111 protein-coding genes, 1 tRNA gene and 1 pseudogene (1 of these 113 running past the window's edge) are annotated in these 112,012 nt (G+C 70.4%); 65 read left to right on the top strand and 48 right to left on the bottom strand.

Annotated features, from left to right (window positions below; genetic code table 11):
- Positions 1–455 precede the first annotated feature (455 nt).
- Together DEJ06_RS07855 and DEJ06_RS07850 are read left to right on the top strand one after the other, a co-directional pair.
- Complete coding sequence (locus DEJ06_RS07855; protein WP_146245816.1) at positions 456–965, top strand: hypothetical protein; 510 nt, start codon at positions 456–458, stop codon at positions 963–965.
- 239 nt (positions 966–1,204) lie between these two features.
- Positions 1,205–1,708: a hypothetical protein gene (locus tag DEJ06_RS07850; RefSeq protein ID WP_146245815.1), complete on the top strand. Its 504-nt coding sequence runs from the start codon at positions 1,205–1,207 to the stop codon at positions 1,706–1,708.
- A 260-nt stretch (positions 1,709–1,968) separates the two neighbouring features.
- Here the strand turns inward: DEJ06_RS07850 and DEJ06_RS07845 are convergent, their stop codons facing one another.
- The 4 genes from DEJ06_RS07845 to DEJ06_RS18230 form a co-directional block, all read right to left on the bottom strand.
- On the bottom strand, positions 1,969–2,178 hold the full coding sequence (locus DEJ06_RS07845; RefSeq protein WP_111038969.1) for a cold-shock protein: 210 nt from the start codon (positions 2,176–2,178) through the stop codon (positions 1,969–1,971).
- Positions 2,179–2,194: 16 nt separating this feature from the next.
- The gene (locus tag DEJ06_RS07840; RefSeq protein WP_110864824.1) at positions 2,195–3,304 is read right to left on the bottom strand and encodes an acyl-CoA desaturase; all 1,110 of its coding nucleotides are present in this window, start codon (positions 3,302–3,304) and stop codon (positions 2,195–2,197) included.
- 134 nt (positions 3,305–3,438) lie between these two features.
- Positions 3,439–4,479 carry an AraC family transcriptional regulator gene (locus DEJ06_RS07835; protein WP_181436781.1) on the bottom strand — a complete coding sequence of 347 codons (1,041 nt, stop codon included), beginning with the start codon at positions 4,477–4,479 and terminating at the stop codon, positions 3,439–3,441.
- Positions 4,473–4,805 carry a hypothetical protein gene (locus tag DEJ06_RS18230; protein ID WP_071405799.1) on the bottom strand — a complete coding sequence of 111 codons (333 nt, stop codon included), beginning with the start codon at positions 4,803–4,805 and terminating at the stop codon, positions 4,473–4,475. Before DEJ06_RS18230 ends, DEJ06_RS07835 begins: the two co-directional genes overlap by 7 nt.
- A 184-nt stretch (positions 4,806–4,989) precedes the next feature.
- On the opposite strand from DEJ06_RS18230, the gene DEJ06_RS07830 reads away from it, so the two are divergent.
- From DEJ06_RS07830 to DEJ06_RS07815, 4 genes are read left to right on the top strand one after another with little or no spacing between them, the layout of a single operon-like run.
- The gene (locus DEJ06_RS07830; RefSeq protein ID WP_111038951.1) at positions 4,990–5,778 is read left to right on the top strand and encodes a helix-turn-helix transcriptional regulator; all 789 of its coding nucleotides are present in this window, start codon (positions 4,990–4,992) and stop codon (positions 5,776–5,778) included.
- Positions 5,771–6,484 (top strand): GAF and ANTAR domain-containing protein, encoded by a 714-nt coding sequence (locus DEJ06_RS07825; protein WP_111038950.1) that lies wholly within the window; start codon positions 5,771–5,773, stop codon positions 6,482–6,484. Before DEJ06_RS07830 ends, DEJ06_RS07825 begins: the two co-directional genes overlap by 8 nt.
- Positions 6,481–7,194, top strand: coding sequence for a GAF and ANTAR domain-containing protein (locus DEJ06_RS07820; protein WP_111038949.1), 714 nt, complete (start codon positions 6,481–6,483; stop codon positions 7,192–7,194). The genes DEJ06_RS07825 and DEJ06_RS07820 overlap by 4 nt, the downstream gene beginning before the upstream one ends.
- 51 nt (positions 7,195–7,245) lie before the next feature.
- A complete protein-coding gene (locus DEJ06_RS07815) occupies positions 7,246–8,292 on the top strand; it encodes a LacI family DNA-binding transcriptional regulator (protein ID WP_111038948.1) in 1,047 nt (348 codons plus the stop codon).
- Between the two features lie 71 nt (positions 8,293–8,363).
- Here the strand turns inward: DEJ06_RS07815 and DEJ06_RS07810 are convergent, their stop codons facing one another.
- Genes DEJ06_RS07810 through DEJ06_RS07795 form a run of 4 tightly spaced genes read right to left on the bottom strand, consistent with a single transcriptional unit; the run spans position 8,364 to position 14,070 of the window.
- A complete protein-coding gene (locus DEJ06_RS07810; protein WP_111038947.1) occupies positions 8,364–10,883 on the bottom strand; it encodes a TIM-barrel domain-containing protein in 2,520 nt (839 codons plus the stop codon).
- 10 nt (positions 10,884–10,893) lie between these two features.
- A complete protein-coding gene (locus DEJ06_RS07805) occupies positions 10,894–11,805 on the bottom strand; it encodes a carbohydrate ABC transporter permease (RefSeq protein WP_111038946.1) in 912 nt (303 codons plus the stop codon).
- Positions 11,802–12,773: a carbohydrate ABC transporter permease gene (locus DEJ06_RS07800; protein ID WP_071405804.1), complete on the bottom strand. Its 972-nt coding sequence runs from the start codon at positions 12,771–12,773 to the stop codon at positions 11,802–11,804. Before DEJ06_RS07800 ends, DEJ06_RS07805 begins: the two co-directional genes overlap by 4 nt.
- Positions 12,774–12,798: 25 nt before the next feature.
- Positions 12,799–14,070, bottom strand: a complete 1,272-nt coding sequence (locus DEJ06_RS07795) for an ABC transporter substrate-binding protein (protein WP_111038945.1) — start codon at positions 14,068–14,070, stop codon at positions 12,799–12,801.
- 258 nt (positions 14,071–14,328) lie between these two features.
- On the opposite strand from DEJ06_RS07795, the gene DEJ06_RS07790 reads away from it, so the two are divergent.
- Both DEJ06_RS07790 and DEJ06_RS07785 read left to right on the top strand, forming a co-directional pair.
- Positions 14,329–14,613 (top strand): YrhK family protein, encoded by a 285-nt coding sequence (locus DEJ06_RS07790; protein WP_111030383.1) that lies wholly within the window; start codon positions 14,329–14,331, stop codon positions 14,611–14,613.
- Positions 14,614–14,666: 53 nt separating this feature from the next.
- The gene (locus DEJ06_RS07785; protein ID WP_258372440.1) at positions 14,667–16,496 is read left to right on the top strand and encodes a BCCT family transporter; all 1,830 of its coding nucleotides are present in this window, start codon (positions 14,667–14,669) and stop codon (positions 16,494–16,496) included.
- A gap of 174 nt (positions 16,497–16,670) precedes the next feature.
- On the opposite strand, the gene DEJ06_RS07780 is transcribed toward DEJ06_RS07785, so the two are convergent.
- Positions 16,671–17,825, bottom strand: a complete 1,155-nt coding sequence (locus DEJ06_RS07780) for a low temperature requirement protein A (protein ID WP_181436782.1) — start codon at positions 17,823–17,825, stop codon at positions 16,671–16,673.
- A gap of 151 nt (positions 17,826–17,976) precedes the next feature.
- Between DEJ06_RS07780 and DEJ06_RS07775 the strand changes: the two genes are divergently transcribed.
- Both DEJ06_RS07775 and DEJ06_RS07770 read left to right on the top strand, forming a co-directional pair.
- Positions 17,977–23,448: a discoidin domain-containing protein gene (locus DEJ06_RS07775; protein ID WP_111038943.1), complete on the top strand. Its 5,472-nt coding sequence runs from the start codon at positions 17,977–17,979 to the stop codon at positions 23,446–23,448.
- A gap of 33 nt (positions 23,449–23,481) precedes the next feature.
- Complete coding sequence (locus tag DEJ06_RS07770; protein WP_111038942.1) at positions 23,482–24,228, top strand: NADPH-dependent F420 reductase; 747 nt, start codon at positions 23,482–23,484, stop codon at positions 24,226–24,228.
- Between the two features lie 10 nt (positions 24,229–24,238).
- Here the strand turns inward: DEJ06_RS07770 and DEJ06_RS07765 are convergent, their stop codons facing one another.
- The gene (locus tag DEJ06_RS07765; protein ID WP_111038941.1) at positions 24,239–24,607 is read right to left on the bottom strand and encodes a helix-turn-helix transcriptional regulator; all 369 of its coding nucleotides are present in this window, start codon (positions 24,605–24,607) and stop codon (positions 24,239–24,241) included.
- An 89-nt stretch (positions 24,608–24,696) separates the two neighbouring features.
- Between DEJ06_RS07765 and DEJ06_RS07760 the strand changes: the two genes are divergently transcribed.
- The 11 genes from DEJ06_RS07760 to DEJ06_RS07710 all read left to right on the top strand — a co-directional run bounded on the left by DEJ06_RS07760 (position 24,697) and on the right by DEJ06_RS07710 (position 35,770).
- Positions 24,697–25,296: a type 1 glutamine amidotransferase domain-containing protein gene (locus tag DEJ06_RS07760; protein WP_220035445.1), complete on the top strand. Its 600-nt coding sequence runs from the start codon at positions 24,697–24,699 to the stop codon at positions 25,294–25,296.
- Positions 25,289–26,236, top strand: a complete 948-nt coding sequence (locus tag DEJ06_RS07755) for an SDR family NAD(P)-dependent oxidoreductase (RefSeq protein WP_111038939.1) — start codon at positions 25,289–25,291, stop codon at positions 26,234–26,236. The genes DEJ06_RS07760 and DEJ06_RS07755 overlap by 8 nt, the downstream gene beginning before the upstream one ends.
- 82 nt (positions 26,237–26,318) lie before the next feature.
- The gene (locus DEJ06_RS07750) at positions 26,319–27,278 is read left to right on the top strand and encodes an alpha/beta hydrolase (protein WP_111038938.1); all 960 of its coding nucleotides are present in this window, start codon (positions 26,319–26,321) and stop codon (positions 27,276–27,278) included.
- Positions 27,271–27,762, top strand: a complete 492-nt coding sequence (locus DEJ06_RS07745; RefSeq protein WP_181436783.1) for a nuclear transport factor 2 family protein — start codon at positions 27,271–27,273, stop codon at positions 27,760–27,762. Before DEJ06_RS07750 ends, DEJ06_RS07745 begins: the two co-directional genes overlap by 8 nt.
- Before the next feature lie 53 nt (positions 27,763–27,815).
- On the top strand, positions 27,816–28,172 hold the full coding sequence (locus tag DEJ06_RS07740) for a nuclear transport factor 2 family protein (protein ID WP_258372441.1): 357 nt from the start codon (positions 27,816–27,818) through the stop codon (positions 28,170–28,172).
- A 94-nt stretch (positions 28,173–28,266) separates the two neighbouring features.
- Positions 28,267–28,782: a MarR family winged helix-turn-helix transcriptional regulator gene (locus DEJ06_RS07735; protein ID WP_111030391.1), complete on the top strand. Its 516-nt coding sequence runs from the start codon at positions 28,267–28,269 to the stop codon at positions 28,780–28,782.
- Positions 28,783–28,872: 90 nt separating this feature from the next.
- A complete protein-coding gene (locus DEJ06_RS07730; RefSeq protein WP_220036495.1) occupies positions 28,873–31,680 on the top strand; it encodes a LuxR family transcriptional regulator in 2,808 nt (935 codons plus the stop codon).
- A gap of 129 nt (positions 31,681–31,809) precedes the next feature.
- Positions 31,810–32,502 (top strand): hypothetical protein, encoded by a 693-nt coding sequence (locus DEJ06_RS07725; RefSeq protein ID WP_111038936.1) that lies wholly within the window; start codon positions 31,810–31,812, stop codon positions 32,500–32,502.
- Complete coding sequence (locus DEJ06_RS07720; protein WP_111038935.1) at positions 32,499–33,233, top strand: ABC transporter ATP-binding protein; 735 nt, start codon at positions 32,499–32,501, stop codon at positions 33,231–33,233. The genes DEJ06_RS07725 and DEJ06_RS07720 overlap by 4 nt, the downstream gene beginning before the upstream one ends.
- 1 nt (position 33,234) lies before the next feature.
- Complete coding sequence (locus DEJ06_RS07715; RefSeq protein WP_111038934.1) at positions 33,235–34,605, top strand: FtsX-like permease family protein; 1,371 nt, start codon at positions 33,235–33,237, stop codon at positions 34,603–34,605.
- Positions 34,606–34,627: 22 nt separating this feature from the next.
- Positions 34,628–35,770 carry a glycosyltransferase gene (locus tag DEJ06_RS07710; protein ID WP_111038933.1) on the top strand — a complete coding sequence of 381 codons (1,143 nt, stop codon included), beginning with the start codon at positions 34,628–34,630 and terminating at the stop codon, positions 35,768–35,770.
- Between the two features lie 12 nt (positions 35,771–35,782).
- Here the strand turns inward: DEJ06_RS07710 and DEJ06_RS07705 are convergent, their stop codons facing one another.
- Complete coding sequence (locus DEJ06_RS07705; protein ID WP_111030396.1) at positions 35,783–36,382, bottom strand: TetR/AcrR family transcriptional regulator; 600 nt, start codon at positions 36,380–36,382, stop codon at positions 35,783–35,785.
- A gap of 24 nt (positions 36,383–36,406) precedes the next feature.
- Between DEJ06_RS07705 and DEJ06_RS07700 the strand changes: the two genes are divergently transcribed.
- The 4 genes from DEJ06_RS07700 to DEJ06_RS07685 all read left to right on the top strand — a co-directional run bounded on the left by DEJ06_RS07700 (position 36,407) and on the right by DEJ06_RS07685 (position 38,519).
- Positions 36,407–37,462 (top strand): hypothetical protein, encoded by a 1,056-nt coding sequence (locus DEJ06_RS07700; protein WP_146245814.1) that lies wholly within the window; start codon positions 36,407–36,409, stop codon positions 37,460–37,462.
- A 186-nt stretch (positions 37,463–37,648) separates the two neighbouring features.
- On the top strand, positions 37,649–37,885 hold the full coding sequence (locus DEJ06_RS07695) for a hypothetical protein (RefSeq protein WP_111038931.1): 237 nt from the start codon (positions 37,649–37,651) through the stop codon (positions 37,883–37,885).
- A gap of 74 nt (positions 37,886–37,959) precedes the next feature.
- Positions 37,960–38,205 (top strand): hypothetical protein, encoded by a 246-nt coding sequence (locus DEJ06_RS07690; protein WP_111024494.1) that lies wholly within the window; start codon positions 37,960–37,962, stop codon positions 38,203–38,205.
- 5 nt (positions 38,206–38,210) lie between these two features.
- Entirely contained in the window at positions 38,211–38,519 is a 309-nt protein-coding gene (locus DEJ06_RS07685) for a hypothetical protein (RefSeq protein WP_111038930.1), read from the top strand.
- Here the strand turns inward: DEJ06_RS07685 and DEJ06_RS07680 are convergent.
- Positions 38,488–39,408: an NmrA family NAD(P)-binding protein gene (locus tag DEJ06_RS07680; protein ID WP_111038929.1), complete on the bottom strand. Its 921-nt coding sequence runs from the start codon at positions 39,406–39,408 to the stop codon at positions 38,488–38,490. The genes DEJ06_RS07685 and DEJ06_RS07680 overlap by 32 nt on opposite strands.
- Entirely contained in the window at positions 39,405–39,998 is a 594-nt protein-coding gene (locus tag DEJ06_RS07675; RefSeq protein WP_111038928.1) for a MarR family winged helix-turn-helix transcriptional regulator, read from the bottom strand. The genes DEJ06_RS07680 and DEJ06_RS07675 overlap by 4 nt, the downstream gene beginning before the upstream one ends.
- Positions 39,999–40,091: 93 nt before the next feature.
- On the opposite strand from DEJ06_RS07675, the gene DEJ06_RS07670 reads away from it, so the two are divergent.
- Positions 40,092–41,273: an epoxide hydrolase family protein gene (locus DEJ06_RS07670; protein ID WP_111038927.1), complete on the top strand. Its 1,182-nt coding sequence runs from the start codon at positions 40,092–40,094 to the stop codon at positions 41,271–41,273.
- Here the strand turns inward: DEJ06_RS07670 and DEJ06_RS07665 are convergent.
- From DEJ06_RS07665 to DEJ06_RS07650, 4 genes are read right to left on the bottom strand one after another with little or no spacing between them, the layout of a single operon-like run.
- Positions 41,179–41,838, bottom strand: a complete 660-nt coding sequence (locus tag DEJ06_RS07665) for a signal peptidase I (protein ID WP_181436784.1) — start codon at positions 41,836–41,838, stop codon at positions 41,179–41,181. The two genes, DEJ06_RS07670 and DEJ06_RS07665, sit on opposite strands and share 95 nt — an antisense overlap.
- Positions 41,835–43,103, bottom strand: a complete 1,269-nt coding sequence (locus tag DEJ06_RS07660; protein WP_111038926.1) for an RICIN domain-containing protein — start codon at positions 43,101–43,103, stop codon at positions 41,835–41,837. Before DEJ06_RS07660 ends, DEJ06_RS07665 begins: the two co-directional genes overlap by 4 nt.
- Complete coding sequence (locus tag DEJ06_RS07655; protein WP_111038925.1) at positions 43,100–43,651, bottom strand: hypothetical protein; 552 nt, start codon at positions 43,649–43,651, stop codon at positions 43,100–43,102. The genes DEJ06_RS07660 and DEJ06_RS07655 overlap by 4 nt, the downstream gene beginning before the upstream one ends.
- Positions 43,652–43,674: 23 nt before the next feature.
- On the bottom strand, positions 43,675–44,244 hold the full coding sequence (locus DEJ06_RS07650; protein ID WP_111033128.1) for an alternate-type signal peptide domain-containing protein: 570 nt from the start codon (positions 44,242–44,244) through the stop codon (positions 43,675–43,677).
- Positions 44,245–44,583: 339 nt separating this feature from the next.
- Here DEJ06_RS07650 and DEJ06_RS07645 point away from each other — a divergent pair, with 339 nt between their 5' ends.
- The 3 genes from DEJ06_RS07645 to DEJ06_RS07635 are packed head-to-tail and all read left to right on the top strand — an operon-like array spanning position 44,584 to position 47,146.
- On the top strand, positions 44,584–45,231 hold the full coding sequence (locus DEJ06_RS07645; RefSeq protein ID WP_111038924.1) for a MerR family transcriptional regulator: 648 nt from the start codon (positions 44,584–44,586) through the stop codon (positions 45,229–45,231).
- Positions 45,228–46,190 (top strand): NAD-dependent epimerase/dehydratase family protein, encoded by a 963-nt coding sequence (locus tag DEJ06_RS07640; protein WP_111038923.1) that lies wholly within the window; start codon positions 45,228–45,230, stop codon positions 46,188–46,190. Before DEJ06_RS07645 ends, DEJ06_RS07640 begins: the two co-directional genes overlap by 4 nt.
- Positions 46,187–47,146 carry a hypothetical protein gene (locus DEJ06_RS07635; protein WP_258372442.1) on the top strand — a complete coding sequence of 320 codons (960 nt, stop codon included), beginning with the start codon at positions 46,187–46,189 and terminating at the stop codon, positions 47,144–47,146. The genes DEJ06_RS07640 and DEJ06_RS07635 overlap by 4 nt, the downstream gene beginning before the upstream one ends.
- A gap of 4 nt (positions 47,147–47,150) precedes the next feature.
- Here DEJ06_RS07635 and DEJ06_RS07630 read toward each other — a convergent pair whose 3' ends face one another.
- Complete coding sequence (locus tag DEJ06_RS07630) at positions 47,151–47,717, bottom strand: TetR/AcrR family transcriptional regulator (protein ID WP_111038922.1); 567 nt, start codon at positions 47,715–47,717, stop codon at positions 47,151–47,153.
- 78 nt (positions 47,718–47,795) lie between these two features.
- On the opposite strand from DEJ06_RS07630, the gene DEJ06_RS07625 reads away from it, so the two are divergent.
- The 5 genes from DEJ06_RS07625 to DEJ06_RS07605 all read left to right on the top strand — a co-directional run bounded on the left by DEJ06_RS07625 (position 47,796) and on the right by DEJ06_RS07605 (position 53,471).
- Positions 47,796–48,731 (top strand): ketopantoate reductase family protein, encoded by a 936-nt coding sequence (locus DEJ06_RS07625; protein WP_111038921.1) that lies wholly within the window; start codon positions 47,796–47,798, stop codon positions 48,729–48,731.
- Positions 48,732–48,847: 116 nt separating this feature from the next.
- A complete protein-coding gene (locus DEJ06_RS07620) occupies positions 48,848–50,020 on the top strand; it encodes an ROK family transcriptional regulator (RefSeq protein ID WP_071404279.1) in 1,173 nt (390 codons plus the stop codon).
- Between the two features lie 176 nt (positions 50,021–50,196).
- Positions 50,197–51,312: a sugar ABC transporter substrate-binding protein gene (locus DEJ06_RS07615; RefSeq protein ID WP_110864793.1), complete on the top strand. Its 1,116-nt coding sequence runs from the start codon at positions 50,197–50,199 to the stop codon at positions 51,310–51,312.
- 129 nt (positions 51,313–51,441) lie between these two features.
- Positions 51,442–52,206, top strand: coding sequence for an ATP-binding cassette domain-containing protein (locus DEJ06_RS07610; RefSeq protein WP_111038920.1), 765 nt, complete (start codon positions 51,442–51,444; stop codon positions 52,204–52,206).
- Positions 52,203–53,471, top strand: a complete 1,269-nt coding sequence (locus DEJ06_RS07605) for a sugar ABC transporter permease (RefSeq protein WP_111038919.1) — start codon at positions 52,203–52,205, stop codon at positions 53,469–53,471. The genes DEJ06_RS07610 and DEJ06_RS07605 overlap by 4 nt, the downstream gene beginning before the upstream one ends.
- Positions 53,472–53,653: 182 nt before the next feature.
- On the opposite strand, the gene DEJ06_RS07600 is transcribed toward DEJ06_RS07605, so the two are convergent.
- The 3 genes from DEJ06_RS07600 to DEJ06_RS07590 form a co-directional block, all read right to left on the bottom strand.
- The gene (locus DEJ06_RS07600) at positions 53,654–54,661 is read right to left on the bottom strand and encodes an SPFH domain-containing protein (RefSeq protein WP_152377666.1); all 1,008 of its coding nucleotides are present in this window, start codon (positions 54,659–54,661) and stop codon (positions 53,654–53,656) included.
- A gap of 217 nt (positions 54,662–54,878) precedes the next feature.
- Positions 54,879–55,478 (bottom strand): hypothetical protein, encoded by a 600-nt coding sequence (locus DEJ06_RS07595; RefSeq protein WP_146245813.1) that lies wholly within the window; start codon positions 55,476–55,478, stop codon positions 54,879–54,881.
- Positions 55,475–56,341, bottom strand: coding sequence for an SMP-30/gluconolactonase/LRE family protein (locus DEJ06_RS07590; protein WP_181436786.1), 867 nt, complete (start codon positions 56,339–56,341; stop codon positions 55,475–55,477). The genes DEJ06_RS07595 and DEJ06_RS07590 overlap by 4 nt, the downstream gene beginning before the upstream one ends.
- A 70-nt stretch (positions 56,342–56,411) precedes the next feature.
- Here DEJ06_RS07590 and DEJ06_RS07585 point away from each other — a divergent pair, with 70 nt between their 5' ends.
- Complete coding sequence (locus DEJ06_RS07585; RefSeq protein ID WP_111024478.1) at positions 56,412–56,804, top strand: VOC family protein; 393 nt, start codon at positions 56,412–56,414, stop codon at positions 56,802–56,804.
- A 63-nt stretch (positions 56,805–56,867) separates the two neighbouring features.
- A complete protein-coding gene (locus DEJ06_RS07580; RefSeq protein WP_111038915.1) occupies positions 56,868–57,899 on the top strand; it encodes an LLM class flavin-dependent oxidoreductase in 1,032 nt (343 codons plus the stop codon).
- Between the two features lie 100 nt (positions 57,900–57,999).
- Here the strand turns inward: DEJ06_RS07580 and DEJ06_RS07575 are convergent, their stop codons facing one another.
- From DEJ06_RS07575 to DEJ06_RS07565, 3 genes are all read right to left on the bottom strand, one after another.
- Positions 58,000–59,214 carry a glycosyl transferase gene (locus DEJ06_RS07575; protein ID WP_027464806.1) on the bottom strand — a complete coding sequence of 405 codons (1,215 nt, stop codon included), beginning with the start codon at positions 59,212–59,214 and terminating at the stop codon, positions 58,000–58,002.
- Entirely contained in the window at positions 59,211–60,023 is an 813-nt protein-coding gene (locus DEJ06_RS07570; protein ID WP_111038963.1) for a mannosyl-3-phosphoglycerate phosphatase, read from the bottom strand. Before DEJ06_RS07570 ends, DEJ06_RS07575 begins: the two co-directional genes overlap by 4 nt.
- Before the next feature lie 170 nt (positions 60,024–60,193).
- Positions 60,194–60,580 (bottom strand): MerR family transcriptional regulator, encoded by a 387-nt coding sequence (locus DEJ06_RS07565; RefSeq protein ID WP_111024475.1) that lies wholly within the window; start codon positions 60,578–60,580, stop codon positions 60,194–60,196.
- Between the two features lie 213 nt (positions 60,581–60,793).
- Between DEJ06_RS07565 and DEJ06_RS07560 the strand changes: the two genes are divergently transcribed.
- Positions 60,794–62,311, top strand: a complete 1,518-nt coding sequence (locus DEJ06_RS07560) for a SulP family inorganic anion transporter (RefSeq protein WP_111038914.1) — start codon at positions 60,794–60,796, stop codon at positions 62,309–62,311.
- Positions 62,312–62,346: 35 nt separating this feature from the next.
- Here DEJ06_RS07560 and DEJ06_RS18225 read toward each other — a convergent pair whose 3' ends face one another.
- Positions 62,347–62,493: a hypothetical protein gene (locus tag DEJ06_RS18225; protein WP_181433037.1), complete on the bottom strand. Its 147-nt coding sequence runs from the start codon at positions 62,491–62,493 to the stop codon at positions 62,347–62,349.
- A 110-nt stretch (positions 62,494–62,603) separates the two neighbouring features.
- Here DEJ06_RS18225 and DEJ06_RS07555 point away from each other — a divergent pair, with 110 nt between their 5' ends.
- Positions 62,604–63,143: an RNA polymerase sigma factor gene (locus tag DEJ06_RS07555; RefSeq protein WP_083389453.1), complete on the top strand. Its 540-nt coding sequence runs from the start codon at positions 62,604–62,606 to the stop codon at positions 63,141–63,143.
- 25 nt (positions 63,144–63,168) lie between these two features.
- Positions 63,169–63,948, top strand: coding sequence for a hypothetical protein (locus DEJ06_RS07550; RefSeq protein ID WP_111038913.1), 780 nt, complete (start codon positions 63,169–63,171; stop codon positions 63,946–63,948).
- A gap of 61 nt (positions 63,949–64,009) precedes the next feature.
- Here the strand turns inward: DEJ06_RS07550 and DEJ06_RS07545 are convergent, their stop codons facing one another.
- Complete coding sequence (locus DEJ06_RS07545; protein WP_111038912.1) at positions 64,010–65,080, bottom strand: magnesium and cobalt transport protein CorA; 1,071 nt, start codon at positions 65,078–65,080, stop codon at positions 64,010–64,012.
- A gap of 254 nt (positions 65,081–65,334) precedes the next feature.
- Between DEJ06_RS07545 and DEJ06_RS07540 the strand changes: the two genes are divergently transcribed.
- Positions 65,335–66,030 (top strand): YafY family protein, encoded by a 696-nt coding sequence (locus tag DEJ06_RS07540; RefSeq protein WP_111038962.1) that lies wholly within the window; start codon positions 65,335–65,337, stop codon positions 66,028–66,030.
- A gap of 112 nt (positions 66,031–66,142) precedes the next feature.
- Positions 66,143–66,517 carry a VOC family protein gene (locus DEJ06_RS07535; RefSeq protein ID WP_111038911.1) on the top strand — a complete coding sequence of 125 codons (375 nt, stop codon included), beginning with the start codon at positions 66,143–66,145 and terminating at the stop codon, positions 66,515–66,517.
- Between the two features lie 9 nt (positions 66,518–66,526).
- On the opposite strand, the gene DEJ06_RS07530 is transcribed toward DEJ06_RS07535, so the two are convergent.
- Positions 66,527–66,922, bottom strand: a complete 396-nt coding sequence (locus DEJ06_RS07530; RefSeq protein WP_111038910.1) for a MerR family transcriptional regulator — start codon at positions 66,920–66,922, stop codon at positions 66,527–66,529.
- 55 nt (positions 66,923–66,977) lie between these two features.
- On the opposite strand from DEJ06_RS07530, the gene DEJ06_RS07525 reads away from it, so the two are divergent.
- Positions 66,978–67,688, top strand: coding sequence for an SDR family oxidoreductase (locus DEJ06_RS07525; protein ID WP_111030428.1), 711 nt, complete (start codon positions 66,978–66,980; stop codon positions 67,686–67,688).
- Between the two features lie 9 nt (positions 67,689–67,697).
- On the opposite strand, the pseudogene DEJ06_RS07520 reads toward DEJ06_RS07525, so the two are convergent.
- Together DEJ06_RS07520 and DEJ06_RS18565 are read right to left on the bottom strand one after the other, a co-directional pair.
- Positions 67,698–68,150: pseudogene (locus tag DEJ06_RS07520) on the bottom strand (NAD(P)H-dependent oxidoreductase); the annotation flags it as partial.
- A 45-nt stretch (positions 68,151–68,195) separates the two neighbouring features.
- The gene (locus DEJ06_RS18565) at positions 68,196–68,351 is read right to left on the bottom strand and encodes a hypothetical protein (RefSeq protein WP_258372443.1); all 156 of its coding nucleotides are present in this window, start codon (positions 68,349–68,351) and stop codon (positions 68,196–68,198) included.
- A 124-nt stretch (positions 68,352–68,475) separates the two neighbouring features.
- On the opposite strand from DEJ06_RS18565, the gene DEJ06_RS07515 reads away from it, so the two are divergent.
- On the top strand, positions 68,476–68,910 hold the full coding sequence (locus DEJ06_RS07515) for a helix-turn-helix domain-containing protein (protein WP_309146904.1): 435 nt from the start codon (positions 68,476–68,478) through the stop codon (positions 68,908–68,910).
- Positions 68,911–69,140: 230 nt separating this feature from the next.
- On the opposite strand, the gene DEJ06_RS07510 is transcribed toward DEJ06_RS07515, so the two are convergent.
- The gene (locus DEJ06_RS07510; protein WP_111038909.1) at positions 69,141–69,623 is read right to left on the bottom strand and encodes a MarR family winged helix-turn-helix transcriptional regulator; all 483 of its coding nucleotides are present in this window, start codon (positions 69,621–69,623) and stop codon (positions 69,141–69,143) included.
- Between the two features lie 55 nt (positions 69,624–69,678).
- On the opposite strand from DEJ06_RS07510, the gene DEJ06_RS07505 reads away from it, so the two are divergent.
- The 5 genes from DEJ06_RS07505 to DEJ06_RS07485 all read left to right on the top strand — a co-directional run bounded on the left by DEJ06_RS07505 (position 69,679) and on the right by DEJ06_RS07485 (position 74,866).
- The gene (locus DEJ06_RS07505) at positions 69,679–70,869 is read left to right on the top strand and encodes an FAD-dependent monooxygenase (protein WP_111038908.1); all 1,191 of its coding nucleotides are present in this window, start codon (positions 69,679–69,681) and stop codon (positions 70,867–70,869) included.
- A gap of 55 nt (positions 70,870–70,924) precedes the next feature.
- Positions 70,925–71,263, top strand: a complete 339-nt coding sequence (locus tag DEJ06_RS07500; RefSeq protein WP_111038907.1) for an ASCH domain-containing protein — start codon at positions 70,925–70,927, stop codon at positions 71,261–71,263.
- Between the two features lie 52 nt (positions 71,264–71,315).
- Positions 71,316–71,912 (top strand): TlpA disulfide reductase family protein, encoded by a 597-nt coding sequence (locus DEJ06_RS07495; protein WP_111038906.1) that lies wholly within the window; start codon positions 71,316–71,318, stop codon positions 71,910–71,912.
- 452 nt (positions 71,913–72,364) lie between these two features.
- Positions 72,365–73,561: an MFS transporter gene (locus DEJ06_RS07490; RefSeq protein ID WP_181436787.1), complete on the top strand. Its 1,197-nt coding sequence runs from the start codon at positions 72,365–72,367 to the stop codon at positions 73,559–73,561.
- A gap of 57 nt (positions 73,562–73,618) precedes the next feature.
- Positions 73,619–74,866 carry an MFS transporter gene (locus DEJ06_RS07485; RefSeq protein ID WP_111038904.1) on the top strand — a complete coding sequence of 416 codons (1,248 nt, stop codon included), beginning with the start codon at positions 73,619–73,621 and terminating at the stop codon, positions 74,864–74,866.
- 679 nt (positions 74,867–75,545) lie between these two features.
- On the opposite strand, the gene DEJ06_RS07475 is transcribed toward DEJ06_RS07485, so the two are convergent.
- Complete coding sequence (locus tag DEJ06_RS07475) at positions 75,546–75,968, bottom strand: ester cyclase (protein WP_110864774.1); 423 nt, start codon at positions 75,966–75,968, stop codon at positions 75,546–75,548.
- Positions 75,969–76,012: 44 nt separating this feature from the next.
- On the opposite strand from DEJ06_RS07475, the gene DEJ06_RS07470 reads away from it, so the two are divergent.
- The 8 genes from DEJ06_RS07470 to DEJ06_RS07435 all read left to right on the top strand — a co-directional run bounded on the left by DEJ06_RS07470 (position 76,013) and on the right by DEJ06_RS07435 (position 87,065).
- Positions 76,013–76,507 carry a MarR family transcriptional regulator gene (locus DEJ06_RS07470; protein ID WP_111038902.1) on the top strand — a complete coding sequence of 165 codons (495 nt, stop codon included), beginning with the start codon at positions 76,013–76,015 and terminating at the stop codon, positions 76,505–76,507.
- On the top strand, positions 76,504–77,487 hold the full coding sequence (locus DEJ06_RS07465) for a zinc-binding alcohol dehydrogenase family protein (RefSeq protein ID WP_111038901.1): 984 nt from the start codon (positions 76,504–76,506) through the stop codon (positions 77,485–77,487). Before DEJ06_RS07470 ends, DEJ06_RS07465 begins: the two co-directional genes overlap by 4 nt.
- An 89-nt stretch (positions 77,488–77,576) precedes the next feature.
- The gene (locus DEJ06_RS07460; protein ID WP_111038900.1) at positions 77,577–77,762 is read left to right on the top strand and encodes a hypothetical protein; all 186 of its coding nucleotides are present in this window, start codon (positions 77,577–77,579) and stop codon (positions 77,760–77,762) included.
- A 232-nt stretch (positions 77,763–77,994) separates the two neighbouring features.
- The gene (locus tag DEJ06_RS07455; RefSeq protein WP_111038899.1) at positions 77,995–79,818 is read left to right on the top strand and encodes a histidine-type phosphatase; all 1,824 of its coding nucleotides are present in this window, start codon (positions 77,995–77,997) and stop codon (positions 79,816–79,818) included.
- A 330-nt stretch (positions 79,819–80,148) separates the two neighbouring features.
- Entirely contained in the window at positions 80,149–83,994 is a 3,846-nt protein-coding gene (locus tag DEJ06_RS07450; RefSeq protein WP_220036496.1) for a TIM-barrel domain-containing protein, read from the top strand.
- A gap of 226 nt (positions 83,995–84,220) precedes the next feature.
- Positions 84,221–85,126 carry a hypothetical protein gene (locus tag DEJ06_RS07445; RefSeq protein WP_111038898.1) on the top strand — a complete coding sequence of 302 codons (906 nt, stop codon included), beginning with the start codon at positions 84,221–84,223 and terminating at the stop codon, positions 85,124–85,126.
- Complete coding sequence (locus DEJ06_RS07440) at positions 85,114–86,406, top strand: hypothetical protein (protein ID WP_111038897.1); 1,293 nt, start codon at positions 85,114–85,116, stop codon at positions 86,404–86,406. The genes DEJ06_RS07445 and DEJ06_RS07440 overlap by 13 nt, the downstream gene beginning before the upstream one ends.
- Positions 86,403–87,065, top strand: coding sequence for an ABC transporter ATP-binding protein (locus DEJ06_RS07435; RefSeq protein ID WP_111038896.1), 663 nt, complete (start codon positions 86,403–86,405; stop codon positions 87,063–87,065). Before DEJ06_RS07440 ends, DEJ06_RS07435 begins: the two co-directional genes overlap by 4 nt.
- A 70-nt stretch (positions 87,066–87,135) precedes the next feature.
- Here DEJ06_RS07435 and DEJ06_RS18220 read toward each other — a convergent pair whose 3' ends face one another.
- Positions 87,136–87,294 carry a hypothetical protein gene (locus DEJ06_RS18220; RefSeq protein ID WP_181436788.1) on the bottom strand — a complete coding sequence of 53 codons (159 nt, stop codon included), beginning with the start codon at positions 87,292–87,294 and terminating at the stop codon, positions 87,136–87,138.
- A gap of 303 nt (positions 87,295–87,597) precedes the next feature.
- Between DEJ06_RS18220 and DEJ06_RS07425 the strand changes: the two genes are divergently transcribed.
- From DEJ06_RS07425 to DEJ06_RS07415, 3 genes are read left to right on the top strand one after another with little or no spacing between them, the layout of a single operon-like run.
- Entirely contained in the window at positions 87,598–87,903 is a 306-nt protein-coding gene (locus DEJ06_RS07425; protein ID WP_111038894.1) for a hypothetical protein, read from the top strand.
- Positions 87,904–87,954: 51 nt separating this feature from the next.
- On the top strand, positions 87,955–88,518 hold the full coding sequence (locus DEJ06_RS07420) for a GNAT family N-acetyltransferase (protein ID WP_258372444.1): 564 nt from the start codon (positions 87,955–87,957) through the stop codon (positions 88,516–88,518).
- A gap of 53 nt (positions 88,519–88,571) precedes the next feature.
- Positions 88,572–89,141 (top strand): GNAT family N-acetyltransferase, encoded by a 570-nt coding sequence (locus DEJ06_RS07415; RefSeq protein WP_111038893.1) that lies wholly within the window; start codon positions 88,572–88,574, stop codon positions 89,139–89,141.
- Between the two features lie 40 nt (positions 89,142–89,181).
- On the opposite strand, the gene DEJ06_RS07410 is transcribed toward DEJ06_RS07415, so the two are convergent.
- The 5 genes from DEJ06_RS07410 to DEJ06_RS18215 form a co-directional block, all read right to left on the bottom strand.
- A complete protein-coding gene (locus DEJ06_RS07410; RefSeq protein WP_111038892.1) occupies positions 89,182–89,991 on the bottom strand; it encodes a DUF1883 domain-containing protein in 810 nt (269 codons plus the stop codon).
- A 133-nt stretch (positions 89,992–90,124) separates the two neighbouring features.
- Positions 90,125–90,316 (bottom strand): hypothetical protein, encoded by a 192-nt coding sequence (locus DEJ06_RS07405; RefSeq protein ID WP_111038891.1) that lies wholly within the window; start codon positions 90,314–90,316, stop codon positions 90,125–90,127.
- A 252-nt stretch (positions 90,317–90,568) separates the two neighbouring features.
- Complete coding sequence (locus DEJ06_RS07400; protein WP_083295199.1) at positions 90,569–91,153, bottom strand: recombinase family protein; 585 nt, start codon at positions 91,151–91,153, stop codon at positions 90,569–90,571.
- A gap of 110 nt (positions 91,154–91,263) precedes the next feature.
- Entirely contained in the window at positions 91,264–91,668 is a 405-nt protein-coding gene (locus tag DEJ06_RS07395; protein WP_146245812.1) for a hypothetical protein, read from the bottom strand.
- Positions 91,669–92,358: 690 nt separating this feature from the next.
- Positions 92,359–92,826, bottom strand: a complete 468-nt coding sequence (locus tag DEJ06_RS18215) for a hypothetical protein (protein ID WP_181436789.1) — start codon at positions 92,824–92,826, stop codon at positions 92,359–92,361.
- On the opposite strand from DEJ06_RS18215, the gene DEJ06_RS07390 reads away from it, so the two are divergent.
- The 4 genes from DEJ06_RS07390 (at position 92,804) to DEJ06_RS07380 (ending at position 97,987) form a co-directional block, all read left to right on the top strand.
- Entirely contained in the window at positions 92,804–95,461 is a 2,658-nt protein-coding gene (locus tag DEJ06_RS07390) for an RHS repeat domain-containing protein (RefSeq protein ID WP_181436790.1), read from the top strand. The genes DEJ06_RS18215 and DEJ06_RS07390 overlap by 23 nt on opposite strands.
- A 598-nt stretch (positions 95,462–96,059) precedes the next feature.
- Positions 96,060–96,653 carry a recombinase family protein gene (locus DEJ06_RS07385; RefSeq protein WP_111038959.1) on the top strand — a complete coding sequence of 198 codons (594 nt, stop codon included), beginning with the start codon at positions 96,060–96,062 and terminating at the stop codon, positions 96,651–96,653.
- Positions 96,650–97,138: a hypothetical protein gene (locus DEJ06_RS18030; protein WP_146245810.1), complete on the top strand. Its 489-nt coding sequence runs from the start codon at positions 96,650–96,652 to the stop codon at positions 97,136–97,138. The genes DEJ06_RS07385 and DEJ06_RS18030 overlap by 4 nt, the downstream gene beginning before the upstream one ends.
- Positions 97,139–97,465: 327 nt before the next feature.
- Positions 97,466–97,987 (top strand): hypothetical protein, encoded by a 522-nt coding sequence (locus tag DEJ06_RS07380; protein WP_111038888.1) that lies wholly within the window; start codon positions 97,466–97,468, stop codon positions 97,985–97,987.
- Positions 97,988–98,367: 380 nt separating this feature from the next.
- On the opposite strand, the gene DEJ06_RS07375 is transcribed toward DEJ06_RS07380, so the two are convergent.
- From DEJ06_RS07375 to DEJ06_RS07365, 3 genes are all read right to left on the bottom strand, one after another.
- Positions 98,368–98,441, bottom strand: a tRNA-Pro gene (locus tag DEJ06_RS07375).
- Between the two features lie 137 nt (positions 98,442–98,578).
- Positions 98,579–99,160 (bottom strand): hypothetical protein, encoded by a 582-nt coding sequence (locus DEJ06_RS07370; protein WP_128781346.1) that lies wholly within the window; start codon positions 99,158–99,160, stop codon positions 98,579–98,581.
- Positions 99,157–99,987 (bottom strand): endonuclease/exonuclease/phosphatase family protein, encoded by an 831-nt coding sequence (locus tag DEJ06_RS07365; protein WP_111038886.1) that lies wholly within the window; start codon positions 99,985–99,987, stop codon positions 99,157–99,159. Before DEJ06_RS07365 ends, DEJ06_RS07370 begins: the two co-directional genes overlap by 4 nt.
- 70 nt (positions 99,988–100,057) lie before the next feature.
- Between DEJ06_RS07365 and DEJ06_RS07360 the strand changes: the two genes are divergently transcribed.
- Positions 100,058–101,533: a hypothetical protein gene (locus tag DEJ06_RS07360; RefSeq protein WP_111038885.1), complete on the top strand. Its 1,476-nt coding sequence runs from the start codon at positions 100,058–100,060 to the stop codon at positions 101,531–101,533.
- Between the two features lie 76 nt (positions 101,534–101,609).
- Positions 101,610–103,766, top strand: a complete 2,157-nt coding sequence (locus tag DEJ06_RS07355) for an ATP-dependent DNA helicase RecQ (RefSeq protein ID WP_220036497.1) — start codon at positions 101,610–101,612, stop codon at positions 103,764–103,766.
- 94 nt (positions 103,767–103,860) lie between these two features.
- Here the strand turns inward: DEJ06_RS07355 and DEJ06_RS07350 are convergent, their stop codons facing one another.
- From DEJ06_RS07350 to DEJ06_RS07315, 8 genes are all read right to left on the bottom strand, one after another.
- A complete protein-coding gene (locus DEJ06_RS07350) occupies positions 103,861–104,382 on the bottom strand; it encodes a hypothetical protein (protein WP_111038884.1) in 522 nt (173 codons plus the stop codon).
- Between the two features lie 155 nt (positions 104,383–104,537).
- Positions 104,538–105,164, bottom strand: coding sequence for a hypothetical protein (locus DEJ06_RS07345; protein WP_146245809.1), 627 nt, complete (start codon positions 105,162–105,164; stop codon positions 104,538–104,540).
- 114 nt (positions 105,165–105,278) lie between these two features.
- Positions 105,279–106,799, bottom strand: coding sequence for a ribosome biogenesis GTPase Der (gene der / locus DEJ06_RS07340; protein WP_111038882.1), 1,521 nt, complete (start codon positions 106,797–106,799; stop codon positions 105,279–105,281).
- Between the two features lie 109 nt (positions 106,800–106,908).
- Positions 106,909–107,604 (bottom strand): (d)CMP kinase, encoded by a 696-nt coding sequence (gene cmk, locus DEJ06_RS07335; RefSeq protein ID WP_111038957.1) that lies wholly within the window; start codon positions 107,602–107,604, stop codon positions 106,909–106,911.
- A gap of 194 nt (positions 107,605–107,798) precedes the next feature.
- On the bottom strand, positions 107,799–108,911 hold the full coding sequence (locus DEJ06_RS07330; RefSeq protein WP_111038881.1) for a prephenate dehydrogenase: 1,113 nt from the start codon (positions 108,909–108,911) through the stop codon (positions 107,799–107,801).
- A gap of 58 nt (positions 108,912–108,969) precedes the next feature.
- Complete coding sequence (locus tag DEJ06_RS18560) at positions 108,970–109,758, bottom strand: pseudouridine synthase (protein WP_231495626.1); 789 nt, start codon at positions 109,756–109,758, stop codon at positions 108,970–108,972.
- Positions 109,759–110,977: 1,219 nt separating this feature from the next.
- Positions 110,978–111,667 (bottom strand): SMC-Scp complex subunit ScpB, encoded by a 690-nt coding sequence (scpB, locus tag DEJ06_RS07320; RefSeq protein ID WP_246520983.1) that lies wholly within the window; start codon positions 111,665–111,667, stop codon positions 110,978–110,980.
- A protein-coding gene (locus DEJ06_RS07315; RefSeq protein ID WP_181436791.1) for a ScpA family protein crosses the window boundary here: on the bottom strand, positions 111,657–112,012 show its final stretch. The gene runs 448 nt beyond the window's last position; the window shows 356 of its 804 coding nt (coding positions 449–804); the start codon falls outside the window, past its right edge — the gene reads right to left on this strand; it ends in the stop codon at positions 111,657–111,659. The genes scpB and DEJ06_RS07315 overlap by 11 nt, the downstream gene beginning before the upstream one ends.

Raw genomic sequence — 112,012 nt, 5'->3', positions numbered from 1 at the left:
ACATCTCCGAAGACGCCGCCGGCCTGCTGAACAAGACCTTCGGCACCGACGCCGTCAAGCGCGGCCTCCTCGTCGGCACCGCCACCATCACCGCACAGATCAAGTAACACCCCGCACCACCAGTCGGCCCGGACCACGCAGCAGCGTGGCCCGGGCCGACTTGCGTCGCGGCTCGTGCGTCGAGCGGTACCGGGCGTACCTGGCGGAACCGGTCATACCTGGCGGAACCGGGCGTACCTGCTGGAATCGGGCGTACCTGGTCGGTTCTTTCGACCAGGTACGCCCGTTCTTGCGAACCACCGCGCGCGCGATGGGAAAGAACGTACGCGGCGGCAGCCGCCGCCCGAGGAAGTGAACCTGTACGATTTCGGGAACCTCATGGACCAGCACAACAAGGTTGCTCGGATCGAAGGAAACCAGGACGTCCTCGACGACCTCGTGGAGGAGATCTTCCCGTGACCAGACGTCCGGCCATCTCATCCGCCGTCGGGGTGATCATCGCCCTTTCACTGACCGCATGCACCGGAGGGCACCCCCTGACGGGAACACCGACGACCTCATCGGGTTCCGATCAGGCGGAGGCCCGCGCTGCGGTCGAAGAGCGCACTGGTGCCGTGCAACGGAAGATCGCCGACACGTTCGACGCCGAGAAGGTTTCGTCTGAGATGACTCGGAAGTGGGTACTGCTCGCATGTTCTGATGCAGAGGTGCAGTCTGCCGGCGGTATCACCCTGCGGCTGACGAAGTCTGAAGCCGTGGATCTCGCGTACGGCAAGGTCCGGTCCGATTTCTCAACGGACCCCTCGTTCACTGCCGAGACCGACCGGACCGGCAAGGGCCTCGAACGGCTCGCGCTCAGCCGCGGGACAGGCGAGCGATACCTGGTCACTGTCGACAACGAATCGCTGACCGTCCGGATCGCCTCGTTCTCGCCCTGCTATCGGGGTTCCTTGTCCGACCGTTGAGCACACCGATGCGCTGGAGGACCGTGGTGCCGGGACCGCAGGTCTCGACGAGGCCTGCGGCGATCTGGGCAAGTGAACGCCCGGCTCGTTCCTGGGCTGAGCGACACCTCACGGGGTCTGAGGGGCGTGAGCTGTCGCTAACCACGAATCACGCCCAAGACCATGGACGAGACGGACAAGGTCGCACGCATCGAGGGCGATCGTGCCGTCCTCGACCAACTCGCCGAGGAGATCTTCGAGTGACCACCCGCTCCGCTTGGTTCGTCGCGGGTTTCGTGACGACGTTCGCACTGTCCATCACTGCCTGCGCTCGAGGACCATCGATGAACGAACAATCCGAGCCGGGCGCAACCACCTCGGTGTCCCGGACAACTGCTGAACGTCGCACAACGGAGATCCAGGACCGGGTGATCGGTGCGATCCCGGACGACGCGGTCACCAGCAGCCGCACGATCGACTGGACGCTGTTGGCCTGCTCGGACACCGCTGTCTCGGCAGCGGGCGGCGCCGCCATCACGCTGGCGCGGCCAGTGGACGTCGATGAGACCTACGACGCGATGACCGCCGCTGTGCGGGACGACGGGTACACGGCCGCCACTGACACGACCGACAAGGGCGCGAAGCGATTGACGCTCACCGGGACGAACGACGACCAGCACCTCATCACGATCTACAACGACACCAGGAAGGTCCGGTTGTCGTCGTTCTCGCAGTGTTTCCCGGGTTCGTTGAACGACGAGTGAGTGAACGCCCGCCTCGTTTCGGGCTGAGCCACACCTTGCGTGGTTCACCGGGCGTGGGCTGTCGTCCGGCGCGAGATCACGGCCCGAGCTCGTGGTGCGCCGGGCCGGCGGCAGCTGCCGCGACTCGGTTCCGCGGACAGGCTGCGGGTGACGGGAGGCGCGGTCTGTCCGGCAGGGCGAGACTCAGTCGGCCGCGACCACGCGCGCAACGAGCAACGCCCCGACCGGACCGGTCGGGGCGTTGCTCGTGGTGGTGCCGATCAGCGGATGATCGAGATGTTGTCCGCCTGCGGGCCCTTCTTGCCGGGCCCGATCTCGTACTGCACGTGGTCGTCCTGGGCGAGCGGCCGGGAGCCGGTCGACGCGACGATGCTGGAGAAGTGCGCGAACAGGTCCTGGGACCCGTCGTCGGGGTGGATGAAGCCGAACCCCTTGCTGTGGTCGAACCACTTGACGGTGCCCGTGGGCATGGCGGTCAGCACGGCGTCAGTGGATGCGCAGCTGCGCGACCATGGGGCACGCGAAGGGGTCGCGGGCGGCGAGTCCGACGCGGTTGAGGTACCGGACGACGATCCCGTAGGAACGCAGCAACGTGGTCTCGGTGTACGGCACGTCGAGGGTGTCGCAATGGTCACGCACGAGCAGGCGAGCCTGCTTCAGCGCCGGACGCGGCATCGACGGGAACAGGTGGTGCTCGACCTGGTAGTTCAGGCCACCCATCAGGAACGACACCCACCAGCCGCCACGGATGTTGCGCGAGGTGCGCACCTGGCGGGAGAAGAAGTCGACCTTCGCGTCGTGGGCGATCGTCGGCATGCCCTTGTGGTTCGGGGCGAACGAAGCGCCCATCATCACGCCGAACACGGCCAGCTGCACCCCGAGGAACGCACACGCCATCCCGAACGGCAGGAACCAGAACACCACCGTCAGGTAGATCGCGAAACGGGCAACGAGCAGGGCGCCTTCGATGAGGCGGTGCTTCTTGTCGGCCTTGGTGCCGTTGCCGGTGACGATGGACATCACGGCGTAGCGGTGCAGGTTCAGGCCCTCGAGCGTGAGGAGGGGGAAGAAGAGCCACCCCTGGAAGCGCATGAAGGTCTTCATCGCGCCACCCTTGACGGCGGCGGCGTCCTCCGGCAGGAACCGGATGCCGTCGGGGGCGATGTCCGGGTCCTTGCCGACGGTGTTCGGGTTGCCGTGGTGACGCGTGTGCTTGTTCATCCACCACGAGTAGCTGAGGCCCACGAGGAACGTGCCGAGCCAGCGGCCCGCGCGGTCGTTCCACTTCTGGGACTCGAACACCTGACGGTGCGCGGCTTCGTGCGACAGGAACGCGAACTGCGTGAACAGCACACCCAGCGCGCCGGCCACGATGAGCTGGAACCACGAGTCACCCAGGAACGCGAACGCGACCCAGGTGAGGGCGAGGCTGCCGACGAGTGCGCCGAACAGTGCCCAGTAGAAACCGGTACGACGGCGCAGGAGGCCGTTCTCCTTCACCTGCGCCAGGAGCGCGGAGTAGGTCGAGGTGCCCTTGCGGGCCCCCGTAGCGGGACGAGTGCGGGTGTAACCCGGAGCGAGCGGAGTGGTGGTCATGTGGACCGCCTTCCGGTACGGATCGGTCCTTCAACCGGTTCGAGGGAGTTCACGCGATTGCGCTTGCGGCGACCCTAGGGGCCGAACTTGCGTGTTCACCGTGGTGTCCAGAACACGTTGCGCAGTGCACGAACTCAGCCCGCGTGGCGCTCCGGACCGTCCGCGCACCGACCGGACGATGCGCGCAACGTCTGCCCCGGGTACTCCCCGAACCGACGGAAGTACGTGCCCGAGAACCGCCCCAGGTGCCGGAAGCCCCAGGCCATCGCGGCCTCGCTCACACTGGTCTCGTGCCGGCTGCTGGACTCCAGTGCCGTGCGCACCCGATCGAGCCGCATCCGCAGTAGGAACGTCATCGGCGACACACCGTGCTCCCGCATGAAGGCCGTCTGCAGGGTCCGCGGGCTCACGCCCACGGCGTCGCAGATGTCGGCCAGGCACAACGTCCGCTCGCAGTGTCCTTCGAGGTAGGCCTCGGCGAGCTCGACCGTCGACGGCGTCACCGCACGGCGGAGGACCGCGGGCGTCCGCACGCCGAAGGCTCCGAGTACGGCCTCGACCAGCGCGACCTGCGCACCGGTCCGGGCACCGGACGTGAACCCGTCGCGCGTCGCGGTGACGGCCACCTGCTCGACGCACCGGCGCAGGTGTTCGAGGGCAGCGACGGCGGGCTCGGCACCCCGCGTCGGCAGTTCGGACGCTGCTCCCAGCGACGAGCGCACCTGGTCGAGGAGCGACCGGTCGATGCTCACGAGCTGCAGCGTGCCCTTCGGGGCGCGCACCGAGAACTCCCCGGACGTCGGCATCAGGACGGGCGTGCCCGGGCGGGTCTCGAGGACGACGCCGTCCTCGACGGCGATGCGGACACCTCCGGTGCTCGACCACCCGACGACGATGCGGTCGATGGGCTCGAAGACCCCGGAGAAGCCGGAGGTCGCCGACGCGGTGACGAGGCTCACGCAACCGTCCCGTCGGGTCCGGTAGCGGAACCGGAACGGCAGCCGGAAGGCGTCGTCCTCGACGTCGAAGCGCACGTCACGGCCGTGCCCGGCCTGGGCGAGCACGCGTGCGGCGAAGGCCCGGTCGGTACCGGATCGTTCGGTGCGGCGTCGCTGCGCGTCGATCCTCGCGGTGACGGTCCGGGCGGCGTCGATCCCGTGGACCGCGGTCAGCACGGTGCCTCGTCGAAGCGCTGTCCGCAGCGGTGTTCGAACCAGGCGCGGGCGTCCTGCAGGCTCGCTCGCCGGTCGTGCTCGTGCAGCGCCGCCATGAGCGTGCAGTCGAACCCGTCCACCGTGCGCTCGATGAAGCCGAGGAGCATGTCGGGGTCCCCCCATGCAGCTGCGGCGTCGACCACCCGCCAGCACCCGGCGTCGACCGGCTGGACGCGGATGTCCGTCGGGTCCGTCGCGGCGAGCGCACGGATCCGATCGGTGTGGACGACCTGCTGCCAGACGGCGGCCTCGGTCATCACGGTCGTGGATCCCTGGCGGTGTCCCATCGCGCCCTCCCTGTCGGTTCGATGTGGCGCATCGCTTCGACCGCGATGCACGAGACACTTTCAGTATCGACAGGACGATTCCGGTCATGTCAGGGGTTGACTTCGTACCGCGCAAGGTGGATCATCCGTCGCCTCGATCGGTGCCCTGGGAGCGCGCCATCGGCGGGTCCCGTACGGTCGGCGCATGAGCGACGGGAGCAGCGCGACCCAGGACGGCCCGCCCCGACTCTCGCGTGCGGTCCGGGATGCGATGCGGTTCGTCCACGAGCAGGCTGCGACCCACATCACCGTCGCCGACGTCGCCGCGGCCGTGCAGCTGTCGCCGCGGAGCCTGCAGAAGCGGTTCCAGGCCGAGATCGGGCAGTCCCCGGGAACCTTCCTGCGCGCCGTGCGCCTGGAGGGTGTCCGTCGCGACCTGCAGGAAGCCTCCGGGGCGCCGGACCGGCGGACGATCGCCGAGATCGCCGAACGCTGGCAGTTCAGCAACGCGGGCCGGATGGCTGCGGCGTTCCGTGCGGCGTACGGCATCGCGCCCTCGTCGGCGCTGCGGTCCTTCGTTCCCGAGGACGACGAGGACGGCGCACCGAGCCTGTCGGACCGGAACCAGCGGCGCTTCCGCCTGGTGCTCGACTGCGAGGTCGACGTCGACGACGCGAAGGCGGTGCTCGCCGGTGCCCTGCAACGCGCGGGGACCGGTCCGTGGCGGGACTACCGGCCGGACGGCGGCAGCGAGGACCTGATGGCGTTCCTGCTCGGCAACGCGGTGCGGACGGTGGTCCGTGAGACCTCCGGCGTGACGCTGGTGGCCCTGGACGCGATGCTCCGGGTGCAGGACGAGCAGGGGTCGTACCCGCCCGCAGAGCTGCCGGCCTGGCGCGCCGGCCCACCGCCGAACGTGCCTGCGCCGTCCGGATCGTCCGACACCGACCAGCGCGTAGGATCGAGAGACGGCAGGGAAGGCGCCCATGGATGACGCATTCGAGCGTGCACTCCGTGCGCTCCGGTCGGCAGAGATCGCCGACGACGAACTCAGTCGGCCGTTCGCGCTCGCGCTGCCGATGGGCGGTGTCTCGATCTCGACCTTCGGTGACCTGTGCCCGAGCGAGACCGTGTCCGCGACCGACGAGGTCGCCACTCGCGTCGACGAGATCCAGTTCGACCTGTCCGAGGGACCCTGCTGGACCGCGCTCGCGACCGATGCTCCAGTGCTGGAGACGGATCTCGTGCAGCGTCCGAACGCCGCGTGGCCTGCCTTCAACGATGCCGTCCGGAGCGAACCCGTCGGCGCGGTCTTCGCGTTCCCGGTCGCCTTCGGGCCGTTCCCGCTCGGCGCGGTCGACGTGTACGTGCCGGAGCCCGCGACGATCGAGGACGACACCGTGCGGCAGGCCATGACCCTCGCCTCGGCCGTCAGCCGCCGGGTCCTGCGCCGCGCGCTCCGCTCCATCGCGGACGAGGACGACGCCCTGCTCGACCGCAGCCCGTCGTCGCGGCGCGTGGTGCACCAGGCCACCGGGGTCGTGCTCGCGCAGCTCGACATCAGCCCCGAGGACGCCTACCTGCTGCTGCAGGGCCACGCCTTCGCCCGCCGGACGACGATGCGGCGGGTAGCGGAGGAGATCCTCGACGGCACGGTCCGGTTCGAGAAGCGAGGCGACCTGATCGAGGAGGTCCAGTGACGACGGCAGGCAGAGAAACCCGGATCCTCGAGACGTTCACGTCGCTCGCCGACACCCTGGTGGACGCCTACGACGTCGTGGAGCTGCTGCAGACCCTGGTGGAGACCTGCGCCGACGTGCTCGGCATCGACGCCGCGGGCATCCTGCTGGCGAACGACGACCAGGAGCTCGAGGTCGTGGCCTCCACCTCCGAGGCGACCCGGCTCGTCGAGGTGCTGCAGCTCGACGCCGAGGCCGGCCCCTGCATGACCTCGTTCGCGACCGGACGGGTCGTGACGTGCCCGGACATCGAGGTCGCCCCGGCGGAGTGGGCGATGTTCCGCACGGGTGCGCTCGCGCTCGGGTTCCGCTCCGTGCACGCCGTCCCGCTCCGGCTGGGGAGCAACGTGATCGGCACGCTCAACCTGTTCGGGGCCGGCGTCGGTGCCCTCGCGGAGTCGGACCTGCGCGTCGCCCGGGCCCTGGCCGACGTGTCCACGATCGGCATCCTGCACGAACGGTCGCTGCGCGAGCACGAGGTCGTCCGCGCGCAGCTGCAGCGGACAATCGGGTCACGCGAGGTCATCGAGCAGGCCAAGGGCGTCGTGTCGTACCTGCGCGGCGTCTCGATCGAGGACGCCTTCGCGGTGATCCGTGGGTACGCGCTCGAGCACCACGAGCCGCTCTCCGAGGTAGCCCGCGCGATCGTGCAGCGCCGACTCGTCCCCTGACGAGCCCGGCCCCGCCGGGTCCGGTGCCCCTCCGCCCGCTACGGTGAGCGGATGGGCAAGGTCACGCTGCAGGACGTCGCCGCACACGCCGGCGTCTCGATGAAGACCGTGTCCAACGTCGTCCGCGGCTACCAGCACGTCAGCGACCCGATGCGCAGCCGGGTGCAGGCCGCGATCGACGAGCTCGGCTACCGCCCGAACGTCTCGGGGCGGTCCCTGGCGACCGGACGCTCGAACATGCTCGCCTTCGCGTTCCCCGACCTGCGGCGTCCGTACTTCGCCGAACTGGCCCACGTGTTCTCCCGGGTGTGCGCCGACCGCGGCTACCAGCTCCTGCTCGAGGAGACCGGCGGCGACCCCGACGGTGAACGCTCGGCGGTGCGGGGACGTGAGGCCGGTGTGGTCGACGGGGTCGTGATCCACCCGCAGGTGCTCACGCCCGAGGCGATCGACCGGATCCGCGGGGACACCGCCGTGGTGTTCCTCGGCGAGGACGTCCGGCCCCCGCACGCCGACCAGGTCGTCATCGACAACGCCGGGGCTGCCACCGAGGCCGTCGCGCACCTCGTGGCGCTCGGCTGCCGCCGCATCGGGTTCTTCGGGCACGAGACCGGCCCGTCGTCGCGCACGTCCGGACTGCGTCTGGACGGCTACCGCGCCGGACTCGTCGCCGCGGGCCTGCCGCTCGACGACGCGCTGCTGGTCCCCCGCGAGGTCGGTGACGCCGCCGGCGCCGAGGTCGCCTTCGGCGCCGCGCTCGACGCCGGACTCCGCGTGGACGGTGTGCTCTGCCGCGACGACCTGGCTGCACTCGGGGCGCTCCGGGCGATGCGCCTGCGCGGCCTGGACGCCCCCGGTGACGTCGCCGTCGTCGGGTGGGACGCGGTCGGACTCGGGTCGAGCCTGGTGCCGAGCCTGACCTCCGTCGCGCCCGACACGGTCGCCCTCGCCGACACCGCGCTCGACCTGCTGGTCGAGCGGATGGACGGCTCCGACGTGCCGGGCCGGCTGGTCACGGTCGGCCACCGCCTGCTCGTCGGGGAGAGCGCGCCGTACGCGGACGGCACGTCGGACCGGGCGGCGCACCAGGGCGCGTGAAGGGCGGACGGGAGGCACGGCGCGCGCCCGGCCACGAGCCTCCAGTCCGCCTCTTCCCCCGTCGCGTGCCGTCAGCGACCTGCGGGAGCCGACTCCCCCGGGTGCACGCTGCCGAGCAGCTCGACGACGACGTCCCGCAGGGCGTCGGGCAGGCCGACGGTGCCGAGCTCGACGATGCGGTCCGCACGCGGCAGGTCCTTCGCCAGGACCTCCCACGCCTCGAGCTTCTCCGGATTGCCGGCCTGCGCGCCCTCGAGGACCCGCCGCACGGCCTCCCGTGCGTCGACACCGACGACCGGAGCGCCGACCAGCGTGACCGATCCGCCCGACGCCGAGTCGACGGACACGTCGACCGAGAACCGGTCGGCCGAGCGTGCCGACGTCGGTTGCCCGTCGGCCGGTGCGGCGAGGAACGTGATCCGCCAGTCGCGGTGGGCGGGGACGACGTCGAGGGCCCCGGTGGTGGCGTGCACCCGGAACTCGGCGTGCTCGGGATCCCAGGTCAGGCGGGTCCGGGCGGTGCGGCTGCCCTCGCCCTCGTGGTCCTCGACCAGGGTGAACTCGCCGGTCGCACCCGGTGCGACGAGGACCTCGAACGCCGTCGGGTTGACGGTGGCGTCGAGCTGGTCGGCCGCGGCGAGCGGCAGGATCCCACCGGCGCGCAGCAGGACCGGCACCGTGTCGAGCGTGCGGTGCAGGTCGACGAACCGGTCGCCCGCGTACACCGTGCCGGTGAAGACGTCGGTCCAGGTGCCCGGCGGCAGCCAGGCCCGGGCCACCCCGTGCCGGCTGACCGGGTCGCTCGGCGCCACGATCGGGGCGACGAGCAGCTCCGAACCGAACGCGTAGGTGTTCGGCACCCGGTACGCCTCGTCGCGGCGCGGCTCCAGGTGGTAGAGCGGCCGGACCAGCGCGGTGCCCTCGGCGGTGCCGTGGTTCATCGTGTGCAGGTACGGCACCAGGCGGTGACGGAAGCGGAGTGCCTCCCCCATCGCGGCGCGGGCCTCGGCGGGGAACGCCCACGGCTCCTTGCGGATGAACGGGTTGTTCGCGGAGTGCAGGCGCATGATCGGCGAGAACACCCCGAACTGCACCCAGCGGGTGGCGAGCTCGTCGTCGCGGACGCCGCGCGTGTGGCCGCCGATGTCGTGGCTCCACCAGGGGTAGCCGATGTTGGCGGCGGTGGCGGTGAACTCGGGCTGGAACGCCAGGGACGCCCACGACACGACGGCGTCGCCGGAGAACCCGACGGCGTACCGGTGGCTGCCGGGGCCGGCGTAGCGCGAGAAGGTCATGCCGTCGACGGGGGCCGGGACCGCGGTTGCGTCGGTGTCTGTGTCCGCGGTGGTGTCTGTGTCCGCGGTCGTGTCGGCGGTTGCGTCGCCGGACGGCGCGTGTCGCGCCGAGTCGAGCAGGTGGAAGTGGTTGAGCAGCCACAGCGGGTCGACCCCGGGCAGCCCGGTCTCACGACCCTGCTGCCAGTCGATCCACCAGAAGTCGACGCCCTGTTCCTCGAGCGGGCGGTGCAGCTGCTCGAAGTAGGCCTGCAGGAACCGCCGGTCCGTCGGGTCGAACGCGATCGGCTGCTCGGTCTCCGGGTCGACGCCCATCGCCCGGGCCACCGCGGGGTAGGCGTCCTCGAACGCCCGCACGCCGTCGGCCGGGTGCAGGTTCAGCGTCGTGCGCATCCCCCGGCGGTGCAGCTCGGCGAGGAACGCCTCGGGGTCCGGGAACAGCGACGGCTCCCAGGAGTACCCCGTCCAGCCGTTGCCGAAGCGCGGCGGGACCGAGTCCACCCGGTGCCAGTCCATGTCGATGACGGCGACCGAGAACGGCAGGTTTTCGGCGGCGAAGCGGTCCAGCAGCTCGAGGTACGAGGTGTCGCTGTACGGGTGGTACCGGCTCCACCAGTTGCCGAGTGCCCACCGCGGCATCCGTGAGGGCGGCCCGGAGACGGCGTGGTACGTGCGGAGCGCGGCGTCGTAGTCGCGGCCGTACGCGAAGACCGTGACGTCGCGGCGCCCGGGGACCCGTGTGCCGATCCAGCCGTCGTCCGCGAACAGGAACGACTCGCTGTCGTCGAGCGCGGTGATGCCGTCGCGGGCCAGGATCCCCGGCTCGAGCGGCATCCGGCCGTCGACGTCGTCGAGGGTGCGGCCGGTGCCGCCGAGGTCGCGCGGCTCCTGCCCCCAGCGCCAGCGGTTGGCGTCCGGACCGGTGGTCTCGACGACCAGGCCGCTCGGGCTGAAGGGGCGGCCGTCGTAGCGCAGGCGGGCGCGGTCCGTGGTGACGACGACGCCGGCGCCGGGGCCGGTGCCGGTGCCGTCGGCGCCGGCCGACCGCTCGACGGTGAACGCCGGCACGGGCAGGCGGCGGCGCATCGCGAAGGTCGATGCGCGGTCCTCGAACCCGCCGTCGTCGCTCCACTCGATGCGGAACGCCCCGGCGTCGAGCACGGTGATGCGCCAGTGGTCGCCGGTGACGACGGCCGCGGGGTCGGCGACCGGGTCCGACCCCGGGAACGGACGGATGGTGGGGAGGACGGCGCCGGTGGTGCCGGTCGTGCTGGTGCCGGTGGTGCTGCTGCTCACGTGGTGCCTCTCAGCTCTTGACCGCGCCCTGCGTCACGCCGCTGATGACCCAGCGCTGCGCGAACAGGTAGACGATGATCGTGGGCGCCATCGCCATCAGGTACGAGGCGAAGGCGACGTTGTAGTTGGTGCCGAACTGACTCTGGAAGATGTTCTGCACCACGGGCAGGGTCTGCAACCCCGGATCCGCCGTGATGAGCGACGGCATCATGAAGTCGTTCCACGATGCCAGGAACGCGAAGATGCCGACCGTCGCGTTCATCGGGCCGAGGAGCGGCAGGATGATCCGCCAGAAGATCTGCCACGTGGACGCCCCGTCGATGCGGGCGCTCTCCTCGAGTTCGACCGGGATCGACCGCAGGTACGCCGAGTAGAGCAGCACGCTGAACGACAGTTGGAACATGGCGTGCAGGATCCCGACGCCGATCGGGTTGTCGAGGCCGATCTCGGCGGTCAGCTTGATCTGCGGCAGCGCCACCACCGGGAACGGCAGGAACATCGCCGCGAGCAGGTAGACGAACGAGTACCGGAAGAACCGCTTGTGCCAGTTCCGGACGATCGCGTACGAGGCGAACGAGCTGAGCAGCAGCGTCGCGACGACGGTGAGCGCCGCGACGCCCAGCGACACCGAGAAGGACACCGGGAACCGGGTCAGCTGCCAGGCCTCGGCGAACGAGCCCGGGTTGAACGGGAACGGCAGCGAGAGTGCATTGCCGTCGACGGACTGCTCGGTCGTCTTGAACGCCATCGAGAGCGTCACGTACAGCGGGATGAGCACGGTCAGCGACGCGAGGCCGAGGACCACGGTCAGCGTCCAGTTCGTGCCGCCCAGTCGTCGGCGGGGGCCGCGGCCGGAGCGACCGGTGCCGCCGGTGGTCACGGCGCGGGTGTCGGTCGGGGGTCGTGTGTCGATGGCGGTCATGCGAGTCGCAGGTTCCTTCCGCGGGTCGCCGCGAGCTGCAGCACGGAGATGAGGACGGTGATGATGAAGAACACGGTCGCGTTCGCCATCTGGTAGGCGTAGTCGCCGCCGGTGAAGCCGCCGAAGATGGTCATCGCGACGCTGCTCGTCGCGCTGCCGGGGCCGCCGTTGGTCAGGCCGACGATCACGTCGTAGGCGCCGAGGTAGCCCTTCACACCGAGCACGGTGTTGATGACGATGAAGCCGCCGAGCAGCGGGAGCGTGATCGAGCGGAGCTGCTTCCAGCCGGTCGCGCCGTCGAGCGCACTGGCCTCGTACAGCTCTTCGGGGATGGACGTCAGGCCCGCCGTGTAGATGAGGAGCGCGCCGGGCACGGTCTGCCAGGCGGACACGATCACGATCGCGAGCCAGGCGAGGTTCGGGTCGCCGAGGATGCTCTGCTCGAGCGGGCCGAAACCGACGCTCGTGGCCAGGGCCGGCACGGTGTTCGAGAACAGGAAGTTGAACACGTAGGCGACGATGATCCCCGAGATCACCATCGGGATGACGAACACCGACCGCAACCCGGCGGCGAACCGGATCTTCTTCGCCAGGGCGATCGCCAGGGACAGCGCGACGACCTGCGTGACGACGACGGTGACGGCCGCGAAGCCGAGCGTGAAGCCGTACGACGCCAGGATCGCCGGGTCGGAGACGAGCGCCTTGTAGTTCTCGACGCCGATGAAGTCCCACTGCCCGAACCCGAGGTAGTCGGTGAAGCTGTAGAAGACGCCGACGCAGGCGGGGGCGACGACGAACGCCGTGAACAGCACGAGGGCCGGCACGAGGAACAGGTAGTACATGCCCTCCGTGCGGCTGAGTGAACCGACACCGCGGGAACCCACACGCCGGTGCGTGCGGGCTGCGTCGGTCGCCGGTCCGGAGGTCGCCGGGTCGGTGTCGCGGGAGAGCGGGGTCTGCATGGTCATGGTGGCTCCTGTGTCCTGGTCCGGCTCAGACCGTCGCGGAACGGCCGGCGAGCCGCCGCCAGTCCGAGTCGAGCCGCTGCAGCATCGAGGTGAAGTCCCCGCTCCGGATCGCCGACTGCAGGTAGTTGCCGAGCGGGATCGACGTGGGGATGAAGGTGCCGGCGCCCTGGTAGAACGCGGCGTCGTCGACGTACTGCTGCAGGCCGGCGAGGCGCTCGTCCTGCTGCGGGGGTGCGTCGATGCGGGGCGAGTACGCCAGGTTGTCGCGGTTGTAGGCGTCGATGACGTCGGGCTGCATGAGGAACTCGACGAGCTCCTTCGCCTGCTCCGGGTGCTCGGACGCCGTGGGGATCCAGAGCCCGAGGTCGATGTTGACCCGGGCCTTGCGGTCGCCCGGGTCGTTCGACACCGGCAGGGCGAAGGTGCCGACCGGCAGCTCGTCGTCGATCAGCGCGATCTGCCCGAGCGCCCACGGGCCCTGCAGGTACATCGCGGCCTCGCCCTTGCCGAACGCCAGGTTGCCGTCGGCGTAGGCCCGGGTGGCGTGGTCGCGGTTGAAGAACGACGAGATGGTCTTCGCGCGCTCCATCGGCACCGCGAAGTCCTTCTCGAACGACACCTCGGAGTCCGGGCCGACGTCGGCGCCGAGGGCCTTCATCTTGCGGAAGAACGAGCCGGTGTCGACGAGGCTGCCCACCGAGTAGTCGAACAGGCCCTGCCAGAGCGTCCAGGTGTCCCGGTCGGTGGCGTAGATCGGCGTGATGCCGGCCTTCTGCAGGGTCCGGCAGACCTCGACGAACTCGTCCCACGTCGTCGGGACCGGCAGGTCGTGCTCGGCGAAGATCCGCTTGTTGTAGATCACCCCGGCCGCGGCGAGCGAGTACGGCAGCACGCTCGTGCGGTCCTCGAACTTCGCGTACTGGTTCGTCAGGGTGTCGATGTCCGGTCGGACCCGCGCTGCCGACGGCAGGTCGCTGAGGTCGCTGAGCACGCCGCGCGAGATGTACCGGGCGAGCTCGAGGTTGTCGTTGAAGCACCCGACGTCCGCCGGTTCGCCGCGGACGAACTGCGGGGCGATGGCCGCCGTGCTGTCGTGCACGACCGACAAGCCGGTGTGCTCCCCCTCGAACCGCCGCAGCAGCTTGTCGAAGTACGCGATGACCTCCTGCTTCTGCTCGTAGAAGCGGAGCGTCGTGGCACCACCGGCGGCACGCCCCGGGGTCGCGCACCCGGCGAGCGCCATCGTGCCGAGTGCGATGCCACCGGCCGCGCCCGCGAGGAACCCCCGCCGGCTCACCGCCGCCTGGAGTGTTGCGGTCCTGCTTCCCACCATCGGGTCTCTCCCTCGTCGCGCATCGTCGCGCAGGCTCCTGTTTACAGCGCTGTAATGCGTACGTCAACGTTGTAATCGCATGTGGCAGTAGTCGGTGCACCCTACGGACAGGAGGCACGGTGCCAGCCCGCCCCGCGCCTCCCGTCCGCCGCGCAGCGCGTCCACGGCCGCGCGCCGCCGCCCACCGGGACGGACACGGCACGGAGCTGGCAGGATCGTCTGATGGCTGAGGACGAACGGGACATCGCACTCCGGGTGGGTCACGAGGAGCTCCGCATCCGCGGGGTCTACGAGACCATCAGCATCATCAACGACGTGATGGTGGCGCTCTGGTTCATCGTCGGCAGCGTCCTCTTCTTCTCCGAGACCACCACGACGGCGGGCACCTGGCTGTTCCTGATCGGGAGCGTCCAGCTGCTCATCCGTCCCGTGATCCGGCTGTCGCGGAGGCTCCACCTCGGTCGGGTCGGCCGGGGGAACCCCACGGAGTCCGCGCGCGATTTCTGAACCACGACACGCCTGGGCGAACACACAGGAACGCGAGCAGGCACCATGGAGGGATGGCAAGCACCACTCCTCCCCTGCCCGGACCCGTGACCACGACACCGCAGTTGCGGCGGTGGGTGTTCTGGCCCGCCGCCGTCATCGTGCTGGGGTTCGTGGCCTTCACCCTGATCTCCCCCTCCACCGCCGAGGCGCTGTTCCTCGGTCTGCAGGACGGCATCGTCAAGAACTTCAGCTGGTACTACGTGCTGATCGCCGCGTTCTTCGTCGGCTTCTCGCTGTTCGTCGGCTTCAGCCGCTTCGGTGACATCAAGCTCGGCAAGGACCAGGACGAGCCCGAGTTCTCGACCGGTTCCTGGTTCGCACTGCTCTTCGCCGCCGGCATGGGCATCGGCCTCGTCTTCTACGGCGTCTCCGAGCCGCTCAGCCACTTCGCCTCCCCGCGCCCCGGCGTCACCGGGAACGAGAAGGAGCTCGCGCAGCAGGCACTGACCCAGACGTTCCTGCACTGGGGCCTGCACGCGTGGGCGATCTACGTCGTCCTCGGCCTGGCCCTGGCGTACGCGATCCACCGCCGGGGACGCCCGGTGTCGATCCGCTGGGCCCTCGAACCGCTGCTCGGCAACCGCGTCCGCGGCGGCTGGGGCAACCTGATCGACGTGATCGCCCTGGTCGGCACGCTGTTCGGTGTGGCGACCTCGCTCGGCCTCGGCGTCATCCAGATCGGTGCCGGACTCGAGAGCGCCGGCATCGCCGACAGCAGCATCGTCAGCCAGATCGCGATCATCGCGGTGATCACGGCCGTCACGATCGTCTCGCTCGTCACCGGCGTGACCAAGGGCATGAAGATCCTGTCGAACTTCAACCTGCTGCTCGCCGCCGCGCTGCTGCTGTTCGTGCTCATCGTCGGCCCGACGCAGTTCCTGCTGCGTGACTTCGTGCAGTCGATCGGCTCCTACCTGCAGAACATCGTCGGCCTGTCGTTCAACGTCACCGCACAGCAGGGCGCCGAGGGCGAGGCCTGGCAGGGCGCCTGGACCACCTTCTACTGGGGCTGGTGGATGTCGTGGGCGCCGTTCGTCGGTGTCTTCATCGCCCGCATCTCCAAGGGCCGCACGGTCCGCCAGTTCGTGTTCGGTGTCCTGCTGGTGCCGACCGCGCTCACGTTCCTGTGGTTCGCCGTCCTCGGTGGCACCGCGATCCACCGCCAGACCGACGGTTCGGGCGGCCTGATCGGCTCGGACGGGTCGGTCGACATCGAGGGGTCGCTGTTCGCGGTCCTCGGTGACCTGCCCGCCGGCATTGTCCTGACCTACGGCGCGATCCTGCTCATCGGCGTGTTCTTCGTGACCTCGTCGGACTCCGGGTCGCTCGTGATGGCGATGATCGCGTCGGGCGGTGACATCGAGCCGAAGAACTGGCTGCGGGTCTTCTTCGCCGGTGTCGCTGCGCTGCTCGCCGTCGCCCTGCTGCTCAGCGGTGGACTGAACGCCCTGAAGACGGCGGCGATCACGACCGCGTTGCCGTTCAGCATCGTCCTGCTGCTCACCTGTTGGTCGACGATCATCGCCTTCACGCGCGAGCGCCGGGCCTACGACAAGGCCGAGCGCGAGGTGTTGCTCGAGCACGTCGGCGCCTACTACGGCCTCGAGGTCGAGGCGCCGACCGAGCGTCCGGCACGGTCCGGCCTCGGCCGCCCCTGGGCCGCGGTGAAGAATCGTGTGCGCGGCGGCCGCGGAACCGCGGCCCCGACGGTGGGCGCGGGCGCGCTCGACGACTTCCCGGTGCGGCCCGAGTCGATCTCGGCTGACCCAGCGGTCGACCCGAGCCTCGACGCGCGACCGGCAGCGGACGACGGGCCCGCGACGGAGCAGCCGGAGCGCTGACGCGGCGCGCCACGCGCCGCGCGCGCACGCGCCATGTGGTGCGAGGTTCCGTGTTCGGTGCGACGAACGTGCCCTCGCACCAGAGACGGAACCGCGCACGGGCCGTCGACGCGACCACCTGACGGACGGGAGGCACGGTGCCAGCTGGCACCGTGCCTCCCGTCCGTCAGTGCGTCAGGTGTCGGTCCGTGCGGACGCGACCTCGAGGGTCACGACGACCGCCACCACGGCGAGCGCCGTGACCGGCAGCGACACCGCCGGCACCGCGATCGACGCGAGGACGACGAGCACCAGGGCCACCACGACGGCGTTGGCCCGTGCCGACAGCGACGGCCGGATCGCGAGCGCCCAGATCGACAGCACGAACACCGCGACCGGCACCGCGACGGTCGCGGCGACCGAGGCGGACGACAGCACGACGTGTCCGGCGTCGGCGCTGACCGCGACCTCGATGCCCGCGGGCAGGGCACCGGCGGCGGCGAAGACGAAGTAGTGGCCGTAGCCGAACACGAGCGCGGTGGGCAGCGAGCGGATGTGCGCGTGCTGCTCGCGGGAGAAGTAGATCCACCACATGCCGACGGTGATCACCAGCCCGCAACCGGCGAGCGCCAGCAGGGCTCCGAGGTGCTCGGTGTGCGCGAGGGCGTCGATCACCGCGCCGGCCGAGGCCACCAGCCCCTCGCCCAGGACGATGAGGGTGAACAGGGAGAACCGCTCGGCCAGGTGCCGGGTGTGCCACGGGGCCGTCCCCGTCGAGGTCTGCGCCCAGATCGGCACCGACAGCTCGGCGAGCACGAGGAACGGTGCGGCGTACCCCCAGACATCGTCGGGCAGGGCGAGTGAGACCACCCAGAGCAGCTGCACGACGGTGACGCCGACGGCGTGCAGGATCGCTGTCCGCCGGTACCGGATGGAGGACGCGGCGGCGCGGATCCACTGCCCGACCAGGGCCAGCCGCATGACGACGTAGCCGATGACGCCGATCGTGAAGTCGTTCTCGACCATGGCCGCGTGCACCCCGGCGGCGAGGACGAGCACCCCCGCCATCTGCACGAATGTCATCACCCGGTAGAGCCAGTCGTCGGTGTCGAACGACGTGGCGAACCAGGTGAAGTTCATCCACGCCCACCAGATCGAGAAGAACACCAGCCCGTAGGCCAGGACGGCGGAGGCGACGTGTCCCTCGAGCTCGATCTCGTGCAGGTTCGTCGCGGCGAAGCCCACCGCGACGACGAACACCAGGTCGAACAGGAGCTCCAGCGGGCTCGCGGCGCGGTGTCGCTGGTCGGGGTCGCGCGGCACCATCCGGCGCAGTCCGATGGTCGGCATGGGGCCAACGGTAGGGCATCCCCAGAACGCGGACTGCTGACGGTGCGACCGTCACGGCCGATCTGTCCGGGTGCAGGCCCCGCACCACCAGACCCCGCCGTCCACGGCCGTGTACGTCGTGCGCGGCCGAACCCCTCCGACAGGAGTCCCGGTGACCTCACCGCGTCCCGCCGTCCGTCCCAGGTCGTTCCGCCGAGCGGCCGTCAGCGCCACCGCCGGCGCGCTGACCGCCGCCACGCTGCTGGCGTTCGCCGTCACCCCGGCGCACGCCGCGACCTCGGACACCCCGCGCTCACCGGCCGATCCGACCGCTGCGGTGGCCGCACCGCAGGAACAGCCTGGAGGCTCGTCCCGCGTCGGTCCGGCCGCGGACGGCGTGCAGGTGGGTTCCGGCTCCTACGCGCCGGCGCCGCCGGACGAGATCACGGACATCGCCGACGTGCGGAAGACGCTCGACCAGGAGCTGTACATCGACCCGTCGAAGGCCGGCGAGCCGGCGCCGACGAACCAGTGGTGGACGGACCTGCTGGTCAGCAAGTACTCCGGCGACATGTGGGCGTACCCGTTCGTCTCGTCGAACAGTGCCGCGGGCACGAAGGTCACGATCCCGACGCGGTGGAACAGCGACGGCACAGCGATGCGCCTGGAGTCCCCCGTGACGGTGGGCGGGACGGTGGAGCCGACCCCCGACGCGAGCGACCGCACCCTCGCCGACTTCGAGGACGGCCTGCCCGACGGCTGGACCGCGACCGGTGACGCGTTCACCGGCACGGCCACGGGGACGGCCGCCGGGCAGAGCGCGGTCTCCGGGTGGCTCGGCGGACGCTTCCTGAACTCGTTCAGCGACGAGGACGGCGACGGCGCGACCGGCACGCTCACCTCGCCGGCGTTCACGATCGACCGCTCGACCCTGGCGTTCCTGGTCGGCGGTGGCCGGCACCCCGACCACGAAGCCGTGCAGCTCCTGGTCGACGGCGACGTCGTGGCGAGCAGCACCGGGACGGACAGCGAACAGCTGCGCTGGGACAGCTGGGACGTCTCCGCCCACCGAGGGCAGTCCGCGCAGCTGCGGATCGTCGATGACCTGCGTGCCGGGTGGGCACACGTGCTGGTCGACCAGGTCCTGCTCACCGACGCCCCGGACGGCCTCGCTGACCGCTTCGCGACCACGTTCCGGGCGAAGCAGGCCGATGCGCTCCGCTGGGGCGACTGGAACGTCAGCTGGCGGATGCCGCAGGACGGCCCGGGCGGGCAGTACATGGACGTCACGAGCGTGCAGGGTTCGCCGTACGAGTGGTTCGAGTTCCACGGCATGACCCCGCGCCTCACCCTGCAGGACGGTGCCGAGATCACCGATGGGGACGGCGAACCGCTCGACCTGCCGGTGACGACGGACCGGTTCGAGATCCGCCAGGACGGCCACGTCTTCGGCGTGCACGCCCCCGACGGGACGACCTTCACCCGTGTCGGGAACGCGCTGGAGGCCTCATCCGGCACGCCCTACCTGGTGCTCAGCGCGGTGCCCGAGCAGGGGCTGTCCCTCGACGACCTGCACCGCACCGCCTTCGCGGTCCCCCGTGACACGACGATGACGTACTCGTACGACCCGGCGGCGGCGAACGTCCGCCAGCAGTGGGCGATCCGCACCGACCCGCTGCAGGGCGACGACCACGACACCGTGCAGGGCTGGCTGCAGCACCAGTACGCCGACGCCACCACGAACCTGCGCTTCACCGGCGCCACGTACGAGACCCCGCGCGGCACCATGCGGACCACCGTCGGCCACGACGGCTGGACCCTGGACTACGCGTTCACGGGCATCACGCCGATCGGTGCCACGCCCGAGGCGGTCGGGGAGGACCCGTACTCCGAGCAGGTCATGCGCGAGTACCTGCACGACTACGCCGCGAGGACGACGTACGGCGGGGACACCTACTGGGGCGGCAAGGACGTCCTGCAGCTCGCCGAGTACATGACCATCGCGCGGCAGATCGGTGCCACCGAGGACGCCCGGACGCTGCAGGACACCCTCGAGCGCGCCCTGACCGACTGGTACACGTACACGGACGGCGAAGCGGAGCACTTCTTCGCGATGTACCCGACGTGGAAGGCCCTGATCGGGTTCGCCGACTCGTACGGGTCGGCCCAGTTCAACGACAACCACTTCCACTACGGGTACTTCGCCGTCGCGACCGCCATGCTCGGCCGGGTCGACCACGAGTGGGCCGCGAAGTACCAGGGCATGGCGACACTCGTCGCGAAGCAGTACGCGAACTGGGACCGCGACGACGCCCGGTTCCCGCACATGCGCACGTTCGGCGTCTGGGAAGGCCGGTCGAACGCCGGCGGTGTGTCGTCACCCGGCGGCAACAACCAGGAGTCGTCGTCCGAGGCGATCCAGTCCGAGGCGGGGCTCTTCCTGCTCGGCTCGGTCCTCGGCGACGAGGAGATGCAGGCCGCCGGTGCGGTGCAGTACGTCACCGAGCGCGCGGCCGTCCGCGACTACTGGCAGAACGTCCGCGGCAACCCCGCCTCGGCGTCGTACGACGGCAACGGCGCGTTCCCGGACGAGTACGAGCACGGGCAGGCGGGGATCCTGTTCGACTCCGGGCAGGCCCACGCGACGTACTTCTCCGGCGACCCCGCCTGGATCTCCGGCATCCAGTGGATGCCGATCGCCCCGTGGTTCGACTACTTCGGCTGGGACCCGGGCTTCTCGAAGGCCCTGATGCGCGAGATGATGGCCGCCCGCCCGGAGTCCATCGGGCAGGCCGGCGTCACCGACGGCAACGCGGCACGCATCCAGATGCTCACGAAGAAGTGGTGGGGCGTCGGCAGCTACGGCGACGTGAAGATCACCCGCGACCGCCCGGCCGCGATCGGTGAGCTGCAGGACGCGATCCGCGCGGTCGAGACGAACCACCCCGGGTACATCACCCGACGAACCGCGGCGAACCCCCTGTACGACCCGGCCACCGACACCCTGCTGGTGAGCGTGGAGGACGACGGACGGGTGGTGTTCCCGGACCGGTACTGGACCCCGGAGAACCTGCCCGACTCGCTGGTGCCCACTGAGCTCGACGGTCCCACCGCCGACCGGAAGCCCCAGGACTGGCCGACGCCGTCCCCGCTGATGCCGTTCCTGGTGGACGACTTCCGCGCCGACACCGCGACCATCGACCAGCTGTACGGCGTCGACCTCACCGACCACACCCCGGGCGAGGACACCGAGCACGCCGCACGGGTGTTCAGCGGCATGGGTGACGCCCTCGGCAACGTCGTGCTCGGGTTCCTCGGGCAGTACGACCCGGACACCTACGCCGACGTGCACGCCGCACTGTGGGCCGCCGACGACCCGGCCGTGACCGGACAGTCGATGGCTGGCCTCGTCTACCACCAGGCGATGTCGAACCGGACCGTCGGCACCGAGGTCACCGACCGGCACACCTCGGACCCGCTCAGCCAGGTGTTCCGCGCACCGGACGGCACGATCAGCTACGTGCTCGACAACCCCGACACCGTGCAGCACACGTACGACGTCTACGAGGGCACCGAGGTGATCGGCCAGATCGCGGTCCCGGCCCAGACGCAGATCACGTCGCACCTGGACGCGCGGCTCACCGAGGTGGTCGTCAGCACCCAGGGCGCCCCGAAGACGATCGTCCCCGGCGCGACCACGACCTTCACCGCCACCTGCTACGACCAGTACGGCGCCACCGTCGCGCTGGACGAGGCCACCTGGTCGACCGACACCGGCACGATCAGCGCCGATGGCCTCCACCGCGCATCGGAGCGCGCGGAGCAGGCGACGGTCACCGCCACGATCGGCGGGGTGCACGGGTCGTACGCCTTCCGGGTCGCACCGGCACCGGTCCTCACCGGGTTCGACGTCACGCCCGGCTTCGACCGGCTCGTCGTCGGGACGCCGCAGCGGTTCCGTGCCGCCGGCCACGACCAGTACGGCGACCCGGCGGCCCTGCCCGCCGACGTCACCTGGTCGTACACCGGCGCCGGGAGCGCCGGGACCGACGGCACCGTGACGACCACCGCCGCGGGCTCCGGGTACGTCGTCGCGACCGGTGGCGGTGTCGAGGGCTCGGCGGTCGTCGCCTCGGTGACGTCGATCCCCGACGCCGCAGCGGCTGCCGACGTCGACGCGAGCTCCTCGGACGGCGGGAACGTCGCCGGGAAGGCCGTCGACGGGGACCGCAGCACCCGGTGGGAGAGCGCGCACGGTGTGGACGAGGTCGACTACACGATCGACCTCGGGCGGCTGACCGACGTCGACACCGTGCGGGTGGACTGGGAGAACGCCGCCGCCGCACGGTACGTGCTGCAGGTCCGGGACACCGCCGACGACCCCTGGCGCGACGTGCGGACCGTCGACAAGACAACGGCCGACATGGACACGGTGCCCGTGGGCGAGACCGCCCGGTTCGTGCGCCTGCACCTGACCGACCGCCTCACCGGGTACGGGTACTCCATCTGGGAGGTGCACGTGTCCGGCACCCCGGCGGCCTCGACCGTCGACGTCGAGGACGTCCTCGTCGCGCCGCGCACCGCGACCGTCCGCACCGGTGACACGGTCCGGATGGCGGCCTACGGGTTCGACCGCCACGGGTTCGGCGGGCGGCTCGCCGCGGACCGCCCGGAGTGGGCCGTCGACGGCGGCGGAAGTGTCGAACCGGGCGGCGTCGTCACCGCAGCGACCGAGGGCGGCGTGACCGCGACGGTCACGGCCACCGTGCCAGGAGCATCCGGGACGGCCACCGTCACGACCCTCGACGAGGCGACCGACGGTGACGACGACGGCGGAACGGCACCCGCCCGCTCTCGTGACATTGCCGCCGGCAAGCCCGTCACCACCTCGTCGGACGAGCGCGGCGACCTGTCCGGCGGCAACGCGGTGGACGGCGACGACCGGACCCGGTGGGCCAGCGCAGCACGCGACGGCGAGTGGGTGGCCGTCGACCTCGGGCAGGTCGTGCCGATCGACCAGGTGCAGCTCGACTGGGAGGCCGCGTGGGCCGAGGCCTACCGCGTCCAGGTCCGCGACGACGAAGACGCCCCCTGGCGGACCGTCGCGGAAGAAGACCACGGGACCGGCGGCGAGGTGACCCACCGGCTGGAGGGCGACGACGTCACCGGCCGCTGGGTCCGGGTCGTCGCGGACCGCCGGCACACCGCGTTCGGCGTCTCGCTCTGGGCGCTCCGCGTCACCTCGACGCAGGGCGAACCGACGCCGGACCTGGCACGACGGGCGACCGTGTCGTCGTCGGCCGACGAGGGCGACGGCGTGCCCGCGCACAACGCCGTGGACGGCGACCCGGGATCGCGCTGGGCGAGCGGGCACACCGACGACCAGTGGCTCGCCGTCGACCTCGGCGCACCGCACCGCCTGCACGGCGCGGTGCTTCGGTGGGAGGACGCCTTCGGACGCTCCTACCGGATCGAGGCGCGGAACGCGGGCGACGACGGGTGGACGACGCTCGCCACCGAGACCGACGGTGACGGCGGGACCGACCGGCACGCCCTGGACGGCTCGTGGCGGTACGTCCGCGTGCACGGTGTCGAACGGGCGACCCCGTACGGCTACTCGCTGTACGACCTCGAGATCCGGTAGCCGGGGCAGCACCCGTCGGACGACGCCGCCGCGGTGCGGTTACGTCGTCCGACGGATGCCCCCGACCGGCCGGACCACGGATCCTGGCGGGACACCACCCGCACCACGTCAGGAGCACGGACCATGACCAGCACCCCCCTCGAGACCCTCGGCATCATCGGCGCCGGCAACGTCGGCGCGCAGATCGCCCGCCGCGCGATCGCCGTCGGTCTCGACGTCGTCCTCGCGAACTCCCGCGGGCCCGAGACGCTCGAGTCCCTGATCGACGAGCTCTCCCCCGGTGCCGGAGCAGCCACCGTCGCCGACGCCGCCCGGGCCGGTGACGTGGTCGTCGTCTCGATCCCGATCAACGGCTACCGGGACCTGCCGGCCGAGGCGTTCGCGGGCAAGGTCGTCGTCGACACCGGCAACTACTACCCGGAGTTCTTCGGACCGGTGGACGAGCTCGAGCAGGGCGCGGTGCCGACCACCTCCGAGCTGCTCCAGCAGTCGCTGCCGGATGCTCGCGTCATCAAGGCGTTCAACAACCTCGGCGCCGCCGACGTCACCACGGACGGGTCCCCCGCCGGAACGCCGGGGCGCCGAGCCCTGACCGTCGCCGGGGACGACGCGGACGCGAAGGCCGTCGTCACCGAGCTGCTCGACCGGTTCGGGTTCGACGTGGTCGACGTGGGACCGCTGAGCGAGGGCTGGCGGTACGAACGCGACCAGCCGGCGTACGGCGTGCGGCACGACCGGGCCGGCATGTCCGCCGCTCTGGCGGCAGCGGCTCGCCGCTAGCCCGCCGCCGTCACCCGGGCGCCGCCTGCGCCTCGGGGTCGTCCCGCACCGCAGCCGCGACGAGGGTGTCGAGCAGCCCGGGCCAGCGCGCCTCGAGCGCGTCCCGGCGCAGCTGCACGGCGTGCTCGCGTCCCGTCACACGGGTCCGGGTCAGTCCGGACTCGCGCAGCACCTTGAAGTGGTGCGAGAGCGTCGTCTTGTGGATGTCGAGTCGGTAGTCGGTGAGGTTGCACGGGTGGTAGTCGCCGTCCGACAGTCGCTCGATGATCACGAGTCGCGCGGGGTCACCGGCCGCCCGGAGCACCCGAACGAGTTCGAGGTCGTCGACGTCGGGCAGCGGGAAGGGGTCGTGCCCGACCTTCGACTCTTCGTTTGACATGCATCAAACCTATCAGGAATGATCTCAATGGTTTGATGCTTGTCAAACAAAGCCGAGGCAACGACCTCGGAACCGAAGGAGTGACCACCGTGCCCACCACCACCGACCCCCGCGTCACCGACAACCGTGCCGCGATCCGCGCCGACCGACCGCCCATCGGCCGCATCGCGATCGTCACCGCGGACCGCGTCGAGGACGTCGAGTTCTTCTACCCCTACTACCGGTTCGTCGAGGCCGGCTACGACGTCGACGTCCTGACGCCCGACGGCGGGACCGTCACCGGGTACGTCGGCCTGTCCCTGCGGACCGGGCTGCAGCGCGTCGCGGACGCCACCGCCGAGCACTACGACGCGGTCTTCATCCCCGGCGGCCTGGCCCCGGCCGAGGTCCGGACCGTCCCCGAGGCCCTGGCGTTCCTCCGGGACTTCGCCGCCACGGGCCGACTCATCGGTGCCGTGTGCCACGGACCCCAGGTCCTGGCCTCCGCCGGGCTGGTCGACGGACGCAGCCTGACGTCCTGGCGCGAGGTCGCCGACGAGGTCCGTGCGGCCGGCGGCACCTGGATCGACGAGCCGGTCGTCGAGGACGGCCAGTTCGTCACCGCCCGGAAGCCCGGCGACATGCCGCAGCAGCTGGCCCGGATCCTCGAGCGGCTCGCCACGGCACGGACGGAACGCGACGATGTCTGATCCCGTCCGCACCCCGTTCTCCGCGTCCGCCACCGCGGCCGACGTCCTCGCCGACGTGGACCTGCACGGCCGCCGGTACCTGGTGACCGGCGGCGCCTCCGGCATCGGCGCGGAGACCGCCCGCGCCCTCGCCGGTGCCGGAGCCGAGGTCGTCGTCGGGGTGCGCGACACGGCCCGCGCGGACGCGGCGTTCGCCGACCTGGAGGCCCGTGGCCTGGTCGTGCCGCGTGCGCTCGACCTCAGCGACCTCGGTTCCGTGCGCCGCTTCACGGACGCGTGGCAGGGCACGGTCGACGGGGTGGTCGCCAACGCCGGCGTGATGGCCCTGCCCGAGAAGCAACTCGCGGCATCGGGTTGGGAGATGCAGCTCGCGACGAACCACCTCGGTCACTTCGCCCTCCTGCTCGGGTTGCGGGAACACCTGTTCGCCGCCGGGTCCGCCCGGGTGGTGACGGTGAGCTCGACCGCGCACCTGCGCTCCCCGTTCCACTTCGAGGACCCGCACTTCGCCGTGCGTCCGTACGACCGGTGGGCCGCCTACGCGCAGTCGAAGACGGCCGACGTGCTCCTCGCGGTGGGCGTCGCGGACCGCTGGGCGGAGCACGGCGTCACCGCGAACGCGGTGATGCCCGGCTGGATCACGACCCGGCTGCAGCGCCACCTCGACGACGCGACACTCCGGGCGATGGGCGCACTCGACGACGACGGCAACCGGATCGAGCAGCCGTTCTTCAAGACCCCGGCGCAGGGCGCGGCGACGTCGGCACTGCTGGTCGCCTCCCCGCTGGTCGCCGGCGTGACCGGGCGGTACTTCGAGGACAACCAGGAGTCGCCCGTGCTCGACGACGGCACCGGCCACGACCGCGGGGTGGCGCGGTACGCGCTGGACCACGTTGACGCGGAGCGGCTCTGGACGCTGGGTTCCGGATACGTCACCTGACGGATGCTGCCGGGACGGGCCTCCTGTCAGCGTGGAGCACGCCACGCACCATCCGTCACCAGCGATCCACGAGGAGCCCACCATGACCGGAAACCCGAAGCACATCGCCCTGGAGCCCGCCGCCCAGGAGTTCGTCGACACGACGTCGAACCCGCCGTTCCTGAACGACCTGCCGCCCGCCGAGGGACGCAAGGCGGTCGACTCCGTGCAGGACTCCCCCATCTTCAAGCCCGAGGTCGACGAGGAGTGGCTGGAGATCGAGGGCGGTCCCACCGGCACCGTGAAGATCCGCCTGGTCAAGCCGGCCGGCACCACCGCGAACCTGCCCGTGGTCCTGTACGTGCACGGTGCCGGCTGGGTCTTCGGCGACGCCCACACCCACGACCGCCTGGTGCGCGACCTCGCCATCGGGTCGAACGCCGCCGTCGTGTTCCCGGAGTACGACCGCTCCCCCGAGGTCGGCCACCCGGTCGCGCTCGAGCAGTCCTACGCCGCAGCCCGGTGGGTCGTCAAGGAGGGCGGCGAGAAGGGGTTGGACGCCTCGCGCTTCGCGGTCTCGGGCGACTCGGTGGGCGGCAACATGGCGATCGCCCTGGCGCTCCTCGCCGCCGAGCGCGGGGACGTCGAGTTCGTGAAGCTCGTCGCCTTCTACCCGGTGACGAACGCCGCGTTCGACACCGGCTCGTACGGGGAGTTCGCCGAGGGCTACTTCCTCACCCGCGCCGGCATGCAGTGGTACTGGGACCAGTACACGACCGACGAGGCCGTGCGCGCCCTGCCCACGGTGTCGCCGCTCCGCGCACCGCTCGAGGTGCTCGCGACCCTGCCGGAGACCCTCGTCATCACCGGTGAGGCCGACGTGCTCCGCGACGAGGGCGAGGCCTTCGCGGCACGCCTGCGCGAAGCCGGCGTCAAGGCGACGAACGCCCGCTTCGGCGGCATCGTCCACGACTTCGTGATGGTGAACGCGTTGCACGACACCGAGGCCGCGAAGCACGCGCTGATGCTCGCCACCGCGTCGCTCCGTGCCGCCCTTGCCTGAGCAGGAGCGTGCCCGCGCGGGCACCCCGGAGACGCTCGAGACGCTCGTCGCGCGCGAGGAGATCCGGACGCTGCTGGCGACCTACGCCCGCGGAGCCGACCGACGCGACGCCGTGCTCGAGGCGTCCGTGTTCACCGAGGACGGGGTCGTCGCGCTGTACGAGGGCGACCCCTCCTCGCACGAGCCGGTCGACACGATCCACGGTCGGGAGCACCTGGCCGAGACGTTCGCCGGACTGATCGCCCGGTACGAGGTGACGACGTACCTCAACGGTCAGTCCGTGATCCGGTTCACGGGACCCGACACCGCCGACGGCGAGACGTACTGCGTCGCGTTCCACGTCCTGCACGACGGCGGCGAGCGGGTGCTCCTGACGATGGCCATCCGCTACCTCGACCGGTTCGTCCGGGTCGAGGGCGCGTGGGCGATCGCCCACCGGGACCTCGTTTTCGACTGGACCGACCGGTCCCCGTCGCACACGTGACTGAGACCGCCACCGCACACCGACACCGACCACCGACCACCGACGGAGACACCATGTCGCAACCGCTCGAATCGCTCATGCACGCCAACCTGTTCGAGGTGTTCGGGGAACGCGACCCGGACCGCCGCCGCGCCGCCATGGAGCGGACCTACGCCCCCGACGTCGAGTTCCTGGACCCCGACGAGGTCGTCACCGGCCACGACGCCCTGCACACCAAGGCGCAGCGCCTGCTCGACGAGGCCCCCGGGTTCGTGTTCTCGCCGGCCGGCCCGGTCTACGAGAACCACGGGATGGGGTACCTCGCCTGGCACTTCGGACCGGAGGGAGCGCCGCCCGTCGTGTCCGGGATGGACATCTGCTTCGTCGAGGGTGACCGCATCGCGAAGATCTACACGCTGCTGACCAGCTGAACCCACCCGCAGACGCCCGACCCGCCGCAGCGCCAGGCACCCTGCGATGATGGTCGGGCGTCTGGACGGCGGGCGAGGCAGGAGGACACGGGCGATGTCGATGCAGCACGAGGTGCCCCCGGAGTCCCCGTACGCCTACATGAGCGCCGAGCAGGTGCGGACCTGGTACGCGTACATGAAGCTCCAGCTGCGCCTGCGGTACGAGATGAACCGGCAGTTGCGCGCCGACAGCGACATCTCGCTCGCCGACTACGACGTCCTCGTCGCCCTCACGAGCGAGCCGGGCGGCGAGATGACGATGTCGGCCCTGGCGACCCGCATCGGGTGGGAGCGCAGCCGTGCCTCGCACCACGCGAAACGCATGGCCGAACGCGGGTTCCTCGAACTCCGTCGGAGCGAGCACGACCGGCGCACCACCGCCGTCGCCCTGACCGACACGGGCTGGCGGACGCTCCGCGAAGCCACGCCGCGCCACACCGAACTCGTCAAGGACATGTTTTTCAGCGACCTGCGCGAGGACGAGCTGGCGGGCTTCGCCGACGTGCTCGAGCGCGTGTACGAGTCAGTGCTCGAGCACGGCACCCTGCCCCGACCGGCCGACCACCCCTAGCTCCGCTTGCCCTCACGCACCAGCGCGACGTAACTTAGGTGAAAGATCACCTAAACGAGCGAAGGGCAGCGTGTGGACACCGAACGAGCCGTGTCACCGCCACTCCCCGACCGTGCACTGTTCGGCCGCGCGGACGAACTCGCGGCCCTCACGCGCCTGCTCGACGACGCCGCGACGGTGACTGCGGACGCGGCAGCCGAGGACGAAGCGGCGGAGCGCGGCGCCGCGGTCCTGGTCGAGGGCGAGGCGGGCATCGGCAAGACGACCCTGCTCGCCGCCGTCGAGCGGCACGCGCGGCGGACCGGCTTCCGCGTCCTGACCTGCACCGGCATCCAGGGGGCGATCAGCGTGGGCTTCGACGGCCTGCACGAACTGCTCCACCCGCTGCTGCCCTTCGCATCCGCCCTGCCGCCGCGCCAGCGCACCGCACTGCTCACGGCCCTCGCGGTCGAGGACGGCCCGAGTCCGGACCGCCTGCTGGTGAGCACCGCGACGCTCGGACTGCTCGAGGAGGCCGCGTCGCACCGCCCGGTGTTCGTCCGCGCCGAGGACCTGCAGTGGCTCGACCGGTCCACCACCGAGGTGCTCGACTTCGTGGGGCGCCGGCTCACGCACGCCGCGGTCGTCGTCATCGCGGCGGCCCGGACCGGACACGCCCCGAATGCCGCGCCCCCGTGCAGCTTCACGCGGTTCGAGCTCGGACCGCTCGCCGACGCCGCCGCCGAGGCCCTGCTCGACGCCCACGCCGGCACCCTGTCCACCTCGGTCCGCCGACGGGTGCTGGCCGAGGCCGGCGGCAACCCACTCGCCCTGCACGAACTGCCCGTCACCTGGACCACGGGCGGCCCGGCCACCATCGCATCCCGGCTCCCCACCACGCGGCGGCTCGAGCAGGCGTTCCTCGAGCAGGTCGCCGCCGTCCCGTCCGGCAGCCGCTCGTTCCTGCTGCTCGCCGCGGCGGCCGACGACGCCGGCCTGCAGGACGTCATGGCGGCGGCCCGCACGATGGACCTCGGGGTCGACGACCTCGAGCCGCTCGAGGAACTCGGGCTCCTCCGCACCGACCTCGTCTCCCTGCGCTTCCGACACCCGCTCCTGCGCTCGGCGGTGATCGGCAACGCCTCGGCCGCCGCACGGTCCGCGGCGCACCGGGCACTCGCGTCGGTGGTCACCGACGGCATGCGCGCCGCCTGGCACCGGGCTTCGGCGACGTTCGAGCGGGACGAGTCCATCGCCGCCGACCTCGAGACCGCCGCCGACCGCGCGGCACAACGGGGTGCCCGCCCCGAGGCGGTCCGGGCCTACGAGCGTGCGGCCACCCTGTCGCAGGGGGTCACCGGTCGGGCACGTCGGCTGGGCCGGGCTGCCGAGACCGCACGGGCCGCCGGCATGACGGCCGAGGCGATCGAGCTCCTGGAGCAGGTCGACTCCCTCGCCGCCGACCCCGAGACGGTCACCGAGACCGCCGTCACGCAGACGGTGCTGAGCCTGACCACGGGTGCTGCCGGTCGACCACGCATCGAACTCCGCCGGATCCGGCCCGTGCTCGCCGGCCCGGAGCACGCGGACCGGCTCGTGCGGGTGCTCTGGGCGGCGGCCCTCAACGCCCGCGGCCGCAACCTGCCGCGATCGGAGTGGAAGGACATCGAGGCGGCCCTGCTCGCGACACGCTCGGCGAGCCCGCTGAAGTCGGTGGCCCTCGCCGTGCTGGCGCCACTCGGCTCCGCCCACCACCTGCGCACCGAACTCGCACACCTGGTGCCGCAGCTCACCGAGCAGCCGCTCGCGATGGCGTCCCTCGCGATCGCCGCCGAGTCCCAGCAGGACCTCGAGACCGCGCTGACGTGCTGGGAGCTTGCGTACGAGCGTGCACACCAGCTCGGCGCCGTCGCCGACGAGACCCAGGCGCTCCGCGGCCGGGCGACGGTGCTCATGCTGCGCGGGCGGGTGCGGGACGGTCTGGCCGACGCCGAGTACGCCGTCCGCATCGCCCGCGACGTCCAGCTCCCGCTCATCGCCGGGATGGCCTACGCCACGCTCGCCCGGGGCCACGCCCTGCTCGGCGACTACGAGGCCGCGCTGGCCGCCCTGCGCGAGGGCTCGGAGTTCGCGCACGGCGGGCGGCTCGCCCTGGCCAGCGCCGACGCGCGGTGGGCAGCGGGACTGGTCGCCCTCGGTCAGCGGCGCCACCGGGACGCCCAGATCGAGTTCACGCACATGACCGTCCACGCGACCCGGTCCCTGTGGGCGATCGCCGACCGCGCCGAGGCCGCGGTCCGGGGCGGTCGACCCGATTCGGTCGTCGAGAACCTCGCCGAGGCCGAGGCGGTCGCCCGTACCACCGGGTCCGCGCACCTGACCGCCCTCGTCGTGCGGAGCCGGGCCCTGCTCGCCGAGGGCACGGACTCGACGGGAACCGACACCGACGGCGCGGGCGGCGCGGACCCGGAGTCCCTCTACGCCCGCGCGATCGAGGCCGGCCGCCTCGCGGACTCCCCGGTCGAACTGGCGAGGACCCAGCTGCTGTTCGGCGAGTGGCTCCGCCGCGAGCGTCGGGTGGTCGAGGCTCGGCTGCACCTCCGCGAGGCGCTCCACGCGTTCGACGCCGCCGGCACCGCGGGCTTCGCCGCCCGCGCCGCGGCGGAACTCCGCGCAGCCGGCGAGGCCCCGGAACGGGCCGACAGCACGACGGCGCCGACACGCGAACGGCTCACACCCCAGGAGCTGCAGATCGCGCGGCTCGCCGCCGCCGGCATGACGAACCGCGAGATCGCGGACCGCATCTACCTGTCGCACCGCACCGTCAGCACCCACCTGTACAAGGTGTTCCCCAAGCTCGGCGTGACGAGTCGCACCGAGCTGGCGGCCGCGCTGGCGGCGTCCGGTCCGACGGACTGACGCACCGGGCGACGACCTGGAGGCACGGGTTACGTCACGCAACGGATGCACCGTGGGCGGACCAGCTGCGAGCCTCGTGGCGGCGACCCGGCATCGGGTCGCGACCACGACGACCACCGGGAGGCGCCCATGCCGGAAGGCTCCGCCGACGACACCGCCGACCACGCGGCTGCGCGGCTGCCGGACGCGCCGAGCGCGTTCTTCACGGCCCTCGTGACCGAGCACTTCGTGCTCCAGACCGCGCGCGGCATCACCGTCTCGGAGTCGTCGACCCGGGCAGCGATCTACCTGACGACACTGTCGAGCGCCCTGGTGGCGTTCGGGTTCCTGGCCGACACCGACTTCGCCACGGGCTACCTCGCCGTGGTGATCCCGGTCGTCGTGCTGCTCGGGGTCTTCACCTACGAGCGACTCGTCCAGACCTCGCTGGAGGACGTGGTCGCCCTCGCCGCGATGCAGCGGATCCGCCGCTGGTACGGCACGATCCTGCCCGGCGCCCCGCGGTACTTCCCGGTGCCCGAGGACCGGATCGCGCCGAACGAGCTGCTCGACATCGGGCTCCGGCGGTCCTGGCGCGGGGTGTTCTTCACGCTGTCGAGCGCGATCGCGGTCGTGAACTGCATCGTCGCCGGTGCCGGGGCGGCACTGCTGACCGCGAGCACGTGGGCGCCGTCCGGGTCCCTGGCCGCCGGGGTGGTCACGGCCGTCCTGCTCGCCGCTGTGCACGGGATCTACCAGGAGCGTCGGTACGCGCGGGTCCTCGGCATCCTGCGGTCCGACATCCGAGAACGACGACGAGAACGAGACGGACTGACACCATGACCGAACCCCTCCTGCAGGCACACGACCTGACGAAGTCGTTCCCCGGGCCGGAACAGTCGAGGGTCCCGGTGCTCCGGGGTGTCTCACTGTCCGTGCTGCCGGGCGAGTTCGTCGCCGTCGTCGGCCCCAGCGGCTCCGGCAAGTCGACGCTGCTGTACTGCCTGTCCGCCCTCGAGCCCTACGACAGCGGATCGGTGTCGATCGCCGGGCAACGCCTCGAGACCCTCCGACCGAAGCAGCTGCAGGGACTCCGGCGTTCGACGGTCGGCTTCGTGTTCCAGTCCTTCAACCTCATCCCGTCGCTGACCGCGCGGCAGAACATCGCGCTGCCCGCCAGCCTCGCCCACCGGCCGGTCTCAGCAGCCCAGGTCGACGCCGCGCTCGCCTCGGTCGGACTCGCCGACCGCGGGGACCACCGACCGGGTGCGCTGTCCGGCGGGCAGCAGCAGCGGGTCGCGATCGCCCGGGTCCTGGCGTCCGAACCGCACGTCGTGTTCGCCGACGAGCCGACCGGCGCCCTCGACACCACCGCCGGTGACGCGGTCCTCGACCTGCTGCGCCGGGTGGCCGACGGTGACCGGTCAGTGGTGATGGTCACGCACGACCTCGAAGCGGCTGCGCGTGCCGACCGTGTGCTCGTCCTGCGCGACGGGGCCGTGCACCGCGAGCTGGCGCACCCGGACGCCGCCGAGGTCCTCGAAGCCCTGACCGCCGCCGCGCAGGAGGCCTGACGTGCTCCGACTCGTCCTGAGCGACCTGCGGCAGAACGCCGGCATCTGGATCGGCGCACTCGTCGTCAGCGCTGCCACCGCGGCGGCTGCCGCCATCGCGGCCGGGATGCTCGAGACCGGCTTCGCGATCATCGGGTCAGGCGGACCGACGGGCCTGCTCCGGGCCGGCGGCCTCACCACGCTCGCGTCGCTCGTCGTCGTGCTGACGATCGTCGCCGTCACCGCGGTCCTCGGCAGCGTCACCCGCCTGACGATCGACCTGCAGCGGCGGGGCTACGCGCTCTGGCAGCTGGTGGGGGTGCCGTCCCGCACGGTGACGGCGGTCGTCCGGCTGCAGCTCGCCGTCGTGGCGCTGGTCGGCAGCACGATCGGCTGCCTCGTCGTGGCGCCGTTCGTGCCGGCGTTCCTGCACTTCGGCTTGTCGGAGTCCGACGGGCTCCGGGACCTCGACGAACGGTTCGGTCCGACGAGCGTCGTCTCGGTCGTGCTCGCCGTGACGGTCGTGGTCGTCCTGAGCAGTCTCCGGCCGTCGCGCCGAGCCGGTCTCGTCCGCCCGATCGAGGTCCTGCGGGAGCCCGAGTCCGTCCGCACCCGGACGACCTGGACCCGCTGGGCCGCGAGTGCCGTCGCACTGCTGCTCGCCGGGCTCCTGACCGGTTCGATCGTCGACGCCGGCGTCCGGACCGGAGGGCAGGTGCTGCTGATCGGGCCGCTCGTGACGGCGGCCTGCACCGCGATCGGCCCCGTGGTGTTCCTGGCCACCCTCCGGGCCTGGACCGCGGTGGTGCCCGCGCACCGATCGGCATCGTGGTTCCTCGCACGCAACGCCGCCGCGTTCTCCGTCGACCGGAGCAGCGCCACGGTGAGCGCGCTCGTCATCACGATCGCCCTGCCCGGCAGCCTCTTCGCCGGCTTCGACACCCTGGGTGACGCCGTGCAACGGACCACGGGGTCGTCGTCGGGTGGTGGACTCGACGTGCAGAGCGTCCTGCTCATGCTCGGCGGGCCGCTGCTCGTGTCGCTCTTCGGCGCGGCCGCCACCGTCCTGATAGCCGGACGCACCCGCGAGCAGGAGGCCGCGCTGGTCGAGGCCGCCGGCGGGTCCCGCGCCACCGTGCTCGCCCGCGCAGCGTGGGAGTCCGTCATCCTCGTCGGCACCGCGGTCCTCGTCGCCGCCGTCGTCCTCGTGCTGACCGCCTGCGGACAAGCCGTCGCGCTCGCGGTCACCGTCCCCGGCACGCAGCCCCACCTGGGCCTGCAGGCCGCCCTGCCGGCCGCCCTCGTGAGCCTCGTGCTCATGGTGGCCGCCGGCACGTTCCCCCTCGTCACCGGACGCCGACACAGCATCCCGCTCGTCCTCGCCGCCGACTGACCCCGAACCAGGAAGACCCCTCTTGCGCATCCTCTTCTCCGGCGTCCCCGCACTCGGACACCTCCTGCCCCTCGTCCCGCTCGCCCGTGCCGCACAGGCGGCCGGCCACGACGCCGCCCTGCTCACCAGTGGTGGGATGCGCGAGCCCCTGGCGACCGAACTGCCCACGGTGCCGGTCCTGGCGGCCGGACCCATGCCTCCCGACCTGTTCTCCGAAGTGGCCCGCCGCATCCCCGGCAGCGACCCCGCGAACCGGCCCGAACCCGCGGCCGTCGCCGAGTTCTTCGCCGGCACCCGCGTCGACCTGACCGCCGACGACGCCGTGCGCGCAGCGCGCGGGTGGGCGCCCGACGTGGTCGTCGCGGACGCCGTCGACCTGGTCGGGCCGCTCGTCGCCGCGGAACTCGGCGTGCCGTACGCGATCGTCGCCTTCGGCCCCGAGGTCCCCGAGGAGTTCCGCCGCCCGATGGCCGAGCTCGTCCTCCCCCGCTACGCCGAGCGAGGAGTGGTGCCGACCCCGCCCATCGCCCTGCTCGACCCGACGCCGGTGTCGCTGCAGGCACCCGGGTGGACGCAGCCGCCCGTCACGATCCCGTTCCGCTCCGAACCGCACAGCCGACCGGACGCCGCCGCCGCCGCCGAGCAGCCGCTTGCACCGGTCTCGGCGCGCGGAGGACGACCGCGGGTGCTCGTCACCCTCGGCACGGTCTTCGGCGACGCCGCGCTGCTGACGGCGATCCTCGACGGGTTCCAGCCCGACGAGGCCGACCTGGTGGCGACCGTCGGGGTCATCGGCGAGCGCCTCGACGACAGCGAGCACGTGCACTTCGTGCCGTTCCGCCCGATGCGCGAGCTGCTCGAGGGCGTGGACCTGGTCGTCGCAGCGGCCGGCGCCGGCACGGTGCTCGCCGCGGCCAGCGTGGGCGTGCCGATGGTGCTGCTCCCGCAGGGCGCGGACCAGTTCATCAACGCCGCCCGTGCCGCCGAGGCCGGTGTCGCGGTCGTGGTCGACGAGCCGTCGGCGGTCGGTCCTGCGGTGCACCGGATGCTCGCGGAGCGCAGTCACTTCGCCGCGGCACGGCGACTGGGTGACGAGACCGCGCAGCGCCCGAGTGCGACGGACGCCGTCAGGGAGCTCGTCGAACGGGTCGAGCGCGTCGCCTGACGACGACGCTCGTCAGCGGTCGGTCGGCCCGGGTCCTGTGGGGTCCGGGCCGAACACCGTCTGGGTGAACCGCTGCGCGAGCGGGTCGTCCTGGTCCCCGAGCCGGATGCCGAGCAGCGTGTTGATGAGCATCCCCTTGGCCAGGAACGACTCCGCCGCGGACTCCGACAGCCCGGCCTCCTCGACCAGGAAGTGCAGGATCCGGGTGAAGCCGTCTCGGGCGACCGGTCCGACGACGGGGTCGGCACCGAGCATGTACGACTGCATCACGATGAGGTGCACGCCGTCCTCGGTCGCGAGCGCACGGTACGCAGCGCCGAGGCGGGACGCGACGGTGCCCGGCTGCCCGTCGTCGAGTGCCGCCCGGAACGCGTCGAGCACGGCTTCGAGGCACCCGTCGACGACGGCGAGGAACAGGTTCTCCTTCGAGCCGAACATCCGGACGACGTACGGCTGGCTGATGCCCGCGGCCTGGGCGATGCGCTCCGTGGTCGCGCCGTGGTACCCCTGCCGGGCGAACACGGCGGCCGCCGCGGTCAGGGTGGCCTCGCGCCGCTGGCTGCCGGCCATGCGCTCCGCACCCTTCGGGACCGGACCCCTTGCTGTCTCCATGCCGCGAGGGTATCATCCGATTCCATGAGTAATGAATCGATTACTAACAACACTGCGAAGCCCGCCGGCTTCCCCCCGGTCCGCCGGGTCCTGCCCGTCCTCGTCACCCAGATCCTGGTCGCGATGACCGTCGCCGGAGCGTTCGGCGGCCTGTACATCGGCCTGCAGAAGGCCCCGACACCCCACCACCTGCCCATCGCCGTCGTCGGCACCCAGGTGGCCGACGCGGCGGGCGAGGCGCTCGGCGACCGCGCCGACGTGCGCACCGCCGGTTCCCCCTCCGACGCACGCGACCTCGTCCGGTCCCGCGACGCGGTCGCAGCCCTCGTCCCCGGCAGCGACGGTTGGTCCCTGTACACGGCAGGCGCCGAGGGACGGAGCGCGACGACCGCCGCGACCACGATGCTCTCCGGGGTCGCGGCCGGCGCCGGTGCCTCCGTCACCAGCACACAGGACGTCGTCCCGCTCGCGACGAACGATGCCCAGGGCATCGCTGGGTTCTACCTGGTCTTCGGCACGACCCTGGCGGCGTTCATCCTGGCGCAGGTCATGAACTCACTCGGCGCCCTCGCGCGCCTCCGCACCCGGATCGCCGTCACGGTGGTCGGGAGCATCGCCGCGGCAGCCGTGGTCGCCGTCATCGCCGGGCCGATCGACGGCGCCGTCCCCGCAGCGACGGGCGCCGTGATCGTGGTGCTCTCGCTCCTCGCCGTCGCCGTCTCACTGTCCACGATGGCGATCACCTCGATCGTCGGACCGATGGGCGTGATCGCCTCGACGCTCCTCTTCACAACCCTCGGCAACGCGACGAGCGGTGCGACGATCAGCACCCACCTGTTGCCACCCGTGCTCGCCACCGTCGGACAGGCCCTCCCGCCGGGTGCCGCGTTCGGCGCCGTCACGGGGTTCAGCTACTTCGACGGGGCTGGCGCGACGGGCGCGCTCCTCACGTTGGGTGCGTGGATCGTCGCCGCAGCCGTGTCCCTGTCGGTGGCGCACGGGGTGCGGACCGGCGCCGCACGGCGACGGGACGTCGCGGCGATCGTCGGACCGGTGCCGCCGGCCGCCGTCGTGGCGTGAGCGATGCGGTCACCGTGAGCGGCTGACGGACGGGAGGCCCGGTGCCAGCTGGCACCGGGCCTCCCGTCCGCCTGTCCGCCTGTTGGCACGACTGAGTCGTTGCCGGATCGAGACACCGGTCCGGCCCGGCGTGCGGCATGGTTGAGCCACCGATGGCAGGCAGGACGGAGCACGGTGGAACGAGTGGTGGGGTGGGCCACGGTCGCGGTGGTCGTCACCGTGACGGTGTCGATGTTGCTGCTGGTCCAGACGACCACGTGTCTCGACGCCGTCCCCGGAGCGGGCACGAGCTCCTGCACGACCACGCCGATGATCGGTGTCGCCGGCACGTGGGTCGCGGCTGTCACCGGCGCCGTCGTGCTCGCGGTCTGCGTCTGGCAGATCGTCCGGGCGGCCCGAGCCGGCCGCGTGCCGATCGACTGATGCCGCTCCGGGAATGTGCGGCCGAACGGCCGTGCGAGGATTCGTCAACCGCACTCTCGAGGGGAACAACCGCCATGACCACAGCCCGCACACTCCACTGGGTCAGCACCGTGCTCCTCGCCGTGGGGTTCCTCGGCGTCGGGGCGCTGATGTACGACGCGTCCTACGGCCCGGAGGGCGGCGGCGCGAACATCGGCCTGGGCCTCGCCCTCATCCCGTGCCTCGGATCAGGCGTCGTCGGGCTCGCACTGGGAGCCGCAGCCTTGGTCGCCACGTGGTGGGGCACCCGGGCCGAGCGCTCGCGGACTGCGGTCCGGTGACACAGATGTCCGCCCCGTCCGCTGCGCGTCCCTGGACACTGATCGCCGTCGCGGTACTGGTGGGCTGGGCGGTCGTGACGGCACTGCTGTTCCCGGTCACTGGGATGGACGAGCACGAGGGGCCCGGCGACCAGGTGTGGCGGACCTCGTCGAGCACGCTCGGCGTGCCGCTCTCACCAGAGTGGGACGTCCTCGTCTGGCTCGCCGCGCTCGCGCTGGTGCCGGTCGTCGTCGTCGGTCTCGCGTTCCTGCTCCGTCGCCGACGACCGCACACCGCGCCCGTCAGTCCGTCGCCGGGTGGCCCTGTCCACTGAGGTGTGCGCGGAGCACGTCACGGACGCTCGTCCACGACTGCACGCCGTAGCGGTCGTTGTCGACGTGGTGCAGCTGCGCCTGCCCGCTGAACATGCTCACGAAGTACTGCATCCCCTGCCACGCCGGGAACGTCTCGTCGGGGTCCTTCGACAGGCGCCTGCCGACGGCGCTCATCGCGGACAGGGTCCCGGTCGTGCCGGCCCACTGCAGCCGGAAGCGCTCCCCCGTCAGCTCGCTCATGGTGCGTGCGACGTCGCGTGCGGTGACCTGGTCGCCCGCCATCTCGATCACCCGCGGAGCATCGTCGTCCAGGGCAGCGAGGGCCGTGACCCTGGCGACGTCGTCCTTCGTGGTGAAGTCGAGCACCTGGTCCGCCGACGACCAGAACAGCACGAGCCGACGGCCGGACAGGATCATCGGGGCCTCGCCGGTCAGCAGGTCGGTGAACATGCCGGTCAGGATCGAGGTCGCCTGCACCGGGGCCGCGTCGAGGTCGGCGGCGAACTCGCGCCGCAGCTCGAAGTTGCGGTTGGTGCCGGGTGCGATCCGCCGGTAGTCGGCCGAGTAGTCGGATGGGATGAACCGCCGGACGCCCGCCGCCACGGTCGCCGCGAGCAGCGCGCGCTGGGCGTCGACGATCACCGGGCGGGTCCCGCTCACGGCGGAGACCACGACGTCGGCCCCGCTCACGGCCCGGGTCAGGGCGTCGTGGTCGCCGTACTCGGCGGCGACGACGTCGACACGGGCGTCGTCGCCGAAGCGTTCTGCGGCGGTCCTGCTGCCGGGCCGGGTGAGGACCCGGACCCGCACGTCGTGCTGGGTGAGCTCGCGGACGATGCGGTGCCCGAGGTCGCCGGTGGCGCCGGCGACGAGGATGGTGGTGGTCATGGGCGGGGCCTCACTGCAGTGGTGGTCGACGTGGTCGTCGCGGTGCGCCGTCGGGATCGCTCCGGGACGGCGAGGGGGTGTTGGAACGTGGGGTCCGCCTGGTCCGGTCCGGCGGTGCCGAGCCCGGCGGTGAGCGCGACGCGGGCCAGCAGCCGGCGCAGTGTCGTCTGTTCGTCGTCGTCGAGGTGCCGCATGAGCACGCCCTCGGCGCCGCGCAGGGCGGACCGCGTCCGGGCGAGCAGGGTACGGCCGGCGTCGGTGGGGTGGACCTGCCGCACCCGCCGGTCCGTCGGGGCAGGGCGGCGTTCGACGAACCCGCCCGCCTCGAGCGCGTCGACGATGTAGGTCATCTGGGTCTTGTCGATCCCGAGGCGCTGCGCGAGCCCGAGTTGCGACGACGGCTCCTCGGTCGTGGTCGCGACGAGCACCTGGTAGCCACGGGGACCTCCCGGCACGTCGGCGACCGCCTCGCTGCCCAAACGCGTGAAGCCCTGGAGCGCCAGCGGCAGCGCCCACCCGAGTTCGGATTCGATCCCTTCGGCACCCCAGTCGATCTCGGGGAGTGCGTCGGTCGGCGTCGGACTGTCCATACCGGAGACCGTACCGGAACAAGATCGTCTTGTGCAAAGATCATCTGCGATCAAGACGGACAGCCGCCCTGACGCAGAGCACCCGAGGACCTCATGTCGAACACCGCAGCCATCACCCCGTTCACCCTCGACATCCCCCAGGCGGAGCTCGACGACCTGCGCCGCCGTCTGCTGGCCACCCGCTGGCCCGATGCTGAGACCGTCGGGGATACCTCGCAGGGACCCCGACTCGAGAAGGTCCGCGCCCTCGTCGAACACTGGACGACGGAGTACGACTGGCGCCGGACCGAGGCGCTGCTGAACGGCTGGGGCCAGTACACGACCCACATCGACGGGCTCGAGGTCCACTTCCTGCACGTCCGGTCCGCCGTCCCCGGCGCCCGCCCGCTCCTGCTCACCCACGGCTGGCCCGGTTCCGTCCTGGAGTTCCGCCACGCGATCGGTCCGCTCACCGACCCGGTGGCGCACGGCGGCGACGCGGCGGACGCGTTCCACGTCGTGATCCCGAGCCTGCCCGGGTTCGGCTTCTCCGGGAAGCCGACGACGACCGGGTGGAACACCGCCCGGACCGCGAGGGCCTGGTCGGTGCTGATGTCCCGGCTCGGGTACACGGACTGGTTCGCCCAGGGCGGCGACCTCGGCGCCACCGTCACCGCGGAGCTCGCGGCACTGCACGCCGCCGGGGACATCGGACTCGCCGGGATCCACCTCAACATGGCCCTGTTCATGCCGACCGACGACGAAGCCCGGAACGCCTCCCCCGACGAGCGGGTGATGCTGCAGGAAAGCGGCCACTACTGGCGGGAGCTGTCGGCCTACTCGCAGCAGATGTCAACCCGCCCGCAGACCATCGGGTACTCGTTGGCGGACTCCCCCGTCGGGCTGGCGTCGTGGATCTACGCGATGTTCCAGGACGTCGGCGGCTCCCACGACGAACACGGCGATGCCGAACGGCTCTTCCCGCTCGACGAGATCATCGACGACGTCATGCTGTACTGGCTGCCGAACACCGCTGCGTCCGCGGCGCGCCTCTACTGGGAGGCGACGCGGACCGGCTGGGCCACCCCGGGCACCGTCGAGGAACCGCTGACCCTGCCCGTCGGCCTGAGCATCATGCCGGGCGAGTACGTCCGCCGGTCGCGCCGCTGGGCAGCGCGCCGGTACACGGACCTGGTGTTCTTCAACGAGGTCGCGCGCGGCGGGCACTTCGCGATGCTCGAACAGCCGGAGCTGCTCGTCGACGACGTCCGTGCGACGTTCCGCGGGCTCCGGTGACGGCGACCGAGCGGATCACCAGCAGCAGGGCGTACCCGATCATCCCGCCGCCCAGCGTCGGCACGAGCCAGGCCCGCGTGTCGCCCGCGACGGCGGTGTTCACGAACCCCAGGCCGGGGATCGAGTACCAGACACGGCCCATGACCTGCGCGGCGACGACCCGTTCGGGATCGACAGCGGAGTTGTTGTCGCCCTTGAACGTGAACAGGCGGCGACCATCGGCCCCGATCGCGACGGCGACCACCCGGTGCGAGATCACGCCGGGCCGATCGACCCGGATCTGGTAGGTGACGATGTCGCCGACACCGATGTCCGAAGGGTCCACCGGGCGGACGACCGCCAGGGTGCCCGGTGGCATCCCCGGTTCCATCGAGCTCGTCAGCACGGTGAGCGGCACCGAACCGGTGATCCGCGGCACCAGGATCGCCAGCGCCGCGAGCCCGACCACGACGATCAGGAGCAGGACCGCGGCCGTCTGGCCCAGCAGCCGGAGGGCGCCCGACCAGCGGGCACCCAGCGGCTGCGGCTGCGGCTGCGGCTCCGACTGCGGCACTGCGGTCGTCACGACGTGGCCCGGAGGGAGAACAGCTGGAGCCCGGACGTGCTGCAGTCGGCGACCGTCATCGGGTTGGTGGCGGCGGACCCGCTCGACGCCGTCAGGCAGAGGTCGTTCCGGTTGCGGAACCGGAAGAGCCCACTGCCCGCGCCGACCGCTTCGGCCGTCCACTTCTGGGCACTGATGTCGTTGTCGGGACGGAGCAGGGCGGAGCGGTCACTCGGGGCGTCCCAGTACAGCGACGGGTTCGACGGAGACGTGATCCGGAGCCAGTCGTCCTCGGGCGTGAAGCGCCAGGTCTGCGTCGCGCTGGTCGTGCAGGACGTCGTGGTGATCGGCGAGCCGGACGCCGACCCACCACTCGCGACGCACGTGCCGGTGGCGTCGTTCCGCAGGACGTACCGGCTCGTCGACGTGTACCAGCCGGTGGCGTGCTGGATGCCGGGAGACGACGGCGACGCGTGGCCGCCCGTCCCGCTGGCGACCGCTCGCACCGTGTACGCGTAGTACTTCGAGACCTGCAGACCGGTGTCGGTGAAGGACCGGACGGACGCCGACGTCACGCTGACCAGGACGCCGTCCCGGTACACGGCGTAGGACCCGATGCCGCTGGTGTCCGCGGGCGCTGCCCAGGTGACGGTGATGCTGCTGTCGGTCTCGGCGGTCTTCGACGGCACCGACGGGGTGACGGTGTCGGCGATGCTCTGCGCCGCGCGGGCGTGCGCGGTGCCGACCCAGGATCCCTGGCGGGCGGTGACGGTCGCATCGAGGGTGGTCGCGCCTCCGGAGAGGTCGAAACGTTGACCCTGGCTGACCGACGTCCGCACACAGGTCGAACGGCTCGCGCCGGCGGCGAGGGTCGCGACCACGGGGGCGATCGTCGTGCCCGAACCGGTGATCGCGGCACTCGAGGGAGCACCGGAGCAGGGGTTGGCGTTCGTGGACTGCCAGACGTCGACCCGGACGGCGCTCGACACCGCGGACCCGGCGGTCGCCGCGAGCGAGAGCGAGGTGGTCGCGGGGACGGATCCCGAGTTCGACACCGTGACGAGCGCCGTGTGGGACAGCGCGGCCGAGGAGTACGTGGTGGCGAGGTCCTCGACGCCGCGGATGCCGACCGAGACGGAGCCGGTCGTCGCTGCGGCCCGGACGGACTGCGCGGGGGCGGTCCACGTCGCCCACGCCGACCCGCCGCTCACGAGTTCGAGCGCGACGACCGCGGCGGCCGTCGCTCCGAGCAGGAGCACGCGTCGACGTGGAGTGCGGTCGGTCATGATCCTGCCTGCGTCCCGCTGATGGTCGTGGTGAAGTCGGTGGCGAGGCCCTGCTGCGAGGCGGCTGCGTCGGCCGGCATCGCGACGGCGAGACAGAGGACGACGGCGGCGCCCGGGGGCAGCGCGATGCCCGCGGACCGCGGCGAGGTCGAGTCGAGCGTGCCGGACCACGTGGGGCGCACGCTGCCGGCTCGGCACACGGCCGCCGACGTCGCAGCGCCGACGGTCACCCGCAGGTCACTGCGGACGCCGGAGGTCGACGTCGTCGTTCCGGCTCGCGCCATCGCGACGCCGAGGTCGAGGGGGACGTCGCCGGTGTTCGTCGCGGTGACCACGCCGAACTCGGTGGCACCGGGGTAGAGGGGTGCGGACGGCAGCGCGAGACTGCTCAGCGACAGGTCCGCGGACCCGGCGGTGATCGTCGCGGGCTCGGTCGAGGACCGGGCGCTGAGGAGTGCGAACGTGCCACCGTCGGTGGAGATGGCGACGACCGCCACGATCCCCACCGCGGCGACGGCGAGCAACGTCGCCGTCGGCCAGCCGGTCATCGCGCCCCCTCGGCGCCGGCGGCTCACGCCTGGGTCAGGGTCACGGCGATGGCGTCGAGGTCGACCGACCCGTTCTGCGTGCCGTCCTCGACACCGGGGGTGGTGCTCTTCGGGAAGGCGATGGTCACGCCGACGCGGACGTCCTGCTGCGAGCCGGTCTGCCCGGTCACCGTGTACGGCGCAGCGGCACCGGAGACCCCGTCACCGGACGCGGTGAGCACCGCGTTCGCCGACAGGTACTTCGCCAGTGCGACGTCCGCCGGGGCCGACGTCGAGGTTGCCTCGACCGAGGCCGGATCCACGGCCAAGGTGGCCTTCAGACCCTTGCCGTTCGCGGTGACGACCATGTCCTGCGAGTAGGTGACGACGTCGCCCGGCACGATCGGGTAGCCGTCCAGCGTCGAGAGCGGCGACCCGCCGTTGACGGTCCAGCTCGCCGCCTGCGTGGTCGGCTTGATCGAGAGCGCGCCGGCGACGATGGTGCCCCCGGCGGTCTCGGCGCTGGAGTTCCAGAGCGCGAACGTGCCGGCGCCTCCGAGCAGGAGGGCGACGCCCGCTGCGCCGATGATCGAGGCGGTGATGATCTTCTTCATGGTGTGCTCTCTGCGACGTCGAACGTCGGATCTGCGTCGACCACGTGCGGGCGGACAGCTCGATGAGCTGCTGGCAGCCAGGCCCCGGGGAAGGGCGCGGCGCATCGACCGGAGAACGTGGTGCTCGACCTGCTGGGAGCGGCAAGTGCAGGAGACGAAGCCCTGCGAGCAGGGACCCGCCGACGGCCGGTCGTGCTGCTTCGCTGAGTATGACATGACAATGCCCCGCGTGCCGATCTGCGCGGAGGCACAGGCGGACTGGCAGGTTGACACACCCTCACCTGCCCACTCGGAGGCGAGAGCCTTGTGGACACAAGTAGATACCGCTACTCTCCGATAGTGCGAATATCTGAACTTGCCCGAGCGGCCTCCACGCCGGTCACCGCCGTCAAGTACTACCAACGCGAAGGCCTACTGCCTCCCGGTGAGAAGTCGGCTCCGAACCAGACCGCCTACGACGACCGGCACGTCGAACGGGTCCGGCTCGTCCGGGCACTCCTGGAGACCGGCGGGCTCTCGGTCGCCGTGACGAAGCAGGTCCTGGCCGTGCTCGATGCCGAGGCCGCACCGCTGGCCGAGGTCTTCGCCGTCGCCCAGTACGCGATGACCACCCCGCGCTCCCCCGAGCCCGAGGCGACCCCGGAGGCCCGTACCCGGATCGAGGAACGGGTGTCGGCCGCCGGCTGGTGCGCGACATCGGACAACCCGGGACTCGAGACCGCGGCCCGGGCGCTCGACGGGCTGCGCACCATCGGGTTCGACGCTCCGGACGACTACCTCGACGCCTACGTGTCGGCAGCGGCGAGCGCGGCACGTGCTGACGTCGCCGCGCTGCAGGACCGCGACGGCCGGACCGCGATGGCGGAGTTGATGGTGATCGGCACCGTCCTCGGCGATCCGCTCTTCGCAGGACTCCGGCGCCTGGCGCAGCAGGATGCCACCCACGACCTGTTCCCCGTCGCCGAGGCGGACGAGGCCGGCGCATGACCGCTCCGCTGCACGTCGTCCTGGGCGGCAACGGTGTCATCGGGCGCGAGACGCTCCGAGCCCTCCGCGAGCAGGACGTCACCGCCGTGTCCGTCGGCCGGCGTCCGTCGACACCAGCAACGGCAGGCAACAACGAGAGCGAGAGCGCCAACGCCCGCACCGACCACGTCATCGCCGACCTGCTCGACCCCACCGCCGTCCGCGGCGCACTGCACGGTGCCGACGTCGCGTACCTCGTCGCCGGCCTGCCGTACTCGTCGGGGGTCTGGGCCGACCAGTGGCCGCGGATCGTCGACAACACCGTCGAGGCAGCCCTGGCCGAGGGCACCCACCTGGTGTACCTCGACAACGTCTACGCCTACGGCCGCGTCACCGGACCGATGACCGAGGAAACACCGGTCACCCCCTCCGGCCGGAAGGGTGCGGTGCGCGCGGCCGCCCTCGAGCAGCTGCGGACCGCGGCCGACCGCGGACTGGCCGTCACCATCGGGCGGAGCGCCGACTTCACCGGCCCCGGGGCGACGACGAGCGTGTTCAACGGGTTCGTCGTCGACCGGATCGCCGCCGGCAAGCGGCCGACCTGGCTGCTCGACGCCGACCAGCTGCACTCCCTCACCGCCACGACCGACATCGGCGACGCGCTCGTGGTCCTCGGCACCGACGACCGTGCGACGGGCCGGACCTGGCACCTGCCGACCGCCCCGGCGCTGACCGGGCGGCAGTACGTCGAGCTCGCCGGGGTACCCGCCGCTCGCACGGGCGTGATGTCGTCGGCCACGCTGCGCTTCGGTGCGCTGTTCAACACGTCCGCCCGCGAGACGCTCGAGCTGCGGTACCAGTACACGGCCCCCTACGTCTTCGACTCGTCGGCGTTCGAGCAGACCTTCGGCGTGCACCCGACCCCCACCGCCGACGTCGTGGCCGCCGCCCTGCTGCACGCCCGGAGCGTGAACCGGTGATCGCCGCCGTCCGCCGAGCGGCCGCGTGGCACCCGGCACTCATGGCCGTCGCCGGCCTGATGGTCGTGTCCACCGCGGTCTGCCTCGTCGGACTCGTCGTGGATCCCCGGACCATCCTCGGAGCACCGGCGTGGATGAAGCCCCTGAAGTTCTCGCTGTCGATCCTGCTCTACGCCGTCACGTGGGCGTGGCTCATCGCCCACCTGCCGAAGTGGCGGACACTGGCTCGCCGACTCGGCACCGTGGTCGCCGCCGCCCTGGTGGTGGAACAGGTGCTCATCGTGTGGGCCGCCGCGACCGGTACGACGAGTCACTTCAACGTGTCGAACAGCGTGCACGTGGTGGTGTGGGCGGTGATGGCGGTGGCGATCACGACGCTCTACCTCTGCACCTTCGTCACCTCGATCGCACTGTTCTTCCTGCGCCTGCCCACCCCGGCACTGACGGTCGCCGTCCGCGCCGGTGCCGTCATCGCGCTCCTCGGCATCGGGGTCGCGTTCCTGATGACCGGCCCGACCCCCACCCAGCTCACCGCCCCGGACGGGATCGTCGGCGCCCACACGGTGGGGATCGCGGACGGCGGACCCGGATTGCCGCTGCTCGGGTGGAGCTCCGTCGGCGGTGACTACCGGGTCGCCCACTTCGTCGGCATGCACGCCCTGCAGGTGCTCCCGCTGGTGGCGCTCCTGGTCGCCGCCGCGGGTCGGCGCCTGCCGTGGCTGGCGGACCCGACCACGCAGGTGCGGATCGTGGTCGTCGTCGCGGTCGCGTGGGCGGCGGGCACCGTGCTCCTCACCGTGCAGGCCGCGGTCGGACAGTCGGTGGTCCACCCCGCCGGCGCGGTGGGCGCGGTGGCGTGGTCACTCGTCGTGCTCGCCGCAACTGCGAGCGCGGCCGTGCTGCTCCGTGCCCGCCTGCTCCGTGCCCGCACCGCTCCGGCGGCGCGACTGCACTGACGGATCAGCGGACCCGGAGCCCTCGGGAGATCAGGTCGGCGGCAGCACGGGCTTCCGTCGCCCACCCGGGGCGATCGATCCCGGCCCCGATGCCGTGCAGCAGCATGAGCACCGTCCCGGGGGCGACGTCGGACCGGATGGTCCCGTCGGTGGCAGCGCGCGCCATCAGCTCGGCGAGCGTCCGCTCCAGGTCTCCCCCGCCCTCGGCCTGCGTGGTGGCGTCGACGACGGCGGCGAGGGTGCGCGCGAGCCCCGCGTGGTCGACCACGTACTCCACGAACCCGTGCAGGAAGTCGTCGAGGCTCTCGGCCGCGGGTCGCGTCGAGTCACGAGCACGGCGGCAGAGGACGTCGACCTCACCCCGGTAGACCGCAGCCGCCAGCGCTTCGCGTGTCGGGAAGTGTCGGTAGAGGGTGCCGACGCCGACTCCCGCGCGTCCGGCGAAGTCGTCGAATCGCAGCTGCTCGTCACGCTCGAACGCCGTCCGGGCAGCGGCGATGATCGCGTCGCGGTTCCGACGGGCATCGGCTCGCATCGGCTTCTCGGCAGGCATGGGTTCCTCGACCGGCACGGGCGCTCCTTGACAAGTGGAAACAATCTCCATATCTTCCAAGTGGAGATCGTCTCCAGACTAGCGGACAGGTGCCTGATGCGGATCCTCATGCTCGGCCGGGGCGTCATCGCCACGATCTACGGCCAGGCCTTCCAGCACTCCGGGCACCAGGTCGACCACCTGGTGCGGCCCGGGCGCGCTGCCGAGTACGGCGACAGCGTGCAGACCGACGTCATCGACGGCCGCCGCGGACCCCTGGGCCGGCGGACCCGATCGACGTCGCCGACGAGACTGGTCGAGTCGATCGACACGGACGACGCGTGCGACCTCGTCGTCCTCAGCGTCGGCCACCACCGACTGCAGGAGGCCGTGGCCACCCTGGCACCCCACATCGGCGACGCCACGGTGCTGGTCCTCGGCAACGTGTGGGACGAACCCCTCGCCGCGGTCGCACCGCTCGCCGCGGACCGGGTGCTGTTCGGGTTCCCGGGAGCCGGCGGCGGGTTCGACGCCGACGGGGTCCTGCACGGCGCCGTCCTCCGTTCGGTGCGGCTCGGGACGACCGACACGGCTCCGGACCGGCGGGAGCTGGTGCGGTCGGTGTTCCAGCGGGCGGGGTTCACCGTGCAGGACGAGGACGACATCCGCGGATGGCTGTGGCTGCACTTCGTGCTCGACGCCGGCATGTTCGCACAGGCCCTGCAGAGCGGTGGCCTGGCGACGATGGTCGGGGATCGGCAGGCGCTCCGCGAGGCGTTCGTGACCGGCCGTGAGCTCCTCCCGGTCCTGGAGGCACGGGGCGTCGACCTCTCCCGACACCGCTCCACGACCCTGCCCGTCCGACGCCCGGGGGTGACGGCCGCCGTGGTGGCGGCGGCCACGGCGCTCGTCCCGATCGCGCGGGCGAGCCTCGCCGCGCACGACGACCCGACCGCCGCCGAACACCTGGCGGTCCTCGAGGACGTCCGGCGCACCGCCGCCACCCTGGGCATCCCGACCCCACGCCTCGACCGGACGGCGCGACGCGTCTGACGACCGGTGCGGGCCGTGGACGCGACCACCCACGGACTGGAGGCACGGTGCCAGCTGGCACCGTGCCTCCAGTCCGTCACGGCGAGCGTTCCGGACCCGCCCGTTACGCTGTCCCCGTGTCAGAGCCGCGCCGCAGTCCGGGGAACCAAGCTTCACTGCGTGAAGCCAACCGGGGCCGGGTCGTCAGCGCGGTGAAGCGGCACGGCGGGCTGACGCAGGTCGAGCTCGCCGGGGTGACCGGGCTCTCCCCCGCAACCGTCTCGAACATCGTCAAGGAACTCGTCGCGACCGGCGCCCTGCACGCGACGCCGAGCACCTCGAGCGGCCGTCGGGCGCTCCGCGTGACCCTGCCGCACGGCCTCGGGCTGGTCGCCGGGGTGCACGTCTCGCCGCGGCACCTGCGGCTCGCACTGTCGGACCTGAACGGCGCCGTCCTGGCCGAGCGGCACATGCCCCTGGCGCGGGACCACCGCGCGGACGCCGAGCTCGACAAGACCGCGCTGCTCGTGCTGGACATGGTGGAGTCCATCGAGTCGTCGATGGACGAGGTGCTCGCCGTCGGCTTGGCCGTGGCCGCCCCGATCGACGCCCGCACCGGGATGACGGCGCGCGGCGGGATCCTGCGGGGTTGGGACGGCGTCGCGCTCGGCCAGTCGCTCGCCCGGCGGATGGACAAGCCCGTGCAGGTCGACAACTCGGCCAACCTCGCCGCCCTTGCGGAACACCGGAGCGGGGCGGCACGCGGCCGCGACACCGTGGTGACGCTCGACGTCGGCAACGGCATCGGTGCCGGACTCGTGCTCGGCGGGCACCTGTTCCGTGGGCACCACGGCATCGCCGGTGAGTTCGGGCACACCCCCGTCCTGCCGAACGGGCCCCTGTGCCGGTGCGGGAACCGCGGGTGCCTCGAGGCGATCGCCGGCGCACCCGCCGTGCTCGAGGGCGTCCGCGACGAGGTCGGCACCCTGAAGCTGGCGGACCTGATCCTGCGCGCGATGGGCGGCGACCAGGTCTGCATGCGTGCCGTGGCCGACGCCGGGCGGGCGATCGGTTCGGCGGCGGTGGGGCTCTGCAACGTCCTCGACCCGGAGCGGGTGGTGGTCACCGGCGAGTTCGCACGGGCCGGGGAACTCCTGCTCGGCCCGATGCGGCAGGCCCTCGAGTCGTCGCTGATCGTCGACGTGGACGGCACGCCGGACGTGGTGCAGGGGCAGCTCGGCGAGAAGGCCTCGGTGACCGGCGCGCTGGCCCTGGCGATCGAAGCCGTGGACGTGACGCGCGCACGCTGAGCGAAGGCGCTCCGTGCCGGGGCGCGCGCGCCCTCCGGCCGTGCCGCCCCGCGCCCTCCGGATAACGTTTTCGTCACGGCGCGCGGTCCTTGCGTTCAACTCTTGCAGCCAAGAACGCTCGCTGTCACACTCAGGGCACCGCCGATGGGGGCGGTCCACTGTTGGAGGACGTTTCAATGAAGAAATCCACCACACGAGCGATGCTGGGCGTCAGCGCCCTGCTGCTCGCGATCACCACCCTGGCGGGCTGTTCCAACGGCGCGGACGCCGGGACCGGTTCCGGCGGAGGCGGCGGCGACGCGTCGAAGGCCAAGATCGGCCTGCTCCTGCCCGACTCCGTCACCGCCCGCTACGCCAGCGCCGACCGTCCGCTCTTCACCGCCGAGGTGAAGAAGCAGTGCAGCGGCTGCTCGGTCATCTACGCGAACGCCGACGGCGACGCGTCGAAGCAGCTGCAGCAGGCCCAGTCGATGCTCACGCAGGGCGTCAAGGTCCTGGTCCTCGACCCGTTCGACGGCGAGGCCGCAGCGTCCATCGTCCAGCAGGCGAAGGCCAAGAAGGTGCCGGTGATCTCCTACGACCGGCTCATCAACAGCCCCGACCTGAGCTACTACATCTCGTTCGACAACGAGAAGGTCGGTGAGCTGCAGGGCCAGGCACTCGTCGACGCCCTCAAGGCGAAGAAGGTCCCGGAGGGCTCGGGCATCATCATGGTGAACGGCTCCCCCACCGACAACAACGCCTCGCAGTTCAAGAAGGGCGCCCACTCGGTCATCGACGACAGCGGCTACAAGGTGCTCGCCGAGTACGACACCCCCGGGTGGGACCCCGCCAAGGCGCAGGACTGGGCAGCCGGCCAGATCAGCAAGCTCGGCAAGGACAAGATCACCGGCGTCTACGCGGCGAACGACGACACCGGCGGCGGCGTCATCGCGGCCCTGAAGTCGGCCGGCGTCACCGAGCTCCCGCCCGTCACCGGGCAGGACGCCTCGCTCGCGGGCATCCAGCGGATCCTCGCCGGTGAGCAGTACATGACCGTCTACAAGGCCTTCAAGCCCGAGGCGTCGAAGGCCGCCGACCTGGCGATCCAGTTCGCGAAGGGTGAGACCCCGAAGGGCGACACCACCGTCGACACCGCCGGGGGCGCCAGCGTCCAGTCGACGCTGCTCGACCCGGTCGCCGTCACCACGGACAACGTCCAGTCGACGGTGGTCAAGGACGGCCTGTACGAGGTGTCGAAGATCTGCACCGCGCAGTACAAGTCGGCCTGCGACAGCGCCGGCATCAAGTAGGTCCGACCCCCTCTGCCCGCCCGGTCCGACTGCGGACCGGGCGGGCCTCACCGATCGAGGACGACACCCGTGAGCACGACACCCGTGAGCAACGCGTCACCAGCAGCACACCCCTCCGCCGACCCGGTGATGTCCCTGCGCGGGATCACCAAGCGGTTCGGCGCCGTCCAGGCCCTCAGCGACATCGACTTCGACGTCTACCCGGGCGAGGTGGTCGCCATCGTCGGCGACAACGGCGCCGGCAAGTCGACGTTCGTGAAGATCCTCGCCGGGGTCTACACGCCCGACGGCGGCACGATCACCTTCGGTGGCGACGAGGTCACCGTCCCGAACCCCGCGGCGGCCCAGACCCTCGGCATCGCCACGGTGTTCCAGGACCTCGCCCTCGCCGACAACCTCGACGTGGTCTCGAACCTGTTCCTCGGGCGCGAGATCGCCCACCCGTTCCTGGACGAGGAGGAGATGGAGCGCCGATCGTGGGAGCTCCTGCAGCAGCTCGCCGCCCGGATCCCCTCGGTGCGCATCCCGATCGCGTCGCTGTCCGGTGGGCAGCGGCAGACCGTGGCGATCGCCCGCTCGCTGATCGGTGACCCGCAGGTGGTCGTCCTCGACGAGCCCACCGCCGCACTCGGTGTCGCACAGACCGCCGAGGTCCTCAACCTCGTCGAACGCCTGCGCGAGCGCGGCCTCGGCGTCGTGCTCATCAGCCACAACCTCGCGGACGTGCAGGCCGTCGCCGACCGGGTCGCGGTCCTGCGTCTCGGGCGCAACAACGGCACGTTCCGCATCGACGACGTCTCCTACGAGGAGATCATCGCGGCCATCACCGGCGCCACCGACAACGCCGTCACCCGTCGCGCCGCCGCCCGCACCGAGCAGGAGACCAGCGCATGAGCAAGACCGACGAGACCCTCACCGCAGCGACCCCGACTCCTTCGGCCGCGGACCTGCAGGACGAGCGGCTCCTGCGCGACCAGGGGATCGGCGGCGCGGCGAAGGCGTTCGTCCGCCGGGTGCGCGGCGGTGACATCGGTTCGCTGCCGGTGGTCGTCGGGCTCATCGTCATCTGGGCGGTGTTCCAGGCGCTCTCCCCCGACTTCCTGTCCCCGGGCAACCTGGTCAACCTCGCCCTGCAGTGCGCCGCGGTCGGCACCATCGCGATCGGCATCGTCCTCGTGCTGCTGCTCGGTGAGATCGACCTGTCCGTCGGCAGCGTCAGCGGGCTCTCCGCCGCGATCCTCGGTCAGGGCCTCACGACGCTCGGCTGGCCGCTGTGGCTCGTGCTCACCGTCGCCCTGGCCGTCGGTGCCGCCGCCGGTCTGCTCTACGGCCTGCTGTTCACCCGCTTCGGGGTACCGAGCTTCGTCATCACGCTCGCCGGTCTGCTCGGGTTCCTCGGGCTGCAGCTGCTCATCCTCGGCCCGAACGGCTCGATCAACCTGCCGTACGACTCCCCGATCGTGCAGTTCGCCTCGGCCTCGTACCTGCCGCCGTGGCTCGCCTACCTGCTCGCCGTCCTGGCCGCCGGAGGACTCTTCTTCACCGAGGTCCGACGCGCTGCCCGTCGCCGCCGTGCCGGGCTGTCGACCGGGGCGATGTCCCTGACCGTCGTGAAGGCCGTCGCCCTGTTCCTCGGCCTCGCGCTCATGGTCTGGTACCTGTCGCGCGACTTCGGCACCGGCACCTCGTTCGTGTTCTTCATCGTTCTGGTCGTGCTGATGAACTTCGTGCTGAAACGCACCCGCTGGGGGCGCTCGGTCTTCGCGGTCGGCGGCAACGTCGAGGCTGCACGGCGCTCCGGCATCCGGGTGAACCGCATCTACATCTCGGTGTTCATGCTGACCTCGCTCTTCGCCACCGTCGGCGGCATCCTCGCCGCCGCCCGACTGAACTCGGCGAGCCTGTCGTCCGGCGCCGGCGACACGAACCTCAATGCGATCGCCGCAGCCGTCATCGGCGGGACCAGCCTGTTCGGTGGCCGTGGCAGCGCCTGGTCGGCACTGCTCGGCATCATCGTGATCCAGTCGATCTCGAACGGGCTCACCCTGCTGAGCCTCGACTCGTCGATCCGTTACATGATCACCGGCGCGGTCCTGCTGCTGGCCGTCATCATCGACTCGCTCTCGCGGCGCAGCCGCGCCAGTCACGGCGCGGCCTGAGCGGGGCGACCCCGCCAGGTCGACGGACGGGAGGCACGGTGCCAGCTGGCACCGTGCCTCCCGTCCGTCTCGGCGCGCGTCTCAGATCCGGAAGACGCCGTCGTGTTCCCCCGACGCCGCCCCGTGCGCGAGACGCCTCCGAAAACGGAGGCGTCTCGGCGACTGGGCGGCGTCTCGGCGCGCTACTTGCTCTTCGAACCCGAGGTGCCGGGCAGGCTGAGGATGTTGTCGGTGCCCTGCGGCACGACGATCAGGGAGCCGTTGTCGCCGGCGCTCTTGAGCGCCTCGATCTCGCGCTGCTTGAGCGCGGCGTCGGAGAGCGGGTGCTCGTTGAGGACCTCGTTGGCGTCGGCCTGACCCTGCGCCTCGGCGACCTGCTGCTGCGCCTGCACCTTCTTGGCGTCCAGGAGCGCGCGCTCCTTCGTGACCTGGATCTGCGCCTGCTGCGCCGTGGCGTACGCGTCGATGACCGACTTCGGCGGGGTGATCTCCTGCAGCGCGAAGTTGTCGACGTGCACGCCAGAGCCCTTCCACCGCGTCTCGAGCGCTTGGATCATCGCCTTCTCGACGGTGCCGCGCTTGGTGATGAGCTCGATGGTGGTGAAGTCGTTCGGCACCTGGCGGACGACGCTGCGCACCGAGTTGCCGATGAACTGCGTCTTGAAGTTCTCCTCGGTCTTGTACGACCGGTAGATGTCGGTGACCGACTTCGCGTCGATGCTGTACTGCAGGTTCAGGCTGACGTTCGACGAGACGCCGTCCTGGTCCTGCACCGTGACGTACGGGCCGGAGCGGACGTTGCCGTTGTTGTCCGAGTCGGAGCCGTTCACCGCGTTGATGTAGGTGACGGTCTGGTTCCGGATGTTGAACGTGTGGAGCGTGGCCCACGGTGCCTTGAAGTGGAACCCGGAGTCCGTGGTCTGTCCGACGATGTTGCCGGAGATGTCCACCTGGACCTTCGACTCGCCCGTGTCCTGCGCGTACAGGGTGCTGCCGAGCGTGAGCCCGACGAACAGGACGCCCGCGGCTGCTGCTGTCCACGTCGCGATGAGGTTCGGGCGGCGGGTCGGGACGGCGGGGCGTGCCTCGCGACCGGGTGTGGCCGGTCGTGCGGGGGTGGAGTAGGTGCGTGTTCGGAAGAAGAGCGCGACGAGCGCGATGACGAGGAAGACGATGGCGGCGACGAACATGACGATCACTCCTGGATGCTTGTCCGTTGAGTCTGCCGTACCCGGAGGGGTGCGGGTGACGCGGGTGCGCGTGGTGGCGGGCGGTGCGCGCGTGGCGTCCGTGTCGCCCCTGTCGCTTGACGCCGGTTCCGTCTGGTGCGAGGTTGCACACATGGTGCGACCCCGAAAGCCTCGCACCACGTGTGCAACCTCGCACCGAGCGGCGCCCTCCCTTCGCTCAGGAGACGGGCGCGCCTGCCCGATCGATCTCGGCCAGGACCCGGCGGCTTCGACGCACGCCGATCACCGTCGCGACCGTGACGAACACCACGACGACGGCGATGAACACCAGGAACGCCCAACCCCAACCGAACGTCGTGGCCGAGGCGCCGCCGAGTCCCAACAGGCTCAGCCCGGTGCCGATCAGGGTCGGGGCCGAGATCCGGGTGGAGCGTCGCTGCCACGCGAGCATCGCCCGCACGAGCGGCACGGCCTCGGGCTCCACCGGTGCCCGTCCGCTGACCTGTCGGGTCACGGACTTGCGGTCCGCCGGGGTGAGCGCGCCGAGCGGCTGTTCCGGCGTCTCGACGAGGTACGGCAGCAGCTTGCGGTGGCGTCGAGCACGGACCCATTCGGTCACGTTCACGACCGCTCCGGCCAGGGCGAACAGGAACCAGACCACCGACTCGGCGCGGAGCACGGAGGGAACGCTGATGAACGCCCACAGGATCGACAGGCCGGCGAACCCCGCCTGCTGCGACATGACGACCACCGTCGGCCCGCGCTGGACCAGGTACTCGGCACGACGCGTCGCCTCGGCTATGTCGCTCGGGTTCACCACCCCGGCACCTCGACCCGCACCGAACTGATCCGACCGGCGCGGGTCGTCGCCGTCACCGCCGGGTCGTAGCTGTCGGCGGTCGCCAGGTAGAGGGTGCGGCCGTCCTCGCCACCGAGCGCACAGTCGATCGCGCAGTCCCCCGGTGCGTCGATGCGGTCCGTCACCTCGCCACCCTCGACGACCCGCAGGAACTCCCCCGTGTCGACCGAGCAGACCCAGATCGCGCCGTCACGGTCGACGGTGCTGCCGTCCGGGGTCACGCCACCCGGCAGGGCTGCCCACTCGCGTCGCCCGGTCAGCGAACCGTCGTCCTCGATGTCGAACGCGGTGAGCCGGCCGCCCCACGTCTCGCTGACCACCAGCGTCCGGGTGCCGGGCAGGACGTTGGCGCTGTTCGGGAACACCAGGCCCTCGGCGGCGAGGCGGACGGAGCCGTCGGGGTCGATCACGTAGAGCGGGCCGGGGCGCAGTTCCTCGCCCGCGTACAGGTCGTACCCGAAGGCACCGATGTAGGTCCGCCCGGTCCGGGCGTCGACGACCAGGTCGTTCACGAGCGACGACTCGATCGTGGACAGGTCTGCGAACACCGAGGTGCTGCCGTCCGGGTCGACGGCGACGACCGTGCGGGACTCCATCGAGCTGACGATCAACCGCCCGTCGGCGAGCCACCCGAGCCCCGACGACTGCCCGTCGACGGTGGCCTCGAGCCGGGGGCCGTCGGTCGAGGACGGGTCGACCGAGAAGACCTGGCCCGTGTGCATGTCCGAGTACCAGAGCCGTCCGTCGTGCCAGCGGTTCCCCTCCGGGAAGCGGATGCCGGAGATGACGATGTCGGTCGCTGAGTCCAGGGTGATGTGCACGGATCCAGCCTGCCAGCGGGACCGGGAAGCTGCCCGGACCGATGCCCTCACGGCGGCCTAGGGTCGTCCCATGCCGGGTCGTCACCTCATCCACCACCTGGGCGTCTTCGCCAGCGACTTCGCCGCGAGCGACGCGTTCTACACCGCCGCCCTCGCGCCCCTCGGCATCGGAGCGGGCTACCGCACGGACGCCGTCGCCGAGTTCTGGCAGCACGGGGACGACACCCCGAGCGTCTCGCTCGAGACCGCCCGGACCCCCGAGGCGACGACGCGCGGACTCCACCTGGCGTTCGAGGCCGGGTCACGGAGCGAGGTCGACGCCTTCCACCGCGAAGCCGTCGCCGCCGGCGGGGTGTCCCGGCACGAGCCGCGCTACTGGCCGGAGTACCACGCGTACACCGCGTTCGTGTCCGACCCGGACGGGAACAACGTCGAAGCGCTGATCAAGGAGAGCGGCGACTGACCCGGCGGCTGCACGACGGTCATCGACAGCCGCAACGGACGACGCATCTGGCACGATCGACCCATGCCCCTCGACGGAACTCCCCTGCACCGGCTCGGCTTCCTGACGATCGGGTCGTTCGACCCCGCCCGACCGTCCGAGGGCCACGAGGACACCCTGCGCGTGATCGAGCGCGCCGAGGCCCTGGGCTTCGACAGCGCCTGGCTGCGCCACCGGCACCTGCAGCACGGCATCTCCTCCCCCGTCGCGGTGCTGGCCGCCGCCTCGCAGCGCACCTCGCGCATCGACCTCGGCACCGCCGTCACCCCGCTCGGCGCGGAGAACCCGTTCCGCCTGGCGGAGGACCTCAGCACGGTGGACGTCCTGCTCGGCGGCCGCCTGAACCCCGGGTTCTCCGTCGGCACGCCGATGAACTTCGACCTGTACCGCGACGCGATCTACCCCGACACCCTGGAGCACGAGGACCTCGGCAACGACCGGCTCCTGCGCTTCCGCGACCTCGTGCGCGGTGACCCGGTGACGGCGACCGAGACCGTCGAACGCCGCGGCATCGAGGAGTTCGCGAGCACCGTCCAGCCACACAGCGCCGGCCTGGCCGACCGGATCTGGTACGGCACGGGCAGCACGAAGTCGGCCGTGTGGGCGGGCGAGAACGGCTTCCACCTGCTCACCTCGAGCGTCACCCGCAGCGAGGTCGGCACCGACTTCGCCACGAACCAGCGCGCCCAGATCGACGCCTACCTCGACGTCCACCCCGACCCCGCTGCCGCCCGCGTCTCGCAGGGCCTGGTCGTCATCCCGACCGACACCGCGACCACCGAGCAAGCGGCCCGCTACCGTGCCTACGTCGACAGCCGCTCGGGTCGCGTCGGCGTGCCGCAGGGCCCCGCCGGGATGCTCTTCGCCGCCGACCTGGTGGGCACGTCCGCCGAGATCGCCGACCGGCTGCGTGCCGACGTCGGCTACCAGGCGGTCACCGAGGTCGCCTTCGCGCTCCCCTTCTCGTTCGAGCCCGACGACTACGCGCAGATCATCACGGACATCGCCGAACGGCTTGGTCCGGAACTCGGCTGGGCGCCGAAGCGCGCGGCCTGAGAACGGCGCCAGACCGACGGACGGGAGGCACGGGGCCAGCTGGCACCGTGCCTCCCGTCCGCCGTTGACTCGCGCCCAGGGCGCGCGCTCTGGGCTCGGGTCAGTCCTGCTGGTCCGCCTCCACCGCGTCACGCAGCCGGTCGAGCACGTCCGGCACCGCTGAGCGCACCCGGCTCCAGCTCGGGATGAACGGCTTGTCGTTCGGCCGCGCCGTGAAGGCGCCGCCGGCGTCGAGGATCGCCTTGGTGAAGAGCTCCACCGCGGCTTCCTCGGCGTGCTGGTCGAACGCGAGCCCGCTCATCTCGGCTTCGTGCCGGTACACCTCGACGATGTCGAGCGCGTTCCGGTAGTACGTCGCCTTGAGCACCCGGAACGAGTCGGACGTGAGCGGGACGCCCATCGTCGCGAGCTTCCGGAGCAGCGACTGCACGATGTCATTGCCCATCCGGGCGAGGCCGCCGGTGCCGTCGGCCTCGGCGAGGGGCTGGTGCTTGTGGTCGTACGCGTCGGCGATCTCCACCTGGCACACCTGCCGGGTCGCGTAGTCGCGGTAGACCTCGGAGAGCATGCCGATCTCGAGTCCCCAGTCGCCGGGGATCTTCAGGCCGTTGAGCACGTGGGCACGCATCGCGAACTCGCCGGACAGCGGGTACCGGAAGCTGCTGAGGTACTCCAGGTACTCGGACTCCCCGTAGACCTGGCGGAGCGAGCGGAGCAGGGGCCCGACGAGGAGCCGTGCGGCGCGGCCGTTGATCCGACCGTCGGCGACGCGAGCGTAGTAGCCCTTCGAGAACTCGTAGTCGAACGCGGGGTTCGCGACCGGGTAGAACAGCCGCGCGAGCATGCCCCGCTCGTAGGTGGTGATGTCGCAGTCGTGCAGGGCGATGCAGTCCGCCCGCTCCGACGCCAGGGCGTACCCGGTGCAGTACCAGACGTTCCGGCCCTTGCCGGGCTCCCCCGGCGCCAGGCCCGCGCGCTCCAGTTCGGCGTCGAGTTCGCGCAGTCGCGGCCCGTCGTTCCACAGGATCCGGTGCCGCTGCGGCAGCCGCGAGAAGAACTCGCGGGCGTGCTCGAACTGCGAGCGGTCGGCGCGGTCGAGCCCGATCACGATCTCACTGAGCCAGTCGGCCTCGGCCAGCTCGTCGACGATCCGCGACAGGGCCGGACGCTCGAGCTCGGAGTACAGCGCCGGCAGGATCAGGCTCATCGGACGCTTCTCGGCGAAGCCCCGCAGGTCCTCCTCGAGGCTCGCGGTGCTGCGGCGACCGAGGTCGTGGAACGTCGTGATGACGCCGTTCTGGTGGAAGTCGCTCATCGGTGGCTCCTGACGGACGGGGTGGTGAACCGGGTGAGGCCCTCGGTCCAGCCCTGCGGGCCGGGGGCGGTCGTGCGGTGGACGCGCTCGGGGCGGTCGTCGGCGAGTGGTCCGGGTGCCGCGGCGTGTCCGCGGACCACGACGGCGAAGTCGACCGCGTCGAGCAGCGGCGTGTCGTTCGGGCCGTCACCGAGTCCGATCGTGCGCGGGACCGAGCCCGTCCGACGCTCGTGGTCGGCGATCAGCGTCCGGACGGCCGCGCCCTTGTCGCGGCCGGCCGGCAGCACGTGCCAGAACCGGCCGCCGCGCACCAGGTCGAGGCCGACCGCGGCGAGCGCCGCGCGGAACGCGTCCGCCCGGTCGTCGTCCTCGGCGTGCCAGAGCAGGACCTCGGACGCCTCGCGCTGCTGTGCTCGTCCGGCCGCTTCGAGGTCGAGGCCGGTCCACGCGGCGACGACCGCGTCGGTCACGTCGCCGAAGGTCTCGAAGTGCAGCTGAAGTGACTGGCGGACGCGGTCGAGTTCCGCGTGCAGCCGCTCGAGGTCGCCGTCGCGCGGTCCGACCAGCACCTCGCCCGCCGGTCCGACCACGACCGCGCCGTTCTCCGCCACGAAGGCGTGCCCGTCGAGCCGGGTGCGAGTCTGCAGTGCCGTGATCTCGGCACGCGTCTTGCTGCTGCAGAACACCACGGGGACGTCGTCCGCCCGCAGCTGTTCCAGCATCGGCAGGGCCGCGTCGAACGAGTAGTCGTGGTGGTCGAGGAACGTCCCGTCGAGGTCCGTGACGATCATCAGGTCGGGTGTTGGCATCGTGCTCCGCTGGCGGCTGGCTGGGCTGCGGGCGACGATGCCCCGGACCACCCTGCCACGCGCATGCGTCGGTTGGGTGAACAAGCCGGCGTCGGTCGCGCAACGCGACCAGCGGACGGACAGGAGGCACGGCGCCAGCTGGCACCGCGCCTCCAGTCCGTCACGGCGTGTCAGTGCGCGCGCAGGATGCCGAGGAACTCGTCGGCCCACTCGAGGTTCCGGGCGAGCTTCGCCCGGCGCTCCTCGGTGTCCACGACGTACGCGTCGAGCTGCGCCTGCAGCCGGTCGCGCTCGGCGCCGTCGGCCACCTGGAGCCCGTCGAGGATGCCGAGGAGCTCGGCCATCTGCTCGAGGGAGTAGCCGAGGGGCTTCATCCGGCGGATGACGAGCAGGCGTTGCAGGTCGTCGTCGGAGTACAGCCGGAAGCCGCCCTCGGTCCGGCCGGTGGGGTGGAGCAGCCCGACGTCGTCGTAGTGCCGCACGGTCCGGATGGAGAGCCCGGTCCGGTCGGCGAGTTCACCGATCCGCATCGTCGATGCTCCTGCCGCGTCCGTCACTGCTGACCCCTTCCGCCCGGTTGCCCGGTCCCGACCGATCGTACCGATGCTTGCGCAGCAACCCTTCCGTTGCGTTAGAGTCGGACACGACCAACTCTTCCGTCGCGGAAGGTTCGGGTCCCTGGCCGCACTCGGTCAGTGCGCGCGACGAAGCGCCCCACGACATTCCCCCCGCGGACGCCGAGCGTCCGCATCCCTCAGCGAAGGAGAACCGTGACGACCGTCACGCCCGCACCGGCTCCGGTGCACGCAAGCCCCACCGTCCTGTCCGCCCTGCGGAACCCGAAGATCCTGCTCCGCGAGGTCCTCGCCGGCCTCGTCGTGGCCCTCGCACTGATCCCGGAAGCGATCTCGTTCTCGATCATCGCGGGCGTCGATCCCCGCGTCGGGCTGTTCTCGGCGTTCGTGATGGCCGTGGTCATCTCGTTCGTCGGCGGACGTGCCGCGATGATCACCGGCGCCACCGGAGCCATCGCGCTCGTCGTCGCCCCCGTGGTCAAGGAGCACGGCTTGGACTACCTGATCGCCACCGTCCTGCTCGGCGGCGTGTTCCAGCTCGTCCTCGGTGGGCTCGGCGCGGCCAAACTGATGCGCTTCGTTCCGAGGTCGGTGATGGTCGGGTTCGTCAACGCCCTCGCGATCCTGATCTTCACCGCGCAGCTGCCGAACATCATCGGCGTCGACTGGCTCGTCTGGCCCATCGGGGCCGTCGGCATCGCGATCATCGTGCTCCTGCCCCGTGTCACCAAGGCCATCCCGGCACCGCTCGTGGCGATCGTCGTCCTGACGCTCGTCACCGTGCTGGCGTCCATCGCCATCCCCACCGTCGGCGACGAGGGCAAGCTGCCGGACAGCCTGCCGACCCTGTTCATCCCGAACGTCCCGCTGACGCTCGAGACGCTGACGATCATCGCCCCCTACGCCCTCGCCATGGCCCTGGTCGGACTCCTCGAGTCGCTGATGACGGCGAAGCTCGTCGACGAGGTCACCGACACCGGTTCCCGCAAGACCCGCGAAGCCCTCGGGCAGGGGGTGGCGAACATCGCCTCCGGCCTGTTCGGCGGCATGGGTGGCTGCGCGATGATCGGCCAGACGATGATCAACGTGAAGGCGTCCGGTGCCCGCACCCGGATCTCGACGTTCCTGTCCGGGGTCTTCCTGCTGGTCCTCGTCGTCGGACTCGGCGACGTGGTCGCGATCATCCCGATGGCCGCACTCGTCGCCGTGATGGTCATGGTCTCCGTCGGCACCTTCGACTGGCACAGCATCAAGCCGTCCACACTGCGGCGTATGCCGGTCGGCGAGACCGTCGTCATGGTCCTCACCGTCGTGATCGTCGTCGCCACGGACAACCTCGCCATCGGCGTGATCATCGGGGTGATCGCCGCGATGATCGTCTTCGCCCGCCGGGTGTCGCACTTCACCACCGTGTCGCGGAGCATCGAGACGCTCAGCACCGGTGAGCAGCACGCGCTCTACACGGTCGAGGGCGAACTCTTCTTCGCGTCGAGCAACGACCTCACCACCCAGTTCGACTACGTCGACGACCCCGAACTCGTCGTCATCGACATGACCGGGTCACACATCTGGGACGCCTCCACCGTCGCCGCACTCGACGCCATCGAGACGAAGTACCACCAGCACGGCAAGCGGGTCGAGATCGCCGGACTGAACGACGCCAGCCAGGCCTTCCACAGCCGCCTCGCCGGGAACCTCGGCGCCGGCCACTGACCTCCTCACCTCCGCCCGCCACCTGGCAACGCCCGTCAGCGTCGGCCGTCCGCCGGGACGAGCGCGAAGACGAACCCGACGAGCGCGGACAGGACGCCGATGACGACGACGAACGTCGCCCAGCCGCTCCAGGAGGCCGAGAGGGAGACCGACGTCTGACGCGACCGGCGACGCGATGGCACCCCTGTGACCACCGACTCCGGGGCGCCCCCTCGGCCACACGACACGCCCGGCGGCGAAGGATCTGTGAGGATGTCCCCTCCGTGCACACTGCGGAGTGAAGGGGGTGGACATGAACCGATCAGCCGAGCCGGACAGCGCGCTCGTGGCGGCAGCAGCGCGCGGCGACCGCAGTGCGGTCACCGCGTTGTTCGACCGTCACGCCGAGACCATGACCCGGTACACGTGGGCACTGGTCACGCGGCGCATGGACGTCGAGGAGATCGTGCAGGACGCGTTCCTGACCCTCTGGCAGAAGGCCGACACCGTGGAGGTCCCCGGGGAGTCACTCCTGCCGTGGCTGCTCGTCGTGTGCCGAAACCACGCCGCGAACCTGCGGCGACAGCAGCGACGGCACGAGGGTGTCGACCTGCCCGACGAGCTCGCCGCGCCCGAGCCGGACGACGACGCCCGCGAACGGCTGCGGTGGGTCCGCGCCGAGATCGACGCGCTCGCACCACTCGATCGCCAGGTGTGCGAGCTCTGCCTCATCGAGGGCCGCTCCTACGCCGAGGCCGCCGACCTGCTCGGCATGAGCGTCGGCGCCGTCACCCAGCGCGTGTGGCGGTCCCGTGCACGGATCAAGAAGGCGGTGACGAACGATGAACGATGAACGACGAACCGACCACGGGTCCCCGATGAGCAACGAGCCGCCCGGTGGCGACGAGATGCAGCGGATGCTCGCCGGCATGCGGCAGCAGGTCGTCCGGGGCATGCACGACAAGCCTCGCCCGGCTTCCACACACCGTCGCGCCGGGCTCATCGTGGCGTTGATCGCCGTGCTCGGCATCGGCACCGCGAGCGGTTCGGTGGCGCTCGGACTCGTTCCGACGCCCTTCGCCGCAGCACCGGCACCCGCGCCGTCCTCTGCACCGCCGACACCGGCACCGACCGTGTCACCGTCCCCGTCCGCGGCCCGCATCACGCCGACCCCCGCGCCGGCTGACACCACGGCGACGATCCCCGAGGCGTGCACCGATGCCGTGCCGGCCGCCGATGCTCCGCGCTTGTTCGGTTCGCTGGTGCTCGACCAGCTCCGACCCGCGGTTCCCGGTGGGAAGACCGACTACTACGTCGACCCCGAGGAACCGTTCACCGCGGACGCGACGCTGGTCTGCCACTGGTCGCCGAGCGGCAGCACCGAGGACGTGGACAACCTGTTCCTCGAGATGGGCACCGTCGACCGAGGCATCCTCCAGGCCCGGCTCCAGTCCCTCGCAGGCAAGGGCTGGACCTGCACCGACACGCTCGGCGGGCGCTCCTGCCAGCACACCGAGACGGCGATGTACTACTCGGACCGGGTGGAGACCACGCACACGTTCTTCGTGCGCGACGACACCTGGATCTCGATCACGCAGTCGAACGTCCCGACCGACGGTCTCCTGAAAGCGCTCGTCCAGCAGACCTGGACGGACTGACCGACGGACTGGAGGCACGGCGCCAGCTGGCACCGCGCCTCCGGTCCGTCGTCACGCACGCTCAGAGCCAGTGCCGCCGCTTGAACACCGCCCACAGCACGACCGCCAACAGCACCATCGCGACGATCGCCGCCGGGTACCCCCACACCCACCGCAGCTCGGGCATGTGCTCGAAGTTCATGCCGTAGATCGACGCGACCAACGTGGGAGCGAACAGGATCGCCGCCCACGACGAGATCTTCTTCACCTCTTCGCCCTGCTCCATCGACGCCCGTGCCAGCCGTCGGCTCTCCTCCCCCTGTGCCAGGCTCGCGCTGGTCATCCGGCGCATCGCGTCGTTCTGCTCCTGCGTCACCAGGGTCGAGTGCAGGGTGAGGGCGTTCTCGAGCAGCGTCCGGAACGTGTCGACCCGCTCGGTCACGCGGATCGCGTGGTCGAGCACGTTCCGCAGCTGGTTCTGCACCTCGATGTCCGTGCCGTACTTCTCGGCGCCGCGCAGCAACGCGTTGAGCATCCCGGGCAGCGGGCCGATGGCGCGCTGGAACCCGATGACCTCGCTGAGCAGCTGGTAGATCCGCCGCGAGGACGCCGGGTCGACGTCACCGTCGAACAGGTCGTCCTCGATGTCGTCGATGTCGTCCTGCAGCCCGGCGACGACCGGGGCGTAGCTGTCGATGACCTCGTCGAGGACCGCGCAGAGCACCGCCTCGGACCCGCGCCCGAGGGCGTCCGGATCGGCTTCGAGTCGTTTCCGCACGTCGGCGAGGTTCGGCTGCTCCGCATGCCGGACGGTCACGACGAAGTCGCGCCCGGTGAACAGGTGCACCTCACCGAACTCGACGGTCTCCTCGTCTTCGTCGTACCAGGCGGGTCGCAGCACCACGAACAGGGTGTCGCCGTAGCGCTCGAGCTTCGCGCGCTGGTGCCCCTTGCGCGCGTCCTCGACCGCGAGCGGGTGCAGCCCGAACTCGTCCGCGACCGAGGCCAGCTCGGCGGCCGTCGGTCGGAACAGCCCGATCCAGGCCATCGCGCCGCTTCCGGCGGCGTCGAGCGCCTCGTCGGTCAGGCTGAGGTCCTGCGGCGACTCCGTTCGGGTTCCGTTGACGTAGATGCCGTTGTCGATGAGGGCCACCGGTGTCCTCCTGGTTCCGTGGTGCATGCGGGCAACCTGCCGATCATGCCGGACCGCCGACGGCGGGCGCGCTTCCCTGACGGAGCCCTCACGCTTTGCGCCGGATTCCTGTCGGAGTCCTGACACGCCCTGGGCGCGACCCCAGGACGGACTGGAGGCACGGTGTCAGCTGGCACCGTGCCTCCAGTCCGTCACGTGGCAGACGAGACGGCGTGGATCTGACGGAACGTCGGGACGACAGCGAGGATGGCGAGGTGAATCGCACCGACCGGCTCTACGGCATCGTGGAGGAGTTGCGCGCCGTCTCCCCGCAACCGCGGAGCGCGCGTCGTCTCGCGGAGCGGTTCGAGGTGTCGGTGCGGACCATCGAACGGGACATCTCCGCGTTGCAGCAGTCGGGTCTGCCCATCTGGGCGGAGCCCGGCCGGACCGGCGGGTACGTCATCGACGCGTCCGCGACGCTCGGCCCGGCGGGCTTCACGCCGGACGAGGCCCTCGCGGTGCTGATCGGGCTCGGCTCGCTGGGGCGCAGTCCGTTCCGGCACGCGGCACAGACCGCGGCCAGGAAGACGCTCGCGGTCATGCCCGCCGGGGACGCAGCACGAGCCAGCGCACTGGCGTCCCGGGTGCACTTCCTGGAGGACGACGAGGACACGGTCGCCCCGGCCGAGTTCGCGGCGGCCCTGCGCGCGGATCGGGTGGTGCGACTCCGGTACCGGGATGCCGGCGGAGCGGAGTCCGTCCGCGACGTCGAACCGCTGGGGTCGATCGGGAAGGACGGTCAGTGGTACCTGATCGCCTGGTGCCGGATGCGCGACGGGGTGCGGGCGTTCCGCGGCGACCGGATGCTGTCAGTCGAGGTCACCGACGAGCGGCCTGCGCAGCGCATCCTGCGATCCGAGGACCTCGCGATCCAGTACGGACGACTCCGGCCGGTCCTCGACGACTAGCGCGGTCGGTCCCCGGAAACGCGGTCGGTTTCCGGAAACACCGACAGGACGGTGTCGCGGCGGCCGGTGAAGCTGATCGCTCCGAGTCAGCAGCACCACCGTGAGGAACCCCATGTCGTTCGCATCCGTCCGCATCATCACCGACGACCTCGAGGGCATGGTCGCCTTCTACGAGCGGATCACCGGCCAGCCGGCCGAGCGCCCCGCACCGGTCTTCGCGCAGTTCAGCGGCCCGGGTGCGACCCTCGCGATCGCAAGCACCGCGACAGTGGCCATGCTTGGAGGCACGCTGACGCCCGCGACGAACCGTTCCGTGTTCATCGAGTTCGAGGTCGCCGACGTCGACGGCGACTTCGCCGGACTGCAGCTCGGCAGCGACGACGTCGTCCTGGAGCCGACCACGATGCCGTGGGGCAACCGTTCCGCACTGGTCCGCGATCCGGACGGCAACGTCGTCAACCTGTTCAGCAGGCCGGCCGCCAGCTAGTCGGGGTGCTCAGGCGGCGGCGGCGTTCGCCGACGAGCGGCACTCCTCTGGCGGCCGCCCCGCGACGGACTCCGCCGCGATGTCGCGGAGCCGCGCGAGGCGGTCGTGGGTGGCGCCGAGGGCCTCGATCTGGCGTCGGATGCGATCGCTCTCCTCGTCGAAGTGGTCGAGCATCGTCCGCGTGGCGACCCCGGTGTCGAGGAAGGGCAGGATTTCGACGATCCGACGACTCGGCATGCCCGCCGCGTACAGCATCTGCATGAAGCGCACCCGCGCGACATCGGGATCGCGGTACTCCCGGTGTCCGCCCGTGGTCCGCTCGGACTCGAGGAGCCCCTGTTCCTCGTAGTACCGCAGTGACCGGACGCTGACGCCGGCCCGTTCTGCGAGTTCACCGATCCGCATCGTTCTGTCCCTCGGGCTTGATTCTCACGTTGACGTCAGGTTCTACCGTAACGGCATGAACCTCTCTGGAGCCACTGCCCTCGTCACCGGCACGAACCGCGGTATCGGACGCCACCTCGCCGCACAGCTGATCGCACGCGGGGCGAAGGTCTACGCCACCGCCCGACGCCCCGAACTGATCGACCTCGAGGGCGTCGAGCGCCTCGCCCTCGACATCACCTCCCCCGCGTCCGTCGCAGCGGCCGCCGCGGTCGCGACCGACGTCGATCTCCTGATCAACAACGCGGGGATCGCGACCACGGCGACGCTGCTGGGCGACCTGGACGCAGCGCACGCCGACATGGACACGAACGTCTGGGGCACCCTGTCCGTGATCCGCGCGTTCGCACCCGTCCTGGCGGCGAACGGCGGTGGGAGCATCGTGAACATCGCCTCGGGTGCCTCGTGGCTCGCCATGCCCGGAGCCTCCGCCTACGCGGTGTCGAAGGCTGCCCTGTGGAACATGGGCAACGCGTTGCGGCACGAGCTGGCCGGCCAAGGGACCGCGGTGATGTCCGTGCACCTCGGAGTGGCCGACACCGACATGACCGCGGGGATCTCGATGCCCAAGACCGACCCGGCGGACGTGGCGCGCGCGACCTTGGACGGGGTCGAGCGCGACGACTACGAGGTCGTGGTGGACGAGCAGGCCGCGTTGATCAAGCAGATGCTCGCCGGGGACCCCAAGGAGCTGTACGCGGTGGTGGCGCAGATGCTCGCGTCGTAGGAGTCGGCTTCACGCAGCCTTCGGCACGGCCGCCAACGTGCGGCCGTGCCGGGCCGCCTGCTCTTCGGCGCGGACCCGCAGTTCGTCGGCCAGCTCCGTGAACTGATCGAGGGCGGGGTTCACCCCGACGAGCGTGAACTCGCGCGTCACCACGTCGAGGTCGAGCTGCCAGACGTCCTCGAGGATGCGGCGCATCCAGGCCGTGGCGTGGTCCCAGCCCTCCCGGGGTGTGCCTGCGGAGTAGTTGCCACCCTGCACCGTGACGAGGACGGCCGGCTTGCCCGCGGTCGCGGGCACGGCGCCGGGTGCCATGCGCGGGTCGGTCAGCACGAGGTCCACGTAGGACTTGAAGTGCTGCGAGACGCCGAAGTTGTAGAGCGGCACGGCGAACAGCAGGGCGTCGGCACCGGCGAGCTCGTCGGTCAGCTCGGCGGCCAGGGCGACCGCGGCAACCTGGGCCGCAGTGCGCTCGGACTCGGGCGTCGCAGATGCGGCGACGGCGTCGGCTCAGCTGTCGGCGGGCACGGGATCGGTGCCGACGTGACGGCGGGTCACCTCGGAGCCCGCGTGCACGGCACTCCACTCGGTCTCGACGATGTCGCCGAGTGCTCGGCTGGTGGAGCCCTCGGTGCGGATGCTGGCGTCCAGGCGGAACAGGGTCATGACACTCCTTCGATCGTTCCCGAGTCGACGACCCGGGCTTCGGTTACGATGAGTAACCCTGCCCGCCGGGTTCCCGTTACCGCAAACGATCCCCTGTTACCCGGCAGTAACCACGGGAGACCCCATGACGGACCAGACCGCGCTGGACCAGTTGCAGGCCCGACTCCACCAGTCGATGCCCACGATGGCCGAGCTGTGCACGAGTGAGGACCCGGAACTCTTCCGGTCGCTGCTGTCCCGGATGGGCGACAAGTGGACGCTGTTGGTGATCGGCGTGCTCGGTGACGAGCGGCGGCGGTTCACCGAGCTCTCCGAGGTCATTCCCGGCATCTCACGCCGGATGCTGACCGTGACGCTGCGCGCACTCGAGCGCGACGGGCTCGTCTCGCGGACGGTCCACGCCGAGGTGCCGCCGCGCGTCGAGTACGAGCTCACCGACCTCGGACGGTCGCTGCAGTACGTGGCCCTCGCCCTCGCCGACTGGGTGCGGGAACACCAGCAGGTGATCGCCGGCAACCGGCAGGTCTTCGACGGAGACGGTGACGCCCCAGATCGATGACGACGACCCTGGCGCCAGCCCCCGGTCGGGTCCTGAGCGGAAAGAACAGCGCTGGCACCCGAGCTCAGGAGGCGACGGGCTCCGGCTCCCATGCCGGGTCCGCTGACGGGTGCTCCTCGACGGACCGGCGCGCGCGGCGGATCCGGACGATCGTGGGCGGTAGCACCTAGACGAGGACCCCGGCCATGAGTGACCGACCGATCCACGCCGCTCCCCGCAATCGACGGCCGCTACCTGCGGAGCCGGTCCGCAGCGTCCGACGCGGCACCGACCATGCGGCGGATGAACGCGGCGTGGTGCTCCAGCTCCGCTGCAGGCACCTGTTGCAGGGCGGCAGCGATCTCGGCGGTCGACCGCTCCGTGAACGCCCGCGCACGTTCCCGTGCCGCCGGTGTCGGACGGAGCGTCACCCGGCGCCGGTCGGCGTGCTCGCGGCTGCGTGCGAGCAGACCGGCCGCTTCCAAGCGGTTCAGCAGCACCGTCACCGAGCCGGAGGTCATACCGATCCGCTGCCCGAGCCGTGCGGGCGACAGCGGGTCCCCGGACGAGTCGGCCCAGAGCACCTGTCCGAGGGCGTTCGCATCTGTGGTCGGCAGGTCGAGCCAGGAGGACATCAGCTGGTTGAGCTCCGCGAACGCCACCGCCCAGGTCTGGAGCGCTTCCATCACCTCGACCTGGGGTGCATCCCACTCCGCCTCGAACACGTCGTCCATCGAATTCCTTTACTGTGCAGTATCTTTACTGTAAAGCTCACAACGGAGGAACACTATGGCAAACCGCACCGCTGTCATCTCAGGAGCCAGTATCGCTGGCCTGTCGACCGCCTACTGGCTCCGCCGGACCGGATGGGACGTGACCGTCATCGAACGCGCCGCTGCGTTCCGTGACGGCGGACAGAACGTCGACGTCCGAGGCGTCGCGCGCGACGTGCTGCGCAAGATGGGCTTGTTCGACGCCGTGAAGGCACGGAACACCACCGAGACGGGCACCGTGCTCGTCGACGGGCGAGGGGCCGTCACCGCCGAACTGCCCTCCGACGGGGCCGGCGGCGCGACAGCGGAACTCGAGATCCTGCGCGGCGACCTCGCTCGGACGATCCTCGACAACCTGCCGGCCGGCGTCTCCTTCATCTACGGGGACACCGTGTCGGACGTCGCCGACGACGCTGCGGGAGTCACCGTGACTACCGCGAATGGACAGCGCCTCAGCGCGGACCTGTTCGTCATCGCCGAGGGTGTGCGGTCTCGGACCCGTGCGATGGTCTTCGCCGAGGGCGACGTCGACCAGCGCGACCTCGACGTCACCATGGTGTTCGGGACCATCCCGCGGACCGACAGCGATGACGACCGTTGGCGGTGGCACAACGCCGTTCGCGGACGCCAGGTCCACCTGCGACCCGACCCGTACGGCACCACCCGCGCGATCCTCGCCTACTCTCCCGGGGACGACGTCATCGGTCTGACTCATGAGCAGACGCTGGCGGCGGTGCGGCGCAGGTACGACGGAGTCGGGTGGGAGGCGCCACGGGTCCTGGACGCGCTCGACACGTCCCCGGACGTCTACATCGACCAGCTCCAGCAGATCCGCATGCGGACCTGGCACCGCGGCCACGTCGTGATGGCCGGTGACGCCGGATGGTGCGTCACACCGATGGGTGGCGGCGGCGCCTCACTCGCGCTCACCGCCGGGTACGTCCTTGCCGCGGAGCTCGCCGACGTGACGCAGGACCAGGAGGCAGCGCTGACCGCGTACGAGAAGTGGATGCGCCCGCTGGTCGACGATGTGCAGGACCTCCCTCGCGGACTCAAGGCACTGGCGTACCCGCAGTCCCGACTGGCGCTCGCGCTCCGCGGGCTCCTCAACAAGGTGTTGATGTCACGGCCGCTCCGACCAGTCGCCATGAAGCTCACCCAGGTCGCCGAGACCGATCGCGAGTTGCCGGTCCTCCTCGATCGTTGAGTCCTCAGCGTGACAGGGGACGCACTCACTCCGCGACGTCCGGCAAGCTGGGAGCGTGGCCGACACAGCCCCAGGTACCGTCCACTTCCATCAGAAGCACCACGAAGCGATCATCCGCGGCGAGAAGGTCACCACCGTGCGGTGGAACGAGTCCGTACAGGTCGGCGCGGCGACGTTCGTCTTCGACGATCACCCGACCGCCGAACCGTTGACCGGCGCGATCACCGCCGTGCACCGGTACCGGCTCGACACCCTCACGGCAGAACAGGCGCATCAGCCTCCGGGGACGGACATGCGGCGCTTCGGGGAACAGCTCCGCGAGAACTACTACCCCGAGATGCCGGACGACGCGGTCGTCGAAGTGGCAGAACTCATGACTCGGCCATCTCTGTAGGGCATCTGCTGACGGACACCAGAGTGGCCGCCAGCGCGCATACCCTGGCGCAATGAGGCAACGTCGAGTCGGGGGTCCTGCACTGTTGGTCGGCGTCGCCGTCGCGGTCGCGGTGACGCTCACCGGCTGCACGGGAGGCAGCGACGGCCTCGCGAAGCAGTACCGCGAAGGCGGCACGCAGAACTACATCTCGGGAGACGGCGCTGTCACGGAGTTCGCCGCGAACGATCGTGGTGAACGGGTCACTTTCGAGACCCATGACCTCGACGGCAAGGTCATCCGTGCCGATCAGTACCGTGGCAAGGCGCTCGTCCTCAACTTCTGGTACGCGTCGTGCGCACCCTGCCGCGTCGAGGCGAAGGACCTCCAAGCCGTCAGCGATGATCGGCACGCCCAGGCGTCGTTCCTCGGCGTCGATGTCCGGGACTCGGCAGCGACGGCGCGTGCCTTCGTGAAGGAGCACGACGTCTCGTACAGCAACGCCGTTGACCAGGACGCGGCCGTGCAACTCGCATTTTCCGGGACGAACGCCCCCAACTCGACGCCGGCAACCATCATTCTCGACAAGGAGGGCCGGGTGAGCGCCCGCATCCTCGGTCCGATCAATCGCAGTGTGTTGACGACGTTGATCGACGAAGCCAACAAGTGACGACGTGACGTCGGAGCCCTGAACAACGAGCCTGTCAGTGCGCCGAGCGCGGACGGCGGGGTGCGTCCCGTGGAGGGGGCACCAATTGAGGCGGCACGTTGATCTCTCATCTTGAGCGCTGCTAGCGTTCGTTCAACTGGTCCGATGATGGCGAAGGGTGGCAACGATGCCGTTCTGTGCCCCTCGTCGACTGTTCTCCACCAAGCCTGCGCCCGAGTTCGTCGGACCGCGGCCGATCCCTCCCGGAGTCATGGCAACGCAGAACTGAGCTGACCACGAAGGTCGGCCCCTCCCCGCCGCGAGCGTTCTGCTCGCGTGCTTCTGCTTGCCCGCGCCGTCGTGCGACGACGGCGCGACGACTTCACGGGACCACATCCATGTTCTTCACCCCTGCCCGGTTTCGGGCCTCACTCGCGAGCTTGCGCGAACACCGTTTCGTCACCTTTGCAGTCTTGACCGACACCATCGGCGCCGGCCTCACGCTGCCACTGACGATCGTCTACTTCACCATCACCACCGACGTGCCGCTTGCAGTGCTCGGGGCCGTCTCCACCGTCGCGACGCTGGTTGCTCTCCCGATCGGACTGGTCGGTGGCGTCCTCACCGATCGATTCGGCGCGAAGGCGTCGATGATCCTCAACAACCTCCTCTCGGCAGCGGGCTTCACGCTCTACCTGTTCGCCCATGACCCGATGATGATCTTCGCGGCGATCTTCCTCGCCAACGGCTCCGAGCGGCTCTACTGGACCTCATGGACCGCGTACGTCCACGACCTCGCTGAAGGCCGCCCGTTCGAGCGGTGGTTCGCGTTCCTCGAAGCGACGAAGGCCGCAGCGCTCGGCGCTGGCGCGATCATCGCCGCGGTCACCCTCGCGAACGGCCACCAAGACGGGTTGCGGTGGCTGGTCCTCGCCAACGTCGTCACCAGCGTTCTGGCGGCCGGCGTGTTCGCGACGCAACCCACCGGGCATCGATCCACGCCTCCGTCCGCCCCCGCAGATGCGGAAGGGGCGGACACGACCGGGTCACTTCGTTCCTTCATCGCCGACCGGTCGATGCGACTCATCACGCTCGGACAGTTCCTCATCGGCCCCGCAATGGTGTTGCCGAACGTCGCGTTCAGCGTTCTGTTCGTCGAGCAGTGGGGCATGTCCCCAGCGGTCGCGCCCGTCCAGTTCGCTGTCGCTACGGGCCTGTGCGCGTTGCTCCAGACCTCCGTGACCCGCTGGGTTGCTGGTCAGCAGCGTGGAACGCTCATCGCGCTCGGTGCAGTCTTGACTGCCGCGACCGCAGCACCGCTCATCGTTCTTCCTCCGCTGCACGGGCTGGCGGCGTGGTCCTTCGTCATCGTGGTCGCGATCCTGCTGGCAGCTGCGGACATGATCTACCTCCCGGCCGCCAACGCGGTCATGGCCGAAGCTCCACACCCTCGAATCCGCGGCCGAGCGATCGGGGTGTTCCAGACCGCGAGCTCGATCGGCATGGCACTGTTCCCGCTCACTCTCGGACTCTTGGACTCGCGCACGCCCTGGCTGCTCTGGCTCATCGCCACGGGTGTGTTCCTCGCCGCCGCCTGGGCTTGGCACAGAGCGGTCCGGGGTTTGCCGGGACGCGTACAAGTCGCCGAGCCGACCGACATCGACGCTTGAACAGTGTCTTGGGCGAACTGTCTTGCTCGCAGCGTCGCTGTCTGCCAGCGTTGGCGCATGGGCGAGGACGCGACCACGCTGCGTGGAGTGCCCGGGTTCCGCCCGTACTGGTCCGCTGCGACCGTCTCATCGTTCGGATCAGCAGTCAGCGCGGTCGCCGTACCGGTTCTCGTCGTGACCGTGCTGCACGCCAGCCCGTTCGAGGTGGGGCTGGTGAACGCTGCCCAGTTCCTCCCGTACGCGTTGTTCGGGCTGATCGTCGGCGCGTACGTCGATCGATTCCGGCGCAAGCCACTCCTGATCTGGGCGAGTGTCGGTCGTGGCGTGTGCCTGGGCGCGATCCCGGTGCTCTGGTTCACCGGGCTCTTGAACCTCTGGGTGACGGCGGCGGCGTTGTTCGTGTTCGGCATCCTGTCCGTCATCGGATTCGCCGCGACGCAGTCCCTCCTCCCTCGAATCGTCCCTCGCCCGCTCCTCCTGGCGGCGAATGCGCGGGTCGACCAGAGTGATGCGGCAGCGCAGACGGTGGGCCCGGCTCTCGGAGGTGTCCTGGTCAGCATCGTGACCGCGCCGGTCGCGATCGCCCTCGACGCGGTGAGCTACTTCATCGACGCCGTCCTCATCGCGCGCGTCCGCGTCATCGAGCAGACGCCAGCGCGCACGGCGGGTGCGCGGTTGCGGAGCGACATCGCCGACGGTCTGCGGCGGACGTACGGTCATGCGACGCTCGCACCGCTGGCGCTGTCGACACATCTCTGGTTCCTCGCCAACGCCGCCGGACTGACGGTGTTCGCGACACTCGCGCTCCGCACCTTCGCGCTCCCAGCGGTCGTGTACGGGGGCATCCTCGCCGTCAGCGGTGTCGCGATGCTCCTCGGCGCCACTGCGGCGCCTCGCCTCGGCTCCCGCTTCGGTGCCGGCCGGACGATCATCGCCGCTCGAGCCGGGTACCCGATCGCCTGGGCCGCCATCACGCTCACGACGGTTGGCACCGGCACCGCAGGAACACCGGCGACTGTCGCGGTGTTGTTCGTCGCCTTCGCCGTGCACGGCGCTGCAGCGGGCTGCGAGAACGCGAACGAGATGAGTCTCCGCCAGACCGTTACACCCGACGCGCTGCTCGGTCGGATGAACGGCACGATGCGCAGCGCGAACAGAACTCTCGCGGCTGCAGGAGCAGTGGGTGGCGGCGCGCTCATGACCGTCGCTGGAGATGGCGTCGCGCTGCTCGCGGTGACCCTCGTGTTCGCCGGCGCCGTCGTCGTGGCGATGTGCTCACCACTCAGGACGATCGCCGTTCGGTAACAGATCGACCACCGAACGAGCCTGTCAGCGACTCAGGTTCGCTTCGACCGGTCATGCCCGGGTCTGGCGGACCCGTGGAGTGCGAAGCCGATCGCGCCGACGATCGCAGCCAGCAATCCCATCGCCGCGATGACCAGCCCTCCCGCTACGAGTCCGACGTACTGGACGCCCGCACCGAGGAGCGCCATCACGAGCCCCGCGACCAGAGCCCCGAGACCGAACGCAAGGCCGACTACACGAGGCGGAACGCGAGAGAACATGCGTCCATCTAACTCTCGACTCTCCGCGATCCGCGCGCGCTGGCGAAGTGACGTCCGTGCCGGGATGTGGCGGCCACACCCAGTCCGTCACCGGCTGCGCTCCGGACCTCCTCGACGACGACCGCGGGTCACGCCCGAACACTCGACCGCGGTGCAGTCTCGACTGGAGAACTCGGCGAACTCCCCCGCGAACAGCGTCGGTGACGGAAATGGGTTGCGATCTGCCAAGCGTCCTCGGTCTGCATCCATGCACCTTGCCAACGGACGCCGCTGCCGCCCGAGGCTGCGCGCGCATCACCGTAGCGATCAGGGCACGTCCTCGCCGAACCCGAGCAGCATCCACGGTTCCAGGTCACTCACTCCCCCGATGCGCATCTGCGACAACGGGTGGGCTCTCGAGGGCGTTCAACGGTGACCGTTCAGCCGAGTGCCGGCGGGAGCGCCCCGATCTGCCCGAGGATGCTGAGCACGTCCGGCTGACCGACCTCGTCGACGATCAGTCCCTCGTCGAAACGGTAGAAGTTGCTCGCGTTCGCGACCACCGTCCTCCCCGTAGCGGGGACACCGAGGAACTCGCCGTCGTGCGTGCCGCGGAGTTCGAAACGTGCTGCGACCGTGTCGCCCTCGACGACGATCCGGTCGATGCTCCACTGGATGTCGGAGAACGCGCCCCGCATGATCGTCAGGATTTGCAGGTACCCCGGCAGCCCGCGCAGCGGCTCGGGCGAGAACGGCGTCAAGAACGCCGCCTCCGGTGCGATGACCGTCTCACCGATGGACGGGTCGGCGCTGTTGATGAAGTCGACGAATCGCAGGAACGAGAGGCGTGTGTCTGTGGTCATGGGCAACTACTTTACATAGCAAGTAGATGCCGTAGAGTCGAAGCATGAGCACGGACCTCGCCCCCCTCCCTGGAATCGACGCCGCGGATGACCGGACCGGGCGAGCGGCGCGTCTGCACGAGTACTTCGCCGCGCTGGTGCGGCACGAGACCGACGTGTGGAACGCGGTCGAGAAGCGGATGCGGGGCGAGGGTGTGCTGAGCCTGGCCCGACTGGAAGTGTTGCGGATCGTCCAGGCAGCCCCATCGGGCGCCCGGGTGCAGGACGTCGCGACCGGCGTCGGGACGTCGATCGCTGCAGCCAGTCGCTTGCTCGACCGGCTCGCCGCCGATGGTTTCCTCGAGCGTTCGACGGACCCGGACGATCGGCGCAGTGTCCGCAGTGTGCTCTCACCCCAGGGGAGAGACGCCTTCGCCCTCGCGGACGAGCGGTTCGACCAAGCGCTGGACGCCGTGCTCTCGGATGCCGATGCCACGGCGATCGCAGACGGCATCGCGGCACTCGAGCGCCTGCAGTCGACGTTGGAGGCAAGGCGATGACGGCCACCATGCGGGCCGTCGTGATCGACGCACCCGGTGGCCCCGACGTGTTGCACCTCCGTGAGCTGCCGATCCCGATCCCAGGCCCGGGCCAGGTGCTGATCCGTGTGGAAGCGTTCGGGCTCAACCGGTCCGAGCTGCACTTCCGCCGCGGCATGGGCCATTTCGGGACCTTCCCACGGGTGCCCGGGATCGAAGCCGTCGGGACCGTGGAGGCAGTCCCAGGTGGAGAGTTCCCCGCCGGTACCCAAGTAGCCGGGCTGATGGGCGGGATGGGTCGCGACTTCGACGGGGGCTACGCCGAGTACACCGTCGTTCCGGCCAGCAGCGTCGTGCCGTTCCGGAGCAGCCTCGACTGGTCCCTGCTCGGCGCCGTCCCCGAGATGCTGCAGACCGCACACGGTTCGCTCACCGTGGGCGTCGGTGCCCGCCGGGGCGACACGATCCTGATCCGCGGTGGCACGTCGTCGATCGGCCTGGCGTGCATCGTGCTGGCGAAGCAGCAGGGCATGACCGTCATCGCCACCACTCGCAACCCGGACCGCACGGAGCGACTGCACACCACTGGTGCGGACCACGTCGTGGTGGACTCGGGCAGGATCGCCGACACGGTCCGTCGAATCGTGCCGGACGGCGTCAACGGAGCGGTCGAGTTGATCGGCACAGACACGCTGCCCGACACGCTCCGGGCGACAGCCGTCCACGGCACCGTGTCGTTCAGCGGGATGCTCTCCGACGTCTGGACCATCCCCGACTTCTACCCGATGGCGGTGATCCCCAACGGGGTGCGCCTCACCGCGTACTCCGGCGAAGCGAGCGACCTGCCGGCATCGGTGCTGCAGACGTTCCTCGACACCGTCGCAGCCGGCACCGTGCAGGTCCCGATCGCGAAGGTGTATCCACTCGAGGAGATCGTGCAGGCCCACCGCGACATGGAGGACGGGACCCGGTCAGGCAAGCTCGTCGTCATCATCCGATGATGGGCACGGGCTCTCCGGAACCCCGCTCTCGGGGTGGAACCCGCTCGTTCTCGACAAGGGCGCCAGCCAGTGCAAGTCAGGAAGGTCTGATGTCTCCTCGCAGCTACAAGATCACCTTGGCCGTCCTCGGCGTGGTCAGTCTCTTGCTCGTGCCGTTCTTGGTGCAGGGCGCCCTGCCGGCGATGTACGGCACGGTCGCACTCGTCGTTGTCGTCGCCTGGCTGCTCTACGGCGTCGTCAGCTCGAAGCTGACCCGACGATCCGGGCACAGCTAGGCAGGTCTCGGTGGCCCGCAACTGACGGACTGGAGGCCCGGTACCAGCTGGCACCGGGCCTCCAGTCCGTCAGTGGCACCCGTCCAGGGCCTGCGCTCCTGTCGTCGCGTCCCACGCGCGCCGCCGTGCCCGGCAGCACCATCCGGTCACCCCCCGGTCAAGGGCTGTTCACCCGCTGCCGCTACCTCTGCTTGTCGGACCGCTGCCCGAGGGTCCCGATACCGGAGGACCCATGAACACCCGCACCGCACTGTCCTGCGTTGCCGTCGCTGCCCTCGCCTCGCTGGTGTTCGCGACACCTGCGCACGCTGACGAGGCCAGCTTCTACAGCAGCAAACAGCCGTACATCGCCCCCAGCCAGTCGGACATCGACGCCTACTCGCCGGCACCGACGGGCTACGCACCCGTCGCCACGGAGTCGGTCGCCCGACACGGATCCCGGGGACTCTCCGCGTACAAGTACGACGCGCTGCTGCACCGTCTCGCCGCCACCGCGCAGGCCGAGGACGGGTTCCTGACGCCGGAGATCGGGAAGGAGTTCTCCGCGAACCTCGACGCCATCACCGCGGCGAACGTCGCGAACGGCTACGGCATGCTCACCGGTCAGGGCGCCACTCAGCACCAGGGCATCGGAGCACGGGCCGCGCAGCGCAACAAGCAGCTGTTCGCAGCTGCGGCGAAGACGGGCGGGCGAGTGGTCGCCGAGACCTCGGGTGAGTCTCGCGCGACGGAGTCGGGCGAGAACTTCTTGCGGGGCTTCGGGGCCACGGGTGTCGAGCTCGAACCGCACCCTGACCTGCTCTACTTCCACGAGGTCGAGAACCCGGACGGCACCGACAAGGCCGAAGGGTCGCCCGAGCGCCAGCGCGCCCAGGCGTACGAGGACTACATCGCCGCACAGACGGGTGACGGCGGCACGATCGCCGCAGCCATGCAGTACATCGAGGCGAAGCCGCGATCCGTCGAAGCGGCGAAGGACCTGCTCTCCGGCATCTTCACACCCGGGTTCATCGCCGCGATCGGCACGGACAAGGCACACACCTGGTACAACACCGCCGACGGTTCCAAGGGCGGCGCGGTGGCGTGTGCGCCCGGTGCCGACACCAAGGCCGATCCCGATGCCTGCGGCGATCCGAAGAAGTCGATCAAGAGCACCGTCGATGCGGCGATGTCGCTGTACAACCTGTACATCATCGCGGCCGACATGCAAGAGGAGAATGTCGCTCCGCACCAGTTCGACTTCGCGCAGTACTTCGCTGGCCGGCCGGCGGATGCCGAGTGGTTCGCGTACCTGCTCGACGCCGAGGACTTCTACGAGAAGGGCCCGAGCCTCGCTGGGCACGACGAGACCTACTCGATCGCCGAGCCGCTGCTCGACGACTTCTTCGCCATGATCGACGCCCGCGTCGCCGGCGGTGACGTGGTCGCGACCTTCCGCTTCGCGCACGCCGAGACGATCATCCCGTTCGCGGCGCTGCTGCGGCTGCCGGGATCCACCGTCGCCGCGCCCGACAATGCTGCTCCGACCTCGGACGCCGACGTCTACGACGACGCCACCAACCCGTGGCGAGGCTCAGAGGTGACGCCGATGGCTGCGAACGTGCAGTGGGACGTCGTGTCACGTGCAGGCATCGACCCCGCTACCGGAGCGACCTACACGCCGCTCGTGCGCATGCTCTACAACGAGCGGGAGATCGCGTTCGCCTCCGGCTGCCGTGCGGTCGCCGCAGGGTCGCACTGGGTGAAGGAGACCGAGCTCAAGCACTGCCTGACCGGCACGGCGATGACCGAGAGCCCGCTGATCGCTGCGGCCGTGCCAGGACCGACCGCGACGCCCACCGCGGAGCCCGCGCCGACGCCGACCGTGGCACCAGCGACCCATGCTGCCGGCGCACCGACGACCCCGCCGACGATCCCGGCGGCGGCAACGGGCACGCTGGCCGCGACCGGAGCGGAGTCACCTGTCGGACCGGCGTTGCTCGCGACACTGCTCCTCCTGGCCGGCGCCGGGACGCTGGTGCTGCGTCGCCGGCGTCGCCTGCGACCCACCGAGTGACACCGACGCGGATCCGCGGCTTCTCGAGATGACCAGCCTGTCCCGGCGCCCCGCCCCAGCGGGGTGACGGACGGACTGGAGGCACGGTGACAGCTGGCACCGTGCCTCCAGGCCGTCAGCGTCTCGAGTCCAGGGCCACGGACGACGCGACCACGCCGCTCACCGGAGCGGCGGAAGCCGCGAAACGAGCCGACGCCCGGCTGCCCCTTCCTCGGGAGCCCTCCGGGTCGTATGGTTTACAGCGTTGTAAACGGGCCGCCGCAGGGACGGCCCGCAGGTCACGGCCGTTGCACGGCCCGATGGACGACGACGTCCACGAGGAGCACCCACTTGCGCCCCATCTCCTTCCGATCCCGAGGGCTGCGCCGTGCGCTGTCGTCGGGCATCGTCGCTGCGACCGCCCTCGGCATGCTCGGGATCGCCGCGATCCCGGCCGCCGCGGACCCGGCCGCTGACCGCACCGTCGTCTCGGGCCAGGCCCGGTTCGAGGTGCTCTCCCCCACCCTGATCCGCACCGAGTACGCGGGTGACTCGCAGTTCACCGACGGCAGCACCTTCAACGTCATCGGCCGCGACGACTTCGCACCCACGACGTTCACGAAGACCGAGCGGGACGGCTGGCTGACCCTCGACACGGGCGCGATGACCGTCCGGTACAAGGAGGGCTCGGGGGCCTTCACGCAGGACACCCTGCAGACCACCGTGATGACGGAGTCCGGGCAGCAGGTCACCGGCACGCCGTGGGTGTCGACGCCGACCCCCTCGTGCACGATCGGGTCGCTCTGCGAGGCCGAGGCGCTCGGACTCACCGGCCTGTCCCTCGCGACGGACCACGCTGGCTTCACCGGAGCCGGGTTCGCCGCCGGCTTCGAGTCCGTCGGCAACGCGATGACCTTCACGACCACGGCGGCACGTGCCGGCTCGTACGACCTCGCCCTGCGCTACGCGAACTCGCAGGGCGGCGACGGCCAGGTCGCCACCCGCACGCTCAGCGTGACCGTCGACGGCGGTGCCGCGAAGACGATCCGGCTCGCACCCGGCGCGAACTGGGACGACTGGAAGACCACCGCCGCCACGACCCTCGACCTGACGGCGGGCGAGCACCGCGTGCGCATCGAACGCACCGCGGACGACTCCGGCCGGGTGAACGTCGACAGCCTGGCCCTGGTCAGCACCGGCGACGCCTACCCGGCACCGTCCACCACGGTCACCGGCGAGGACTGCGCGTTCGGCACCGTGTGCCAGGCCGAGGACTCGGCACGCACCGCTCCGGCGACGACCGCCACGAACCACAACGGCTTCGCCGGGGACGGCTTCGTCGCCGGGTTCGAGCGTGCCGGGGCGCAGCTGACGACCCACGTCACCGGGGTGCCGGCCGCGGGCGACTACGCCCTGCAGGTCCGCTACGCCAACGGCTCCGCCGGGGCGCCGACACTCACCGCGGCCCCGACCGGTCAGCAGTCGACCACTGCACCGCTCCCGAAGACGAGCGGCTGGGACTACTGGAACACCGCCACCGTGCCGGTGCACCTGGCCGCCGGCACGAACGACGTCGTGATCGGGTGCCCGACCGTGGCGAACAACTGCAACGTGAACTTCGACACCGTCGCCGTGGTCGACACCGCGTCGCCGGTCCTCGCCGCACATGCACCGCTCGGCGGGTACCGACGCGACCTCGACACCGCCAACGGATCGGTGAAGACGAACCCGGGTCTGCTCTACCAGGACGGCTGGTCGCTCCTCGACGACAGCGCCTCGGCGCTGTACGACGAGGCGACCGACGCCGTCACCCCCGCCGGCGACCACGGCGGCGAGCGCTACCAGGACGGCTACGTCTTCGGGTACGGCTCGGACTACCGCCACGCGCTCGAGGAGCTCGCCGTCCTGACCGGTCCGACGAAGCTGCTCCCCCGCTGGGCGTACGGCGTCTGGTACTCCGAGTACTACGACCGCTCGCAGGCCGACTACCTGGCCATCGCGAAGCAGTTCGAGGACGAAGGCGTCCCCGTCGACGTCATGGCGATCGACACCGACTACAAGATCGGCAGCCCCACCAACCAGGGCGACAGCAAGTGGAACGGCTGGTCGGTCGACCCGTCCCGGATCCCGGACATGACCGGCCTGCTCGCCGACTGGCACGCCGAGGGCATCCACAACACCCTCAACATCCACCCGTCGATCTCGAGCCAGGACCCGCAGTTCGCGAAGGCCCAGGCCACCGCGAAGGGCAAACTCACCAAGGGCGACGGCGACCGGTACCTGTTCGACTGGTCCGACCCCGACCAGCTCAAGGCCTACTTCGACCTGCACACCTCGCTGCAGCCGAAGGGCGTCGACATGTGGTGGCTCGACTGGTGCTGCAGCGAGAACTCGAAGTACTCCGCGAACGGCGTCACCCCCGACGCGTTCATCAACCAGCAGTACGCGAAGTACACGGACCAGGCACTCGGCGGCCGGGGGCTCGCGTTCTCGCGGGCGTACGGCTCGCTGACGGCCGGTGGCTACGGCAACCCGCAGGCGGTCCCGACGGGCCCGTGGGCGGACAAGCGCACGACCGTGCACTTCACCGGCGACACCACGTCGTCGTGGGACATGCTGCTCGCCGAGGTCGGCTACACCCCCGGTGAGTCCGCCGCGACCGGTCTGGCCTCGGTCAGCCACGACATCGGTGGCCACAACGGTGCGCAGTACGGCATCGAGGGCGCCGAGGAGGGCACGACCCAGCTGCCCGAGGACCTCTACGCCCGCTGGGTGCAGCTCGGCACCTTCCAGCCGATCGACCGCCTGCACAGCAACCACAGCGACCGACTGCCGTGGCAGTACCCGGCCGCTGCCGAGGCCTCGGCGAAGCGGTTCCTGAACCTCCGCGAGGCCCTGGTCCCCCTGACCTACACGCTCGCCGCCCAGGCGACCGAGACGGGCACCCCGATCCTGCAGCCGCTCTACCTGCAGTACCCCGAGGCGCAGGAGTCCTACGCCCAGGCCGGCTCGGAGTACCTGTACGGCCCGGACGTGCTCGTCGCCCCGGTCACCACCGCGAACGACGACGCCGGCAAGGCGACCCGCTCCGTCTGGTTCCCGGCCGGCAGCTCGTGGACGGACTGGTTCACCGGCAAGACGTACGCCGGAGGCACCACCGCCGACGTGACGACCGACCTGAACAGCATGCCGGTGTTCGTGAAGAGCGGTGGCATCGTCCCCACCCGCTCGGAGCAGGTCAAGAACGACGCCGCACCGCTCGACGCCGTCACCCTGACGGTGGCGACCGGCGCGAACGGTTCGTTCGACCTGCACGAAGACGCCGGCGAGGACAGCGCCGCGGACGGCGCCGCGAAGTCGAGCGCGATGACCACGGCCGCCGCGTCCGCGAAGGCCACGGCGGGCAGCGCCTCCACCGCCGTCCGCTACACGCAGCAGGCGACCGGCGGCTCGCTCGCCATCGCCCCCGCCGACGGCTCCTTCGCCGGCCAGGTGCAGGACCGCTCGTGGACGGCGACGTTCACGAACGCGGAGCGCCCCCGCACCGTCACCATCGACGGCCGGGTGATCGCGGACACCGCCTGGACCTACGACGCCGCCACGCGCACCATCAGCGTGCCGGTCGACGAGCGGTCCGTGACGAAGCGCACGGTCGTCACCTTCAGCAGCAAGGCGGCGGCGACCCCGGTCCTGCGGGTCGAGTCGCCTCGGGTGCACGCGGGCGACACGCAGACCGTGACCGGCACCGGGTTCCCGGCGGACACCGACGTGGCGCTGGCGACCGCGCCACGCATCGGTGGTGCCACCGCGCACACCGACGCGAGTGGTGCGTTCTCGACCGACCTGCGGGTGCCGGGCACCGCGTCCGGTCGGGTGACCGTCACCGCATCGGTCGGCGGTGTGACCCTGGCTCGGACCGCCTTCACCGTGGTGGCTGCGGCTGCTCCGGCGCCGACCACCTCGCCGGGTGCGGGCACACCGGGCAGTGGCACTCCGACGCCGGGTGACAACGGATCCGGTGCGCCGGGCGCGGCAGCGCCGGGCAACGGCGGCGCGGACGCCGGCAGCGAGCCGGGCGGCGCACTGGCCTGGACGGGCGCGAATCTGCTCCCCCTCGGGCTGCTGGCGGCGGCGCTGCTCGCGGCCGGTGGACTCGTGTGGACGCTGCGCAGTCGGCGACGCCGCGCGCGTGCCTGAGCCCGCCTGAGCGGTCACCCGTCACGGGCGGATGACGGACGGACGGACGGGAGGCCCGGTGCCAGCTGGCACCGGGCCTCCCGTCCGTCCGTGGTCGCGCTGCAGATCCGCGATCATGCGTCCGCAGGACGGTTGCGACGGAGGTCACGCCCGCTCGACAGATCGTTCTACGTCTGACATGTTAACGGCTACCGTCAGCACACCTGCTGCTGCCTGAGGAGAAGACGTGACGAAGCAACAGATCACGGCAATCGCGGGCCTGCTCCTGCTGGCCATGCTGTTGACGGTCTTGATCGGGGTGTTCGACGCTCGCCGGCGTGTCATCGCCGCGGAGGGGAATGACCTCCGCACGGGCGAGAGCGCGTGGGTGACCGCGACGCTCGACGACTTCGAGCGTGCGCGGAGCGCGTTCGAACCGGGAACCAAGGTGTTCGTGGAACTCGAGGATGGCGTCCGCGCCGTTGCGATCCTGTCCGGCCGGTGGACAGACGTCCCGCTGCATGACGGACACGCACTGACCGGGCGCCCCGGCGAAGCCCTCGCCGGCGCTGACGTTGCCGTCCGCGGCAACGACATCGCGGTCGATAGCAAGCCGTACAACGTGGTGGGACGTCTCGGCGTCAGAGCCGACAGTCTGCTGTCCGACGATGTGGTCCTCGCTGATCCGTCGCGGTTTTCAGCGTCACCACAGCGGCTACTCCTGGACGGCCCGCACAGCGTCCGCCACTACAGCGCAGAGTTCCCCGGCAGGAGCATCGAGATCATCGACGACGGCACGAACCGCAGGACGAACGTCGACGCCGTGTCGCCGGTCTTGGTCGCGCTCGGCGCGCTCGTCATCATGCTCATCGCCGTGGTCGCAGGTCTTCAGGCCGGACGATGGGAACTCCGCGCCGCCGCCGTCCGCTTCACCACCGGGATCCGACCGCTGACCACCCTGCGCAGCGCCGCCATCCGAGTCGGCGTGATCAGCATCGCCGCTAGTACGACCGCCCTCGCGGGCGCGGCAGTCGTCAGGCAGACCACCATCCTCGACGTTGACATCACCCCTGCGGTCGTCGCGGTCGGAACCGTCGTGCTCGCCGTGTCCGTCGCTTCGTTCTTGCAGGGAACCCGGCGATGGAACTGCTGAACGACCTCCGGTCCAACTGGACGATCATCGTCGCCAAGATCGTCCTGCTCGTGCTGCTCGCACTCTGTTGGTACAACGTGGCGTCGTTCACTCAGTCCACATCGCAGGCCGTGGCCCAGGGCCTGTCCGCTGATGCCGACGTCGACCTCTACACGGTGGTCGACGATCTCGGCCCGGATGCTTTCGAAACGATCCGGCGGGACGAGCACGCGCTCGACGCAGTCGCCTCGTTCGCCGACCGCATCGACGACCAGCCCGGATTCGACTTCATCTCCTCGTACGACCAGCCCGTCACCGTCCAGGACTTCCGCGGCGACGACCGCTTCGACGTCGGTTACGGGACCGAGTACACGCTCAACGGGAAGTACCAGGACGAGTCCGGACGGAGCGTCCAGGACATCAAGTCCATCCAGCTCAACGAGACCGCGTACGAGTTCGCGGGGCTCTCCGTGCAGGATGGCAAGCCGATCGAGTGGGACGGCGTCGACTGGGGATCCGGCCGGATCCCGGTGCTGCTCGGCAACGAGTACCGCGGCGTGTACGAGCTCGGAGAGCGATTCACCGGAGCGGTCATCCTGCAGGAGCAGGAGCTCGAGGTCGTCGGTTTCCTCGAGCCGGACAGTGCCATGTACTTCCGCGGTGAGCCCAACCACTACCTCGACGACACCGTCATCGTGCCCTACCCGCCGACACTCGCCGGACTCGACCGAGCAGCGCTCGACCGGGTGGATCCCGAGCTGTTCGGACGCCTGGTGTTCCAGGTGCTCAACGCCGACCTCGCCGTCGATCACAGCCTCGATTTCGGAGGCGTCGTCGCGCGTCTCGACGCGATCGGGGACGACACCGGCTTCCGGTCGTATACATTGCTCGGAGTCCCGAGCTACCTCGTGCAGCTCTCCCTCGTCCGCCAGCTCGTCCAGGACAACGTGGCGCTCGTCACCGCGCTGCTCGTCGTCCTCACCGCGAGCGTGGGCATCATCACGGCGTTCCTCCACCGGCTCCTGCACAACCGTCGAGCGCCAGTGGCGCGGGTCCACCATCTCCTCGGGAGAAGCCCGGATGCCACGAACCGACTGTTCCGCGCAAGCCGCCTGACCGAGTACACCGCCGCGCTCGGGCTGTTCCTCACGTCCAGCGCGCTGCTCCCCAACGACAGTGCGATGGCACGACTCGGAGCCGGCACCGCCCTGCTCCTCTGGTGTGTGGCAGACGGCGCACTCGGTCGACGAGCCGTCCGCATCGAACTGACCACCCAACGCCGAAGAGGTACCCCACGATGATCGTGCTGCGCGACGTCTCCAAGACCATCACCGAGCCCGACGGATCGACCCGAGCACTGTTCGACCGACTCGACTTCGACCTTCGCGAAAACGATCGCTCAGTAGCCATCACCGGGCGCAGCGGATCCGGCAAGAGCACACTGCTCCGGATCCTCGCCGGCCTCGACACCGACTTCGGCGGGACCTACGAGCACGACGGGCACGTGCTCGAGCGCACCGCACGGAGGATGGCGGCGCACCGACTCCGACACATCGGCATCGTCACCCAGGACCACAGCCTGCTCGGCGACCGCAGCGTGCTCGACAACGTCCGGCTCGGAGTTCCTGCTCGCGCTGACTCCGCCGACCGAGCGCATGACGCCCTTGAGGCGGTCGGCATCAGTCACCTCGCTGGCAAGCGCCCACGACGACTGTCAGGAGGAGAAGCGCAGCGCGTCGCGATCGCTCGAGCCATCGCGAAGCGCCCTGCCGTCGTCCTCGCCGATGAGCCCACCGGCGCACTGGACGAGACGACCGAAGACGACGTGCTCGCCCTCTTCGACCGGCTGCAGCAAGCGGGAACCAAGTTCGTGATCGTCACCCACAGTGAGCGCGTTGCACAGCGATGTGGACGTCGACTGCAGCTACAACACGAGAAGCTCATCGCGCGCGGCACGTGACGGACTGGAGGCACGGTGCCAGCTGGCACCGGGCCTCCAGTCCGTCAGCTGTTGCGCTCCAGATCCCCGATCACGCGTGCGCAGAACGGTCGCGGCTGAAGAACTCGGCGAACATCTCCCGTTTCGCCGCGTGTGAATCGGGCTCGAGCTCGAGTCCCTCCATGTTGAGGTCGGTGCCGAACAGTCGCAGGATCCCAGGACCACTCGGCTCCGCGGTCTCGAGGGACACCGAGAACAGTGTCGGCAACACCTCGCCTGCAGCGATCCGCCGGGCCTCTGCAAACGCCGCACGGTACGTCGCGTCGGTGACGCGGATCACACTGACCGACCAACTCGTGGCGTCCCAGTCGCAACCGTCTCGCCCCTCGGAGCATGGAAGAAGTGCACGACGAACGTGTCGCGCTCGCCTTCGCTGCCGTAGTGCCGCTCGTCCACTTCTTCGATCTGCACGAACTCATCTTGTCAGCGTCAGCCGGGGCGTTCGAGGCCGCAGACCAGCCGAAGCATGCACCTTCGCCGGTACCATCTCGCCATGGCTGAAGCAGGTCTGCTCGCAGCGAGCATCGCAGTCCTGGCGGGTACGGTCGCGATCCTCGTGCATCGCGTGCGGACCCCGGCCTGGGTGCGTGACGTGCAGCTCACCTTGAACGCCACCCCCGTGACCAGCCTGCTGCTGCTCCTGGTCGGTGCGCTCCTGGTCGCCCTCGTCCTCGCCTTCGGGATCTTCTGGCTCGCCACCGGGCACAGCGTCGTCGGGTGGGCCATGGTCTGTCTCGCTGCGACCAGCATCGCTCACCTCGGGGTGACCGTGTGGATCCGGCGACAGCCGCTCTCGTGATCAGGTGCGGAGTCAGGCCGTGGTCACTGTGGATGTTTTGCGGGAGACCCCATGCCGTTCGCGATCTGCGAGGCTCGGGTCATGTCGTGGCCACAGGCTGATCCCCTGGATTCGGATCGTCTCGCCCTGGAACCGCTTGCCGTTGACCACGCAGCCGAGATGCTGACCGCCCTGGCTCCACCAGAGCTCTACCGGTTCACTTGCGGCGAGCCACCAACCCTGGACGAACTGGGCGCACGGTACCGCCGCCAATCCCAGGGCCGGTCCGAGGACGGCAGCGCGGGTTGGCTGAACTGGATCGTCCGTCCTGCCTGCGGCGGACCGGCGATCGGATTCGTGCAGGCCACCCTCGAGCGCAAGGAGGACGGCCTCGTGGCGGACCTCGCCTGGCTGGTGACGCCAGAGGAACAGGGTCGAGGGATCGCCGTCGAGGCAGCAGCAACCGTCGTGACGTGGTTGCGTTCGATCGACGTCCGACACATCAGGGCTTTCATCCATCCCGATCACACCGCCTCGATGCACGTGGCGCGACGGACCGGGCTTGCACCCACGAGCGCTCTGGTCGACGGCGAGCTCCTTTGGGAAGCCTTCTTGCCTACGGCCGCTGAGCACTGATGCTGTCCGGTAGCCGATCGGTCACCAAACCTGAGTCTTGGGAGGATGACGGGGTGCGCACTTCTCCGTGGCCCGCTCAGAGCGGGGCTCTCCTCCTCCGTGATCCTCGACCCGAGGATGCAGACCAGCTCGTCGCGCTGCGGAACAACCCCGTCGTCAACCGGTTCATGCTCCGCACCCACGTCGATCCGGACGCTTACGCCCAAGAGTGGGCCAGCATCCCCGACATCGACACCGACTTCTCCTGCATCGCGGAACTGGACGGCCAGCTCGCTGGCCTGGGCTTCCTCGACGTCGTCGACGGCCTGGGACAACCCGGTATGCCGCTGGCGACGGAAGGGGTCATCGGCTACATGCTGCAACCCGACCTCGCCGGACAGGGACTGGGAACTGACCTGGCACGCGGCCTCCTGACCGCGGCGTTCGACGTGCTCCGACTCAGACGCGTCACCGCCAGCTGTAACGCCGACAACATCGCCTCTGCCCGCGTACTCGAAAAGAACGGCATGCGACGCGAGCAGCACGGCGTCGAGGACTCCTGGCACGCCATCCTCGGGTGGGTCGACGGTTACCAATACGCCATGCTCGATCGTGAGTGGGCCGCCGCTCGGACCGTCCGGTAGCCGATCAGCTACCGAACCCCGCTCCTCATTGAGCCATCTCTCACGGCTGCTGTGCTTCTCGAGCCTCGATCACGAGGTCGGCAATCTCCGCCGCAATCTCGTCAATGGGAGTGTCACTGGTTGATCGAGCAAATTTGTCAGCGAGGGACGGGCTGTGCGCCGAGATAGCGGCATGGTCGACGTTGTGCCAGACAGGCAACAGGTTCTGCTGCCCGCCAACGGTGAGGGTGACGATGCCGTCGAGCTCGTACTGCGGCCAGCCCTTTGAGAAGTAAGCGTCGCTGAACACGACCGCCGCGAAGCGACTGCTGCGTAGCCCGCGGTCGATACGACGTCGAAGGCTGTCGCCGATGCGCAACTCCGCCTTGTCAAGCCACACCGAGACCCCCCGGTCTTGAAGAGCCTGCGCGAGAGGGAGCGCGACATCGGCCTTATCTTCGCTGGCATGCGAAAGGAAGACGTCCCAGGTGCGCCCGTCGAAGTCCGCATCCGATTCAGGCGGAAGCGGACGACGGACGGAGACCTGCCCCGAGACGCCTCGTTCCGGTGCCGATCGGTACTCGGGCAGATTCCCGCGAGGAGGCGGCTCTACCGCGACTGTCGCGTTGATGCGACCTTTCGCACCGCCAAGGTCGATAGCGAGATACCAGTGCCCGTTGGACGGCACCGTGAGTCTTGCAGGGCTCCTTTTGATGAGTCCTCCGGCGTATCGGAAGCGTCCACCTCGGCTCGCCGCATAGGTGCGGTAGTTCGACGAGTCCATCAGCAGGACGTTCGCCTGCTGGCGCAGGGTGACGACGACCGTCGCCCCCTTCTTCAACTGCCCGAGATCCTTCTTGAGATGTTCCACACCTTGACCCTATGAGCGACCTCCGACGCGTCAGCGAGGATCGCTGGCGGCCGGATGGGAGTGGCCCAGTGAACGATCCCTTCAGCGGACCGGCAGGTCTTCAACCTCCAGAGAGGCGCCGCGTGCTGAGTCGCTAGGAGTGATCTCCGCGCGTCAATGCCCGTGCGCCGGCCGCGATGAACAGCAACCCGGGGACTATCAGGACTACCGCGAAGATGATCTTCCCCGCAGCATCCGCGGGGCTGAAGATCATCTCTGCGATTCCGAACAGGACGAAGAACAGCCCGAAGGCGATGGCGGTCTTCGGCTTCTTGGCTTCAAGCACTGGCGCAGATCCTTGCTCTGGGGTGGGTGAACTTCGCCCCCTGAGTCAACCAGTCCGACCCCCAAACGGCGGCTGCCGCCTGTCGAGACGGCACGGCGGTGAGCCAGGTGATCAGCTGGCAGCGGCCGACCCGTAAGCCGGTCGTTCAACGGACGTGCTTGCTCGAAGCCGCCAGGCGGGGACCCTCGATGGTTCTGGTCCCGGGTGGGGCTCCGCTCTCGGACGCCTACGTCTGAGCGCGGAGCTGAGGATTTAGCGGTTGGGGTGCGCTTGTCGGTTGACGCAGCGGTAGACGGTTGCGCGTCCGATGCCGAACAGCTCGGCTAGTTCGGCGACCGAATGCGTGCCAGCTTCGTGGACCTCGAGGAGGTGGCGTTGTTGCGCGGGGCTGAGTTTGGGTTGCCGGCCGCGGAGGTGGCCTTTCGCTTTCGCGATCTGCATTCCTTCGCGCGTTCGGGCGCGGATGAGGTCGGACTCGAACTCGGCCACCATCGCGAGGACGTTGAACAGCAGTCGGCCGATGGGGTCGTTCGGGTCGTGGACGGAGCCGCCGATGTTGAGCTTGACGTTTTTGGCGGTGAGTTCGTCGACGATGTCCTTCGCATCACGGAGGCTTCGTGCGAGCCGGTCGAGCTTGGCGATGACGAGTGTGTCCCCGTCACGACAGGAGGCAAGCGCTTCGCGCAGCCCTGGTCGTGATCTGTTCGTGCCAGTTAGGCCATGATCGGTGTGGATGTTGGGCGGGAGGACTCCAAGCCGTTCCAGCGCGACGCGCTGGGCGGTGAGGTCCTGTTCGTAGGTTGAGACGCGAGCGTACCCGATGAGTAGAGCGTTCATAGCGCGAGGATCCGCCGACTTCCCGAGTCCGCCTCGTCTCGCAACGCGATCGGCCAATGAGACGTTAGCCGGCCACCCGATGCACGCCGCCGGCAGCCTGACCGGACAGCTCAATCCGGCTGTGCTGCAAAATGGACGACGGTCGCAGCGAGGGCAAAGAGGGCGACGATGGTGAGGATCGCCCCTGCTCCAGACATCCACGCGCGACGATGGGCACGCCGACGGCGTTCAGCAACCGACGCCCAAACCACTGTGCTGACGACGGCCGCGATTGGGAAGCCAATGTAGGCGACCGATCCGGCGGTGTAGTTGCACCCCCCGGCACTGCACGCGTCGAAGGCGAACATCGAGAGCACGACGCCGAACCAACCGACAACGAGCATCGGCAGGCTCAGACCGAATAACGTCAGCGTGACTGCTAGATCCTGCCAGCCTGCTGAAGCCTGGATCGAGTGCCTGCGGCGGTCAGGAGCCCCGAGCGGGAAGAGCTCCTCATCGATGTCGTCCTGCCTCATGGCCTCAAGTGTGCCGTGGAGCACCGCTACGCTGCCTGCTGCTTTCGATCACAGGGCCAGGCAGTCCCGAGTTGGTCGAGCTGGCGCGGGCGTTGTGTGTCGAGTACCCCAGTGTCTCGCTGGATATCTTGCAGACCTACAGACGCCAACCCACTGGCCCGTCTTCGCCGGCGCTCGCATCAAGGCGTCTCGATAGCCAATCGACAAGTGAGACGAACGACGTTGGGTCGGCGACCGCACCTGTGAGCAGCTTCGTTCTGTGTCGGCGTTCTCGCGGCGCTCGGTGTCGGGGTGGATCGAGCGGATCGTGAGCTAGTACCCCTGTTTGGGGGATGCCAGAAGCTCACAGCCGATGGCTAGGTTTCGACTAACCCTCATCTGAGCCGACGTCATCGTCGACGGGCGGTGTGGGCGTTTGACGCCTTTCGAGCGGCTGCCTTCTGGCACCCGAGCTCTATCACCGCATCATCGCGTTAGCCAGTTCTAGGGGAACTTCGTGCTTCGTACTCCACGCCGTCAGGCGTCAGGAACGTCCTTTGCCATCAAGACCGCACTGGTCGGTGTCGTCACCGTCGCGCTCGTGGGAGGTGTCGCGCAGGCAGCCCATGCCGCGATTCCGACCGGTCCGACCACGACCGGGCTGACCGGGTCCCGGCCGTCCGCGACCTCACTCCCGTTCGCGGTTTCCGATCAGGTCGGCGTCGCCGTCGACGTTGCAACCGGAAACCTCGAGGTCACCACAGCTGGTCTCGCCCTGCCCGGAGTGTCCGGCACGAACGCGATCACGCAGACGTACAACTCGTTGGGGTGGCAGACCGCGAACGCGAACACGGCGCAGGCTGTCCGCTGGTCGACCGGGATCGCTGGTGCCGGGTCGTTCTCCGCCGGCGTATCAGGGGCGGTCGTGTACACGGACGCTGACGGTGCGACGTGGAACTTCCCGTCGGCGACGTCGACGACGTTCACCGCGCCGGCCGGGTTCCTCCGCAAGCTGGTCGCGTCTGCCACGACGAACCCGACGTACACGATGACCGATTCCGCGACGGGGCAGGTCATCACGTCCAACGTGAACGGTGTTCCCGTCTCGGTCGCGGATCGGAACGGGAACACGGTCGCGATCGCGAACACTGCGAGTGTGCCGACCTCGATCGTCAGCACAGCCGGTACCACGGCGGCGAAGACCGCGATCGGTGCCTACGACGCGACGACCCGCACGTACACGGTGACGCAGGGCAGTGGATCGTCTGCCCGGTCGGTGAAGTGGGTGAAGGACACCAACGGCAACCTCACGTCCTACGTTGATGGTGCGGGGAAGGCCACCACGTTCTCGTACTCCGGGAACGATCTGACGGGGATCACCAGTCCGACGGGTGCGACGACGACGATCAGCTACTCGGGAACCACGCACAAGGTGTCCCAGGTCGTGCAGTCCAACACGACTGCGGGCGCTGGCGGTGCGTCGACGACGCGGCTGAGCTACGCGTCGGCGACGTCGACCCTGGTCGCGAGCCCGAACACGGACACCGCGACCGCGGTGGCGTCGGTGCCGCACACCACCTACAGCATCAACTCGTCGCAGAAGCTTGTGAACAGCGTCACTGACGCTGCCGGCCGGGTGCGATCCAAGACGTACAACGGTGCGAACCTGCAGCCGACGACGTCTACGATCGGGTCCGGTTCGTCGGCGTCTACGACGACCGCGACGTATGGGGCGAACAGCAGCCAGTCGCTGACGAAGGTCGCCTCGAGCGGGGGCGCGTCGCAGTCGCTGAGCTACAACGCGTCTCCCGCGGCGACGGCGTATTCACCGGCGTCCACTACCGACGATGCCGGCAACACGTCGAACCTCACGTACGACGGGGTTGGGAACCAGCTGACCAGCAGCACCGGCACGGGTGCCACCGCTGCGACGTCGACGTTGACCTACACGGCCGGGCAGGTCGTGACCGCGACCGCGCCGGGCAACGGCACGAACAAGACCTCGTACAGCTACACGAACAAGCAGCTCACCGGGATCACCCCCGTCACCGGGACGAGCCTCGGCGCTCGTGCGTACACGTACGACGCCCTTGGTCGCATCGCGTCCGCCACGGACGGTGTTGTCGTCGCTGGTGCCCCTCGGACGACGTCGTACACGTATGACGGTGACGACCGGGTCCTGACGACCTCGTTCTCGGACGGCACGCCGACGGTCACGAACACGTACGACAACGCCGGACGCCTGCTCACCCAGGCATCGGGTTCGGGGACGGTGACGAACACGTACGACCAGCTCGGGAATCTCCTCACCACGGGTAACTCCGCGAGCCCGTCCGGGATCAGCACCATCACCTACGCGTACGACAAGGCCGGGAACCAGACCTCGTACACGGACCAGGACGGCGTCATCACGTCGACGTACGACGACTCTGGCGTGCTGACCTCGACCACGACGCCGGCGCCGAACAAGCCGACCGAGACGATCAACTTCGTCACCGACCCCAACGGCCGCCGCACGGACACGTACGTCGACTCGAACGCCGATAACAGCAGCTGGGCCAGCCACACCCACACCGACTACGACACCAACGGCCGGGTCCAGGAGATCCAGGGCTGGATTGGGTCCGGGCAGCGGCTCTACGACCTGGTCTACTGCTACGACGCCGGCAGCACCTCGCCGAACTGCGGCACTACGACCACGAATGACCGGTCAAAGATCCAGTGGGTGACCGACTTCGAGTCCGGGCAGAGCACCGCGTACACGTACGACACCCGTGGCCGGGTCACGAAGACCGTCACCACCGGCAGCGGGAAAGCGACCCCGGGAACGTGGGAGTTCGGCTACGACATCCGCGGCAACCGCACAAGCACGAAGTTCACCAAGAGCGACGGCACCGTCACCACGAACCAGACGTTGACCTACAACGCGGCGAACCAGATCACCACCGCCGGATTCAGCTACGACGGCGCCGGCAACCTCACCGCCTTGCCCGACTACGCGTTCACCTATAACGGTGCCGAGCAGATGACCAAGGCTGTGTACAACGGGTCGTCGACGACGAACTACACGTACGCCGGCGCCGACCAGAAGTCGGTCCTGTCCATCGCCACACCGGGCGGCGACAACCGCACCTTCCAGTACGGCCGTGCTGACCAGAACGGCAACCCGACGCTGACCAGCTCCACCACCAACGGTGACCGGTCGAACATCGTCAACGACGCCAAGACTGGGCAGCCCATCGCCCTGTCCACCCCGTCGAACGTCCTCGGGCAGTACCAGTACGACGGCTCCGGGAACATTTGGGGCACCCTCGTCGACGATGCTGCCGCGTTCGATGTGGACTACGACCCGTACGGCACCAGCACCGTCGCGTACGACGGTGGGGGCGACGGACTCGCAGCTAACCCGTTCGGGTTCAAGGCTGGCATCGAGGACACCCACACCGGGCTCGTGAAGTTCGGACAGCGCTGGTACGACCCGTACTGGGGCTCCTGGACCCAGCAAGACACCCTCGACAGCCCCCTCGACCCCTCCAACGGCAACCGCTACGCCTACGCCGCCGCCGACCCCATCAACGGGATCGATCCAAGCGGAGCCGCATCGAGTCGAGTGTTGAAGCGTCTTGAATGCGGGTCTGGGATTGTTGGGCTGGCGCTCGGTGGCGTCGGAGCTGTAGTCGGTGCGGCCGGCGTTCTCGACAGTTGCTACGAGGTGTACACGGATACCGTCGCTTGCGATGCTCAGATCGCGAGGGATCGCGAGACCGGCGCTCGGTGGAAGGCCGGCTACGTGCCGCCTTGTCAGACCTTCTGACGAGGAGCCTCCTAGGAAAGACGTCTCGCCCGTCGGGTGAGGCGTCTTTCCGCGCCGCTCTCAACCCGCATCACCTGGTGGGGGTCCATTGGATCGGAGTAGCGTCACCGATATGACTAACGATCAGAAGAGGGGGCGTTACAGCCTTGTGACCGGGAGTGTCCTTCTCCTGGTCGGTCTTGCACTCCTCGTGAGTCAAGCGAATGTGGTCGCCGGAGTCATTTTCGTTTTCGTCGGCGCTGTCATGCTCATCGTAGGAACGCTCGTGCCTTGGGCGCGTGGCGGGCGTTCTCGGCCTCCTCGTTGAGGTTCGCCGTCTAACCGTGTGCACGCCGACACAGCTGCTGAGTGGCTTCGGCTGACAAGAATTGGCGCTATGGATCGTGGGCTGATTGACGATTCGCATCACGTCGAGGATGGCGATGGCGCCCCGACAAGACGTCTCACATCGCTGCGGTTGCGAGACGTCTCGTCGGCGGCGAGATCGTGCGAGCGAGTTCCGCGAGAGTCTGTGGGACGATGAGTCTCGCAACTATGTGTCGCAAGTGTGGGCCATGATCGCTGTCATGAAGGTTGGTTGTGCGACAGTTGCTGCATGGTGGTGAAGCTGATCGGGTACGCGCGCGTGTCGACCCGGCAGCAGGACATTGATCGGCAACAACAGGATCTGCTTGCCGCGGGAGTGCGCAGGGATGACCTGTACGTCGACCATGGTGTATCCGGGGCTCGTGCGTCGCGCCCCGCGTTCGACCGGGCGCTCGACGCGCTGCACGACGGTGACACATTGGTCGTCACCACACTCGATCGGCTCGGCAGGTCAACGATCGACATGCTCAGCTTCGCCGCGCAGCTCCGTGACCGGAACGCGGGGCTTCGCGTGCTGAACCTCGGTGGCGGCGACGTCGACACGGCAACGCCGATGGGGTCCATGGTGTTCTCCGTCATGGCGGCCCTCGCGCAGATGGAGCTCGAGATCAAGCGCGAACGGGTCCGCGACTCCGTTACCAAACGCCGCAACGCCGGCCAGGACCTCGGAGGCCGACGCGCAGTGTTCACTGACAGTCAGGTCCGCGCCGCTATCCGGCTCCTCGACGCCGGCGAGTCGGCGTCCCAAGTCGCCCGCGACCTCGGCATGTCCCGAGCGACCCTGTACCGGCGCATCCGCCTCCTGCAGCCAAGTGATGCCGGATGAGCAAGCGGACGGCACTCAAGGATCGGCCGGATGTTTCGCGGCACCTGCACGAACACATCATCGTCACCCGGAACGAGCTGGACGCGTTCGTCAGCGACGATGACGCTGTGCAGCTGCTGGTCCTCGCCGAATTGCGGTCGCAAGCTGCGGACCAGGAGGCAACGCTGGTCCTCGCTCTCGAAGCGGCCGCCGTCACAATCCTCGCCATCATGCTCTCCCGGGTCCCGACCTCCGGGAGTGCAACAGCAAACCTTGGGTCTGGGTGGGTTGGAACTGCTGCATTCGCGATCGTGTGTGTCGTGCTGGCCGCGGTGGCCGTAGCGCTGGCATTGCCGTCAGTGAAGCGTGCGGTGATCGGCAACCGGAACCGCGCTCGCGCCGTGGTCTGGCTTGGTGCCTATGAACAGGCGCTTGCAGAGCGCCCGTCGGCAGCCTCGACGGCAACCTCACGACGACAGTGGTTCGCGCGACGTCCCCGACGATGAGTCCCGAACAAGCTAGGGCGACACCAGACGAAGCGAACGAGCCGATGCCGATTGGTGATGATGCCCTACTCCTCGCAATCGCTGCGCGGCCTGCTCATAGGCTTGCGCCGTGCAGATCACAGACTTCTCAGGGGACCTGACCGGCTTTGGGCTGACGCTCGTCCTCGTTGGTGGGGCCCTCACTCTCCTCAACGTCATCACGTGCATCGTGCTCATCTGGGCAGGGACGCTGTACATCGACAAGGCGCGCGGAGCTGCGCCCGGTAGCACTCGCCATGAGCGCGAGCGTCCACCAGGGCGGCGAGCCGCACAGTCATGATTTCGGGAGTGACCTGGGTCGCAATCGCGGCTCTTGGGCTGTCGGTTGTGTCCCTCGCTTGGCAGATTGGCGCCGCCATCTGGCGGCGAGGCCGGATCAAGGTCGGCCTCGTTCGTGCTACCCAGTTCGACTTTGACGAGGAGACACTCGTGAAACGGGGTGACGCCACCGTCGAGTTCACCTTGACGATCTCCAATTCAGGAGCGAGTGCGGTGACGGTCTACGACGCCGGCCTCCTCGAACCCGAGCAGGGAGTCTCGACTTCGTTGAAGCTGATGCAGATGACGAACCGAGAGCAAGCGGAGAGGGGTGGTCGGGAGCAGCGCGCGCAGTACGTGGGCCCGGACCTGCCTGTGGAGGTGCCGGCCCGAGGCGTTGTGGAATGGCAGTTGATTGATTCGTTCACCGCGAAGTCACCAGCTGATCGGCACTACCGCGGTTACGCCGAACAGTATCGAGCAGGTCGCTCTCACAAGACCACGTACTCGATGCATACGATGCCCCGCGGCATGCAGTACGACCCGGACTAGTTGGGCGCAGGGACGCTTTCACTCGGCGAGGTTAGACCGGCCGAGAATCAGCTCGCGGGACTGGTCATGACTTCGAGCGCGCTGAGCGAGCTCGACGTGGCCGTTCCGCCACCCGGGCCTGGATGGACGACCCTCCTCGAGCGGCAACGCGGCGCGCATGCGGGACGCCATCACGACATCTAGCGCTGCGAAAAGGACGACACCGAGCAAAGCTGCTCACAACTGGACGATCCGCGAGAAGACTCGTGTCGCACATAGGTGGTCCGCTCATCGTCGCAATGAGGGAGCGCTATGCGGACGACCCAACGACACCCGCCGGAATGACAGAAGCCCACCGAGATCCTCGGTGGGCTTCTGTCGTCGTGTCAGACACGTTTCGGTCGGGCTGACAGGATTTGAACCTGCGACCCCTTGACCCCCAGTCAAGTGCGCTACCAAGCTGCGCCACAGCCCGCGAGTTCCGGAGAACTCAGGATCCCGGAGGATCCTCGCCCGCGTCCGACCGGAGCGCGAGCGACCGGTCCAGCATAGCGGACGTCAGACCCCCTCCGTGCCACGGCGAGTCGGAGCAACGCGACCCGAACGACACACTCAGCCCGGCCGCACCACCTCGCGCCGCGCCGCCAACCACGGCAACCCGAGCCCGACGAGCAACCCGCCGGACCCGTCCGCAGCCAGGTCGCCGATCGTGTCGTCGTACCCGACGAAGATCTTCGAGTCGACGAAGTTGTGCCCGAGCCACTCCCCCATCTCCCACACGGCTCCGACCGCGAGTCCCGCACACAGCGCGAGCACCGCGACGACCACCCGGCGCTCGGCGTGCGGGGCCGGCACAGCGCGCAGGTCGGCACCGATGACGTAGAGCACCGCCGCGAGCAGCCCCGTCAGCACGACGTGCATGAACTTGTCCCACAGGAAGACCGTCGTGTACCACTCGAGCACGCTCGACCACCCGGCGAGGAGCACGAGCACGCACACCGCCACGTCGAAGGCCGGCCGCAGCCCGAGCATCCGCGGCACCACGACACCGAGCAGCGCCAGCGCCATGACCGGGAACGCCGTCCCGCCCCACCCGACAGTCGCCACGACGACGCTCACGAGCGTCAGCGCCCGCACCACGTCGGCCACCAGGAACCGCGGCCGCAGGAACGTCGGTCCGAGCGTGGCGATCACGACGCCCACCGCACGACCGCGTGCACGGCGGCGTGGTCGGACGGCCAGACGCCGCCCGGCCGCCGCACGTCGACCGCGACGCGGTCCACCTCTGCCTCGGAGGTCACGAGCACCCCGTCGATCCGCCGGCCACCAACACGCGGACTCCCGTAGTGCGGGTACGACCCGTAGGGCTCACCCACCTGCCTGGAGGCCCGCCCCCAGCTGTCCTCGACCCCCGCCTCCGCCAGGGCTCGCCATGGTGCGGAACCGGCGGGGCTGTTCCAGTCGGCCATGACCACGGCGGGCAGGCCGCGCTGCCGGACGATCCGGCCGAGCAGTTCGGCGGACCGGAGTCGGGCCCACGACGAGGCGACGTCGAGGTGGGTGGCGATCGCCAGGAACCGGACGCCGGTCTCGCGGTCGTCGACGACGGCTCCGACGGCGTGCCGGGGGAAGGACGTCGCCCACGACCGCGAGCCGGGGCGGTGGGGTGTGCGGGAGAGCGCCCAGGTGCGGCGCTCGACGACGTCGAGGCGGGAGCGGTCGAGGAACAGGCCGACCTGTTCACCACCGCCGCGCGCTCCCCGTCCGGCCAGGACGGGCTCCCAACCCGACCCCAGGCCGGCGGTGAGTTCGTCTGCCTGCGCGGGCAGGGCCTCCTGGACGGCGAGGACGGTGGGCGCTTCGGACGTGACGAGCGCGAGCACGGCGTCGCGGCGACGCTCCCAGGCGTCGGGGTGGGTCCGCTGTCGCGGCACGCGGCGACGCACGTTGAGCGTCATGCAGTGCACCTCGGGCGACCGGACCGGTCCGATGAGCGGGCGGTCGTCGGGGTGGTGGGGCATGCCTCCCTTCTACGAGACGACACCCGTCGGATTCCCAGGGACCTCTCCGCCTGGCTCGTATGGTGGCTCGATGCGTTCTCGTTGCACCCCTCGTCTCCTGATCGCGATCGCGGTCTCCGGGCTGCTGCTCGGAGCCGCCGGGTGCACGTCGAGCGGACCGGACACGAGCCGCCCGACCCTGGTGAAGGCCTCGGCCGACACCGTCACGGTGGCCGACGCTGCGGACGCCGCAGCCCGCTCGGTCCGCGTCAGCAAGGCCCTGTTCGCGAGTGCTCCCGGAGCGGTCGTCGCCCGGGCCGGCGACACCGACGGGATCCGCGACGCGGCGAAGGCTGCGGCGAGCGCCCACGTCCCGGTGCTGCTGACGGCCAAGGACACGAGCGCTGCCGTCGCCCGCGAGCTCGACCGGCTCGGTGCCGACTGGTACCAGGCCGAGGGCGACGTGTCGGTCGACACGGACGTCGAACAGCGGCAGGCGCCGGACGGCGGTGACGCGCCGGAGTCGACCCGGGCCTCCCGGCAGGCGACCGTGGTGGTGGCGGACGCGAGTGCGGACGCTGCTGCCGTGGCGACCGCGAAGGCCGCTGGCGCGCGCGTCGTGACCATGCCGGAGGGCGTGACGGACCCGGCTGCCGCACCCGACGTGGTGACGGCGCTGCACGAGCGGACGAAGCACCCGACCGTCCTGGTCGGCGCGGCGTTCGACGCCCTGCCGGACCCGGAGTGGACGGTCCGGGCGGCCGAGGGCGGGTTCCAGCTGCGGAACGGCGGCCAGCGGCCCTTCGACGGGCACCGGTACGTCGCGTTGTACGGGGCTCCCGGGGCGCCGGCGCTGGGCGTGCTCGGCGAGCAGGGGCCGAAGGAGACCGTGCAGCGTGCCGAGCAGGTCGCGAAGCCGTACCGGGCCGAGTCCGACGAGCTCGTGACGCCCGCGATGGAGGTCATCGCGACCGTCGCCGCGGGGGACGCCGGAGCCGACGGCGACTACTCGACGGAGCTGCCGGTGTCCGCGCTCGAGCCCTACGTCGACGCCGCGCACGAGGCGGACATGCCGGTCATCATCGATCTGCAGCCTGGGCGGTCGGACTTCCTGTCGCAGGCCAAGAAGTACGAGTCGCTGCTCAAGAAGCCCGGCGTCTGGCTGGCGCTCGACCCGGAGTGGCGGCTGACGAAGGACCAGGTGCCGCTCAAGCAGATCGGGAGTGTCTCGGCGTCCGAGGTGAACGAGGTGTCCTCGTGGCTGGCTGCGCTCGTGCGCGACGAGGGGCTGCCGCCGAAGGCCCTGGTGCTGCACCAGTTCCGGCTGTCGATGATCCAGGACCGCTCCGCACTGCAGACCCACCCGGAGCTCGACATGCTCGTGCACGTCGACGGGCAGGGGTCGCAGCCGGACAAGCAGGCGACGTGGAAGGCACTGCACCAGGGCGCGCCGGAGGGGCTGCACTGGGGCTGGAAGAACTTCTACGACGAGGACACGCCCATGCTGACGCCCGCGCAGACGATGCGGGACGTGCAGCCGACGCCGTCGTTGGTCACCTACCAGTAGGGCCCGGTTGGTCCGGTTGTCCACAGCCTGGAGGCGCGGGTCGGGTTTCGTCGGTTGCTCCTGACAGCATGGGGGCATGTCTGGTCTTGGTGTCGGGTCCACCGCGTCGTCTTCCGTGTCCCCCTCTGCGGACATCGCCGCCGAGGCGCAGCAGGCGCTCGCTGCGCTCACGGGGCGCCCCGACGCGGTGTTCCACCCCGGCCAGCTCGAGGCCATCTCGGCGCTGGTCGAGCACCGGCAGCGCGCCCTGGTCGTGCAGCGCACCGGGTGGGGCAAGTCCGCGGTGTACTTCCTCGCGACGCTGCTGCTGCGCCGACGCGGGGGCGGCCCGACGGTGCTGGTGTCGCCGCTGCTCGCCCTGATGCGCGACCAGGTCGCCGCCGCCGCGCGGGCCGGTGTCCGTGCAGTGTCGATCAACTCCGCGAACGCCCACGAGTGGGGCGAGACCCAGGCGGCACTCGCCCGTGACGAGGTCGACGTGCTCCTCGTCTCCCCCGAGCGCCTGAACAACCCGAAGTTCCGCGACGAGCAGATGCCGACCCTGATCGCCCGGATGGGCATGCTGGTGGTCGACGAAGCGCACTGCATCTCGGACTGGGGCCACGACTTCCGGCCGGACTACCGCCGACTGGCCGAGCTCATCCGGTCGCTCCCCCACGGCGTCCCCGTCCTGGCCACCACCGCGACGGCGAACGAGCGCGTGGTCGAGGACGTCGCCGAGCAGCTCACCGCCGGCCCGGCCGACCCGGTGTTCACGATCCGCGGGTCCCTGGCTCGCAAGTCCCTGCGCCTCGGCGTGCTGACACTGCCCGATGCCCGGCAGCGGCTCGGCTGGCTCCTCGCGCACCTCGGCGACCTGCCCGGCAGCGGCATCATCTACACGCTGACCGTCTCGGCAGCCGAGGACATCGCCCGGCTGCTGCGCGACAACGGGTACGCCGTCCGTGCCTACACGGGGCGCACCGACACCGACGAGCGCGAACAGCTCGAGCAGCAGCTCAAGGGCAACGAGCTGAAGGCCCTGGTCGCCACGAGCGCGCTCGGCATGGGGTTCGACAAGCCCGACCTCGGCTTCGTCGTGCACGTCGGGGCTCCCTCGTCGCCCGTCGCCTACTACCAGCAGATCGGTCGTGCGGGTCGTGCGACCGACAACGCCGACGTCCTGCTCCTGCCCGGGCGTGAGGACCGTGAGATCTGGCAGTACTTCGCCAGCGCCTCGATGCCGACCGAGGCCCGTGCCGCTGCCGTGCTCGGCGCCCTGTCCACCGACACCGCGATGTCGACCGTGGCGCTCGAGGGCCTGGTCGACATCAAGCGTTCCACCCTCGAACTCCTGCTCAAGGTGCTCGACGTCGACGGCGCCGTCGGACGTGTCACCGGGGGCTGGGTGTCGACCGGGCAGCCGTGGGAGTACGACGCGCCCCGGTACGAGCGGGTCGCAGCGGCCCGCGCTGCCGAGGCCGCGTCGATGCTCGACTACGAGTCCACCTCTGCCTGCCGCATGCAGCTGCTGCAGCAGGACCTCGACGACCCCTCGGCCGAGCCCTGCGGCCGGTGCGACAACTGCGCCGGCGCCTGGTTCCCCATCGCCGTGTCCGACACCGACTCGTCCGGGGCGGCGGCCGCGCTCGACAAGGTCGGCGTCGAGATCGCTCCGCGTGCCCAGTGGCCCTCGGGGATGTCGTCGCTCGGGGTCTCGGTGCGGGGCAAGATCGGCCCGGACGAGCTCGTGCAGCCCGGCCGTGCGGTGGCGCGACTGACCGACCTCGGCTGGGGCGGTCCCCTGCGTGCGCTGTTCTCGACGTCCACCCCCGATGCCCCGATCTCGCGGGAGCTCGTCGACGGCTGTGTCCGGGCGCTCAAGGACTGGCCGTGGGAGACCCGGCCGACCGGCGTCGTGGCGATGTCCTCGCGGTCACGGCCCGAGCTCGTGGGGTCCCTCGCCCAGGCGCTGTCCACCATCGGGCGGCTGCAGTTCCTCGGCACGCTCGGCCGTGCCGGCGGGACCCCTCGTGGCGACGGTGCGACGAACAGCGCCTACCGACTGTCCGGCGTGTGGGACACCTTCGTGGTCGATCCGTCGCTCGCCGCCGCCCTGCAGGCACACGAGGGCCCGGTGCTGCTCGTGGACGACCTGGTCGACAGCCGGTGGACGATGACCGTCGCCGGCCGGGAGCTCCGGCGCGCCGGGGCCTCCGCCGTGCTCCCGTTCGCCCTGGCCACGGTCGCGTAGCCCGCTCGCGCCGCCCCCACATCTGTTTTGCGACACTCCACGCGTCGATCGACTCGTGTTCTGTCGCGGAGCCGGTCCACCGCCCGCCGGAGCCCTACCGCCGCGCGGGCTTCGGGAACGTGGCCCGCATGTGGTCGCTCGTCAGCACGTCGCCGATGCCGACCATGAGCACCGAGAACAGGATCTGCTCGATGACCATCCAGAACGGGTAGAGCCCGGGGATCGCCGCGACGATCAGCGTCACGATCGGGAAGATCCGGCTGAACAACCGCAGCCGCTGGTACGCCCAGTAGTACCCGAGCTGCGCCCGCCAGGCGAACACGTAGAGCGTCAGGGTGATGAGCAGCACCACGGTGGAGCGGAACCACACCGCCCACGACAGGGACTCCCCCGCGCGGGTCAGCAGCACGGCGACCACGATGGCGGTGAGTCCGACGACCGTCTCCGCGACGAGCAGCCACCGGATCCACCGGAACGAGCGGACGGTGTCGGGGTGTTCGAGCATGTCCTCGCGGATCACGTACCCGGCCTGCCGACCTCCGGCCAACCGGTCGAGCCGCAGACGGCACCACACGCGGTCGGCGAGCACACCGAGTCCGTCGTTCTGCTGCGTCACCAGTACATCGTGCCCCATCCCGAGGCCGACAGCAGACGCGGCACAGCCACGAGCACCGATGCGGAACGACACTGTCGACTTCGGACGACCACGACACCGTCGTTCTACGTCGGCGCAGCGCACCCCAACCCCGCCCAGCCTCACCCCGGCCCCACTCAGTCCGACGGGACGAGTGCCGCGCCGCCCAGCACGGTCCCGGTGTCGGCGTCCAGCAGGACCAGGGAGCGGACCTCGTCGGGCAGTGACCACGGGTCGCTGAGCACGACGGTCAGCCCCTGTTCGACCCCGGCGGCCTGGAACAGGTCGTAGGACTCCCCGGCGGGTGTCCACACCGGCTTCGAGCCACCGCGCACCGTCCCCGCGGACAGCACGACGTCGACCGGGCCGTCCCCGCCGGTCTCCAGGTGGTCGATCTGCACCGCGAGGGTCTCGTCATCCGTGTTCCCGGCGATCCGCACGTGCCCGGAGGCCGCAGCCCCGATGCCGACGATGTCACCGGAGACCGGCGGGACGCGGCGCCACCACGGGTCGATGGGCGAACCGTCGACCGGACGGACGGGTTCGGGCTCGATCGGTTCCTCGAGGCCGTTGGACGGCGGCAGTCGGACGTCGGGCGACTGCGCCGGCTCGGAGGGCACGGAGTCGGCACGGGTGACCGAGTCGCCGTCGTCCGGTGCGTGCGAGATCGTCCACAGGGACACCGACCCCACGACGACCACACCGACGAGGACACCCACCAGGGCGAGCCGACGTCGGTCCGCTGCCCACGGCCCGGTACCCACGCCCCCATGATGCCGCACCGGCGCGCCGGACCGGCCCCGGGCCTCCAGGCCGAACGCGAACGCAGAACGCGCCCCGACGGATCGAGGCGCGTTCTGCGTGACGGGCGGGAGGGCTCAGCGCTTCCGGCGCTCGCGCACCCGCATGTTGACGTTGATCGGCGTGCCGGAGAAGCCCCAGACCTCGCGGAGGCGACGCGTGATGAAGCGTCGGTACTGCGGGTCGAGGAACGCCGACGTGAAGAGCACGAACGTCGGCGGCTGGCTCGACGCCTGGGTCCCGAACAGGATGCGGGGCTGCTTGCCGCCGCGCACGGGGTGGGGGTGTTCCTGCACGAGCTCGGCGATGAATGCGTTGACCTTGCCGGTCGGGATGCGGGTGTCCCACGACTCGAGGGCGGTCTCGAGCGCCGGCACGAGCTTCTCGAGGTGGCGGCCGGTGCGGGCCGAGATGTTCACGCGCGGGGCCCAGGCGACGTGCGCCAGGTCCTGCTCGATCTCGCGCTCCAGGTAGCGGCGGCGCTCGTCGTCGAGCAGGTCCCACTTGTTGTAGGCCAGCACGAGGGCACGGCCGGACTCGAGGACGAGGTCGATGATGCGGAGGTCCTGCACGGAGACCGGCTCGGTGACGTCGAGGACGACGACGGCGACCTCGGCCTTCTCGAGCGCGGCGGTGGTGCGGAGCGACGCGTAGAAGTCGGCCCCCTGCTGCATGTGGACGCGCTTCCGGATGCCGGCGGTGTCGACGAAGCGCCACACCTTGCCGCCGAGCTCGATCTGCTCGTCCACCGGGTCACGGGTGGTGCCGGCGATGTCGTTCACGACGACCCGCTCTTCACCGGCGGCCTTGTTGAGCAGCGAGCTCTTGCCGACGTTCGGGCGGCCGAGGATGGCCACGCGGCGGGGGCCGCCGACCTCCTGCTTGGCGACGGCCGAGGTGTCGGGCAGCGTCTTGATGATCAGGTCGAGCAGGTCCGCGACGCCACGGCCGTGCAGGGCCGACACCGGGTGCGGCTCGCCGAGACCCAGGTTCCAGAGTTCGTAGGCGTCGAGTTCACGGCGCTCGTCGTCGGCCTTGTTCGCGACGACGATGACGGGGCGGTTGGTGCCGCGGAGCATCTTGACGACGTGCTCGTCGGTGGCGGTGATGCCGACCGTGACGTCCACGACGAACAGCACGGCGTCGGCGAGGTCGATCGCGACCTCGGCCTGCGCGGCGACGGAGGCGTTGATGCCCTCGGCGCCGGGCTCCCAGCCGCCGGTGTCGACGAGCGTGAAGCGCTTGTCGTTCCAGTCGGCCTTGTAGCTGACACGGTCGCGGGTGACGCCGGGGACGTCCTGCACGACGGCCTCGCGACGACCGAGGATGCGGTTCACGAGCGCGGACTTGCCGACGTTCGGGCGGCCGACGATCGCGAGCACCGGGTAGGCGGGCAGGTAGTGGACGCCGTCCTCGCCGACCTGACCGGCCTCGAGCAGGGCGAGGTCCTCGTCCTCGAGGTCGTACTCCTCGAGTCCGGCGCGGAGCGCGGTCGCGCGCTGCTCGGCCTCGGCCTCGTCGAGTCCGGCGAGCCGCTCGCCGAGGGCGTCGTCGTACCGGGGGAAGTCGTCGTTGTCCGGGTTGTCCAGCTGAGCCATCTTGGGTTCCTCGCGAGCGGCCGGGGCCGCGGTGTCGGTGGCCGTTGCCGGCCGGGGCCGGGGGTCCGGCCGTGGTGTGACCAGGCGGCCGAGGCCGTCCGGTCGTGCGTCAGTGCGTGGCCGCGCGGGCCAGGTCGACGACCGCCTGCACGGTCTGGTCGAAGTCGAGGTCGGTGGAGTCGAGCGTCGTGACACCGTCGGCGGCGTTCATGAAGTCGACGACCTTCGCGTCCGCCGCGTCGCGACGAGCGAGTGCTGCGGAGGTCTCGGCGGCCGACTGGGTCGTGACCTCTGCCGAGCGTCGGGCCATTCTAACGGACTCGTCGGCCGTCAGCAGGATCCGGACCTCGGCATCGGGTGCGACGACCGTGGTGATGTCCCGGCCCTCGGTGATGATGCCCGGGGCGTCGGTCTTCCGCATGACGTTGCGGAACAGCTGGACCAGGCGCTTCCGGACGTCCGGGAGCTTCGCGATGTGGGCGACCGCGCCGGTGACGTCGGGGGTGCGGATGGCCTCGGTCACGTCGGTCTCCCCCACCTTGACGTAGTAGTCGTCGGGGTCGGTGCCGATGGCGTAGTCGAAGGTGTCCCAGCTCGCCAGGACCGCCGCGGCGTCGTCGAGGTCGACCCGCTGCTGCAGGGCGTGCCACGCGAGTGCACGGTAGGCGGCGCCGGTGTCCTGGTAGCCGTAGCCCAGGGCGCGGGCGGCCGCACGGGAGACGCTCGACTTGCCGCTGCCGGCGGGGCCGTCGACGGCGATGACGATCTTCGCCACGTAGGCGCCGTCGGCCAGGCCGGACGGCATCGGGGCGCTGGTCGAGCCGGGCTCCCCGCCGGGCTCACCGAGGCCGCCGGCCGGGCCCCCGAGTGCGCCGCCGTCGCCGCTGCCGCTGAGCGGGCCGCCGGCACCGCCCTGGCCCGGGGTCGGGAGGCCGGAGTCGGGCCCGTCCGGTCCGCCGGTCACACCGGAGTCGTTCGTCGCTGCGTTCGTGTCGTCGTTCAGGCCCATGCTGCTGCGATCCTCCATCCGCGCCCCTCGAGTTCCTCGACGAGTCGCTGTTCCTGCTCGGGCAGCACCGACACCTCGACGATGCCGATCTGTGCGCCCGGTGAGTGCTCGAGGCGCATGTCCTCGAGGTTGATGCCGATCTCCCCGATGAACGTCAGGAGTGCGGCGATCTGCCCGGGGGTGTCGTCGACCAGGACGACCACCTGGGCGAAGCGCTTGGTGGTGCCGTGCTTGCCGGGGAGCCGTTCGACCCCGCGGTTGCCGTCGGCGATCGTCTCGGCGATGGTGCGCGGCGAACCGGCACCATCCGGGTCGCCGAGCGCGTCGATCACGCGGGACAGGTCGTCGCGCAGGTCGGTGAGCACCGGCCGGATGTGCCCGGCGTTCGCCCCGATGATCTGCACCCAGAGCCCCGGGTCGCTCGCGGCGATCCGGGTGACGTCGCGCACGCCGCCGCCGGCCAGGCCGAGCGACCCGTCGGGGGCGTCCCGCAGGCGCGAGGCCATGAGGGTCGACACGAGCTGCGGCGCGTGCGAGACGTACGCCACGGCGAGGTCGTGCGACTCGGGGTCCATCGGCACGACGGTGGCGCCGACGTCGAGCGCGAGGTCCTCGACCACCGCGGCGCGCTGGAACGTGATGCCGTCGTGCCCCGCGATCACCCACGGGCGGCCGACGAACAGGTCGGCGCGGGCGGCGGTCGGACCGCTGCGCTCGCGTCCGGCCATCGGGTGCGACCCGATGTAGCGGGAGACGTCGGCGCCGGCCGCCACCAGGGCGGCGAGCGGCCCGGACTTCACGCTGGCGACGTCCGTCACCACGGCGTCGGGGTGGGCGGCGAGCTCGCGCTCGACCACCGTCGCGACGACGTCCGGCGGAACTGCGACGACGACGAGCTCCGGCTGGTCGCCGGCAGTTGGTCGACGGCCGGCGCCGTAGTCCACGGCGAGCGCCAGCGCGGCGGGCGAGACGTCGTCGAGGACGACGTCCACGCCCTTCTCACGCAGGGCGAGACCGATCGAGGCGCCGAGCAACCCGGCACCGACGACCCGGACCGGGCCGCGCAGACGGCGGTCGATGTCGGTCGGGGTCACGTCGGTCACTGGGCAAGCCTACCGATCGCGGCTCGGGCATCGGTCGATGCCCGAGCGTCGGGTTCGGTCAGTCCGCCGACTCGTCCTCGTACTCGTCGTCGTCCTGGTCGAGCGCGACGTCGCGGTCGTCACGAGCGGACGGCTTCGCGTCACGGACGGTGCTGAGCAGCTTGCCGACCTCGACCGTGCCGAGCTCGCGCATCTTGCCCGGCGGCAGGCTGCCCAGGTGCAGCGGTCCGAACGACCGGCGGACGAGTTCGAGGACCGGGTGGTCGACGGCCTCGAGCATGCGACGGACGATGCGGTTGCGGCCGGAGTGCAGCGTGATCTCGACGAGCGACTCGCCCCGCGAGGACTCGAGCAACCGCACCTTGTCGGCCTTGATCGGACCGTCCTCGAGCTCGACGCCCTCGGTCAGGCGCTGCACCACGGCGGGGTTCACGTTGCCGTGGACCTTCGCGATGTACGTCTTCTGCACGCCGAACGACGGGTGCGCGAGCACGTGTGCCAGGTCGCCGTCGTTCGTCAGGACGAGCAGCCCGGAGGTCTCGGTGTCGAGACGGCCGACGTTGAACAGGCGCTCCTCGTAGCGGTCCACGAACTCCGTCAGGTCGCGGCGACCGCGCTCGTCCTGCAGGCTCGAGACGACACCGGTCGGCTTGTTCAGCACGATGTAGCGCCGCGACGAGTCGATCTGCACGGGCACGCCGTCGACGCTGATCGCGTCCTTCTCGGGGTCGACGCGACGCCCGAGGGCGTCCACGACCTCGCCGTTGACCGTCACGCGGCCCTCGACGATCAGGTTCTCCGCGACCCGGCGGGATGCCACGCCGGCAGCGGCGATCACCTTCTGCAGGCGCTCACCCTCTGCCTGGAGGCCCGGCTCGGCCCCGGCAGGAGCCGTTCCGTCCGCCGCGTCCCAGTCCTCGATGATCGGCCGTTCGGGCGTGCCCTCGGCCGGGTTGCCCCGGTCGTCGCGCTGCCCACTCGGCTTCGGCGTGGTGCGGTCGCTGTTGCGGACGCTCGTGGTGCCGCCGACGTAGCGGCGGCCGTTGTGCCAGACGCGGCTCTGCTGGCCGTCGGGAGTCCGGCGGTCGTCGCGCCGGTCGTCGCGGGGAGCGGAGCTGCCACGGTCGTCGCGACCCCGGTAGCCACCGCGGTCGTCGCGGGGAGCGGAGCTGCCACGGTCGTCGCGGCCGCGGTAGCCACCACGGGCGTCGCGCGGAGCGGCGCTGCGGTCGTCACGGCCCCGGTAACCGCCGCGGTCGTCGCGCGGAGCGGAGTTGCGGTCGTCACGGCCACGGTACCCACCGCGGTCGTCACGCGGAGCGGAGTTGCCGCGGTACCCACCACGGTCGCCGCCACCGGAACGGTCATCGCGACCCCGGTAGCCGCCACGGTCGTCGCGCGGAGCCGAAGCACCACGGTCGTCTCGCCCGCGGTACCCACCACGGTCGTCACGCGGAGCGGAGCCCCGGTATCCACCACGGTCGTCACGCGGAGCCGAAGCCCCACGGTCGTCGCGGCCGCGGTACCCACCGCGATCGTCACGCGGAGCCGAGTTGCCGCGGTAGCCACCACGGTCGCCGCCACCGGAACGGTCATCGCGACCGCGGTACCCACCACGGTCGTCACGCGGAGCCGAAGCCCCGCGGTACCCACCACGGTCGCCACCGCGGTCGTCACGCGGAGCCGAAGCCCCACGGTCGTCACGACCGCGGTACCCACCGCGATCGTCACGCGGAGCCGAGTTGCCGCGGTACCCACCACGGTCACCGCCACCGGCACGGTCGTCACGACCCCGGTAGCCACCACGGTCGTCACGCGGCGCCGAAGCCCCACGGTACCCACCACGGTCGCCGCCGCGGTCGTCACGCGACGGGTACCCGCCACGACGGTCGTCGTCACGCGGCGGGCGTGCGCCCCCGCGGTCGTCGCGACCGTACCCGCCCGAGCGGCCACCGGCACTGGAGCCGGCCCCACCGCGTCCGCCGGCCGGGCGGCCAGAGCGATCCGGGCCTCCCGAGCGTCCGTTGCGGTCGTCTCGGTCTCGGGGCGCGCCGCGCCCCCGGTCGTCAAACCCTGCCATCGGGGATCCCTTCGTTCTGCTCGAAGCCGTCCGCACCGTCGTCCAGGAGGGGCGAGATGAGCGGCAGCTCGTCGAGCGAGTTGATGCCGAGCTGCTGCAGGAGCAGGTCGGACGTGACGTAGTTGATGGCGCCGGTCTCGGCGTCGGTGAACGACTCCTCGATGAGGCCGCGTGCCACCAGGGTGCGGACGACGCCGTCGACGTTGACGGCGCGGATCGCAGCGATCTGCGAGCGGGTGATCGGCTGCTTGTAGGCGACGACCGCGAGGGTCTCGAGTGCGGCCTGCGACAGCCGCGAGGGGCGCTCGGCCTCGACGAACTGCTCGACCACGGGGTCCAGGTCGGCGCGGACGTAGAAGCGCCAGCCGCCACCGACCTCGCGCAGTTCGAAGCCACGGCGGATCGTGCCGTCGACGCCGTCGAAGTCCGCGACCAGGCGTTCGATCGCCTGGCGGACGGCGGGGACGGGCGAACCGACCGCAGCACCGAGGGCGACGAGCGACTGCGGCTGGTCGGCGATCATCAGGATGGCCTCGAGCTGCCGATCGATGGGGATGGCGGGGTGGGCCTCGGACGCGGCGCGCTCGTGGATCTCGCGCTCGATGGCGCGGGCGTCGGCCATCTCGTCAGCGCCGCCGGGTTCGGCGCTCGACGTGTCGTGCACGTCATCCGTCATAGTCGGCTCCCAGGTTCGCGAGGCTCTCGTCGGACCAGTCCTCGGCGGTCCACCGCAGTGTCAGCTCCCCGAGCGGCTCGAGCTGCTCGAACGAGATCGACGCGTTCCGGTACAGCTCGAGGATCGCGAGGAAGCGAGCCACCACGATACCCGTCTGGTCGACGCCCGCGACCAGTTCACGGAACGAGACCCCCTCGCCATCGCGGATGCGGAGGATCGAGACGACGATCGCGGCCTGTTCGCGGATGCTGATGAGCGGGGCGTGCAGGTGGTCGAGGCCGACGGTCGGGATCTCCCGCGGGGCGAAGGCCAGCGCGGCCAGTGCGGCGAAGTCCTGCACCGACA

It is taken from the genome of Curtobacterium sp. MCLR17_051, from assembly GCF_003234395.1.
Lineage (GTDB): Bacteria > Actinomycetota > Actinomycetes > Actinomycetales > Microbacteriaceae > Curtobacterium > Curtobacterium flaccumfaciens.
Note: the sequence above shows the minus strand (reverse complement) of the source record. Positions and strands in the feature narration are given on the sequence as shown.

Bases quoted from the DNA above. Each gene is read 5' to 3' on its own strand.
- DEJ06_RS07780 (WP_181436782.1), bottom strand. From the start codon at position 17,825: ATGCCGACCATCGGACTGCGCCGGATGGTGCCGCGCGACCCCGACCAG.
- DEJ06_RS07735 (WP_111030391.1), top strand. From the start codon at position 28,267: ATGTCGATGCAGCACGAGGTGCCCCCGGAGTCCCCGTACGCCTACATG.
- DEJ06_RS07495 (WP_111038906.1), top strand. From the start codon at position 71,316: ATGAGGCAACGTCGAGTCGGGGGTCCTGCACTGTTGGTCGGCGTCGCC.
- DEJ06_RS07800 (WP_071405804.1), bottom strand. From the start codon at position 12,773: ATGACCATGCAGACCCCGCTCTCCCGCGACACCGACCCGGCGACCTCC.
- DEJ06_RS07515 (WP_309146904.1), top strand. From the start codon at position 68,476: ATGACGGACCAGACCGCGCTGGACCAGTTGCAGGCCCGACTCCACCAG.
- DEJ06_RS07670 (WP_111038927.1), top strand. From the start codon at position 40,092: ATGTCGAACACCGCAGCCATCACCCCGTTCACCCTCGACATCCCCCAG.
- DEJ06_RS18230 (WP_071405799.1), bottom strand. From the start codon at position 4,805: ATGGGACACCGCCAGGGATCCACGACCGTGATGACCGAGGCCGCCGTC.
- DEJ06_RS07475 (WP_110864774.1), bottom strand. From the start codon at position 75,968: ATGACCACAGACACACGCCTCTCGTTCCTGCGATTCGTCGACTTCATC.
- DEJ06_RS07420 (WP_258372444.1), top strand. From the start codon at position 87,955: ATGCCGTTCGCGATCTGCGAGGCTCGGGTCATGTCGTGGCCACAGGCT.
- DEJ06_RS07570 (WP_111038963.1), bottom strand. From the start codon at position 60,023: ATGCCAACACCCGACCTGATGATCGTCACGGACCTCGACGGGACGTTC.
- DEJ06_RS07740 (WP_258372441.1), top strand. From the start codon at position 27,816: ATGTCGCAACCGCTCGAATCGCTCATGCACGCCAACCTGTTCGAGGTG.
- DEJ06_RS07660 (WP_111038926.1), bottom strand. From the start codon at position 43,103: ATGACCGACCGCACTCCACGTCGACGCGTGCTCCTGCTCGGAGCGACG.
- DEJ06_RS07505 (WP_111038908.1), top strand. From the start codon at position 69,679: ATGGCAAACCGCACCGCTGTCATCTCAGGAGCCAGTATCGCTGGCCTG.
- DEJ06_RS07685 (WP_111038930.1), top strand. From the start codon at position 38,211: ATGTCCGCCCCGTCCGCTGCGCGTCCCTGGACACTGATCGCCGTCGCG.
- DEJ06_RS07650 (WP_111033128.1), bottom strand. From the start codon at position 44,244: ATGAAGAAGATCATCACCGCCTCGATCATCGGCGCAGCGGGCGTCGCC.
- DEJ06_RS07845 (WP_111038969.1), bottom strand. From the start codon at position 2,178: ATGCCCACGGGCACCGTCAAGTGGTTCGACCACAGCAAGGGGTTCGGC.
- DEJ06_RS07830 (WP_111038951.1), top strand. From the start codon at position 4,990: ATGAGCGACGGGAGCAGCGCGACCCAGGACGGCCCGCCCCGACTCTCG.
- DEJ06_RS18030 (WP_146245810.1), top strand. From the start codon at position 96,650: ATGAGCAAGCGGACGGCACTCAAGGATCGGCCGGATGTTTCGCGGCAC.
- DEJ06_RS07825 (WP_111038950.1), top strand. From the start codon at position 5,771: ATGGATGACGCATTCGAGCGTGCACTCCGTGCGCTCCGGTCGGCAGAG.
- DEJ06_RS07600 (WP_152377666.1), bottom strand. From the start codon at position 54,661: ATGTTCGTCGCCGCCATCGTCTTCCTCGTCATCGCGCTCGTCGCGCTC.
- DEJ06_RS07680 (WP_111038929.1), bottom strand. From the start codon at position 39,408: ATGACCACCACCATCCTCGTCGCCGGCGCCACCGGCGACCTCGGGCAC.
- DEJ06_RS07535 (WP_111038911.1), top strand. From the start codon at position 66,143: ATGTCGTTCGCATCCGTCCGCATCATCACCGACGACCTCGAGGGCATG.
- DEJ06_RS07400 (WP_083295199.1), bottom strand. From the start codon at position 91,153: ATGAACGCTCTACTCATCGGGTACGCTCGCGTCTCAACCTACGAACAG.
- DEJ06_RS07455 (WP_111038899.1), top strand. From the start codon at position 77,995: ATGAACACCCGCACCGCACTGTCCTGCGTTGCCGTCGCTGCCCTCGCC.
- DEJ06_RS07725 (WP_111038936.1), top strand. From the start codon at position 31,810: ATGCCGGAAGGCTCCGCCGACGACACCGCCGACCACGCGGCTGCGCGG.
- DEJ06_RS07615 (WP_110864793.1), top strand. From the start codon at position 50,197: ATGAAGAAATCCACCACACGAGCGATGCTGGGCGTCAGCGCCCTGCTG.
- DEJ06_RS07750 (WP_111038938.1), top strand. From the start codon at position 26,319: ATGACCGGAAACCCGAAGCACATCGCCCTGGAGCCCGCCGCCCAGGAG.
- DEJ06_RS07580 (WP_111038915.1), top strand. From the start codon at position 56,868: ATGCCCCTCGACGGAACTCCCCTGCACCGGCTCGGCTTCCTGACGATC.
- DEJ06_RS07785 (WP_258372440.1), top strand. From the start codon at position 14,667: ATGGCAAGCACCACTCCTCCCCTGCCCGGACCCGTGACCACGACACCG.
- DEJ06_RS07550 (WP_111038913.1), top strand. From the start codon at position 63,169: ATGAGCAACGAGCCGCCCGGTGGCGACGAGATGCAGCGGATGCTCGCC.
- DEJ06_RS07485 (WP_111038904.1), top strand. From the start codon at position 73,619: ATGGGCGAGGACGCGACCACGCTGCGTGGAGTGCCCGGGTTCCGCCCG.
- DEJ06_RS07360 (WP_111038885.1), top strand. From the start codon at position 100,058: ATGCGTTCTCGTTGCACCCCTCGTCTCCTGATCGCGATCGCGGTCTCC.
- DEJ06_RS07840 (WP_110864824.1), bottom strand. From the start codon at position 3,304: ATGACCACCACTCCGCTCGCTCCGGGTTACACCCGCACTCGTCCCGCT.
- DEJ06_RS07425 (WP_111038894.1), top strand. From the start codon at position 87,598: ATGGCTGAAGCAGGTCTGCTCGCAGCGAGCATCGCAGTCCTGGCGGGT.
- DEJ06_RS07640 (WP_111038923.1), top strand. From the start codon at position 45,228: ATGACCGCTCCGCTGCACGTCGTCCTGGGCGGCAACGGTGTCATCGGG.
- DEJ06_RS07365 (WP_111038886.1), bottom strand. From the start codon at position 99,987: ATGCCCCACCACCCCGACGACCGCCCGCTCATCGGACCGGTCCGGTCG.
- DEJ06_RS07465 (WP_111038901.1), top strand. From the start codon at position 76,504: ATGACGGCCACCATGCGGGCCGTCGTGATCGACGCACCCGGTGGCCCC.
- DEJ06_RS07355 (WP_220036497.1), top strand. From the start codon at position 101,610: ATGTCTGGTCTTGGTGTCGGGTCCACCGCGTCGTCTTCCGTGTCCCCC.
- DEJ06_RS07435 (WP_111038896.1), top strand. From the start codon at position 86,403: ATGATCGTGCTGCGCGACGTCTCCAAGACCATCACCGAGCCCGACGGA.
- DEJ06_RS07705 (WP_111030396.1), bottom strand. From the start codon at position 36,382: ATGGAGACAGCAAGGGGTCCGGTCCCGAAGGGTGCGGAGCGCATGGCC.
- DEJ06_RS18565 (WP_258372443.1), bottom strand. From the start codon at position 68,351: ATGACCCTGTTCCGCCTGGACGCCAGCATCCGCACCGAGGGCTCCACC.
- DEJ06_RS07460 (WP_111038900.1), top strand. From the start codon at position 77,577: ATGTCTCCTCGCAGCTACAAGATCACCTTGGCCGTCCTCGGCGTGGTC.
- der (WP_111038882.1), bottom strand. From the start codon at position 106,799: ATGGCTCAGCTGGACAACCCGGACAACGACGACTTCCCCCGGTACGAC.
- cmk (WP_111038957.1), bottom strand. From the start codon at position 107,604: ATGCCGTCCGGCCTGGCCGACGGCGCCTACGTGGCGAAGATCGTCATC.
- DEJ06_RS07690 (WP_111024494.1), top strand. From the start codon at position 37,960: ATGACCACAGCCCGCACACTCCACTGGGTCAGCACCGTGCTCCTCGCC.
- DEJ06_RS07470 (WP_111038902.1), top strand. From the start codon at position 76,013: ATGAGCACGGACCTCGCCCCCCTCCCTGGAATCGACGCCGCGGATGAC.
- DEJ06_RS07655 (WP_111038925.1), bottom strand. From the start codon at position 43,651: ATGACCGGCTGGCCGACGGCGACGTTGCTCGCCGTCGCCGCGGTGGGG.
- DEJ06_RS07765 (WP_111038941.1), bottom strand. From the start codon at position 24,607: ATGTCAAACGAAGAGTCGAAGGTCGGGCACGACCCCTTCCCGCTGCCC.
- DEJ06_RS07815 (WP_111038948.1), top strand. From the start codon at position 7,246: ATGGGCAAGGTCACGCTGCAGGACGTCGCCGCACACGCCGGCGTCTCG.
- scpB (WP_246520983.1), bottom strand. From the start codon at position 111,667: ATGACGGATGACGTGCACGACACGTCGAGCGCCGAACCCGGCGGCGCT.
- DEJ06_RS07720 (WP_111038935.1), top strand. From the start codon at position 32,499: ATGACCGAACCCCTCCTGCAGGCACACGACCTGACGAAGTCGTTCCCC.
- DEJ06_RS07675 (WP_111038928.1), bottom strand. From the start codon at position 39,998: ATGGACAGTCCGACGCCGACCGACGCACTCCCCGAGATCGACTGGGGT.
- DEJ06_RS07700 (WP_146245814.1), top strand. From the start codon at position 36,407: ATGAGTAATGAATCGATTACTAACAACACTGCGAAGCCCGCCGGCTTC.
- DEJ06_RS07625 (WP_111038921.1), top strand. From the start codon at position 47,796: ATGCGGATCCTCATGCTCGGCCGGGGCGTCATCGCCACGATCTACGGC.
- DEJ06_RS07440 (WP_111038897.1), top strand. From the start codon at position 85,114: ATGGAACTGCTGAACGACCTCCGGTCCAACTGGACGATCATCGTCGCC.
- DEJ06_RS07805 (WP_111038946.1), bottom strand. From the start codon at position 11,805: ATGACCGCCATCGACACACGACCCCCGACCGACACCCGCGCCGTGACC.
- DEJ06_RS07510 (WP_111038909.1), bottom strand. From the start codon at position 69,623: ATGGACGACGTGTTCGAGGCGGAGTGGGATGCACCCCAGGTCGAGGTG.
- DEJ06_RS07610 (WP_111038920.1), top strand. From the start codon at position 51,442: ATGTCCCTGCGCGGGATCACCAAGCGGTTCGGCGCCGTCCAGGCCCTC.
- DEJ06_RS07605 (WP_111038919.1), top strand. From the start codon at position 52,203: ATGAGCAAGACCGACGAGACCCTCACCGCAGCGACCCCGACTCCTTCG.
- DEJ06_RS07790 (WP_111030383.1), top strand. From the start codon at position 14,329: ATGGCTGAGGACGAACGGGACATCGCACTCCGGGTGGGTCACGAGGAG.
- DEJ06_RS07755 (WP_111038939.1), top strand. From the start codon at position 25,289: ATGTCTGATCCCGTCCGCACCCCGTTCTCCGCGTCCGCCACCGCGGCC.
- DEJ06_RS07585 (WP_111024478.1), top strand. From the start codon at position 56,412: ATGCCGGGTCGTCACCTCATCCACCACCTGGGCGTCTTCGCCAGCGAC.
- DEJ06_RS07555 (WP_083389453.1), top strand. From the start codon at position 62,604: ATGAACCGATCAGCCGAGCCGGACAGCGCGCTCGTGGCGGCAGCAGCG.
- DEJ06_RS07575 (WP_027464806.1), bottom strand. From the start codon at position 59,214: ATGAGCGACTTCCACCAGAACGGCGTCATCACGACGTTCCACGACCTC.
- DEJ06_RS07395 (WP_146245812.1), bottom strand. From the start codon at position 91,668: ATGAGGCAGGACGACATCGATGAGGAGCTCTTCCCGCTCGGGGCTCCT.
- DEJ06_RS07530 (WP_111038910.1), bottom strand. From the start codon at position 66,922: ATGCGGATCGGTGAACTCGCAGAACGGGCCGGCGTCAGCGTCCGGTCA.
- DEJ06_RS07525 (WP_111030428.1), top strand. From the start codon at position 66,978: ATGAACCTCTCTGGAGCCACTGCCCTCGTCACCGGCACGAACCGCGGT.